The following is a 113,407-nucleotide window of genomic DNA, read 5'->3' as shown; positions in this document are numbered from 1 at the left end:
CAGCAGCAGGTCGGCCAGGGTCGCGCCGCGGAAGGAGCGCGGCAGCGCGCGCCCCACGTGGACGCGGCTGGCGTCGCCGCCGGGCGCGAAGGACAGCGGCTGCACCTCGGCGCCGGCGCGCGGCAGGTGTTCGAGCAGCGCGCGGCTGTACACGCCCAGGCCGTCGAGGCGGCCGCCGGTCAGCGTGGTCTCGGCGGTGGTGGTGGACAGGCCCACCCGCAGCGGGCGGGCGGCCTTGGTGTCGGCCACGCTCACGCCGTGTACATCCAGCGCAGCGTGTCGGCCAGCGGCACCGTGGCCAGCGGGCCGACGGCGGCCACCAGGCGGCGGTTGTCGCCGACCAGGCGCACCACCTCGTTGGCGCGCACGAAGGCCGGATTGACGTGGACGTTGATCTGGTAGCCGGCGATGTCGGCCATCATGGCCAGCGCCTCGCCCAGCGAGTACGCCTGGCCGGAACAGATGTTGAAGGTCCGGCCGGCCACGGCGGGGCCGGCGGCCAGCAGGCGGCGGTAGCTGTGCGCCACCATGCGCACGTCGGAGAAGTCGCGCCACACGTGCAGGTTGCCCAGCTCGATGTCGGCGGCGCGGCGGCGGAAGTGCGAGACGATCTTGGGCAGCAGGAAGTTCTCGTGCTGGCCCACGCCGGTGTAGTTGAAGGGGCGCACCACGATCAGCGGCAGCTTGTCCTGCCACAGGCGCGCCATGTATTCCATGGCCAGCTTGCTGACCGCGTAGTCATTGGCCGGCGCGGCCGGCACGTCCTCGCCGATCAGGCCGGCGTCGGTGTTGCCGTAGATGTTGGCGCTGGAGGCCAGCAGCACGGCCGACGGCTTATGCTCGGCGGCGGCCAGCGCCTCCAGCAGGTTGCGGGTGCCGGCCACGTTGACGCGGTAGATCTGCTCGACGTCGCCGTGGCCGACAAAGGCGATCGCCGCCAGGTGGGCCACCACGTCCGGACGCACCTGGGCCACCACGTCGGCCAGGCCGGCGCGGTCGTTCAGGTCGACGGCGAACTGGCGCGCGCCGGGCGCGTGGCCGGGCGTGATGGTGCCGTAGACCTCGTAGCCGGCGTCGCGCAGCTCCTGCTCGACGTAGCGGCCGGTGAACCCGGACAGCCCCGTGACCAGGGCGCGCTTGCCCATGCCTTCAGCAGCCATCGTGGTTCCTTAGAAGGAGAAGCCGGCTTGGTTGCGGCGCAGGTCGGCCTCGACCATCATCTGGCACAGCTGCTCCAGCGTGGTCTGCGGCTTCCAGCCCAGTTCCTTGTGCGCCTTGGCCGGATCGCCGATCAGCAGCTCGACCTCGGCCGGACGGTAGAACTTCGGATTGACGCGCACCAGCACCTTGCCGGTTTTCTTGCAGGTGCCGATTTCGTGATCGGCCGAGCCGCTCCACTCCAGCGCCACGTCGACCGCCTTGAACGCCATGCTGACGAAGTCGCGCACGGTTTCGGTGCGGTTGGTGGCCAGCACATAGGTGTCCGGCTCATCGGCCTGCAGGATGCGCCACATGCCCTCGACGTATTCCTTGGCGTAGCCCCAGTCGCGCTTGGCGTCCAGGTTGCCCAGTTCCAGCACGTCGAGCTGGCCCAGGTGGATCTTGGCGACCGAGTCGGTGATCTTGCGGGTGACGAACTCGCGGCCGCGCAGCGGCGACTCGTGGTTGAACAGGATGCCGGAGCAGCCGAAGATGCCGTAGGATTCGCGGTAGTTCACGGTCATCCAGTGGGCATACAGCTTGGCCACGCCGTACGGGCTGCGCGGGTAGAACGGGGTGTCCTCCTTCTGCGGCACGGCCTGCACCTTGCCGAACATTTCCGAGGTCGACGCCTGGTAGAAGCGGATCTTGGGATTGACGATGCGGATCGCCTCGAGCAGGTTGACCGGGCCGATGCCGGTGATTTCCGCCGTGGTGACCGGCTGTTCGAACGACACGCCGACAAAGCTTTGCGCCGCCAGGTTGTAGACCTCGTCCGGCTGCGCGCTTTGCAGCAGGCGGATGTTGGAGCCCAGATCGGTCAGATCGTATTCCACCAGCTTCAGATTCGGATGCGACTGGATGCCCAGTTCCTCGATACGCCAGAAATTCACCGAGCTGGTACGGCGATAAGTGCCCGTGACTTCATAACCTTTTTCCAGCAACAACTCCGCCAGATATGCGCCGTCCTGGCCGGTAATGCCCGTAATCAGGGCTCTTTTTATTTTATTCATGGTGAATAGCAATCCAAATCATGGGTGACTTTACAACCCGGTATTGTAACAGAGCACCCATGCAGCACTTCTCACCAATTATGTCGATTACATCACTTACATCTTGTTACCGCCGGGCGCAGCGATGGCACGACTTCATTGATTCAAAGGCAACAAAAAAGGGCCGGCCCGCCGCGCGAACCGGCCCCGGGCCGTGCCTCCGGCGCGCGCGGCTTACACCTTGCGCTGGGCCACCGCGTCGACCACGCACAGCGCGGTCATGTTGACGATGCGGCGCACCGTGGCCGACGGCGTCAGGATGTGCACCGCCTTGGCGCAGCCCAGCAGGATGGGGCCGACCGCGATGCCGTTGCCGGCCGCCGTCTTGACCAGGTTGTAGGCGATGTTGGCGGCGTCGATGTTGGGCATCACCAGCAGGTTGGCGTCGCCCTTGAGCGTGGTGCCCGGCATGATGGAGTTGCGCAGCTTGGAGTCCAGCGCGGTGTCGCCGTGCATCTCGCCGTCCACTTCCAGCGCCGGGTCGAGCTGCTTGACCAGCTCCAGCGCGGCGCGCATCTTCTGCGCCGATTCGCTGTTGGACGAGCCGAAGTTCGAGTGCGACAGCAGGGCCGCGCGCGGCGACAGGCCGAAGCGGCGCATCTCCTCGGCGGCCATCACGGTGATGGCGGCCAGCTCCCTGGCGTTCGGGTTTTCGTTGACGTGGGTGTCGACCATCACCAGCTGGCGCTCGGGCATGATCAGCACGTTCATCGCGGCGTACACGCAGGCGCCGTCGCGCTTGCCCAGCACCTGGTCGATGTAGTGCAGGTGCAGCTGGGTGGTGCCGAAGGTGCCGCAGATCATGCCGTCGGCGTCGCCCTTCTTGATCATCATGGCGCCGATCAGCGAGTGGCGGCGGCGCATCTCCAGCTTGGCGTACTCCTGGGTCACGCCCTTGCGGCTGGTGAGCTCGTAGTAGGCCTGCCAGTATTCGCGGTAGCGCTCGTCGTGGTCGGGGTTGATCACGTCGAAGTCCACGCCCTGCTTGAGGCGCAGGCCGAACTTGGTGATGCGCGTCTCCAGCACGGCCGGACGGCCCACCAGGATGGGACGGGCCAGCTTCTCGTCGACGATCACCTGCACCGCGCGCAGGATGCGCTCCTCCTCGCCCTCGGCGTAGACAATGCGCTTGAGCTCGGCGGCGGTCTTCTTGGCCACCTGGAACAGCGGCTTCATGAAGGTGCCGCTGCGGTAGACGAACTGTTGCAGGCTGTCGGCGTAGGCTTGCAGGTCCTTGATCGGACGGGTGGCGACGCCGGAATCCTCGGCCGCCTTGGCCACGGCCGGGGCGATCTTGATCAACAGGCGCGGATCGAAGGGCATCGGGATCAGGTACTCGGGGCCGAACGACAGGTTGCTGAAGCCGTAGGTGGTGGCGACGATGTCGGACTGCTCGGCGTGCGCCAGCTCGGCGATCGCGTGCACCACGGCGATTTCCATTTCGCGCGTGATGGTGGTGGCGCCGCAGTCGAGCGCGCCGCGGAAGATGTAGGGGAAGCACAGCACGTTGTTGACCTGGTTCGGATAGTCCGAGCGGCCGGTGCAGATGATGGCGTCGCCGCGCACCGCCTTGACGTCTTCCGGCAGGATTTCCGGGTTCGGGTTGGCCAGCGCCAGGATCAGCGGATTGGGCGCCATGGCCTTGACCATGTCCTGCTTGAGCACGCCGCCGGCCGACAGGCCGAGGAAGATGTCGGCGTCGCTGATCACCTCGGCCAGCGTGCGGGCCGTGGTGTCGCGCGCGAAGCGTTCCTTGTCCGGGTCCATCAGTTCCTTGCGGCCCTTGTAGACCACGCCGGCCAGGTCGGTGACGTAGATGTTCTCCAGCGGGAAGCCGAGGTCGACGATCAGGTCCAGGCAGGCCAGCGCGGCCGCGCCGGCGCCCGACACCACCAGCTTGCAGCGGGCGATGTCCTTGCCCACGTACTGGATGCCGTTCATGATGGCCGCGCCGACGATGATGGCGGTGCCGTGCTGGTCGTCGTGGAAGACCGGGATCTTCATCTTCTCGCGCAGCTGGCGCTCGATGTAGAAGCACTCGGGCGCCTTGATGTCCTCCAGGTTGACGCCGCCGAAGGTCGGCTCCAGCGAGGCGATGATGTCGACCAGCTTGTCGGGGTCGGATTCATTGATCTCGATGTCGAACACGTCGATGCCGGCGAACTTCTTGAACAGCACGCCCTTGCCCTCCATCACAGGCTTGGCCGCCAGCGGGCCGATGTTGCCCAGGCCCAGCACGGCGGTGCCGTTGGTGATGACGGCCACCAGGTTGCCGCGCGCCGTGTACTTGTAGGCGTTGGCCGGATCGATGACGATCTCCTCGCACGGCGCGGCCACGCCCGGCGAGTAGGCCAGCGCCAGGTCGCGCTGGTTGGTCAGTTGCTTGGTCGGCGTGACGCTGATCTTGCCGGGCGTCGGGCACTCGTGGTATTCGAGCGCCGCGAGGCGCAATTGTTGACGAAGTTCTTCTTTTTTATCAGATGACGAATCCATGCTGTGCGGCCTTCCTGTTTGTACTGTCGGAAAGCTTCCGATTTTATCAGACCAATTCTTTCAATTAAGTAGGTATTTTCACCAACAGCTATGACTGATATCAGCATTATTTATGATTCAATGCAACAAAAACCGAATTTTTGTCGTTTTTAGCGGCATTAACCTATGAATAGCTCCAACATAATCAATTTTCCGTATCTATAACTATTTTGTATTGCTTGATGAAATTTGATTGAAAATACCAATTATCAGGCGCCGGCGCCGGACACCGGCCGCGCCGGTCTTCAGTACAATGGCGCATGCTCTCAGAATTCGACCTCATCCAGGAATACTTCCAGCGCCCCCAGCACGCCGTCCGCGCCACGCTGGGCATCGGCGACGATTGCGCCCTGCTCACCCCCACGCCCGGCATGCAGACGGCGATCTCGTCCGACATGCTGGTCGAGGGCCGCCACTTCTTTGCCGGCGAGGATCCGGCCCGGCTCGGCCACAAGGCGCTGGCGGTCAACCTGTCGGACCTGGCGGCCATGGGCGCGCGTCCGGTCGGCTTCACGCTCGCGCTGGCGCTGCCGTCGGCCGAGCGCGACTGGCTGGCCGGCTTCGCCAAGGGCCTGTTCGCGCTGGCCGACGCCTACAACATCGAGCTGATCGGCGGCGACACCACCAGGGGTCCGCTCAACATCTGCATCACCGTGTTCGGCGAGGTGCGGCCGGGCCAGGCGCTGCGCCGCAGCGCCGCCCGGCCGGATGACGACATCTGGATCTCCGGCACGCTGGGCGACGCCCGCCTGGCGCTGGCCGGCTACCGCCTGGAGCAAAGCATGGACGCGGCCAGCCTGCAGGCGGCTGCCGCGCGCATGCACACGCCGACCCCGCGCGTGGCGCTGGGCATGCTGCTGGCCGAACAGGGCATCGCCCACGCGGCGATCGACATCTCGGACGGCCTGGTGGGCGACCTCGGCCACATCCTCAAGCAGTCGCGCGCCGGCGCCACGCTGGACGTCGACGCGCTGCCGGCCGGCGCCGTGCTGGCCACGCGCGAGAGGGCGCTGCGGCGCGCCTTCGCGGCGGCCGGCGGCGACGACTACGAGCTGTGCTTCACCGCGCCGGCCGCGGCGCGCGCGGCGGTGCTGGCGGCCGCGGCCAGCGTGGCCACCCCGGTCACGCGGGTGGGCCGCATCGAGGCCGCGCCCGGCCTGCGCCTGGTGGACGCGGCCGGCGCCCCGCTCGACCTGCAGCTACAGGGCTTCGATCACTTCGCTTCCTGAAGCGCGGTCACGTCCTCGCCCGGCTGGCCGACGCGCCGGCCGCTGCCCTGCATCAGCCAGTAGTGGTGGAAGGCCAGGCGGATGTTGTCGCGCAGCTGGGTGTCGTCCCACGGCTTGGTGTAGAAGCGGTAGATGGCGCCGCGGTTGATCGAGTCGAGCACCGCGTCCAGCCCCGTGTAGCCGGACAGGATGATGCGTATCGTCTCCGGATACATCTCCTTGACCTTGCTGAGGAACTCGGTGCCGCTCATGCCCGGCATGCGCTGGTCGCACACGATCACCTGCACCGCGTGCAGCGCCAGCAGCTCGAACGCCTCGCCCGGCGTGGCCGCCGTCAGGATCTGGTAGCCGTCGCGCCGGAACAGCCGGTGCAGCGAGGACAGCACGTTGACGTCGTCGTCGACGATGAGCAGGGTCTGCGCCGGCTGGCCCGGCTTGGCCGCGTCCGCCGGCAGGCAGTGGCCGGACTGCACCAGCGCCGCCATCTCGGCCGGCGCCACCGGCCGGCTGAAGAAATACCCCTGGATCTCGTCGCAGCGGCTGCGCCGCAGGTATTCGAGCTGGGCGCGCGTCTCCACCCCCTCGGCGATCACCCGCAGCTTCAGGCTGTGCGCCATGCTGATGATGGCCTGGGCGATGGCCGCGTCGTTGGGGTTGGTGGTGATGTCGCGCACGAAGGCGATGTCGATCTTGAGCTTGTCGATCGGGAAGCGCTGCAGGTAGGCCAGCGACGAATAGCCGGTGCCGAAGTCGTCGATCGCCACCTTCAGGCCCAGCGCCTTCAGGCTGGCCAGCACGCTGATGGTGCGCTCGGTGTTGGACATCAGCGCGGTCTCGGTCAGCTCCAGCTCCAGCAGCTCGGCCGGGACGTCGTGGCGCAGCAGCGCGCTGCGCACCACCAGCTCCAGGTCGCCCTCGACGAACTGGCGGCTGGCGACGTTGACCGCCACCCGCACCGGCCCGACCTCGCTGCGCAGCCAGGCGCCGATCTGGCGGCAGGCGGCGTCGATGATCCAGGCGCCGACCCGCACGATCAGGCCGGTGTCCTCCAGCACCGGCACGAACTCGGCCGGATACACCAGGCCGCAGCCGGGCCGCTGCCAGCGCAGCAGCGCCTCGGCGCCCACCATCTGGCCGCTGTGCAGGTTGACCTTGGGCTGGTAGTACAGCAGCAGCTCGTTGTGCTCGAGCGCGCGGCGCAGCGCCATCTCCATGTCCAGCCGCGCCAGCACCTGCACGTTCATGCCGGCGGTGAAGAAGCGGTAGCCGTCGCGCCCGGCCTGCTTGGCGCGCTCCATCGCGGTGTCGGCGTACTTGACCAGCGTGTGCGGATCGGTGGCGTCGTCCGGGTACATGGCGATGCCGATGCTGGCGCTGAGCTCGGCCGGATGGCCGTCCAGGTCGAACGGCTGGCGCAGCGCCTCGCGCACCTCGTTGGCGGTGTGCACCGCGTCCTGCTGGTCGCGCGTCATGGTCAGGATCAGCGCGAACTCGTCGCCGCCCATGCGCCCGACCGTGTCGCGGATGCGCACGCACTGCACCAGCCGGTTGCTGAACTGGCGCAGCAGCTCGTCGCCGGCCGCCGCGCCCAGCGAATCGTTGACGTTCTTGAAGCGGTCGAGCGCGATGAACAACACCACGATGCGCCACGACTTTTCCTGCGCCAGCGCGATGGCGTCGCCCAGCGTCTGGAAGAACAGCGTGCGGTTGGGCAGGCCGGTCAGGCTGTCGTAGTGGGCCATGTGCTGCAGCAGCTCCTCGGCCTGGCGCCGCTCGCTGATGTCGCGCGCCACGCCCAGCAGGATGTCGGGCTGGCCGGGGCGCTGCAGCAGCTGCCAGTACAGCTCGACCGGCACGGCGATCAGGTCGCGCCGCATCAGCTCCAGCTCGACCATCTCGGGCGCGCGCGCCGGCCCCACCGCGGCCGCGTAGGCGGCCAGGCCCACGGCCTGCTCGCACAGCGCGGCCGGCGCGCCCAGGCCGATGCGGCTGGCGGTCTGGCCCAGCAGCTCGCCGCGCGGATAGCCCAGCATGCGGCAGGCGCCGTCGTTGACGTCGACCAGCGCGGCGCTGCCGGCGTCGAGCAGGAAGATGGCGTCGGCGGTGGCGTCCATCGCGCTGCGGAAGCGCTGCAGCTCGGCGGTGCGCTCGCGCACGGTCTGCTCGAGCCGCGTGTTGTAGCCGCGCGCCTCGCGGTGCAGCAGGCGCACCTCCAGCAGGTTGCGGATGCGGGTGAGCACCTCGACCGGGTCGAAGGGCTTGCTGACGAAGTCGCGCGCGCCCAGTTCCAGCGCCTTGATCTTTTGGTCCGGCTGGGCCGTGACCACCAGCACCGGCAGCCAGGCCTCGGTCTCGAGCGGGCGGATCGCCTCCATCACGTCGAAGCCGCTCATGCCGGGCATCTGCAGGTCGAGGATGATCAGGTCGTACTGGTGCTCGGCGTGCCAGCCGGCCACCACGCGCGGGTCGGTGGTGGAGCTGACCGCCGTGTAGCCGGTGGACTTGAGCAGGAATTCCAGCAATTCCACATTCACGGGCTGATCGTCGACGATCAGGATGCTGGCGTTGAAGATGTCGGTCTGGCTGATCATGAGATGCGCCTCCGTATGGTCCCCAGGGAGCCGGCGCCGTGGCCGGTGCGGACCGCTGACTACTACCGAGCAAGCTTAACAGTTTGCCCAATTGGCGGCGCACGGCTGCGGTGTTTGGGCAGCGGCGGCCGGATTATCCGTTCGAGTGTACGCAAGTTCAAATCGGCGGTCTAATGTTTTTTGGCATGTTGCGGTTCAGGCAAATCAGCCGTGCGCCGCTGGCATCGATTGCACACTGCATGGTAGAGTGGAAGCGAGGCCACAGATAGCCGCTACAGACGGAGCGTTCCATGAATTCCACAGACACCATTCTTGACCTGGCCGCGCAAGTGGGCAAGTCTCTGCAGGCCAAGGGCCTGATCCTGGCCACGGCCGAATCGTGCACCGGCGGCGGCGTGGCCCAGGCCATCACCGAGATCGCCGGCTCGACCGCCTGGTTCGATTGCGGCTTCGTCACCTATTCCAACGCCTCCAAGAGCGAGATGCTGGACGTGTCGGCCGCGCTGATCGCGCAGATGGGCAGCGTGTCCGAGGAGGTGGCGGCGGCCATGGCCACCGGCGCGCTCGGCGCCAGCAACGCCCACCTGGCGGTCTCGACCACGGGCATCGCCGGCCCCACCGGCGCCGTGCCGGGCAAGCCGGTCGGCACCGTGTGCTTCGGCTGGGCCAACGGCGACACCGTGCACACCGAGCGCCTGGTGTTCGCCGGCGACCGCAAGGCGGTGCGCGAGCAGACCGTCATCCACGCCTTGCAGGGCTTGCTGCGCTTTATCGACTGAATGCGCGACTGAATGCGCGACTGAATGCGGGCCGGCGGTTGCCATACCGCCGCAAAACAATTACTCTCGACGCATTCGAGCGATTCTGGAGTGATTGATGCAAAATTCGGTACATTTTATTCTCCAAGGTAAAGGCGGTATCGGCAAGACCCTGGTGTCCACCATCCTGGCGCAATGGATCGCGGCCAAGGACGAGACGCCGCTGCGCTGCTACGACACCGACCAGGAGAACGCGACCTTCTCGCGCTACAAGGCGATGGACGTCAAGCATGTGCCGGTGATGACCGACAGCCGCACCATCGACCCCAAGCGCTTCGACGCGCTGATGATCGACATCCTGGAGGAGGACGGCAACTGCGTCATCGACAACGGCGCCAACACCTTCTCGCCGCTGATGGGCTACCTGATCGAGAACGACTGCTTCTCGCTGCTGGAGGAATCCGGGCGCAAGGTCTACATCCACACCATCGTCGGCGGCGGCGACACGCTGCACGACACCGCCATGGGTTTCGTCTCCACCGCCAAGTCCACCAGCGTGCCGCTGGTGCTGTGGGAGAACGAGCACTTCGGCCTGCTGCAATCGGCGTCCGGCAAGCAGTTCACCGAATCGCAGACCTATGCCGACAATTCGGCCCGCGTGAAAGGCCGCGTGGTGCTGTCGGCCCGCAACGCCGACACCTTCGGCGCCGACATCAAGAAGATGAACACGGCCCGCCTGACCGCCCAGGAGGTGCGCGAAAGCGACAAGTTCAACCTGATGGAAAAGCAGCGCATCAAGGTGGTGTTCCGCGACTTGTTCGAGCAACTCGACAAAGTGGAATGGTAAGCCGCCATGGATCAGCACAAGCTGCGCAGCCTGGTCTTTGAAAAAACCGGCGTCCGGATCGACATCGACGATCCCGTGTTCGCGCTGGTGGCGCTGAACGAGGCGGTGCTGGCCGAGACCGTCGAGCGCCACATCGCGCTGATCGACGCCGCCTCGCAGGAGCTGGCGCAGCAGGCGCGGCTGGCCGGCGGCCTGGCGGCGCAACATGGCCGCAAGCCGGCGGTGCTGGACGCCACCAACGAACCGGCGATGGCCGGCGCCGACACGCCGTCTGCCTACGCGCCCACGCCCGCCGCCGGCCCGGTGCGGCCGATCGCCACCCAGGCGGAGGCCGTCACGCCGCGCGAGCTGCGGCTGCTGGGCGCGGCGGCCGGCGTCGCCGTGCTCAGCGCGCTGCTGGTGCTCGGCGGCCAGGCGGCCTTCTTCAAGCCGGGGCTGACGGCCGAGCAAAGCGCCGCGCTGGCCCAGGCCGACAAGCTGAACAAGGCGATCCAGAAGCTGGAGCCGAAAGTGCGCGAACAACTCCAGGCCGAACTGCAAAAATAAGGAAGCTGCATGCATTTTGAAGTCCCCAAAGCCAAGACCCTGAAGGAATTCGGTGGCGAATATTTGATGATCGTGATCAGTATCGCGACCGCGCTGGCGCTGGAGCATGGCGTGCAGACGGTGCACCACCGCCACCAGGCGCATGAGGCCGGCGTCAAGATCGACGCTGAAATCCAGGTCAATGTGCACGAGCTCGACGAAGCGCTCAAGCACAACAATGAGCAGCTGAAAATCATCCAGGCCACGCGCGAGCAGCTGCTGGCCGGCATCAAGGACAAGGTCGACGGCAAGGTCCTGCTCAGTCAGCTGCTGGAACAGCAGCACAACAAGCTGGGACTGAGCATCATGACGCCGTCGTTGCGGCGCGAGGCCTGGGAAGTGGCGATCGCCAGCCAGGCGGTCAGCTGGATGCCGCAGCAACAGCTGGAGCGCTACTCCAGCATCTACGCCAACATGCGCGACGTGCAATCGATCAGCGCCAGCGGCAGCAACAACTTCCTCAACGGCGCGGGCATGCTGAACACCATCAGCGACATCCAGATGGGCGACGGCGATGCCAAGGCCGTCTACCGCATGCTGTCGCAGATGATCAGCGCCTATTCCAGCACGGACGGCAACCTGCAGGAGCTGCGGGACAACCTGGCCAAGTCCGCCAGGGAAGCGCCGCACACCTGAGCCGCGCCCGGGAGATCAGGGCCGCCGCGCGCGGCCCATGATCGCGCCGCTTAGTTGGTGTACACCAGACCGCGGCCGGTACCGCTGAAGTAGATGCGGCCGTAGCTGTTCCAGTCGGCCGCCATCACGCCGATGCCGCCGTACTGGTGCGCGTCATCGTTGAAGCGCGCCCAGGTCGCACCGCCGTCGTCGGAGTGGTAGATGCCCCACACGCCATTCATCGCCCCCACCACGTAGACCGCCGCCGGGTACGACGAACCGGCCAGCGCCCTGCCCAGGGCGACGACGCTGGCGCCCTGCAGCTGTCCGGTGGAACCGTTGGCCGGGATCGTGGCGAAGCCGTTCAGCTTGGTCCAGCTCGCGCCCGAATTGGTCGAGTGGTACACGGCATTGCCGTCGGCCAGCCAGAGGTCGCCCTCGACGTTCGGGTTGACCGCCAGCGACGTGGCATACCAGCCGTTCGGCGCCAGGTTGGCCGACACCGAACCCTGGCTCAGCGCGAAGCTGTGGCCGCCATCGGTCGAGACGTAGACCTTGCCCTGCAGGTTGCTCCAGGAAGCGCCGCCCGAATCGTAGGCATAGACCTTGTTCGGATTCTTGCGGTCGACCACCAGGCGGTAGCCGCGATTGACACCGACGGCGGACAGCGCCGGCAGGTTGGTCGAAGTCCAGCTCGCGCCGTTGTTCGTGGTGTACGACGGCACCGAGTTGGCGGGCGCCCAGATCGCGTTGTTGCGGAACGCGGTCACGATGCTGGCCGATTCGCCGGTGTTGGCGGAAGCGCCGGCGGGCAGGGTCGCGAAGTTCGACCACGTGCTGCCGCCGTCGCCGGACCAGGAGCCGAACGCGACCGCAGGCGAGCCGTTGAACACGCCGGCACTGACGATGTAGCTCGGATCGGACCACAACACGTCGGCGGCGTTGCCGTTGCTCCATGCGCTGGTGGGCGCCCTGGTCGGCGTCGTCGCGAGGTCGGTCTGGACCCAGGTGCCGATGTCGCCCGCGCTGTTGACGAACTTGTACGGCGCGCCGGCCGGCGGCGTGACCAGCGCCAGGGTGGCGGTTTCCTCGAAGTTATTGAGCGGCACATCCCAGCTCGGGCTGGTCGCCGACGCATTCCAGGTTTCCCAGACACCGCCGCCGTGCACGTGCATGATGTGATCCTTGTTGGCCGGATCGATCTCGATGTCGTCCACCCAGCCCCGGTACGCTCCGCCCCAGTGCTGCATGCCGTCGGCGATTTCGTGCCAGGTGTTGCCGCCGTTGTCGGACAGCTGGACCACCGGCTGGCCGGCGCTCCATGTCCCGGTCACGGCCAGCGCGATGCGGGCCGTGGCGCCGGTGCCGTACACGGACACGCCACCGTAGCCGCCCTGCGTGGTCGTGGCGAGCTGGGCCCAGGTCTCGCCGTTGGTCACGCCGCCGAACCGGTAGAGGTAGCCCGGACCCTGGGCGCCCTGCCCGGCGTTCTTGTTGAACACCACGTAGTAGTTGCCGTCGCCGGTGCGCAGCATGTGCGGGACGAAGTAGCCGGACACGTTGGACGGCACCGACACCGGCGTCCACGAGAAGCCGCCGTTGCTGGACTTGTACATGGTCGAGCTCAGGCCCGCCTTCTGCACGTAATCCGGCGCGATGGCGGCGTACATGATCCACGTCGTCGCGCCGCCCCCCACGTTCGAGTTGTCGAAGACGATCTGCTCGACGCCCACCGGCGCCGTGCCCAGCCCCTGGATCTCGGCGGCCGTCAGTACCTTGCCCGACAATCCGGTCTGGGTCCAGGTCTGGCCCGAGTTCGTGCTCTTCCACAGGCCGGCCGTGCGCGAGGCATAGAACAGCGTCGATGGATTGGTGGGGTCGGGCTTCAGGCGTTCGCCGATGGCGCGGGCGTCCTCGTTGCCGCCCACCGGGAACGGCAGGTCGTAGTGCGTCCAGCTGGCGCCGCGGTCTCCCGAGGCATAGATGCGGCCGTTGATCGGGGTGCCGTCCCAGTTGTGCGAGTACATGCCTGTGACCAGGTAGACCTTGTTGTCGTTGGCCGGATCCAGGGCGATGCTTTCGACGCCGTGGAAGGTGCCCTCGCCCGCGTTGAAGCCGATGCCGTCGGTGATGGGCGTCCACGATCCGTTCGAATTGTTCCAGCGGTAGGCGCCGCCGATGTCGGTGCGCGCGTACATGACGTTAGCACTGGTCGGATGGTAGATGAGACCGGTGACATAGCCGCCGCCGCCCCACTTCACGCTGGTCCAACTGGCGGGCAAGGCGGTCGAGGTCGACGCGGCGGCCGTCACGCTGGTTGTCGCGGCAAGGAACTTGGGATTGCCGGTGGCGCTGTCGGACTGGCTGCCGCCGCAGGCGGTAAGCAGGCCCGCCAGCAAGGCAGGGACGACAAAATTGAACTTCCGATTCATGCGGTTCTCCTCCAAGAAAAACCATGTAAATGAGCCGGCGCCCGGTTTTGCAGCACCGGTGCTTGGACCGGCTTACGCGTTATTTTGGGACGAGGTCCGCATGCATCTTATCCGTTGGGGGAGGCCGTCTCACTTACGAAAACTGTCAAATACCGAAATGAAATTTCACAGTTGTGCGCCGCACGCCGGGGACATCCGGCGGCGGTCGGCGTGGTGGCGGCGGGTCACGCCTCGGCCAGCACGGCCGTCGAATACGGCGCCAGTTCCCGCCAGCCCAGGCGGGCGTACAGCGCGCGGCCGGCCTCGGTCGCCACCAGCAGGCGTTCGGCGTCGCCGGCCTGCGCGTCCAGCGCGTGCATCACGGCGCTGGCCAGTCCCCTGTTGCGGTGCGCCGGCGCCGTTTCGATGCGGTCGAATACCGCCGTCCCTTGATGCAGCACCACCCGTCCCATCGCCGCCGTCTGGCCGCCGGCGTCGAGCAGGCGCACGATGCGCGCGCCATGCTCGGCCGACGTCTGCGGCGTGTAGCCGGCCGGCGCCGGGGCGGCGCCCTCCATCGGGGCGGAGCGGTGCATCAGGTAGCGTGCCTGCTCCAGCGTCCAGCGGGACGGCAGCGCGCGCCGCATCGCTGCCGTATCGACGGCCGCCTTCAGGTAGACGCGCGCTTCCCGTATCCGCGCGGCGCAGGCTTGCAGCGCGGGGCCGGCGTCGAGGAAGACGTGGCGGCGCAGCTGCTCCGGCCAGCCCACTTCGACCACCAGGCCGCCGTCGCGGCGCTGCGGCGGCGGCAGGCCGCGCGCCAGGCTCCAGCCGCTCAGCCAGCGTTCCAGCAGGTCCAGGTCCAGGTCCGGCGTGGGCTTACGCACGACGGTTCAGCAAGGCCAGCGCATCCTGGATGCGCCGCGCAAACGCGGCCGGCTGGATGCGGTCGCCGGACTCCTGGCCGCCGATCAGGCACAGGTGCGCGAGGCGGCCCACCAGGTCCGCGTCGACCAGGGCGCCGGCGCGTGCGCGGCAAGTCGTGATGGCGAACGTCAGCCGCGTCTGGTCGACGCGCTGCTGGTAGACGGCCACCAGCGGATCGTGGCGCGCCCACGCGCGGATCGCGGTTTCCCGGCCCGGCTGTTTTTCGGCCGCGATGGCAAGATAGCGGTCCAGCACCTCCTCCAGGCTGCGGCCGTCGGCGGCATGGGCCAGCATGCGGTGCGCGTAGTCGGCCTCCCACGCCGACAGCAGCGCATGGACGAAATCTTCGCGGTTGCGGAAGTGGTGGTAGAACGAGCCGCGCGTCACGTTCAGGCGGCGCGCCAGACGCTCGGCCGAGATGCCGGCGTCGCCGTCGTGGTCCAGGGCGTCGAAGCCCGCGGCTATCCAATGATCACGCGTCAACAATCGTCTCACCTTGAAAACATACAGACTGTGTATGGTAGCACCGGCGTCGCTAGACTGCGGCTTCCTACCCTCAACCATGGAGCCGCAATGAAGACCATCGCGCTGGTCGCCTTCGACCACTTCACCGACATCGACCTGTTTCTGATGTGGGACATCCTCGGCCGCAACCGCCACGACTGGCAGGTGCGCATCCTCGGCAAGCAGCGCGAGCTGCGTTCCGCCCACGGCCTGCGGGTCGCCACGCACGGCGCGCTGGCAGAGGCCAACCAGGCCGACGTGGTGCTGTTCGCCAGCGGCAAGGACGGCGTGCCGGCCGCGCTGGCGGACCCGGACTTCATGGCGGCCTTCCAGCTGGACCCGGGCCGGCAGCTGATCGGTTCCATCTGCGGCGGCGCCTTCATCCTGGCGGCGCTGGGCCTGCTGCCGGGACGGCGCGCCGCCACCCATCCCGAGGCGCGCGGCGCATTGCGCGCGGCCGGCGTGGAGCCGGACGAGCGCCCGCTCATGAGCATCGGCAACGTGGCGACGGCGGGCGGCTGCCTGGCCGCGCTGTATCTGGTCGGCTGGATGGTCGAGCAGCTGTTCGGCGCGGAAAAAAGCCTGCAGACGCTGCGGCCTGTCCTGCCGGCGGGACAGTACGATTTGTACGAGCAGTTGATCGTGTCCAGCATCCGCCAGGGCCGCGACGGCTAGGCCAGTCCGGCCAGCAGATGCTGCCACAGCCGGCTGGCGACCGGGCCGTGGGCGGTGTCGCGGCGGCGCGCGATCACCAGTTCCAGTTCGCTTGCGCGGAAATGGTTGCCGGCCAGCGACAGCAAGCGGCCCTGCGCCAGATCCTCGTCCACCAGGTAATCGGGCATGTGGCCCCAGCCCATGCCCTGCAGGATCACTTCGCGCTTCATGAACTGGTCGGCCACGGTGCAGCGGCGCGCGCCGTCCACCACGAAGTAGTCGCGCGGCGGGCCGTCGCGTGCGCTGTCGCGAATCATGCACTGCACGTAGGGCCGCATCATCTCGGGCGTGATGCCGGCGTGCAGCGGGAAATCCAGGAAGCCCGGCGCCACCACCGGCACCAGCCGCACGCGCCGCCACGGCCGCGCTTCGAAGCGCAGGTCGGCCTGTTCGAGATGGTGGAAGATCAGGTCGGCCTCGCCGTTGTGCAGCCGTTCCCACGGCCCGGACAGCGCTTCGAAATGCAGGTCCAGCCGGGTGCCGGGGCACTGCGCGAAAAAGCGCCGCAGCAAACCCAGCGTGGCCGGCAAGGGGCACAGGTCGCCGATCACCACGGCCAGCTTGACCTCCTCGCCCTGCGCGATCTGGCGCGCCTGCATCGCCATCTGGCCGGCGCCGTCGAGCAGCTGCCGCGCCTGCTCGACGAAGGCCTGGCCGGCGTCGGAGACGGCGACGCGATAGCCGCTGCGGTCCAACAGCGCCAGGCCCAGCTGGCGCTCCAGGCTGGCGACGGCGGCGAACACGCTGGGATGCGAACGGTGCAGCCGCGCCGCGGCCTTCTGGAAGCTGCCCAGCTCGGCCACCGCCAGGAAGCACGCCAGTTCATGCAGGGTGAAGCCGACTGTGTTCATAAATCCTACAGAGATGGACTGAATTATTCAATTTTATCCGAATGTGTTTCTCTCTACAGTGGGGCTTCGTTCATTTTTAAAGGAGCATCCCATGCGTGCCATACACATCGTCCGCTTCGGCGGCCCGGAACAGTTGCAACTGGTGGAGCTGCCGATCCCGGCGCCGGCCGACGGCCAGGTGCTGATCCGCGTCAAGGCGTTCGGCCTCAACCGGGCGGAGAGCTATATGCGCCGAGGCTTGTGGGGCGAGGTCGCCCAGGTTACCGGCATCGAATGCGTCGGCGAGGTGGCCGAGGCGCCCGGCACCGGCCTGCTGCCGGGCCAGACGGTGGCCGCCATCATGGGCGGCATGGGCCGCAGCATCAACGGCAGCTACGCCGAATACGTGTGCGTGCCGGCCGCCAACGTGGTGCCGCTGCGCTCGACGCTGCCGTGGACCGGGCTGGCCGCCATCCCGGAATCGTACGCGACCGCCTGGGCCTGCCTGCACGACAACCTGGCGCTGCGTCCCGGCCAGACGCTGCTGATACGCGGCGCCAGTTCCGCGTTGGGCCAGGCGGCCAGCAACATCGCGGCCCACCTGGGCGCGCAGGTGATCGCCACCACGCGCCGCCCGCAGCAGCTGGCCGATGTGCTGACGAAGAACGGCGCGCGCCAGATCGTCGCCGAGCAGCCCGTCCTGGCCGGCACGGTGCGCGGCGTCGACGCGGTGCTGGACCTGATCGGCAACACCACCCTGCTCGATTCGCTGGCCTGCGCGGCGCGGCCGGGCGGCCGGGTGTGCCAGGCCGGCTTCCTCGGCGGGCTGGAACCGCTGGCCAATTTCCTCCCGCTGCAGCAGCTGCCGCCGGGCGTGCAGCTGAGCTTTTTCGGCAGCTTCGCCTTCGGCACGCCGGGGTACGAGCTGGACCGGCTGCCGTGGCACGAGATCGTCGAGCGGGTCGAACAAGGTCAGTACCACGCCCGCCCGGCCAAGGTGTTCGCCTTCGACGACATCGTCAACGCCCACGCCTGGCTGGACGCCGGGGCCGGACTGGGCAAGGCGGTGGTGCAGCTCGCGCCATAGCCCCGCCCGCCAATCCGTGCTAACATGTGAACACCTATTCACTTGTTAGCATTATGAGCTGCCAACACGACTATTCCGACTGCGATCCCGCGATCGCCCAGCTGGCCGACCTGTTCCATCTGCTGGGCGATCCGACGCGCCTGCGCATCGTGCTGGCCTGCGTGACGGCGCCGATCGCCGTCAGCGACATCGCCTCCTCGCTGGAGCTGAGCAGCTCGCTGGTCAGCCACCACTTGCGTTTGCTGCGCGCGGCGCGCATCGTGAAGTCCGAGCGCCAGGGCAAGCAAGTGTTCTATTCCGCCGCCGACGCCCACATCAGCGGTGTACTCAACGATATGCTCGAACATATCGCCGAACCTTCCAACGGACACGAAGCATGAGCAAGCACCACGACCATCACGACCACGATCATGACCACAGCCACCACGGCCATGACCATGATCACGGCCACGACCACGCGCCGGCCAAGGCCGAGGCCAAAGCCAAGGCATGCGGCCACGACCACGGGCATGACCACGGCCATGGCGGCCACCATCACCACCACGGCGACCCGAACACCATGGGCCGCGCCTTCGCGGTCGCCATCGTGCTCAACACCGCGTTCGTGGCGATCGAATTCTTCTACGGCTTCCTGGCCAACTCCACCGCGCTAATGGCCGACGCCGGCCACAACCTGTCGGATGTGCTGGGCCTGATGCTGGCCTGGGGCGCGGCGATCCTGGCCAAGCGCGTGCCGAACGGCCGCTACACCTACGGCCTGCGCAGCACCTCGATGCTGGCCGCGCTGTTCAACTCCATGCTGCTGATGGCGGCCTGCGGCGCCATCGCGTGGGAAGCGGTGCAGCAGCTGGTGCATCCGGAACCCGTGGCCGGCCTGACCGTGTCGGTGGTGGCCGGCGTGGGCATCCTGGTCAACGGCTTCTCGGCCTGGCTGTTCATGTCCGGCAGCAAGGACGACATCAACGTGCGCGGCGCCTACCTGCACATGGCGGCCGACGCCGCCATCTCGCTGGGCGTGCTGGTGGCCGGCGTGATCGTGCGCTACACCGGCTGGAACTGGCTGGACCCGCTGGTCAGCGCGGTCATCGTCGCCATCATCGTCTACAGCACCTGGTCGCTGCTCAAGCAATCGATGCGCATGATGCTGGCCGCCGTGCCGGACAACCTGGACCACGCCGAAGTCGAACAATTCCTGCGCGCGCAGCCCGGCGTGAGCGACGTGCACGACGTCCACATCTGGTCGATGAGCACCACCGAGAACGCGCTGACGGCGCAGCTGGTGACGCCGGCCGGCCATCCGGGCGACGCCGCGATGGACGCCATCAGCGCGCAGCTCAAGGAGCAGTTCTCGATCGACCACAGCACGCTGCAGGTGCGCCTGGGCACCACCGCGCACGAGTGCAGCCTGCAGGAACAGCCGCACTAAGCTATGCACGTAGGGGCGTCTCGGCGCTCCAGACCGCTTTCAATTATTTTCCGGCTATTTGTGGAGCGGTATCAATCGATATCAGGACATTGGTGTGGTGATGGCCAGTGATGGCGTGGAAGAGCTTTCCCTTTACGGTCACCGGCTTGCCAACAAACGGCGCAAGACTGAGGCCCCCCATAGGAACCAGCGTCACATCGATTTGACGTTCCTCCGCAGGACTATCGGCCGAGGCAACAGTGCAAATCGGCCGGTCCAAATGAAGAATCGCCTGCCGTTCCTTAGAATCGGTTTCTGGCGACTCGCCGTAGTTGGGCGGGCCGAAAAACGTCTCGACCCGAACCCGACCGGTGAGCTCGACATTGGCCGCATCATATTTTTGACAAGTCTCCGCGCGTACTGAAGCGCAGACCAGCAGGAAAATCGCGGAAAGTATACGCATCTATATCCCAAAGCAAAGCAGTTTCAATCCGCCAGATTGGCGTACAACGGCGTGCTCAGGTAGCGCTCGCCGAAGGACGGGATGATCGTCACGATGATCTTGTCCGCGTTCTCCGGCCGCCGCGCCACCTGCAGCGCCGCCCACAGCGCGGCGCCGGAGGAGATCCCCACCAGCAGCCCCTCCTGGCTGGCCGCCAGCCGCGCGGTCGCGAACGCATCGTCGTTCTTCACGCCGATGATCTCGTCGTACACCTTGGTGTTGAGCACGGCCGGAACAAAGCCCGCGCCTATGCCCTGGATCGGATGCGGCCCCTTGACGCCCTTGGCCAGCATCGGCGACGCCTCCGGCTCCACCGCGATGCAGCGGAACTCCGGCTTGCGCGCCTTGATCACCTCGCCCACGCCGGTGATCGTGCCGCCGGTGCCCACGCCGGCCACCAGGATGTCGACCCGGCCGTCGGTGTCGGCCCAGATCTCCTCGGCCGTGGTGCGGCGGTGCACCTCGGGATTGGCGGGATTGTTGAACTGCTGCGGCATCAGGTAACGCGGATCGCGCTCGGCCAGCTCCTCGGCCTTGCGGATCGCGCCCAGCATGCCCTCGGCGCCCGGCGTGAGCACCAGCTCGGCGCCGTAGGCGCGCAGCAGCATGCGCCGCTCGCGGCTCATGGTGTCGGGCATGACCAGGGTGCAGCGGTAGCCGCGCGCGGCGCACACCATCGCCAGCGCGATGCCGGTGTTGCCGCTGGTCGGCTCGAGGATGACGGTGTCGGGACGGATCTGGCCGGCCGCCTCGGCCGCCTCGATCATCGACAGGCCGATGCGGTCTTTCACGCTGTGGGCCGGGTTGCAGTATTCGAGCTTGACCAGCACCTGGGCGGTGCTGCCTTTGTTCAAGCGGTTCAGGCGCACCAGCGGGGTGCGGCCTATCAGTTCGGTGACGTCGTTGGCAATCTTCATGGAAAACCTCCGAGGTGGGACGGAGGTTCCAGTCTACGCTTGTTTGCGCCGATTATTTCACGTCCACCAGCTCGACGTCGAAGATCAGCGCGGAATTCGGCGGAATGCCGCTGCCCGGCGTCGGACGTGAGCCGTATGCGAGCTCCGACGGAATAATCAGCGTGCGCTTGCCGCCCACCTTCATGCCCTGGATGCCCTGGTCCCAGCCCTTGATGACGCGGCCGGCGCCCAGCACGAAGTCCAGCGGCTCGCCGCGCGGGATCGACGAGTCGAACAGCTTGCCGTGCATGGCCTTGGCCAGCGGACGGTACAGCCAGCCCGAGTAGTGCATGTAGACGGTGGAACCGGTGGTCGCTTCCTTGCCGGTGCCGATCTTGGTGTCGGTGACGATCAGCTGCTCGGCGGCCGGGCCGGGCGTGGCCGAACCAACCACCAGCGGTGGCGGCGGCGGCACGTCGGCCGGGGCCACCGGGGTCTGCGCCTGGGCCGCGGAGGCCGCCAGCGCGCACAGCATTGCTACGAGTACGGAACTACGGATCATGTTTTCTTCTTTCGATCAGGTCTGTGGGTGGCACGCTCCCCGTGCCAGCGCGCACCATGATAGCAAACCCGCCCCGCCCGCTGGATAAAATCTAAATCGTTTCGTCCTGCGCTTGCGCGCCGTCGGCCAGGTGGCGCAGCACGCGGCTGGCCGCCACCATGCCGAAGCTGGCCGTGACCACCATGGCCGAACCGAAGCCGGCGCAATTGAGGCCGGTCACGCCGCCGGCGCGCTCGTCGCCGTCCACCGCGCACACCTCGCCCGTCTCCGGAAACTTCAGCGGCTCCATCGAGAACACCGCGTCGACGTGGAACTTGGTCTTCTCGCCGCGCGGATAGCCGTACTGGCTGCGCAGGACCTTGCGCACCTTTTTCAGCAGCGGCTCCTGCTCGGTGCGCGCCAGGTCGCGCACGGCGATCTGGGTCGGGTCGGTCTGGCCGCCGGCGCTGCCGATGATGATCAGGGGCATGGCGTGCCGGCGGCACCAGGCGATCATCGCCGCCTTGGCCGCCACGCTGTCGATGGCGTCGACCACGAAATCGTACTGGCCGGCGCCCAGCATCTGGTCCAGGTTGTCCGGCGTGACGAAGTCCTCGATCTGGTTCACCACGCAGAACGGGTTGATCTGCGCGATGCGCTCGGCCAGCGCGGCGATCTTGGCCTGGCCGACGGTGCCGCTCAGGGCCTGGATCTGGCGGTTGATGTTGGACTCGGCGACGTTATCCAGATCAATTAGCGTGAGCCGGCCGATGGCGCTGCGGGCCAGCGCCTCGACGATCCACGAGCCGACGCCGCCGGTGCCGACCACGCACACGTGGGCCGTGCGGAAGCGCGCCAGCGCGCGTTCGCCATAGAGGCGGGCGATGCCGCCGAAGCGGCGCTCGAAGTCGACATCGTCGAATGGGGTGGGTGCAAGGGAGTTCATCCCGCCATTTTAACGGACGCTGCCGCAAAAAATCTTTTAGAATGACTTTCTCCCCTAGCCCGAGCGCCCTCCATGAGTCATACACTGTTCGACACCGCCCCCGATTTCAGCCAGCCGATAGCTGTCTTGAAACATTGCCACGACCGCATACGCAAGCAGCTCGAGACCCTGCAAAAGCTGGTGACCTACCTGCCCGGGCACGGCGCCGACGCCGACGCCCGGAAGGCCGCGCACGCGGTGCAAAAATATTTCAACCACGCCGCCCCGCTGCACCACGAGGACGAGGAACAGAACCTGATGCCGATGCTGCAGGCCACCGCGCGCGACGCCGACGCCGTGCTGCTGTCCGCGCTGGTGCCCGCCATCCTGGCCGACCACCAGCAAATGGACCGGGACTGGCATATAATCAATTCTCAACTTGAGCAAATTGCCAACGGCCAGGGCGCGGCGCTGTCGGCCGAACAGGTACAAAGCTTCTGCGACGCCTACGCGGCCCACATGGCCACCGAGGAAACGAATATCGCGCCGATGGCCAAGCGCCTGTTCAGCCACGAGCAGATGGCGCAACTGGGCAGCGCGATGCAGGCGCGGCGCGGCATCGCCCCCGACCTGCCGCAAAGCCAGGTGCCGGAGCGCCAGCAGGTGGCGGTCTCCGACAAGGTGGCCGACGGCGTGGTGCTGGCGGACCTGCGCCTCGATTACGGCCGCGCCAGTTTGACGGAACACGAGGTGCTGGACGATCCGATCGCCCAGTTCGGAAAATGGTTTGAGGAAGCGCTGCACGCCAAGGTCAACGAGCCGAACGCGATGAGCGTGGCCACGGTGGACGCGCAGGGCAAGCCCAGTTCGCGCATCGTGCTGATCAAGCAGTACGACGCGCGCGGCTTCACCTGGTACACCAACTACGACAGCCAGAAGGGCCGGCAACTGGGCGACAACCCGCACGCCGCGCTGCTATTCTTCTGGAGCGAGCTGGAACGCCAGGTGCGCATCGAGGGCACGGTGGTCAAGACGTCGGTCGAGGAAAGCGACAAGTATTTTTACAGCCGGCCGGTGAAGAGCCAGATCGCCGCGATCGCTTCGCAACAGAGCGCGCGCATCGCCAACCGGGAGCAGCTGGAAGCCAATTACGATGCGGCCGCCGCCGTCAGCGGCGAGCATCCGGTGCGGCCGGAACACTGGGGCGGCTATCGCCTCGATCCGGTGCGCATCGAGTTCTGGCAAGGGCGCCGTTCGCGCTTCCACGACCGGATCGTGTATCTGAAACAAGCAGATGGTAGCTGGGTGAAGGAGCGCCTGCAGCCGTAAGCGGAGCGCCACGGGCCAGACACGGCCACACACACCGGACCATCGCATGCGGTGGTCTTTTCATTTGGACTCGGAGGTGTGTCGTGTTCGTACAAAACCGTCTCAGCAGCTGGATCGCCGGCATCCGCCGGCAAATCGCCCTGCCCCTGCGCATCGAACTGTGGAACGGCCAGCATGTCGACTTCTCCAGCGAGACGCCGCGCGTGACGATACGGCTGCCCACTGTGTCGGCCGCGCGCTACCTGCTCACGCCCTCGCTGTCCAACCTGGGCGCGGCCTACGTCGAGGGCGCGATCGAGGTCAGGGGGCGCGCGCACGACATGATCGCCGTGGTCAACGCGCTGGCGCGCACCACGCTCAAGGCCGAGGGCAAGTTCTCCCGCATCGCGCGCAGCATAGGCCACAACAAGCGCCAGGACGCCGAGGCGATCCGCTACCACTACGACGTCTCCAACGAGTTCTACCAGCAGTTCCTCGATCCGGCCATGGTGTATTCCTGCGCCTACTTCGAGCACGGCGACGAGGACCTGGCCACCGCGCAGGCCAAGAAGATCGACCACATCCTGCGCAAGATCGAGCTCAAGCCGAACCAGACGCTGCTCGACATCGGCTGCGGCTGGGGCGCGCTGGTGATCCGCGCCGCGCAGCAGTACCGCGCGCGCTGCGTCGGCGTCACGCTGTCGGAAAACCAGTTCGCGCTGGCCAAGGAGCGCGTGCGCCAGGCCGGGCTGGAACACCTGGTCGAGATCCGGCTGCAGGACTACCGCGACGTGCGCGGCCAGTTCGACCGCATCACCAGCGTCGGCATGTTCGAGCACGTGGGCGTCAAGCACCTGCCGGAATATTTCGCCGCCATCCACCAGCTGCTGGCGCCGGACGGCGTGGTGATGAACCACGGCATCACCACCACCGACCCGGACAACGGCGAGACGCCCTACGGCGGCGGCGAGTTCATCGACAAGTACGTGTTCCCGCAGGGCGAGCTGGCGCACATCGGCCATGTGCTCAAGGCCATGCAGCAGGGCAAACTGGAGGTGAGCGACGTGGAAAACCTGCGCCGCCACTACGCCCGCACCTGCGCCATCTGGACCGACAACTTCGAGGCCCACACCGAGCGCGTGCGCGCGCTGGCCGGCGACAAGCGCTACCGCATCTGGCACGTCTACCTGGCCGGCTGCTGCTACGCCTTCGAGCAGGACTGGATCAGCCTGTACCAGATCGTCGGCCGCAAGGCGGGCCAGCGCAGCGCGGCGCTGCCGTGGTCGCGCCGGCACATGTATCCGGCCGGCGCCGGCCCCGCCGGCGCGCACTATGCGTTCACCGCCGACGGCGTGCCCGCTTTCTCGCTGCTACAGGAGGACGGCGGTGCGCTCACGGCTTCGGCGCCGCCGGTCGGCTCCTTCAACGCCACGTAGGCGCGGCTTGCCGGCGGCCGCGCCGCCGCCGTTATTTCAGGCGCTGCGCGTAGATGCTCTTGAACTTGGCCACCTTGGGCGCCACCACGAAGGCGCAGTAGCTTTGCAGCGGATGCTGGCTGAAGTAGTCCTGGTGGTAGGGCTCGGCCGGATACCAGGTCGTCAGCGGCGCCAGCTCGGTGACGATGGGCGCGTCCCACACCCCGGCCATCTGCGCGATCACCTGGCGCGCCGTGGCCTCCTGCTGCGGCGACTGGTGGAAGATCACCGAGCGGTACTGGGTGCCGACGTCGTTGCCCTGGCGGTTCAGGGTGGTGGGGTCGTGGATGGTGAAGAAGATTTCCAGCAGGTCGCGGAAACCGATGACGGCGGGATCGAATTGCAATTTCACCACCTCGGCGTGGCCGGTGCCGCCGGCGCACACCTGCTCGTAGGTGGGATCGGGCTGGTGGCCGCCGGCATAGCCGGACTCGACACGAACAACGCCCTTGACCCGCGCAAACACGGCCTCGGTGCACCAGAAGCAGCCGCCGCCCAGATACGCTGTTTCGAGCGCCGTGCCCGGCGCGGACTGACTCGTCATGACTCCCCCGCGTAGAAGAATGCCCACGGGTTCACTGTAACGCAAACCAGGGCAATACGCTATCGCACGGTAAACTTTGGCATAATGGCTGAAAAGTCACAGGTCCACCATGCACACTCGTTCCCCCCGCGCCTCCAAGCGCCCCTTCGACACCAGCCATTTCCGCCAGGCGCTGGGCCAGTTCGCCACCGGCGTCACCGTCATCACCACCCGGCTGGCGGACGGCAGCTTCCGCGGCCTGACGGCCAGCTCCTTCAACTCGGTGTCGCTCGATCCGCCGCTGGTGCTGTGGAGCCTGGCCACCACGGCCAACAGCATGCCCATCTTCACCGGCAACTCGCACTACGTCATCAACGTGCTGTCGGCCGGCCAGGCCCACCTGGCCAAGCAGTTCGCCACGCGCGGCATCGACCCGTGGGAAAACACCGAGTACGAGCTGTCGCGCACCGGCCAGCCCATCCTCAAGGGCGCCTCGGCCTGGTTCGAATGCCACAACCGCAGCCGCTACCCGGAGGGCGACCACGTGATCTTCGTCGGCGAGGTCGAGTTGTGCGAGTTCTCGCCGTCGCCGCCGCTGATTTTCCACGGCGGCCAGTTCGGCGGCCTGGGCTAAAAACGGAAATTGGTGTCGCCATTAGAAAAGCCGTTCCGGTGGCCGCGGCATAGAATGCGGGCAGCCTTCACCAATTTTCATAATGAGAGACCACTATGAGCCAAGCCCGCGCCCAATTCCACTGGGATGATCCCCTGCTGCTGGACCAGCAACTGACCGACGACGAGCGCATGGTGCGCGACGCCGCCGCCGCGTATTGCCAGGACAAGCTGGCGCCGCGCATCCTGGACGCCTTCCGCCACGAGAAGATGGACACCTCGATCTTCCGCGAGATGGGCGAACTGGGCCTGCTGGGCCCGACCATTCCGGAACAGTACGGCGGCCCCGGCCTGAACTACGTGGCCTACGGCCTGATCGCGCGCGAGGTCGAGCGCATCGACTCGGGCTACCGCTCGATGATGAGCGTGCAGTCGTCGCTGGTGATGGTGCCGATCTACGAGTTCGGCACCGAGGCGCAGAAGCAGAAATACCTGCCCAAGCTGGCCACCGGCGAGTGGATAGGCTGCTTCGGCCTGACCGAACCGAACCACGGCTCCGATCCGGGCTCGATGATCACCCGCGCCAAGAAGGTGGCGGGCGGCTATGCGCTGACCGGCGCCAAGATGTGGATCACCAACTCGCCCGTGGCCGACGTGTTCGTGGTCTGGGCCAAGGACGACGAGGGTGCGATCCGCGGCTTCGTGCTGGAAAAAGGCATGGCCGGCCTGAGCGCGCCCGCCATCCACGGCAAGTTCGGCCTGCGCGCCTCGGTCACCGGCGAGATCGTGATGGACAACGTGTTCTGCCCGGAAGAGAACGCCTTCCCGGACGTGCGCGGCCTGAAGGGTCCGTTCACCTGCCTGAACTCGGCGCGCTACGGCATCGCCTGGGGCGCGCTGGGCGCGGCCGAGGCCTGCTGGCACACGGCGCGCCAGTACGTGCTGGACCGCCACCAGTTCGGCCGTCCGCTGGCCGCCAACCAGCTGGTGCAGAAGAAGCTGGCCGACATGCAGACCGAGATCACGCTGGGCCTGCAGGGCTGCCTGCAGCTGGGCCGCATGAAGGACGCCGGCACGGCGGCGGTGGAAATCACCTCGATGATGAAGCGTAATTCCTGCGGCAAGTCGCTGGACATCGCCCGCGTCGCGCGCGACATGTTGGGCGGCAACGGCATCTCGGACGAGTTCGGCATCATCCGCCACATGGTCAACCTGGAGGTGGTCAACACCTACGAGGGCACGCACGACATCCACGCGCTGATCCTGGGCCGCGCCCAGACCGGCATCCAGGCCTTCCAGTAAGCACCAGGGGCGTAAAAAAAACCGCTGGGCCTTGCGGCCGCAGCGGTTTTTTTACGCCCCTACGGACTAGAAGCCCTTGAAGTTGTAGCCCACGCTGACGCTGACGGCCAGCGGATCGAGCCGCACGTCCTGCACCTGGCCGGTCGAGAAGTGCACCACGGTCTTGAGCTTGGTCTTGATGACGGTGGCGTCGATGAACCACTTCTCGTTGATCTTCATGGTGCCGCCGATCTGGTAGCTCATGGCCCACTTGTCGTCCAGCTTGAAGGTGGTGCCGGGGCCGCCGGTGTTGAGCAGCGCGGTCAGCTGGCCGGAGCCGGTCTCCTTCTGGAACATCGCGTAGGTCAGGCCCAGGCCCACGTACGGCCGGAACTTCGCATTGGCCGGCAGGAAGCGGTACTGCACGAAGGCGGTCGGCGGCAGCACCTCCGAGGTGCCCACCTTGCCCGTGCCCTGGATCGAACCGGCGCCGATCAGGTCATGCTTGTACGGCAGGCCCAGGTCCAGCTCGGCGGCGACGTTGTCGGTCACCATGTAGGCGATCGTGAAGCGCGGCTTGGTGTCCGAGCCGACGTCGGCCTTGGTGCCCGGCAGCGCCGGCGCCGACACGTCGCCCGAGTCGACTTTCGGGGTGATCTTGTTGATGCCCAGCGTGCCGAGCCAGGTGCCGGCCGATTGTTGCGCCGATGCGGCCGACGCCACCGTCATTGCGGCGGCCAGCGCCAGCAGTTTTACCGTGTTCTTCATATCGTCTCCTGATTTATTGTGTTGTGAGTCCGGCAGCCGCCCGCCCGCGGGCGGCGGCTGCCTGCGACGACTGAATTACAGCCAGCCCTTGACCACCAGCTTCTCGGCCACATAGCGCGCCAGCAGCAGGTTGTTGAACGGCGTCGGATGGACCTCGTCGGCGAAGGACCAGTGGCTGACGTCGCCCGCCTTGAGGTTGCCGGCGTTGCACACCAGCGAACTGGCCAGCGGGTTCTTGGCGGCGCTCAGGTCGCAAGCGGTCTCCTCCACGTTGGTCAGGCCGTACGGGCCGGGGTTGGTGGCCTGGTCGTGGCTGACGGCGAACACGTCGACGATCAGCACCTTGGACTCCGATGCCAGGCCGGTGCTCAGCGCGCCGTTGAAGGCGCTCACCATGGCGTTGATCAGCGGCTGGGTGGCCGGCTTGGCGCGGCCCGACGGCGTGGTGGCCACGTCCGGCAGGTTGTTGACGGTGACATAGTTGGCGCCGTTGGCGACAAGCTGCGTCTTGACCAGGTTGGCCAGTTCGGTGCCGGCGGTGGTCATGGCGGCGACCAGCTCGGGGCCGTGGGCGGCGGCATAGTCGGCGCCGGCCTTGGCGCCGGCGGCGGTGGCGTCGGTGGTGGCCTTGGCGACCATCGGTCCCCACACCGTCTGCGAGGCGACTGCCGAATTGCCCGGCTGAACGGCGGCGGTGCCGACCGCGACCTGGGTGATGCTGGTCTGGGTGCTGCCCGGGCGGGCCGCTTCCGTCTGCGCGGCCAGGCCGATGGCGGCGGCGGCGCTGGCCGGATCGGTGGCGCCGGCGGCCAGCTGGCCGACCAGGCTGGTCACGTAGGCGGCGCCGCCGGCGGCGGTGCCGGCCGCCGTCGCGTCACTGCTCAGCTTGGTGAGGAGGAACAGCGCGTCGTTGCCGCCGGCCATGACGAACACCATTTCATCGCCCTTGAACTTGCCGCCGACAGCTTTCAGGTGGTTGGCGATCTGGGTCGCCACCGGGATGGTCAGCGCGCCCAGCGGGCTGCCGGTGAGCTTGTTGCCGGGGCCGACCGGGTTGGTCACGCGCGCGCCGCCCTGGGCGTAGCCGTAGCAGCCGGCGTGGGCCACCTGCGGCACCGAGAAGCCTTTGCTGGCGTCGCCGTCGAGGCCGGTCAGGGCCGCGCACGGCGCAGCCACGCCCAGCTGGGCGGCAACCAGTTCGGTCCAGTTCTTGCCGGTCAGCGTGGACGCGACCGCGGTGTTGTCGCCATTGATAGTAAATTTGCCGCCCTTGAGCAGGGCCACCGTGCCGACGGCGTAGGAGCCGACGTCGGACAGGCTGTCGCCAAACGATACCTGGCTGCTGTACTTGACTTTGATGGTTTGATCGCCGGGCTTGGGATCGGTTCCGCCGCAACCCGCAAGGACGGCCAGGGTCATTGCAGCAAGTGCAAATTTGGTATGACGCATGTTGTCTCCTAGAAAATTTTTTTATATATGATACGAACGGCCGTGCTATTCGCAACCCAACTAATATGCCAGCGTTATACGCGGATGTATAGGGAAGCACTTAAAATCCCGCGCGTTTGTGGCAAAAAAGAACGATTGCTCGGCCGTATTTTCATAGAGTCAACTTACATCAAATCGTTTTCACCTCGCTGGTGCAGAATCGAAGAATTTTCTTGCCTCGCGCAGGCAGAATGGCGCCACCAGGCCGGCATGGTAACTGTCGCTGACCGCCTGGTTGGCCGCCGCGGCCGAGCCGGTGCTGTTGAGCACGGACAGGCGCAGCACCTGCTTGGCGGCGGCGAATTCGACGCGGGTGCTGGCGTAGGGGCCCAGCAGCGACGAGTCGTCGACGTCCAGCACGGTCAGCACGCCGGGCGCCACGGACTGGGCGCGGAAATAGGCGGCGGTGGCGTCGGTATTGGCAAAGGGCACCACCGGGTCCTGGTTGCCGCCGCACAGGAACAGCGGCGCGGTCGGCGTGTAGGTGCGCAGGTCGTTCTTCAGCAGCCACTTGCGCAAGGGCTGGGCCGGCGCGCAGCCCAGCGGCGCGCTGTCGCTGACGTTGCACGGGTGGTCCCTGAGGTCGGCCAGATACCCATTGCGGTAGCTGGTCTTGAGCAAATGGTCGGCGCCGAAGTAGGACGCGTAGCCGGCCGCCTGCGGCAGCGAATCCTGGGCGAACAGCACATCGTTGGGCAGCTTGCCGGCGGCGACCAGCGCGCCCAGGCTTTGCGTGCCCGGCAGCAGCGTGTCGATGCCGGAGGCGTACTTGGCTTCGTACACCTCGTCCAGGCTGGCGTAGATGCCGGCGCCGGCGCGCTGGCCGGCGTTGATCAGCATCGGCATGAAGCCGCTGGAGCCGACCGTCGGCGCGCCGTTGAAGATGGCGTCGCCGAACTGCAGCAGCGCGTACGGGCCGGACATCGGCGCCGCCGCCGTGACCGTGAACTCCCCCGCATACGTGGTCTGCATCGCCCGCTGGGTGGCCAGCGCCACGAAGCCGCCCTGAGAGTAACCGCTCACCATCAGCCGGCCGGACGCGCCCGCGCCGATGGCGGCGAACACGCTGCGGGCGGCGCGCAGGGCGTCGATCATGTCGTTGGACTGCTGCCCGGCGTCCAGGTAGGCGTGGTAGGCCATCGAGGAACCGGCGTAGCCGGCGTAGTTCGGCGCCACCACGATGTAGCCCTGGGCCGCGAACATCGACGCCACCAGCTGCGCCTCGGTGCCGGACAGCTTGGCCATGTCGGTGGTCTTGAGCGCCGAGGTGCCGTGCGCGTACAGCATCACCGGACGGCCGCCCTGGCAGGCCGCGTTGCTGCCGGACGGCACCATGATGGCGGTGCTGGCGTCGGTGTCGGCCGCCAGCGCATCGACGGTATGGTACTTGAGCGTGTAGGTGGTCACGGCGCAGGTCGGCGTGCCGGTGACGGCGCTGCCGAAGCTGAACGAGGACTCGACCAGCTTGAGCATGGCGGCCGGATCGACGGTGTCGACGCTGGCGCCGCCGGCGAGCACGGCCGGCACCAGCGTGGCGCTGCCGATCGGCACGCCGCGCAGCTGGGTCACGGGCGGCTGGGTCACCACGTTGCCGCCGGTATGGTCGCCGGACGAACCGCCGCCACCGCCGCAGGAGGCCAGCAGGACGGCAAGGGAAATCAATGAGTAACGAGCGGCGTTGTGCATAGCGCATCCTTGAAAAAGGTGCAGGGCGCCAAGGCGGCCTCTGCTGGAAGGTCAAGGTCGCCGGGCGGTTTATGGCGACCGGCAACACCTCATCTTAGCAGATAAGCAATTAAACCGCACCAGCTTGTTGCGATGCCGCAGCGCTTATTTTTTCAGCAGGGACGCGATCACGCCGGCCGAGCCGAACACCGAGCGGCGCAGGCGGTCGTTGACGCCCAGCCATTCCGCGCCCTGCGGCGGGGTCTCCACCAGGATCAGGTCGGAGCCGGTCTGGTCCATGTCGCGCAGCGCGGCGTACAGGCCGTAGGCGTAGCCGGCCGGGTCGGCCGGCAGCCTTTGCTGCGGCAGTGGCGGCAGGGCCGGCAAGGCGTGGCCGATCAGCGCCACCTTGACGCCGCGCGCCTGCAACTGCGCCAGCGCGGCCGTCAGCTCGGCCTGCTCCAGCATGGTGACCGGGGTGCGCGGCGCATAGTGCGACTCCAGCGTGCCGGAGGCGCGCGGCGCGGCCTGGTCCGGCGCGGCCGGCATGGCGCCGATCACGTCGGCGATCTGCTGCGCGCTGATGTGGCCGGGACGCAGCAGCACCGGGCCGTGCGTGGCCAGGCGCGACAGGTCGACGATGGTCGATTCGATGCCGACCTGGCTGGCGCCGCCCTCGAGCACCGTGCTCAGCAGCGCGCCGCTGCAGGCTTCGCCGTCGGTGGCGCCGTCGTCGTGCGCGTCCAGGCCGAACTCGTCGCGCACATGCTGCGCGGTGGTCGGGCTGACGTTGCCGAACTTGTTGGCGGACGGCGCCGCCACCCCGCCCTTGCCGCCCTTGAAGGCGCTCAGCAGGGCGATCGCGACCGGATGCGACGGGCAGCGGATGCCGACCGTGTCCTGGCCGCCGGAGACGGCGTCGGGGATGTGGCTGGCGCGTTTCAGGATCAAGGTCAGCGGACCCGGCCAGAAGGCGGCCACCAGCTGGCGCGCCTGCGGCGGGATGTCGGTGACCCAGTAGTCCAGGTCGGCGCCGGGGGCGACGTGCACGATCACCGGATGGTCGTTGGGTCTGCCCTTGGCCTCGTAGATGCGGGCCACGGCAGCCGGGTTTTCGGCGTCCGCGCCCAGGCCGTAGACGGTCTCGGTGGGGAAGGCCACCAGGCCGCCCTCCTCCAGGATCGCCGCCGCCGCCGCGATGGCGGCGTGGTCGGCTACCGTTGCGGGCTGCTGCTTCACGGTGCCGCCTTCTCGATACCCAGGATCACGCAAGCGGCGTCGAGCTGCTGCTGCGCCTGCGCCAGGGTCGGCGCGATGAAGGTCAGGTGGCCCATCTTGCGGGCGCGGCGCGGATCGTCCTTGCCGTACAAATGCAGGCAGGCGCCCGGCAGCGCCAGCACCTGGTCCCAGGCCGGTTCGCGCGTGGCGTCGCTGTCGTCGGTGAACCAGACATCGCCCAAGATGTTGAGCATCACGGCCGGCGAATGCTGGCGCACGTCGCCCAGCGGCAGGCGCGCCATCGCGCGCACCTGCTGCGCGAACTGGCTGGTGACGCAGGCGTCCATCGTGTAGTGACCGCTGTTGTGCGGACGCGGCGCCATCTCGTTGACCACCAGGCTGCCGTCGGTGAGCACGAAGAATTCGATGCACAGCACGCCGACATAACCCAGCTCGGCAACGATGGCTTGCGCGGCCTGCTGCGCCTCTTTGGCGCTGGCGTCGGACACGTTCGGGCCGGGTACGGTGGTGGTGAACAGGATGCCGTCGCGGTGGACGTTCTCGGCGATCGGATACACCACCGATTCGCCGTCGGCGCCGCGCGCGGTCAGCACCGAGACCTCGTAGGCCAGCGGCAGCATCTTCTCCAGCAGGCAGGTCACGCCGTCCATGCCGTCGAAGGCGGCGCGCACATCCTCGCGGCTGCGCACGCGCACCTGGCCCTTGCCGTCGTAGCCCATGCGAACGGTCTTCAGGATGCCGGGCAGCAGGTCGTCGCCAATGGCGTCGATGTCCGCATGCGAGGCGATCACCTTGTGCGGCGCCGGCATCACGCCCGACTTGGGCGCGCAATCGACAAAGAAGCGTTTCTCGGCGATGCGGTCCTGCGCCACCGAGACGCCATGCGCGTTCGGCGCGACGAACACCTGTTGCGCCAGGCGCGACAGGCTGTCGGCCGGCACGTTCTCGAATTCGGTGGTGACGGCCAGGCATTGCGCGGCCAGCGCGTCGAGGCCGGCGGCATCGCTGTAGCCGGCGTTGACCAGGCGCTGCGCGACCTGGCCGGCAGGACAATCGTCGGCCGGTTCCAGCACGGCCACCTGGTAGCCCATGCTTTGCGCGGCCTGGGCGAACATGCGGCCGAGCTGGCCGCCGCCCATCACGCCCAGCCAGGCTGGCGGATTGGCGGCGGGCAGAAATGATGAAAACTGTTTACTCATTTATTCAAGCGGTAAAGTCATGGCCTTGGCGGCATCGGTTTGCGAGACGCGGAACGCTTCCAGCTTGTCGGCCAGCGCGCCGTCGGTGGCGGCGATCATGGCGACCGCCGTCAGCGCGGCGTTGGCGGCGCCGGCCTCGCCGATGGCGAAGGTCGACACCGGCACGCCCTTGGGCATCTGCACGATGGACAGCAGCGAATCCTCGCCGCGCAGGTACTTGGACGGCACGGGCACGCCCAGCACCGGCACGATGGTCATCGCGGCCACCATGCCAGGCAGGTGGGCGGCGCCGCCGGCGCCGGCGATGATGGCGCGCAGGCCGCGCGCGCGGGCGCTCTTGGCGTAGGCGTACATCTCGTCCGGCATGCGGTGCGCGGAAATGACTTGCGCTTCAAACGGCACGCCGAACTGCTTGAGGATGGCGACCGCGTTCTGCATCACGTCCCAGTCCGACGACGAACCCATGATGACGCCGACCAGTGGCTTGTTCTGCTCGCTCATATCAGGCCTTCAGCTTCTGGCCGGTCAGGCGCTCGATGGCTTCGAAGTACTTGGCCTGGGTCTTGTCGATGACGTCGGCGGGCAGCGCCGGCGCCGGTGCGGTTTTGCCCCAGGTCAGGGTTTCCAGGTAGTCGCGCACGAACTGCTTGTCGAACGACGGCGGCGACATGCCCGGCTTGTACGAATCGGCTGGCCAGAAGCGCGACGAGTCGGCGGTCAGCACTTCGTCCATCAGGTGCATGACGCCGTTTTCGTCCAGGCCGAATTCGAACTTGGTGTCGGCGATGATGATGCCGCGCGTGGCGGCGTAGTCGGCGGCGGCCTTGTACAGCGCGATGCTGACGTCGCGCATCTTGGCGGCCAGCTCGGCGCCGATGCGGCTTTCCATTTCAGCGAAGCTGATGTTCTCGTCGTGCTCGCCCAGGTCGGCCTTGGCGGCCGGGGTGAACAGCGGCTCCGGCAGCTTCTCGGCCTGTTGCAGGCCGGCTGGCAGCTTGATGCCGCAGATGCTGCCGGTGTCCTGGTAATCCTTCCAGCCCGAACCGATGATGTAGCCGCGCACCACCGCCTCGACCATGATCGGCTTCAGGCGCTTGGCGACCACGGCGCGGCCCTTGACCTGCTCGACTTCGTCGGCGGCCACCACGGATTCCGGCGCCACGCCGGTCAGGTGGTTCGGCACGATGTGGCCGAGCTTCTCGAACCAGAAATCGCTCATCTGGTTCAGGACCATGCCCTTGCCGGGGATAGGCTCGTTCATGACGACGTCGAAGGCCGACAGGCGGTCGGTGGTGACGATCAGAATTTTGTCGTCGCCGACAGCGTAGTTGTCGCGGACTTTGCCGTGGCCGAGGAGTGGCAGGGACTTGATGGAGGTCTGGTAAAGGCTGTTCATAGCGGGAGGTGGATAGACTAGCGGTATAGAAAAGCGAAAACCGGCGCAGGGAAAACCTTGCTAGCCGGTCAAGAGAGATGGACCGGTTCCCGAAAGAACCAGTCCGTTCCAAAACAGAATTTTACTTCACAATCTGGGACAGCTCGCCGGCCTTGTAGCGCTCGGCCATTTTTTCCATCGGGATGACCTTGATCTTCGACGCCTGGCCTTCGCAGCCGAAGGCCTGGAAGCGGGCGCGCACGACCTGCTCGGCGGCGGCGCGGGCCGGCTTGAGGAAGTCGCGTGGATCGAATTTCGATGGGTTCTGGAACATGAACTGACGCACGGCGGCGGTCATGGCCAGGCGGATGTCGGTGTCGATGTTGATCTTGCGCACGCCGTGACGGATGCCTTCCTGGATCTCTTCGACCGGCACGCCGTAGGTTTCCTTCATGTCGCCGCCGAACTCGCGGATGATGGCCAGCAGTTCCTGCGGCACCGACGACGAACCGTGCATCACCAGGTGGGTGTTGGGGATGCGGGCGTGGATTTCCTTGATGCGGTCGATGGCCAGGATGTCGCCGGTCGGCTTGCGGGTGAACTTGTAGGCGCCGTGCGAGGTGCCGATGGCGATGGCCAGCGCGTCGCACTGGGTGCGCTGCACGAAGTCGGCGGCCTGGGCCACGTCGGTCAGCAGCTGTTCGCGGGTCATGGTGCCGTCAGCGCCGTGGCCGTCTTCCTTGTCGCCCTTCATGGTTTCCAGCGAACCGAGCACGCCCAGTTCCGCCTCGACGGTGACGCCGATGGCGTGCGAGAACTTGACCACTTCGCGCGACACTTCGACGTTGTAGTCGTAGGAGGCGACCGACTTGCCGTCCGCTTCCAGCGAGCCGTCCATCATCACCGAGGTGAAGCCGGAGCGGATCGCGGCCATGCAGACGGCCGGCGACTGGCCGTGGTCCTGGTGCATGACGACCGGGATGTGCGGGTAGGCTTCGACGGCGGCGTCGATCAGGTGGCGCAGGAAGGCTTCGCCGGCATATTTGCGGGCGCCGGCCGAGGCCTGCATGATGACCGGGGCGTTCAGGGCGTCGGCGGCGGCCATGATGGCCTGCACCTGCTCCAGGTTGTTGACGTTGAACGCAGGGATGCCATAGCCGTTTTCAGCGGCGTGGTCCAGCAGTTGACGCATGGATACGAGGGACATGGTAATACTCCAAACAATAAAAAAACCTGGTTGCCGGAGCAATGCCGTCCTCGTTCCGCGAGGACGGCGCTACCGGACTTACTTGGTAAATTCTCCAACCTTGACGATCTTCAGCGCATTGGTGCCGCCGACCTGGCCCATCGGCTCGCCCCAGGTGACGACGATCATGTCACCCTTCTTGGCGATGCCGTACTCGACCAGCAGATCCTCGGCCTGTTTCAACACTTCCGCGCTGCCGGCCTTCTGCAGCAGATTGTAGGCCTTCACGTTGCGATACAGCGCCACCTTGCGCTGGGTCGTCACGCTCGGCGTCAGCGCGAAGATCGGCGTGTCGATGTTGTGACGGCTCATCCACAACGCGGTCGATCCGGACTCGGTCAGCGCCACGATGGCCTTCACCGCCAGATGGTGCGCGGTGAACAGCGCGGCATAGGCGATCGACTGGTCGATCCGGGTGAAGGTCGCATTGAGGAAGTCGGCGTCGAGCTTGTTGTACTCGGACTGCTCGGCTTCCACGCAAATGGCGGCCATCATTTCCACCGTCTCGATCGGATAGCGGCCCGAGGCCGTTTCCGCCGAGGTCATCACCGCGTCCGTGCCGTCCAGCACCGCGTTGGCCACGTCCGACACTTCGGCGCGGGTCGGCACGGCGTTGAAGATCATCGACTCCATCATCTGGGTCGCGGTGATCGCCAGCTTGTTCGACTCGCGCGCCATCTTGATCATGCGCTTCTGCAGCGCCGGCACCGCCGCGTTGCCCACTTCCACCGCCAGGTCGCCACGGGCGACCATGATGCCGTCCGAGGCGTCGAGGATCTCCTGCAGCACAGGGATCGCTTCGGCACGCTCGATCTTGGCGATCATCATCGGCTTGTGGCCGAACGGCTCGCCGGCGATATTGGCCAGCTGGCGCGCCATCTCCATGTCGGTCGCGCTTTTCGGGAACGAGATCGCCAGGTAATCGCACTGGAAACTCATTGCCGTCTTGATGTCTTCCATGTCCTTGGCGGTCAGCGCCGGCGCGGTCAGGCCGCCGCCCTGGCGATTGATGCCCTTGTTGTTGGACAGCTCGCCACCGATTTTCACGGTGGTGTAAATCTCATGGCCGACGATCTTGTCGACCACCAGCACGATCAGGCCGTCGTTGAGCAACAGCCTGTCGTCGGCGCGCAAATCCTGCGGCAGCGCCTTGTAGTCCAGGCCGACGCGCTCCTGGTTGCCCAGTTCGCCGTTTTCGCCCCATTTCGCGTCCAGGATGAATTTATCGCCGTTCGCAAGGTCAATCTTACCATTTTCAAACTTGCCGACGCGGATTTTAGGGCCTTGCATGTCCGCCATGATCGCCACCTCGCGGCCGCATTCGGCTGCCGCCTCGCGCACCAGACGGGCGCGGTCGATGTGATCCTGTGCCTTGCCGTGCGAGAAGTTCAAGCGCACGACATCGACACCGGCACGTATCATTTTGACCAGGACATTGAAATCAGTGGAGGCTGGGCCGATCGTTGCGACAATTTTAGTACCACGGGACATAGTAATCCTTGAGCGTTTGGGCTAGCGAACAGTCCCCGCCAGGCGGGGACCAGGAAAAGCTGCGCTGTTTGTGTGGCGGCCCGAAAAATGTAGCAAAGCTACAAAAATCGGACCATTCCCAGGCATTACCTGGATTTTACTGTCAATTTGCTACAACGCACGACCGTGCTTTTTCACTTACTTCGCGGCGCGCTGGGTCAGGATCTCCACGGCCGGCAAGGTCTTGCCTTCCAGGAACTCCAGGAAGGCGCCGCCGCCGGTCGAGATGTACCCGATCTGCGCGGTGATGTCGTACTTGGCGATGGCCGCCAGCGTGTCGCCGCCGCCGGCGATCGAGAAGGCCTTGGAGTTGGCGATGGCCAGCGCCAGCGTCTTGGTGCCTTCGCCGAACTGGTCGAACTCGAACACGCCGACCGGGCCGTTCCAGACGATGGTGCCGGCCGCGCCGATCTGCGCGGCCAGGATGGCGGCCGTCTGCGGGCCGATGTCCAGGATCATGTCGTCGTCCGCCACGTCGGCCACGGCCTTGATGGTGGCGGCGGCGGTCGGCGAGAATTCCTTGGCGCACACCACGTCGACCGGGATCGGCACCTGGGCGCCGCGCTTGGCCATGATCTCGATGATGGCCTTGGCTTCATCGACCAGCTCGTTTTCCACCAGCGACTTGCCGATGTTCAGGCCGACGGCCTTCATGAAGGTGTTGGCGATGCCGCCGCCGACGATCAGGTTGTCGACCTTGTCGGCCAGGGCCTTGAGGATGGACAGCTTGGACGAAACCTTGGAACCGGCCACGATGGCCAGCAACGGACGGGCCGGGGCGCCCAGCGCCTTGCCCAGCGCATCGAGCTCGGCGGCCAGCAGCGGGCCGGCGCAGGCGACCGGCGCGAACTTGGCGATGCCATGCGTGGAGGCTTCCGCGCGGTGCGCGGTGCCGAAAGCGTCATTGACGTAGATGTCGCACAAAGCGGCCATTTTCTGCGCCAGTTCGTCGCTGTTCTTCTTTTCGCCCTTGTTAACGCGGACGTTTTCCAGCAACACCACCTGGCCGGCCTGCAGGCCTTCCAGGCCGGCGCCGTCGACCCAGTTCTGTTTCAGCTCGACCGGCTGGCCCAGCAGCTCGGCCAGGCGCGCGGCGACCGGCGCCAGGCTGTCTTCCGGCTTGAACTCGCCCTCGGTCGGGCGGCCCAGGTGGGACGTGACCATGACCTTGGCGCCGGCTGCCGCGGCAGCCTTAATGGCGGGAACCGACGCGCGGATGCGCGTATCTTCGGTGATATTGCCGGCATCATCCTGCGGCACGTTCAAGTCGGCGCGGATGAAGACGCGCTTGCCTTGCAGCGCATTCTGGGCGATGAGATCTTGCAGACGGATGAAGTTCAAAACAGCTGACATGGCTACCCAAGGGTCGAGTTGAAGAAAGAGCGCTATTTTACCGCAAGCACGGGGTGATTCATCTGTTATTAAAATACATGGATCAGCCGCAAAGCCGTGTAAAAGGCCATGCCGAACACGATGGTCTGCAACATATTGCGTCGCAGCAAATAAAAGATCGTGGCGACAATTCCGGACACCAGTTTGAGGTTGCTCAGATCCAGCAGCGCGTGGCCGTCGGCCAGCACCAGGTCGGGCGCGACGATGGCCGCCAGCGCGCAGGCCGGCGCGTAGCGCAGCATTTCCTGCACCCGCTTGGGGATGGTGATGTGCTGGCCGATCAGCCAGAACGAGCTGCGGGTGGCGGCGGTGGCCAGCGCCAGCACGCCGATGATGAGCCAGATTTCCCAGTCAACCATGGGCTTTCCTCCATTTGTCGATGCCCTCTTCGATCGCCATCGACGTCAGCATGCCGACCAGCACGGCCAGTAGCAGGCCCAGCTTGTACGGCAGCCCGGCCGCCAGCACCGACACCACGCCAGCCACCAGCACGCCGCACAGCGCCGGCCGCCCCACCACCAGCGGGATCATCACGCAGATGATGGCCAGCGTGCCGGCAAAGCCCAGCCCCCATTCGGCGGGTACGGTGCTGCCGAGGAAGATGCCGGCGATGGAACCGACCTGCCAGGCGCCCCAGTTCGGGTACAGCAGGCCCTTCAGATAGGACAGCTTGCCCACCTGCGGCGCCTCGCTGGGGTATTTTTGCAGAAACATGGCGACCGTCATATCGCCGGCCACGTAGCCCAGCACGAAGCGCTTGCGCCACGGCAGCTGGGCGAAATGCGGCGCCAGCAGCGCCGAAAAGATCACGAAACGCAGATTGACCACGACCGCGGTGGCGAAGATGACCCACACCGGCGAGTGCGAGGCAATCAGCGGCAGGGCTGCCAGCTGGGCCGATCCGGCAAACACCAGCAAGGTCATGCCCAGCGCCTGCGGCACCGTCAGGCCGCTCTTGACCATGGCGATGCCCACCACCAGGCCCCAGGCGCCGATGCCGAACAAGGTGGGAGTACCGGTCTTGAGGCCTTCGCGCCACGAGGGTTCGTGGTGCTCTGCGACGTAGGGCGGAGGGGGTGCGCTGCTCAATTCGGTCATGTGCGTAGTCGTGTGGCATTCCTGCCACATAGCAGGCCGCACCGGGGTTGTAGAGGCGCTATTTTACCGATGATTTTTGCTCAATGCGCGAATCCGTTAAAATCGTGGTTTTCCTCAGCCTTCCGGAGCACACGAATATGACCAACGCCCACACGTCCGCCGCCACCAACGCAGTCGAGCTCGAAGGCAAGGACCTGCCGGCCCACTGCCCGAATCCGGCCATGCCGCTGTGGTCGTCCCACCCGCGCGTGTTCCTGGAGTTCAACCACGACGGCATCGCCAAGTGCCCGTACTGCGGCACCGCCTACCGCCTGAAGCCGGGCACCGTCGTCGGCCACCACTAACACCACCGCCAGCCAGCGCCCGGAGCCAGCATGCCCACCAAGCGAGTCAAGCAGTTGAATGGCAGTGCCGCCGAGACCGAATCGGCGTTTTACGACGCGCTCAACCGCGCCGACCTGGACGCCCTGATGGCCCTGTGGGCCGACGACGACGAGATCGTCTGCGTGCATCCGGGCGGGCCGCGCCTGATCGGGCACGCGGCCATCCGCGGTTCGTGGTCGGCGATCCTCGAGCACGGCGGCCTGCACATCGTGCCGTCGCAGCTGCATGAAACCCACAACCTGATGAGTTCCGTGCACACCGTGGTCGAAGGCACGGCCGCCGGCGGCGAGGCGGCGCACCTGGTTGCCACCAACGTCTATGTCAAGACGCCGCGCGGCTGGCGCATCGTGCTGCATCATGTGTCGGTGGCGCCGGGTCCGGCGCCGTCCGACACGCACAGCCAGATCCTGCACTAAGTTTCGCCGTGAAGTACACCGCGCCCTTCTGGCTTCCCTCCGGCCACCTGCAGACCATCTATCCCGCCACCTGCGTCGCCAAGCCGGCGGTACCGTTCCGGCGCGAGCGCTGGGACACGCCGGATGGCGATTTCATCGACGTCGATTTCGTCGACGGCCGGCCGGGCCAGCCCTTCGTGGTGCTGTTCCATGGGCTGGAGGGCTCGTCCGACAGCCACTACGCGCGGGCGCTGATGGCCGACCTGGCCGCGCGCGGCTGGTCCGGCGCGGTGCCGCATTTCCGCGGCTGCTCCGGCGAGCCCAACCGCGCGCCGCGCTTCTACCACTCCGGCGACGCCGCCGAAATCGACTGGATCGTGCGCCGTCTGCACGCGCGCAGCAGCGGCAAGTTCTACGCCACCGGCGTCTCGCTGGGCGGCAACGCGCTGCTGCGCTGGCTGGGCGAGTCGCAGCACCAGGCCGACTTTGTCGACGCCGCCTGCGCGGTGTCGGCGCCGCTGGACCTGGCGCAGGGCGGCATCTCGCTGTCGAGCGGCTTCAACATGGTGTACACGCGCATGTTCCTGCAGACGCTCAAGCCCAAGTGCGTGGCCAAGCTCAAGCAGTTTCCCGGCCTGTTCGACCTCGACGCGCTGCACGCCGCGCGCGACCTGTACGCCTTCGACAACGTGGTGACCGCGCCGCTGCACGGCTACCGCAACACCGACGATTACTGGGACCGCGCCAGCGCCAAGCATGTGCTGGACGACATCACCGTGCCGACCCTGGTGCTCAACGCCCGCAACGATCCCTTCCTGCCCGGCCGCCACCTGCCGCAACGTGCGGCGCCGAACGTGATCCTGGATTATCCTGACCAGGGAGGCCATGTGGGCTTTGTCGCCGACGGCTTGCCCGGCAAGCTGGCCTGGCTGCCGCAACGCCTGATCCACTTCCTGCAAGGCGCCACCGCCACCCACCACGCACCGGCCGAACAACATGGATGACATTGTCAAGCAAGCGCTGGCCAAGTGGCCCAACGTGCCCCACTGCTACGGCTGGCTGGGGCTGGACGCGCGCGGCAACTGGCGCATGCGCGACGAACGCGCCCAGCATCTGAACCTGCCCGGCGATAAATTGCACCACGCGGCGCTGGTGGCCTTCATCGTCCGCAACTACGCGGCCGACGAGCGCGGCTGCTGGTATTTTCAGAACGGGCCGCAGCGCGTGTACGTGCAGCTGGAGGCCACGCCCTACATCGTGCGCACCGATCCGGCCCAGGGCTGGGTGCTGCACACGGGCGCGGCGCTGGGACCGGTCGAGGAAGCGGTGCTGACGGAGACTGGCGCGCTGGTCCTGCGCAGCGGCGCCGTGGTGGCGCAGCTGGACGACCGCGATTTCGCGCACGTGCTGCCGCGGCTGAAAATGAACGGCGCCGCCGTGGCCGACGAAACCCTGCTGGCGTGGATGGACGGTTCGATGTCCGGTGCGCTGACGCTGGACGGCGTGGCCGTGCAGCGCGTGGCCGCCGCCGGACTGCCGGCGCGTTTCAGCTACGTCAGCGCGCCGTCCGCCCCTGCGTAGGGTCGGTGTTCTGGCGCAGGCGGTCGAAGGGGTTGGCTGACTGCGCCGCTTCCGGGCCGCTGCGCAATTCCGCCTTGAACGCCGGGCGCGTTTCCGCCTCGCGTAAATCCTTCTTGCCCTTCTCGCCCAGCTCCTCGCGGCGGCGCGCCTGCAACTCGCGCTCGCGCGCGTCGATCACGGCCTGGTCGTAGAAGGAAGCGTCGGGCGACTTGCGCGCGTAGTTCAGCTGGTCCAGCGCCGACAGCACGCCGCCCTGCAGCACATACGATTCCGCCAGCGCGATATGCTGCAAGGCCAGCTTGCCCTGCTTGGAATACGCCTGCGCCAGAAGGTCGTAGGCGTCGGGATCTTCGCGGTACAGCTGCACCTGGTCGCGCAGATAAGTGGCCGCCTCCTCCAGCTTGCCGGCCGCGATCAGCGCCTCGCCGTATTGATGCGCGATGCCGCGCGACAGCGGAAACTGCAGGTGCGCCGCTTCCGCCTCGGCCAGTCCCTTGGCGATCATGGCCTTGTTGTCGGGCTCCGCCAGCTTGATTTCTATCGACGTGCTGACGAAGATCGAATCCGGCGCCGGCCGCGCGGCCACGCCGAAGGTGCCTGCGGCGAGCGGCTTGTCGAAGGTCGCGCGCGCCTTGTCGAGCCACACCTGGGCCTGGGCGGTATCGCCTTTTTTCAGCGACAGGAAGGCCATGCCGTACTGGCCGGCCGTGACCTGCTGGCGGTTTTCCTGCTGCATCTGGGTTTCAAAAAACACCTTGGCCTCGGCCAGCCCGGACGCGCTCGGGTCCTGCAGCACGCGCGCGCGCGAACGCACCAGGTAGAAGTCCAGGCTGTCCTGGCGCTGCTTGTACGGTTGCTCGCGGATGCGGGCCTGGATGTCGGCGATGCGCTCGGTGGTCAGCGGGTGGCTTTGCAGATAGGCCGGCACCAGGTCGCTGTAGTTGCGGGTGGCGGTCTGCATGCGCTGGAAGAAGGCCACCATGCCCGAGGTGTCGAAGCCGGCCGCGCCCATGATCTGGAAGCCGATGCGGTCGGCCTCGCGTTCGGCGTCGCGGCCGAAGTTCAGCTGCCGCTGGATCGCCAGGCCCTGCCCGGCCGAAAACACGCCGATGGCCGCGTCGCCGCCGGCCTTGGAGGCGAGCGCCGCCAGGATCATAGCCGCCAGCGGGATCAGCGCGTCCTGCTTCTGCTGGCCGATCGAGCGGGCGATGTGGCGCTGCGCCACGTGGCCGATCTCGTGGCCCAGCACCGAGGCCAGCTCGGACTCGGACTGCGCCGCCAGCAGCAGCGCCGAGTGCACGGCGATGAAGCCGCCCGGCAGCGCGAAGGCGTTCAGCTGCGGATCGCGCACGGCGAAGAAGTAGTAATCGAAATTGGCCTCGCCGCGCGCGCCGGGGCGGGCCGCCACCAGCGCATTGCCGAAGCTGTTCAGGTATTCGAGGATGGGGCCGTCGTCGAGGAAATCGTGGTCGCGGCGGATATCGCGCATGATTTCCTCGCCCAGCTTGCGCTCCATCAGCGGCGACAAATCCTGGCGTTCGGTATCGCCGAGCGCGGGCAGGTTCGGTATCTTGGCGGGCGCCAGCACGTCTTGCGCCATGGCCAGCGGCATGGCGAGCAGCAGCGCGGCGGCGACTACGCGCTGCCGCAGGGAGCGGGGGGATCGTTTAGCATTCACGATGATATGATACCCGCAACTTGGACGCTCACGCACGGCGTCCGCCGACGAATTATCTTGTTACGTATTTCAGCCCACCATGACCATCGAAAACTCCGCGCCCGCCGACCAACTGACCCACTTCGACGGCTCCGGCCAGGCCCACATGGTCGATGTCGGCGCCAAGACCGAGACCCATCGTATCGCCGTGGCCAGCGGCACCATCCGCATGAAGCCGGAGACGCTGGCCATCATCACCGGCGGCACGGCCAAGAAAGGCGACGTGCTGGGCATCGCGCGCATCGCGGCCATCATGGCGTCCAAGCGCACCAGCGACCTGGTGCCGCTGTGCCACCCGCTTGCGCTGACCCGCGTGGCGGTGGATTTCGAGACCGACGAGGCCAATTCCAGCGTGCATTGCAAGGCGCAGGTCGAAACCTACGGCAAGACCGGCGTGGAAATGGAGGCGCTGACCGCCGTGCAAGTCGGCCTGCTGACGGTGTACGACATGTGCAAGGCGGTGGACCGGGGCATGGTGATGACCGATATCCGCGTGATGGAAAAGCATGGCGGCAAGTCGGGCGACTGGAGCGCGGCCTCTTAAGTGGTTGATTTGTTAGTTTCAGCGGCTATTGATTAGCCTCAGAACGTAAATCTTTTAGGGCTGCCAAGGCAGCTCGCCCAATTCGTGCACAGGTACGCTGCGCAGACACGTCATGTGGACAGCTTTTTTTAGAATTCAATATAATTTTTGCCAAGTCCTTGTCAGAAGACGTAGCGTCGATGTGGTGCAAAGCCCAACGTTGGAATGCTGGGTCCGCGTTCGAAATGGACATAAACACGTGCAGCTGGCTCCATTGCCCCGCTAACAACGAGACCACTGCATCGGAATATCCTTCGCCAATGCCCCCATCGTCGCAAATCGCATATACATGCCAGTGCTTATAAAGTGAAGTCCAGTCGACACGGGCATCCACAAGGGTACGCTCGGCTTTTGCGCTTGTCTGAGAGCTGCAAGCCGTCCCCGCCCACGCGTAGGAGGCCGGAATTGCAAGACACCCAACCGCAAAAATCGCCGACAAAAACCGCGCATGAAATCTTTCGGCTGGTTTCGAATAGGGCATGATAAATATGTTCTCCGTTCTGCTATTGACTCGTTCCCTGCTGTGGCGCGTTCGGATCGTTGTTCACGACCGTTATAGACGTAATCGGATCGTTTTGAACAAAATCTCGCAGGTAACTCATGGCTGAATCGGTCGTGCGTACGCAACCCAAAGTCGGGTGATTCTGCGCGCCGCTGTTCGCCCTACCTGAGTGAAGACCCATACCGGGACGCCCTGGAACATTGAAAACAAAAATTCCATGTGATCCGTAGGCTCCGTTGGCGTTACTTTCCGGATGGGCATTTGAGTGCGAATAATTGTATGTACCATCCGGCCAAGGACCACCACTGGTTGTTGTTGTTCGGTTATTTGCTGGGTAGGTCGCAACCGTCTGCCCAGAGCTGCCTTTGACAGTGATTGTATGAGCCTGCCCATCATATGTAACGGAGGAGAGCCCGGTCGGGTCGATGTTGCTAATTGGGTTGCCCATTACATATGCATAAGTATTCACCCCAGCAATTAAACCTAAAGGATCACTTTCGACATACCTTCCCGTCTGCGGATCATAATCCCTGAAGTAGTTGTAGTGGGTATTGGTCTCTCTGTCAAACAGTTGACCAGGGAAGCGAACGTTGTAGCTGAAGGCGCCGCCGCTTGGATTTTCGTTCGGCCCCACCAGCCCGAATGGATCTGTGGCGCTCCAGTTCCAAACAATAGTTCCGTTGCCAGCATCCGTTATCACTCTTGGCGTGTTGAGATGGTCGGCATAAATATAATATGCCGATGTGCTCACCAGCGCTGGCGCGCCAACGGTCGCCTGCTTAAGTACCGCAACAGGCGTATCACCCAGGAAGACAGTCTCCTGAACCACCAGCCCTGCAGCATCATATTCCCCCAGTAACCTGCCGGCTTCGTCGTACATGTACTCATTCCCGCCAGTAGGTACTAGCGTGCCCGTCTTGCTGACCCGCTGGCCGAGGCCGTTGTACAAATAGCTGGTGGTAGCGGCTGCAAAGGTACTGCTTTTCATGCGGCCACGGTCGCTGTAAGCATAGCTGATCGTGCCATCCGTGCTCAAGTTACCTGCCGCATCGTATTGATTACTTTTGGCTGGGTATGGGCCGGTAGTCGAGCTTAGCCGATTGCTGACCGTGCTGATGGTATTGGCATATCCTCCCGACCCGATTGAGAATTGGGTACGGTTGCCATTTGCGTCGTATGCATACGTCTGGCTGCCAGTATTGTCGTTGAAGGTCAATAGCCGGCCCAACCCATCGTAGGTAAAACGTTGATCGTACGCCGACGCTGTGACGCTCCCGCTATGAGTCATTGACGTGATTCGACTGGCCGCGTCGAAGTTGATGGTCCTCAGAACGCCAGTGCCTGCGGCCACATTCCCCAAGGGGTAGCTGGTCACACGTCCATCCAGATCGAAGGTGCGCGCATAGCCGTTAGGCGTAGCATCGGTGCTGTTACCCCACACCCAACTCTGCACAGCGCCAAACGGCGCATAGTGAATCTGATCCAACAGCGCAATCGCAATGCCCGCGTTTGTTCCGCCGTTGCTGTCCGATGGATTGAGCGTGAGATTGCTGATACGCCCCGCTGCATCGTAGCTGTAGTTGATACGGTTGCCGCTCGCATATGTCAGGCTGGTCAGTTTGCCATTGCTGCCGTACGCATAGCCTACGGTACGCGTGATCGTACCTGCCGCGCTGACCGTGGTCTGCACCTTGGATAGCACACGCCCCATCTGGTCATAACCATAGGTGGTCGGTCCCGACTCGTCGGTCAACTTGGTCAGGTGGCCAAGCGCGTTTGCAGCACCAACACTGCCGCCATCATATTCAAATGTGATGGGCGTGCCGGTGGAGAACGCGATACTGGTCACACGATTGAGCGCATCGTAGCTCAAGGTCGTCACTTTGCCGCGCGCGTCCGTGCTCGTGACGAGGTTGCCAGCGGCATCGTAGGTACGGCTCGCTGTGCCAGTATCCGGGCTGGACAGCGCGGACTGGTTACCCAAGCCATCGTTGGTGTAGGTCGTTACCAGATTGCGCGGATCGCTGATCGTGCTGGTCTGGTCAAGTCCGTCATAGGTGAAGTTGGTCGTTGGACGCGCAACGCCGACGGCCGGTACCGGCTGCACTTGCTGCTTGATGCGGTGCAGCGCGTCATAGCTAAAGTTGGTGACGTTGCCCAGCGGGTCGGTCGCCTGGGTCCGATTGTCCATCGCGTCATACAGGTAGTTGCTGGTGGTGTTTTGCGTCTGGGCGAAGGCCGCTGTGCAGGTCACACTGCCAAGCATGGGCGTGTACACCAGCGAGATAATCACGGCGCTGATCACAGCGCGCGTTGGGGAGTAGCGGTTCATTGCGCACCTCCCGTTTGCTGTTTCAGATTGCTCAAGGCGTCATAAACCCAGGCCGTCTTTCGAGCCAGCACGCCGCTTGGATCATTCACGCTCTCCGCAGTGCGATTGCCTTTGAGGTCCAGGGTGTAGACAATGTTATTACCCATGCTGTCGGCAATATTGGTCAAGCGATGCGCACCGTCATAGGTGTACGAGATCGTTGAATTGTCCGGCAATGTAACTTGCGTCATCTGTCCGGCGTCATCATAGGTATAGCTGGTATTTTCGCCGCCATCGGTGCGCGAGGAGAGCCAGCCGCGCGGTGTATAACTGAATTCGGTCACTCGCCCGTTGGGATTGGTGATCCTGCCGACTCTTCCATTGGCGTCGTAGCCTGACATGGTGGTTACGTGACCAACGGCATTGGTAATGCTGGTCAAATTGCCTTGCTCATCATAGGCGTAGCTGGTGACGTCATTCACGTCCGTTCTCGGCCCCTTCTCAGTCAGCATCTGGCCAAACTGATTGTAGGTGTAGGTCCACACCCTCGCCGTGCCAACCAATGGCGCATTAAAGCCCGTCGTGCCATTTGCATCATTGGTGGCCTGCACTGACTTGGTCAGAACATTGCCATTGGCGTCGTAGGTAAAAGTGGTGCGGCGTTTAGGCGCTGCAATCTGGGTCGGCAGACGCCATGTGGGGTGCCACGCAGTGGTGATGGTCCTCGCGCTGACCGTGCCAGCAGCTTCAATCCGCGTCAGCTCCAGATTGCGCGTCAGGTCGTAGGTATAAGTAGTCCGGTTGCCGTTAAAGTCGGTCGTTGACGATACGTTGCCGTTGGCGTCGTAACTGAGTGACGTCGACACCGTACCGGTCCCTGTAGGCGAGGGTTTGGTGATGCCAGAGCTTTTGACCACGCCCAGCACGGTGGCAAAATTGTAGGTGCGGGTCGTGCCCAATGGATCAATGACCACTGTTTGCTGATTCGGGTACGGATAGGATAGCGAGAATTTCAGCGTACCCGCTGCGTGCTCGGTAGAAATCGCGGAACCGATAGCTGCATATTTAAACGTGGCATATCGATTGTTGTTTTCATCAACGATGCCGGTCAAGGCGAACGGCTGATCCCTATTGGCCGTATAGGCCGGTTCGTTATACACGTAGCGACGCACTTTTCCGTCCGGGTAGGTAACCGACGTCAAATTATTCTTGCTGTCGTAGGCATACTGGTAGACCCCACCTGCCGGATCCGTCATGGTATTCATCAAACCCGTGCTGGTATAGCTGAAGCTCAATTGATGACCGAAGACATCGGTCACAGTCAGCAACAGCCCGGCAGAGGGTGCAATCGCAGGCGCCGTGTGCGTGTCGCTATAGGTGTACGTGGTAATTCGGCCGTTGCGGCTGGTCGAACTCAATAACAATCCATTCAAATCGTAGCTTTCAACAGCTTCCGTTTGGCCATTGATCACGGTCCATCCGTTTTGAACGCCGCCAGCATCCAGCGATGGCGATATCCTGTCATTGATGTCCGCCCGTGGCTTGAATGAATTCCCACTGCTGAAATACAGCATGTTGCCGCCGGCGCGACGCAGGCCAATGTCATTCGTGGTGCCCACTGAAGCATATGGGTAACAGTACGGGAGATGGGATGAGCTGCTGACGGCCAGATAACAGCCCGTCCCATTTTGCGCATACGCCGTCGGCGCGCTCAGGCTGGCGGCGAAGGATGAGTAATTGTGCTCCCATCGCTTTGTGCTGCTCCGATAGGTTCGAATGAAAGAAAGCGTGCCGCTGGCATTGGTATAGTCTGTCTCTACCTGCTCCTTCACTCCCGTCGACGGAAGAATTGGATTTCCTACGGATGGGTTGGCAGACGGTACGGCGTCTGATTCGAGTGGCGGATCGGCTGGCGGGGAACCCGGGACTGGTGGCGGTGGTGGAGAGCCGCCTGCGCTACAGGTGCAATCTGAAGGAGGGGGTGGTGGTGGCGGCGGATCAGGCTGGTCCGGCGCTGAACACAGCCCAGCCCCATGAGGTAAATCGTAGGCGGTAAATCCACTTGGGCATTCGAAAGTAATGAAATTACCAATATTTACCGCGTAACCCTTTACTACAGGCGGATTCGGCGGATTTAAAGTAGTGATGAGGTACGTTTCAGTACCCGTCCACCACCAATTACTAAGGCTCGCATTGTAGTACTCCGACGTATAGCTTCCACGGCAATCGGACTGGCCATACGCACCGCAATGCTCTTTGGCATACGAATCCGCTGCCGCATCGTGATCGGTAAAATAGGCAGACCCTCCCAGATAGACTTTTTTCGCTTGAACATAGGTTGTCGCTTGGACAGAATTTGCCAGGATAAATAATGGCAATAGAAGCAATATATTTCTGGCAATGACGGTGAAGCGCAGTGGCGATTGCGGTTTTCGGGTCTGAGTCTGCATATTCACAGTCAATTCATCCATTGAAATCGGAATCACACAAACATTTCCACATGGAAATTTCAATCGAGTATGGCACATAGCTCCAGCGCAATTCTCTCGAAAACCCACGTGTTACAAAAATCCCGGTTTGACCGCTCAATCACGTCAGGATAGGGAAAAGTTTACAGCGCGCTTGTGGCGGCCGCCACCGGAGCCAGCAAGCTCACGCGTTCCATGAACTCCAAAACGCAACGGTTTTCAGCGTTGCGCCCCCCGCCAGTTGGCCGGTCTGCGACCGAATAGCAACCCATCGTATTGTCTGATTGTTACCTTTGATTGGCGCGTATATAATCAATGTCGCAGAAGTAATTTTTGACGTAGGCCTCACCGTACCCGCCTCGCGCATACGAGAAAGAATTTGAATGAGCAGCAACCCTCCACCGAGCGAAGCCAAGACTCAGGAATACGAATTCGAGCAGATGAACCTGCAGGTAGGCGGCAGGATACAGTTCATCACCCATCGCACCATCAAGCCGATCCAGCACTTCTCCACGCTGATCGGCTGGGCCAAGGACGAGTATATGATCGTCAAGGTTCCGTTCGAGAACGGTGCGCCGATCGCCCTCAACGATGGCGACAAGCTGACCATCCGCGTCTTCTCCGGCGTGAACGTGTGCTCCTTCTCTTGCGTGGTGCAGCGGGTTTTCCCGCGTCCCTTGTTTTATGTCCACCTGTCGTTCCCGGTGTCCATCCAGGGCACCAGCCTGCGCGCGGCGATGCGGGTCAAGGTCGACATCCCCGCCCAGGTGACCTCACCCATCGGCACCACCTCGGTGTTCCTGGTGAACCTGAGCGTGTCCGGCGCACTGATCGAATCGTCCAAGAAGCTGTCGGACGACGAGACCCAGGTCGGCCTGTCGTTCTACCTGATCGCCCAGCCCGGCAACCGCCAGGTGCGCATCAATCCGAATGCGACCATCCGCAACATCAACGTGGTCAAGCCGGCCACCGGCGACAAGCCCGAGGTGTTCACCTACGGCGTGCAGTTCATCGACCTGGACCCGGTCCACTACACGATGCTGCAAAACCTGACCTACGAAGCGCTGATCGCCGACCGCCAGAAGATCGTCTGACCCGCGTTTCTGTGGACGAAAAAAAACCCGGCAGCTGCCGGGTTTTCTACGTGATCAACTGATTAGTTGTTCTTCTCGATCGCGGCCTTGGCAGCGGCGTTCGCGGTCGATGCGGTAGCGGTCCAGCGTACATTGGTACCGCCGGCAGCAATCACTGGCACAAAGGTGATGGTGGAGCTATCAACGTCCTTGCCCACGCCAGTGTTGAAGGTCATCAGGATGGTGCCGCCGGTGACGGTTGCGGTAGCCACTTCCTTGGTTGCGGTAAAGGTTGGAATGCCTGCTGCGCCGTCCGAGCAAGTGGTCAGCGTACCACCGGCTTCTTGAGCGCACAGCGCCACGGCGGTTTTCAGCGAGTCGACTGCGCCCAAGGCGTTGGCGACCTTGGCCTTCACGGTGTAGTCGCTGTACGCTGGAATCGCGACGGCGGCCAGAATGCCGATAATGGCAACCACGATCATCAGTTCGATCAGGGTGAAGCCGGCCTGGGCTTGTTTCTTCATCATTTTCATGGATTTCATTTTCGACTCCTGGGGTGTGTTGAACTACAAAATTGGGTGGGACACTGTGCTAACTGCAATTGGTGTGCCACCCCATTTTTCACCCCGAAACCGGCGAAACCTGCCAAAAACTGTCGCTTTTCACCGCCCGGACTGCCGTTTTTTGTCAGTCGCCGCGCCGCAATTTGTCAACCGGCCGGGCCGCTGACAAATATTGTCAGGCGATGCGGAAGGCCATTTGCGTTCCGCCCAGGTCGATCACGTCGCCATGGTTCAGGCGCTGCTCCTGCTTGCCGAGCGCCACGCCGTTGACCAGCGGCGGCTGCGCGCCTTCCTGATGGCTGATGGTGTAGGCGTCGGGATGGCGGTGGATCACCACCACCTGCACGCCGGCGCGGCCGAGCGTGGTCTGCGGCTTGGTCAAGGCCATTTGTTTGCCGGCATTGTTGCCGTTTAATACTTCGATCTGCGCCAGCAGCGGCGCGGCCGCCATCATCGGCCGCACGCCGTCGGCGATGAACTCGATCTGGAACTTGGCCATTTTGATCACATCCTGGTGCTGCAGGAAGTGCTTGCCGATGCGGTGGCCGTTGACGAAGGTGCCGTTGGTGCTGTGCAGGTCTTCCAGAAAAGAGTCGTCCAGGATGGTGACGATGACGGCATGGTCGCCGCTGACGGCCGGATGCGTCAGCACGATGTCGTTGCGCGGGTGACGGCCGATGGTCATCCGCTCTTTGCTCAGTTGTACTTGCTGTTCGACTTGCCCATCCCGCGAGATGATGATCTTCGCCAATCTGGTCTCCAAAACAAAAAAAGGGGAGCGCTGGGCTCCCCTTCATTATTCCACACTAAAGCAAGCTGTTATTACAGCATGGCTTTCAGCAGACGCGCCATTTCGGACGGGTTCTTGGTGACGGTGATGCCGCAAGCTTCCATGATTTCCAGTTTGGCTTGGGCGGTGTCGGCGCCGCCGGAGATCAGCGCGCCGGCGTGGCCCATGCGCTTGCCCGGAGGAGCGGTCACACCGGCGATGAAGCCGACGACCGGTTTTTTCATGTTGTCTTTGATCCAGTAAGCCGCGTTGGCTTCGTCCGGACCACCGATTTCGCCGATCATGATGACCGCGTCGGTATCAGGATCGTCGTTGAACATCTTCATGACGTCGATGTGCTTCAGACCGTTGATCGGGTCGCCGCCGATGCCGACTGCCGACGATTGGCCCAGGCCCAGCGCGGTCAGCTGGCCGACTGCTTCATAGGTCAGGGTGCCCGAACGCGATACCACGCCGATGCGGCCCTTCTTGTGGATGTGGCCTGGCATGATGCCGATCTTGATTTCGTCAGGGGTGATCAGGCCTGGGCAGTTAGGGCCCAGCAGCAGGGTCTTGGAACCTGCTTTAGCCATGCGGTCCTTCAGGGCCATCATGTCGCGGACAGGGATGCCTTCGGTGATGCAGATGGCCAGATCCATTTCGGCTTCGACAGCTTCCCAGATCGCGGCGGCCGCGCCTGCTGGCGGGACGTAGATCACGGACACGTTGGCGCCGGTTTCTTTTTTCGCTTCGGTGACGTTAGCGAAAATAGGGATGCCTTCGAAATCTTCGCCGGCTTTCTTCGGGTTCACGCCTGCCACGAAGGCGGCTTTGCCGTTCGCGTAGTCGCGGCAACCGCGGGTGTGGAATTGACCGGTCTTGCCGGTAATACCTTGGGTAACGACTTTGGTATCTTTATTGATCAGAATGGACATGTTGATTCCTTAATTAAGCTTGACCGGCAGCGGCGGCGACTACGCTCTTCGCTGCATCTTCCATGGTGTCGGCTGCGATGATAGGCAGACCGGAATCGGCCAGCATCTTCTTGCCCAGGTCTTCGTTGGTGCCCTTCATGCGGACCACCAGCGGCACGTTCAGCGACACGGCCTTGACCGCGGTGATCACGCCTTCGGCGATCACGTCGCAGCGCATGATGCCGCCGAAGATGTTGACCAGGATGGCTTTCAGGCCTGGGTTTTTCAGCATGATCTTGAACGCTTCGGTCACTTTCTCAGCCGTGGCGCCGCCGCCTACGTCCAGGAAGTTGGCTGGCTCGCCGCCGAACAGCTTGATGGTGTCCATGGTGGCCATGGCCAGGCCGGCGCCGTTCACCAGGCAGCCGATGTTGCCGTCCAGGGAGATGTAGGCCAGGTCGAATTTCGATGCTTCGACTTCGGCTGGATCTTCTTCGTCCAGGTCGCGGTAGGCGACGATTTCTGGTTGACGGAACAGCGAGTTGGCGTCGAAGTTGAACTTGGCGTCCAGTGCGATGACCTTGCCCGAACCGGTCAGGATCAGTGGGTTGATTTCGGCCAGCGACGAGTCGGTTTCCCAGTAGGCTTTGTACAGGCCTTTCAGGTTGGCGACCGCGTCGGCGATCGAAGCTTCCGGCACGCCGATCTTGGCGGCGATGCCGGCCGCTTCAGCGTCGGTCAGGCCGACGGATGGATCGATGGCGATCGAGTGGATCAGCTCCGGGTGCTTTTCAGCGACTTCTTCGATGTCCATGCCGCCTTCGGAGGAAGCCATCAGCACCACGCGCTGCGAGACGCGGTCGGTGACCATCGATACGTACAGTTCTTTCTTGATGTCCGCGCCTTCTTCGATCAGCAGGCGGCGTACTTTCTGGCCTTCAGGGCCGGTCTGGTGCGTGACCAGCTGCATGCCCATGATTTGCTCGGCGTATTCCTTGACTTGTTCCAGCGACTTGGCAACTTTCACGCCGCCGCCTTTACCACGGCCACCGGCGTGGATCTGTGCTTTCACAACCCAGACTGGGCCGCCCAAGGTTTCAGCAGCTTTGACTGCTTCTTCAACGGACATGCACGGAATACCGCGCGGAACCGTCACTCCGTATTTTCGGAGGATTTCTTTGCCTTGATACTCATGGATTTTCATGCTGGCTTCCCTTCTGATGCTGATGTGTAAAAATCGGTTGATACTGCGAAATGTGTGAAACTGGTAAGCAGGGATTGCTACGCGCCACCTGGTGCTGCTTTGGCCACCCAGCGCGGGTAAAACTGCGCCACTGCCCCGCCGTCGGTGCGCAGGGCATGGCATTTGTCGAGTTGAAACGGCTTGTGGCGCGGCACACCTTGGTCTTCGGTGGCCGCGTCGTTGGTCGACCAGACATCGTTGGCGAACGCCTGCACCGCGGCCGTGGGCAGGATCTGCGCCAGTTCGGTCAGGTGGGTGCAGCCGGCGGTGCCGGCCAGGCGTTGCTTGAGCTCGTGGCGGAAACCCTTCATCAGGTTCAGGCCGACGAGCTGTTTCTTGTAATCGGGGGCGATGGTGTCGCAGTAACCGGGATACGGCACGGCATCGGATGCGGCTTCGGCATCGACGATGGTCAGTTGCAGATCGACGGTCAAACGCAGGTGCAGGTCGTGCAGCGGGGTGCCGGCAGCGCGCGGGCCGGAGGCCAGCATGGTGTCGATGACTTTGATGTCGGTGATATGGGCGTCAAGATCCCACAGGCCGTCATCGCGCGCGTACGCTTGGACGGCAATTGCGCGCGTGTGCCGCAGCGCACGTCGGGTAACTGGAGTTGACAGGGACATAAGACCGATGCCGCTCTCGCGGCAGAAATTTAGTAAGCAGCCATGTGCTGAATCGCACGTGTCCGCAGCTTCTACGGACAACTACCGCACCTGCGGCGCTGCAAAAACCCCAAAAGTGTAGCACATCGGTGCCTCAAGTTGCGCCAGAACATAACTTTGAGCGCTGAAAATGGCCGTTTCGTGAGCCTTTTGGCAAGAAATTCACCAGTCTTATTTCTGTCATGGAAACATTACATGGTGCGGTGCGGTGGTACCCCTGCCTGTGGATTTGGGGTTCGATCTCACTCGTCTTCCGGCGCGCCTTTGAGCGCGGTCTGCACGGCGCGCTGGGAAAAGCCCCGCTGCAGCAGGAATCGCATCTGCTTGTTGCGTTCCTGCGGATCGGCCGCCACGGTGCCGAACTTGCGGTTCCACACCTCGACACAGCGCTCGGTCTCGCCCTCGGCCAGGCCGGCCTTGAGCTCCTGCAGCTCCTCGCCCTTGATGCCGTGGCTTTGCAGCTCGGCGACGATGCGGCTGTTGCCGAAGCGGGCCGAACGGCGGTGGATCAGCGCCTCCGAGAAGCGCTCCTGCGACAGCCAGTTGTTCTTTTCCAGCAGGTCGAGCAGGGCTTCGACATCGTCGCCCTCCTCCGCGTAGCGCGCCAGCTTGCGGCCCAGCTCCATGCGGCTGTGCTCGCGCATCGACAGGAAGCGCAGGGCGCGTGCCTTCAGGCTCAGTTGCGGTGCTGCCATAAAACCCTCTGCGCAATGAGAAAACCACCGGCTGAATCAACAGCGCGGTGGTTCGGGATAAAGCGGACGCCGCTTACGCTGCGTCGGCCTTGTCGCCCTTGTCCGCCTTGTCGACGGATTTCAGCTTGACGACGGTGTCGCCCTTGTCGGTGTTAAGCGGCGGCAGCGCGCGCACGCCCAGCGATTCGCGCACCTTGTTTTCGATTTCCCACGCCAGCTCCGGACGCTCCTGCAGGAAGATGCGGGCGTTGTCCTTGCCCTGGCCGACGCGCTCGCCGTTGTAGCTGTACCACGAACCGGACTTCTCGACAATCTTCGCTTCCACGCCCAGATCAAGAATCTCGCCCTCGCGCGAGGTGCCGGCACCGTACAGGATGTCGAAGTGCGCTTCCTTGAACGGCGGCGCGATCTTGTTCTTGACGACCTTGACCTTGGTTTCGTTGCCGATCACCTCGTCGCCCGATTTGATCGAGCCGGTGCGGCGGATGTCCAGGCGCACGGAGGCGTAGAACTTCAGCGCGTTGCCGCCGGTGGTGGTCTCCGGGCTGCCGAACATGACGCCGATCTTCATGCGGATCTGGTTGATGAAGATGACCAGGGTGTTGGTGCGGTTGATCGAACCGGTGAGCTTGCGCAGCGCCTGGGACATCAGACGCGCCTGCAGGCCCGGCAGCGAATCGCCCATGTCGCCTTCGATCTCGGCGCGCGGCGTCAGCGCCGCGACGGAGTCGACCACGACCATGTCCACCGAACCGGAACGCACCAGCGCGTCGCAGATTTCCAGCGCCTGTTCGCCCGTGTCCGGCTGCGAGATCAGCAGCTCGTGCAGATTGACGCCCAGCTTCTGCGCGTAGCCCACGTCCAGCGCGTGCTCGGCGTCGATGAAGGCGCAGGTGCCGCCCAGTTTTTGCATTTCCGCGATGGTCTGCAGGGTCAGCGTGGTTTTGCCCGACGATTCAGGACCGTAGATTTCCACCACGCGGCCGCGCGGCAGGCCGCCGACGCCCAGGGCGATGTCCAGGCCCAGCGAGCCGGTCGACACCACCTGCACGTCCTCGATCGGCGCGTTGGCGTCCATGCGCATTACGGAGCCTTTGCCGAATTGCTTTTCAATCTGGGCCAGCGCGGCAGCGAGCGCCTTAGCCTTTTCAGATGCAGGTACAACAGCTTTTTTATCGTCCATAATGTTCTTTCAACCAGTAGGTGGGTGCAAATTCGTCGAATTCGTCGGTACAGGCAGCACTGTATAAAAAAACAGTGCTTAATGCAAGCACGATTTTTAAACAATTTTGAGATAGCACAAAAACTCGCCACCCTGCGCGAAATGCAACACAATACAAGCTTCTGCAGCCGGAGTACCTTACATGCGTATTTTACTTGCCGAGGATGACAGCGTACTGGCCGACGGCCTGACCCGCTCGCTACGCCAGTCCGGCTACGCCATCGATTGCGTCGGCAACGGCCAGGAGGCCGACACCGCCCTGTCGACCCAGGAATTCGACCTGCTGATCCTGGACCTGGGCCTGCCCAAGCTATCCGGGCTGGAGGTGCTGCGCCGCCTGCGCGCGCGCGCCTCGCTGCTGCCGGTGCTGATCCTGACGGCGGCCGATTCGATCGAACAGCGCGTCAACGGCCTCGACCTGGGCGCCGACGACTACATGGCCAAGCCCTTCGCGCTGTCCGAGCTGGAGGCGCGGGTGCGCGCGCTGACCCGGCGCGGCGCCGGCGGCGGCGCCACCGTGGTCAGGCACGGGCCGCTGAGCTACGACCAGGTCGGCCGCAGCGCCTACATCAACGAGCAGATGCTGGACCTGTCGGCGCGCGAGCTGGGCCTGCTGGAAATCCTGCTGGCGCGCAGCGGCCGCCTGGTGTCCAAGGAACAGCTGGTCGACCACCTGTGCGAGTGGGGCGAGGAGGTCAGCAACAACGCCATCGAGGTCTATGTGCACCGGCTGCGCAAGAAGATCGAGGTGGGCGGCATCCGCATCGCCACCGTGCGCGGACTGGGCTACTGCCTGGAGAAATTCTCGGACGCCGCCAAGTGACGCCGCCGGCCTCGCCACCGCAGCAGGATCTGGAATACCAGCCGCCGGCGGCCGAGGCCGACGACGACATCCAGCACTCGCTGTTCGGCGAGATCCTGGACTGGATGCTGGCGCCGCTGCTGCTGCTGTGGCCGATGAGCATCGCGATCACCTACCTGGTGGCCAAGTCCATCGCCAACCAGCCTTTCGACCACGCGCTGGAGGACAGCGTGACCGTGCTGGCGCAGCAGGTGCGCGCGGTGGACGGCAAGCTCATCAAGGGCCTGTCCGGCCCGGCCCGCGACATCCTGCGCGCCGACGACGTCGACAGCGTCTACTTCCAGATCCAGGGCCCGCACGGCGAGCACGTGGACGGCGACCGCGACCTGCCGCCGCCCGTCATCGACGAAGACGACAAGCCGCGCAGCAGCGTGCGCTTCCGCAACGACACCATGCACGGCACGCCGGTGCGCGTGGCCTACGCCTACGTGCGGCTGGAGCGCGACGCCGTCGACGATCCGCAGCTGGCGCTGGTGCAGGTGGCCGAGACGCTGGAGAAGCGCGGCCAGCTGGCCAACGCCATCATCAAGGGCGTGATCCTGCCGCAGTTCATCATCCTGCCCATCGTGCTGGCCCTGGTGTGGTTCGCGCTGGCGCGCGGGCTGTCGCCGCTGGCGCAGCTGCAGGAGCGCATCCGCGCGCGCAGCTCGGACGACCTCAGCCCCATCGCCTCCAACCAGGTGCCGGAGGAGATCTCGCCGCTGGTCAATTCGCTCAACGACATGCTGGCGCGGCTGTCGCTGTCGATCGAGATGCAGAAGCGCTTCATCGCCGACGCCGCGCACCAGATGCGTACGCCGCTGGCGGGCATGCGCATGCAGTCCGAGCTGGCGCTGCGCCAGACCGACAGCGGCGAAATCCACCGCTCGCTGGAGCAGCTGGCCAAGAGCTCGGAGGCGGCCACCCGCCTGGTCAACCAGCTGCTGGCCCTGGCCCGCGCCGAGAACCAGCCGCAGGCCGGCACCGCCATGCTGCCGCTGGAATTGTCCGAGCTGGCGCGCAGCGCGGTGCAGGACTGGGTGCCGGCCTCGTTCGCGCAGCGCATCGACCTGGGCTACGAGGCGCCGGCCGAGCCGGTGCACATCGTCGGCAACCCGACCATGCTGCGCGAGCTGCTGTCGAACCTGATCGACAACGCGCTGCGCTACACGCCGGCCGGCGGCAGCGTCACCGTGCGCGTGCGCGGCGACGCCGAGCACGGCTTCCTGGAGGTCGAGGACACCGGCCCCGGCATCGCCCAGGCCGAGCGCGCGCGGGTGTTCGAGCGCTTCTACCGCATCCTCGGCAACAAGGCCGAGGGCAGCGGCCTGGGCCTGGCCATCGTGCGCGAGATCGCCCAGCAGCACGGCGCCGAGGTCGACATCTACAACAACCCGCGCGCGCAGCAGTCGAAGCTGCCGGGCGCACTGTTCCGGCTGACCTTCCCGTTGCCGCCGCGTCCGCCGGAACCGGAAAGCGAGCCGCCGTACTATGGATAAGAGCCCGCCTTTGAGCCGCGTCCAGCACTGGCAGCGCACGCGCCGCCTGACCGCGATCCTGCTGCTGGTGTGGCTGGCGACCGGCTTCTGCGCCGCCTTCTTCGCCCGCGAGCTGGCCGGCCTGAGCGTGTTCGGCTGGCCGCTGTCGTTCTACCTGGCGGCGCAGGGCGCGTCGCTGGTCTACCTGACCATCCTGGCGCTGTACGCCTGGCGCATGCGCAAGCTCGACCGCGCGGCGGCGGCAGCCAAGCCGGAGCCGCGCGCGTGAAGGCCGCCCGCAGCTTCTTCCAGCGCCTGCGCAGCTACTACCTGCTGTTCACCGCCGGCTTCGCCTGCTTCCTGGTGGCGCTGTCGGTGCTGGAGCAGGAAGGCATGTCGCGCACCTGGATCGGCTACCTGTTCATGTTCGCCACCATCGTGCTGTACGCCTCGATTGGCGTGCTCAGCCGCACCTCCAACGTGCTGGAATACTATGTGGCCGGACGGCGCGTGCCTGCCATGTTCAACGGCATGGCCACCGCCGCCGACTGGATCTCCGCCGCCAGCTTCATCAGCCTGGCCGGCGGCCTGTACCTGCACGGCTTCGACGGCCTGGCCTACATCATGGGCTGGACCGGCGGCTACTGCCTGGTGGCGCTGCTGATCGCGCCCTATCTGCGCAAGTTCAGCCAGTACACCATCCCCGACTTCCTGGCCGCGCGCTACGGCGGCGGCGACGGCGACGGCCGCGGCGGGCGCGCGGTGCGCCTGCTGGCGGTCTGCGCCACCATCATCGTCTCCTTCACCTACGTGGTGGCGCAGATCTACGCGGTGGGGCTGATCGCCTCGCGCTTCACCGGCGTCGATTTCTCGGTCGGCATCTTCCTCGGCCTGGCCAGCATCCTGGTGTGCTCCTTCCTGGGCGGCATGCGCGCCATCACCTGGACCCAGGTGGCGCAGTACATCATCATCCTGGTGGCCTTCCTGATGCCGGCGGTCTGGCTGTCCGGCAAGCACACCGACAACCCCATCCCGCAACTGGCCTACGGCAAGCTGCTGCCCAAGCTGGGCGCGCGCGAGGCCGTGCTGCAGAACGATCCGAAGGAGGCCGAGGTGCGCGCCATCTTCCGCCAGCGCGCCGCCGAGCTCGACACCCGCCTGCGCGCGCTGCCGGCCGCGTGGGAGGCGGGCCGCGGCGAGCTCCAGCGCAAGCTCGACCGCGTCAAGCTGCGCAACGCCTCGCTGCTGGAGATCCGCAACGCCGAGCGGGCGCTGATCGCCTATCCGAAGAACACCGACGAGGCCGCGCGCAGCTGGAGCGAGGCGCGCGACCAGAACCTGGCGCGCGCCGAACCGATCACGCCGCACGCCACGCCCTACCCCGGCGACCCCGAGACCTCGGACATCAAGCGCAACAACTTCCTGGCGCTGGTGTTCTGCCTGATGCTGGGCACGGCCGCGCTGCCGCACATCCTGATGCGCGCCTACACCACGCCGTCGGTGCACGAGACGCGGGTGTCGGTGTTCTGGACGCTGTTCTTCATCCTGCTGATCTACCTGACCATCCCGGCGCTGGCGGTGCTGGTCAAGTACGACATCTACAGCGCGCTGGTCGGCAGCGACTACGCCCACCTGCCCAACTGGGTGTCATACTGGGCCAACGTGGACAAGGCCAATCCGCTGTTCAGTATCAGCGACATCAACCACGACGGCGTGGTGCAGCTGGCCGAGATCACCATCGACGCCGACGTGCTGGTGCTGGCCACGCCGGAGATCGCCGGCCTGCCCTACGTGGTGTCCGGCCTGGTGGCGGCGGGCGGCCTGGCCGCCGCGCTGTCGACCGCCGACGGCCTGCTGCTGGCGATTTCCAACGCGCTGTCGCACGACGTCTACTACAAGCTGGTCGACCGCGGCGCCTCGACCCAGAAGCGGGTGACCATCTCCAAGCTGCTGCTGCTGGGCGTGGCCTTCATCGCCGCCTACGCCGCCTCGCAGAAGCCGGGCGACATCCTGTCGCTGGTGGGCGCGGCGTTCTCGCTGGCGGCCTCGGCGCTGTTCCCGGCGCTGGTGCTGGCCGTGTTCTGGAAGCGCGCCAACTACCAGGGCGCGCTGGCCGGCATGACGGCCGGCTTCGCGGTCTGCCTGTACTACATGCTGCACGCCAGTCCCACGCTGGGCGGCGGCGCGGCCGGCCAATGGTTCCACATCGCGCCTATCTCGGCCGGCATCTTCGGCGTGCCGGCCGGCCTGCTGACGATGGTCGCGGTCAGCCTGCTCACGCCGCCGCCGGCGCCCCAGACCGGCGCGCTGGTCGACTATATCCGCGCGCCGGAAGCGTAGGCGCGCGCCGGCGTGCCTTTGCCGCGGCGCGCACCGCCGCGGCATTTCGACTAGCAAGCGGGAAGCCGTAGAGCTCGCCATGCCGACGGCGCGGCATTCCCATCTTCTCCTTATCCCACTTGGCTCCGTTTAATTTCCAGCGGTCCCGCGCCCTCACTTCAAAGATAGAATTTTCACAATATTTCACAGCATCAAACACCTTCCGTCTTTCACTCAGGGTTTTCCGCATACCGCCGGCAACCCTGCCTTGAAACGGAAAGGGAACCGAAGTGGAAATCGATATCTCGTTCGACCCGGCGCTTGCACACCACAACCCGCCAAGCCTCTCCAGCGGCGATCCGGACCAGTCGGCAGCGCTGGCCTGGAACTACCGGACCTTCCTGATGGGACGCTGCCGCCAGCTCACCCGCGGCAACCGCGAGGACGCCAACGACTTGTTCAGCCGCGTCATGCTCAAACTCTACAGCGAGCCGCCGACGCAGATGGAACAGATACGCCATCTGGGCGGCTGGCTGTACCGGGTGGCGCAGAACCAGTTCATCGACGACCAGCGCGAACGCCGGGCGATGGCGCGGCGCGACGACGAGCTGACCTTTCTCGGCTCGGCCTATGGCGCCGACGCGCCGTCGCCGGAGCAGCAATACCTGAACGACGAATTGCGCCGGCATCTGCGCCTGGCCTTCGACCGCCTGCCGCCGCGCCTGCAGGCGGCCGCGCGCATGCGCCTTCACGACGAGGCGCCGTACAAGGAGATCGCCGCCCATCTGGCCATCAACGAAGTCCTGGCCCGCAAGCTGATCCAGGAGGCGCGCAAGCTGCTGGGCGAGTACCTGCGCGCCTACCTGGGACCGCAGCGCCATGCAACGAACGCCGGGCGCCAAAAAAAGATTCACAGCGCGGCCGCGGCATCCGTCCTAACCGGGACCGCTGCAAGCGAACACAGGCCAATTAAAGGAGAGATCATGGGAACGTACTACACGCTGAAGAACATCGACGTGGCATCGGCCACCGCGGTGGCGATACGCAACCTGATGCTCAAACCCAGCCAGGAGGCGGACGCCGCCGCCGCCCCGGGCCCGACCTTCGCCTACACCGCCTGGCAATTCCTGCGCGCCTCGCCCCAAGCCGAAGAGCTGTTCTGCCACGAAGAGAACCTGTATGCCGGCGTGCGCCGCAGCGGCCAGCCATGGACCCCTGACGCCGGCGCGCGCCACCCGGTCCATCCCGGACGCAGCTATCTGCTGGTGGCCGACGGCGAGCGCTTCGGCCTGCAGCCGCAGAACAAGGGCGGCGACAGCTGCGTCGAAATCGTCGTGCCGGCGGCCGCCGCCGATCCGCTCTCGGTGGACATCGACTGGTATCTGGGCGACGCCGATCCGCGCCATGCCCGCCGGGTCGGCGTCACGCGCGGCGTGCAAAGCGGCAGCGCCGCCCACTACCAGCCCGACCACGGCGTGCTGCTGTTCTTCCCGGTGCCGTCCAGCCATGCCGGCCAGCGCATCTACGAGCCGTCCGACCTCCAGCGGGCGCAGCCCTACAAGGCGCCGGCCAACGCCACCGCGATCGTCGTCAAGCTGCAGGCCGACGAGGGCGGCGTGCCGCAATACAGCTTCAGCCAGCGCAGCGCGCTCGGCGGCGACTAGGCCGCCCCCCTTTCATACCCGTCGCGAAAAATCGCGGACTCGTTCCGCGACGGGGTCTTGTTGCCGAGTCCGCAGCAGTCCCACAACCAGGAGCAAGGAATGGCTACCCAATTCAACGTCAACTACAACGTCGGTTCCGACGAGCTGCAAGGCAAGACCGTGCTGGTCTTCCTGAAGCCGCAGAACCCGCAGCGCAACTACCAGATCCATGCGTGGCAGGTGCTGACCGGTTCGGCCGGCGCGACCGAATCGTTCGGCTACGAGGCCAACATCTCGACCGACGTCACCAGCATCGGCGTCAACGACAACAAAATCGTTTCCGGACGCCAGCCGCTGCTGCCTGGCCAGTTGCTGTCGGCGGTCAGCCCCAGCGGCCTCTCGCCCAAGCTGCAGCCGGCCGCGACCTCGCTGGCGCAAACCAAGCTGACCCCGCAGCAATGCGGCGTCATCAACCAGACCAATCCTTACACCCAGTTCGACAGCAACTGGTATGTGAACGATAAGCCGGTGGTGACCATGCCCTACGTCGATACCAACATGACGGTGAGCTTCGAGTACCTGCCCAACTTCTACTTCATGGTGGCGACGCCGCCGATGGTGGGCCAGACCTACATCGTCCAGAACTTCTCGGACATGACGCAGTACGTGATGCCGATCACGGCCACCGAAGTCAATGTCACGCTGACCCGCAACCAGGGCCTGTGGACCTTCGACTTCGACGCGCAGTAATCCCCGCCGGGCGGGCCGCCGCCGTCGCGGCCCGCCCGGCCATTGCGGCCACACACCGAAGGAGGACAATATGATCGAATGCAGCGTCCATTCACGCGTCGCGGAGATGCACGGCAAGCGGGTGCTGGTGTTCCTGCAGCCGCGCGGCGCCAGGACCGACTACCGGATCCACGCGTGGCAAGACCTGGATATCTCGTCGGAGGCGACCGCGCGCTTCCAGTTCGACGCCGCCATCAGCGCCCGCGTCCAGACCGCCAGCGCAGGCGGCAACCAGACCTGGTCGGCCCCGCACCCGGTGCGGCGCGGCCAGTTGCTGCTGGTCGAACGGCAGGACCAGCTCTCGCCCACGCTCGGCCGGGCGCCGGCCGGCATGGCGGCCGCACGGCTGACGCCGACGCAGGCCGGCGTGTTCAATCAAACCATCCCCTACGCCAGCGTCGATTGCATCTGGCAGGTCGGCGGCAGTCCGGTGGTGACGATGCCGCGCATCGACTGGGGCATGACCTGCACCTTCGAATACACGCCCACGCTGTACTGCATGGTGGCCGCGCCCATGGTCACCGGCGAGAACTTTTCCGTGCAGGCGTTTACCGACATGACCGCGTTTCCGCTGGACGAGGGCATGGCGCAGCTGAGCATCGAGGTCTGCCGCAACAAGAACCGCTGGAGCTTCCACTTCCGCAGCGATCTCGACGAATAACGCTCACAGCTGCGCGCCGCCTTCGTCATACAGGCGCCGGGCGATGAGCCGGTGACTCCCCCGCCGCCCCCGCGGCGGCCCTTATGCAACGTCCTTGTCATGACTGGAGAACCCTGATGAACACCACCGCATTTGCAGTCTTCCGCCGCCGCGCCCTGTTCCTGCTCGCGCTGTTTGCCGGCGCGCTGGCCGGCGGCGCCCACGCGCAACAATACCTGTATCGCGGCATGCGTCTCGATCCGGCCATTCCGGCGCCGGTGCCGCCCCGGCCCAGCACCGCCGTCAACGCGACGGGCCTGACGGTGCGCCCGAACGATGTGGGCAATCCTGGCGCCCTCGCTCTGGTGCAGCCGACCAACGGCCAGGGCGCGGCACAAGGCATGTCGGTGGTCTGGTCGGCCAACGATGCCGACGCCTGCCAGCTGCCGCCGCACGCCCGTCCCGCCGGCAACAACTGGAATGGCACGCCCGGCAATCCAGCCGCGCTGCGGGTATGGCGCCTGGACCTGATTGCCCATCCGTTGCCGGTCACGCTGGCGTCGTCCGCCGCCTCGCTGCCGGCCGCGCCGCCCCTGCTGGCCGCGCCGATGCATGCGCTGGTGACGAGCGTGGTGCCCGGCGTGACGCTGGCCGCCCTCCAGGCAGCCGTGGTCGGCACCGCAGCCCACTGGACCATCGTGCCGCCGCCGGCGGCGCCCTGCCCTTGAGCGGCATGCCTTAGGTACAAACTCGACAGAAAAGGGGCTTCATCATGCAACGATCCTCTCCACTGCAACAGCACTGCCAGCACTGCCTGGACGGCGGCGGCGCGTTCACCCTGACCGGCCTGTCGCGGCAAGTCGTCGCGGCCAACCAGAGCGGCATGAAGAAGTCCGCCATCATGGCGCTGCTGCACGACATCCTGCAGCGGCTGGAGCATGCCAAGCGCGACGCGGAATGCGAGTTGGTGACCGAGCTGGTCCAACGCATCGTCGACTTCTCCCCCGGCGCGATCGCGCCTGATGAAGCCCCCGACGCCGCCGGCCCGTCCGGCCGCGGCCACCCCTAAACGGACGAAAGGAAATGCCATGTACCGCTACCCCATGATTGCGTGCCTGTTCGCGGGCTTATTGTTCCTGACCGGCCTCTGGCTGCTGCCTGCCGCGATCGGCCAGCCCGCGCTCAGGAACGAGGTGAGCTGGGTCGGCACCAGGGTGCAACCGTCGGACGACATGCGCAAGACGGCCCTGCAGTTCGCCCAGCGCAACCTGCCCTCCGCCGTGCCCACCCAGGTGGCGTTTGTGCAGATCCGGGCCAGCTCTCCGCACCACCGGGTGCCCGTCGCCACCTTCTACGGCTGGCGGATGCAATATGCCGGCGCCCAAATCGGCAGCGCCGCCAAGGTCGACCTGACGCTGCTGCTGAACAGCGACGCCCCGGTGGTCGACGGCTGGCCGCCGTATGGCCTGGTGGCGATACTGGCCGACCGCAGCGCGCCGCCGCTGCCGCCATGACGCCCGCGCCTGTGGCGGATTTGGCAACTTGGTGCTATTGTCCGGTGCTTGGCTGTTTTGCGTAACAGCCCGACCAACCCGCACGAGAGCGCCCATGAAATTTCGCACCATCCTGCTGCTGGCGGCCTGCGCCGCCAGCCAGGCTTTCCACGCCGCCCAGGCCGCCGACGCGCCGCCGCCCCGCCCACCGGTCGAAGCCTTCTTCGGCAATCCGGAATTCAATGAAGCCCAGCTCTCGCCCAGCGGCAAATACCTGGCCGTCAAGGTCGGCTCCAAGAACCAGCGCGACCGCCTGGCCGTGGTGGAACTGGGGCCGAACACGGTCCAGGTGGTGGGCAACTTCAGCGACGCCGACATCGGCCGCTTCCAGTGGATCAGCGACGAGCGCCTGGCCTTCACCGCCGCCGACCACCAGCTGGCCCAGGGCGACCAGCGCTACGCGCCCGGCCTGTACGCGATCAACCGCGACGGCACCCACTTCCTCCAGCTGGCCATGCGCAACGGCAAGCCCTTCATCAGCGCCGGCTCCGGCAGCTCGCTGACGCGCGAGCTGCTGCCGTGGCACACCTATATGCTGGACCAGCCCGGCGCGCAGGATTCGGAATACATGTACGTGCTCAATTCGGCCTTCAGCGGCCTGGGCCAGGTGGACCACATCGACCTGCAACGCATCAACACCCTGACCGGGCGCGTGCAGGCCACCATCGCCCGCCCCGGCGACAGCATGAGCTGGCTGCTGGACAACAAGGGCGAGCCGCGCCTGACCGAAACCCTGAAGGAGCGCACCAGCGAGATCTGGTACCGCGATCCGGCCACCAACGCCTGGCGCAAACTGACCGGTTTCGACAGCTACACCGGCGGCAAGAACGCCTTCACGCCGCTGGCGTTCGGGCCGGACGGCACGCTGTACGTGGTCATGAACAAGGACAGCGACCGCTCGGCGATCCACAGCTACGACCTGGCCACCAACACCGTCTCCGAGCAGCCCATCGTCAAGCTGGACGGCTACGACTTCCGCGGCCGCCTGATCATGGAGCGCAACAAGATCCTCGGCGTGCGCTACCTGACCGACGCCACCGGCACGGTGTGGTTCGACGCCGGCATGAAGGCGATGCAGGACCAGCTGGACGCCATGCTGCCCAACACCGTCAACCTGCTGACGCCGCCGACCCAGCCGCAGGCGCCGTGGGTGCTGGTGCGCGCGTTCAGCGACGTCTGGCCCTCGCGCAGCTTCCTGTACAACCGCGACACCAAGCAGCTGACGGCGGTGGGCTCGACCTATCCGGCCATCAACCCGATGCAGATGGCGCACAAGACCATGGTGCACTACAAGGCGCGCGACGGCCTCGACATCCCGGCCTGGCTGACCACGCCGCAGGGCGGCGGCAAGCACCTGCCGATGGTGGTGCTGGTGCACGGCGGACCCTACGTCCGCGGCGGCAACCTGGAGTGGGAGCCGCAGGCGCAGTTCCTGGCCTCGCGCGGCTACGCGGTGCTGGAGCCGGAATACCGCGGCAGCACCGGCTTCGGCGTGCGCCACTACCGCGCCGGCTGGAAGCAATGGGGCTTGAAGATGCAGGACGATATCGCCGACGGCGCGCGCTGGGCCATCGCCCGCGGCACGGCCGACGCCAAGCGCATCTGCATCGCCGGCGCCAGCTACGGCGGCTACGCCACGCTGATGGGCCTGATCAACGATCCCGAGCTGTACCGGTGCGGCATCGACTGGGCGGGCGTGACCGACATCAACCTGATGCACGACGGCCACTGGGCTTACATATCGGACTTTTCGGACAGCTGGAAGCAGTACGGCATCCCGGAACTGGTCGGCGACCCGGTCAAGGACGCCGACCAGCTGAAGGCCACGTCGCCGCTGCTGCAGGCGGCCCGCATCAAGCAGCCGCTGCTGCTGGCTTACGGCGGCGCCGACCAGCGCGTGCCGCTGCCGCACGGCACCAAGTTCTACAAGGCGGTCAAGCAGACCAACGCCGACGTCGAGTGGATCGAGTATCCGGATGAGGGCCACGGCTGGGCGCTGCCCAAGAACCGCTTCGACTTCTGGACCCGGGTCGAGCGATTCCTCGACAAGCACATCGGCGCGGGAGCCGCGCAATGAAGGCCGTCCGCAACATGCTGCTGGCCGCGCTCGCGCTGACGGCCGCCTGCCGCGCCCAGGCCGCGCCGCCGCCGGTGGCCAGCTTCTTCGCCAATCCCGTCTTCAACGGCGCCATGCTCTCGCCCAACGGCCGCTACCTGGCCGCCTTCATCGGCGCCGACGACAAGCGCGACGGCCTGGCCGTGGTCGACCTGTCCGACCTGAGCGCCCGCATGGTGGCGCAGTTCCGCGACACCGACATCGGCCAGGCGCAGTGGGTCAACAACGAGCGCCTGCTGTTCAGCACAGTCGACAAGAGCGTAGGCCGGCGCGACGCGCGCTTCGGCCCCGGCCTGTTCGTGGTCGACCGCGACGGCAAGCACTTCCGCCAGCTGGCCAGGCGCAACAACCCGTTCTTCCAGAGCGGCGACGGCGGCCGCGAACTGCTGCCCTGGCACACCTACATGCTGGACCAGGCCGGCGCGCAGGACAGCGAGGAGGTCTACGTCACCGACGCCGACATCCGCGGCGCCGGCATCCTGGCGGCGTCCGACCTGCTGCGGCTGAACACGCGCACCGGCGTCACCCGCGCGGTCGAGCATCCGGGCGTGGCGCGCGGCTGGCTGCTGGACCAGCAAGGCCAGCCGCGCCTGGTCGAGACGCTGGACCAGAACACCGAATCCATCCACTACCTGGACCCGGCCACCGGCCAGTGGCGCACGCTGGCCAGCTTCAACGCCTACACCGGCGGCGCCGGCGGCTTCGATCCGCTGGCCTTCGGCCCGGACGGCACGCTGTACGTGACCAACCACGCCGGCCGGGACCGCAGCGCGCTGTACCGCTACGACCTGGTCCACAACAAGCTGTCCGACCAACCGCTGGTGACGCTGGACGGCTTCGATTTCAGCGGCCACCTGATCGTCAGCGACCAGCGCCTGCTGGGCGTGCGCGTGCACGGCGACGCCGAGGGCACGGTCTGGTTCGACGCCGGCATGAAGGCGCTGCAAAAGACGGTGGACGCCATCCTGCCCGGCACCATCAACCTGATCACCCCGGCCAGCCGGCCGGAGACGGCGTGGGTGCTGGTGCAGTCGTACTCGGACAAGCAGCCGCAGCGCACGCTGGTGTTCAACACCGAGACCCGGCGCATGAGCGAGGTCGGCAGCCTGGCGCCGCAGATCAAGCCGGCCGACATGGGCAGCCGCGAGCTGGTGCACTACACCGCGCGCGACGGCCTCGACATCCCGGCCTGGCTGACGCTGCCGCCGGGCGGCCGCGACCAGCACCTGCCGATGGTGGTGCTGGTGCACGGCGGCCCCTACCTGCGCGGCGGCAGCTGGAACTGGAACGCCGACGCCCAGTTCCTGGCCACGCGCGGCTACGCGGTGCTGGAGCCGGAGTTCCGCGGCAGCACCGGCTTCGGCAACGCGCACTTCCGCGCCGGCTGGAAGCAGTGGGGCTTGAAGATGCAGGACGACATCGCCGACGGCACGCGCTGGGCCATCGCCCAGGGCACGGCCGACGCCGGCCGCATCTGCATCGCCGGCGCCAGCTACGGCGGCTACGCCACGCTGATGGGCCTGATCAACGATCCCGATCTGTACCAGTGCGGCATCGACTGGGTGGGCGTGACCGACATCGACCTGCTGTACGACAGCGGCTGGCGCTACGCCTCCGACCTGCCGCAGGGCTGGAAGCAGTACGGCATGCCGGCGCTGATCGGCGACCGGGTCAAGGACGCGGCGCAGTTGCAAGCCACCTCGCCGCTGCGCCAGGCGGCGCGCGTGACGCAGCCGCTGCTGCTGGCCTACGGCGGCGCCGACGTGCGGGTGCCGATCACGCACGGGCTGCAGTTCTACGACGCGGTCAAGGCCGGCAATCCGCGCGCCGAGTGGATCGAGTACCCGGAGGAAGGCCACGGCTGGGCGCTGCCGAAGAACCGCATCGACTTCTGGACCAGGGTGGAGCATTTCCTCGACAAGAATATCGGCGCGCGCTGAAAGTCGCGCTATAGTCTTGTTGCAGCAAACCTGTTCAACGTCTACGGAGGAGCGCGCATGTCGTCGGGAAAAATCTTGGTCGCACAGGGAGGCGGTCCCACCGCCGTCATCAACCAGTCGCTGGCGGGGGTGGTGCTGGAGGCGCGCCGCTTCCGCGACGTCAGCCGCGTCTACGGCGCGCTGCACGGCGTGCGCGGCATCATCAACGAAGACCTGGTCGACCTGACCCGCGAGACCAGCCACAACCTGGAGCTGGTGGCGGCCACGCCGTCGTCGGCGCTGGGCTCCACGCGCGACAAGCCGGACCTGGCCTATTGCGCCGAGATCTTCAAGGTCCTGCGCGCGCACGAGATCGAGCAGTTCTACTACATCGGCGGCAACGACTCGTCCGACACGGTGCGCATCGTCAGCGAGCAGGCGCAGCAGGCCGGCTATCCGCTGCGCAGCATCCACATCCCCAAGACCATAGACAACGACCTGGTCGGCAGCGACCACACGCCGGGCTTCCCGTCGGCGGCCCGCTTCGTCGCGCAAGCCTTCGCCGGCGCCAACCTGGACAACGCCGCCCTGCCCGGCGTCTACGTGGGCGTGGTGATGGGCCGCCACGCCGGCTTCCTCACGGCCGCCTCGGCGCTGGGCAAGAAGTTCCCGGACGACGGCCCGCACCTGATCTATCTGCCCGAGCGCGTGTTCTCGCTGGAGCAGTTCCTGGCCGACGTCAAGGCCACCTACGCGCGCCACGGTCGCTGCGTGATCGCCGTGTCCGAGGGCATCCACGACGCCTCCGGCGAACCGATCGCCAGCCTGCTGGCCAAGGAGATCGAGCGCGACGCGCACGGCAACGTGCAGCTGTCGGGCACGGGCGCGCTGGCCGACCTGCTGTGCGACGAGATCAAGGCCAGGCTGGGCATCAAGCGCGTGCGCGGCGACACCTTCGGCTATCTGCAACGGTCCTTCATCGGCTGCGTGTCGGACGTGGACCAGCGCGAGGCGCGCGAGGTGGGCGAGAAGGCGGTGCAGTTCGCCATGTGGGGCGGACGCGACGGCTCGGTGGCGATCAAGCGCACCGGCTTCTACTCGGTCGACTACGAGCTGATGGCGCTGGCCGACGTGGCCGGCAAGACGCGGGTGATGGAGGACGAGTTCATCAGCGCCAGCGGCACCGACGTGACCGACGCCTTCCGCATGTATCTGCGCCCGCTGCTGGGTTCGGGCATGCCGGACGCCTTCCGCCTGCGGCCGTCGCCGGTGGAAAAAATTCTGAAGAAATAGGAGATGAAGATGAGCATATTCCAACGCGGCCTGCTGCTGGCCATGCTGGCCGGCGCCGCCGTGGCCGCCGCCGCGCAGAACGCCAACCAGCCACCGCCGCCCGACGGCAGGCGCGGCCCGCCGCAGGAGGCGATCGACGCCTGCAAGGGCAAGGCCGAAGGCGCCAAGGTCACCTTCAAGGGCCGGCGCGGCGAGGACGTCAAGGGCGTGTGCAAGAAGATGCGCGAAGGCGTGGTCGCCGTGCCCGAGGGCGGCATGCCGCCGCTACCGCCGGATCAGCGCAAGTAACAGCGAATCAGCTCAGGTGCTCAGGCCGCGTCTGTCCGTACCGGAAAAACAAAAGGTCGAACCGTAGCGGGATCGACCTTTTTTCTCGCCTGCGTCACGTCATGCGCAGCCTGCATGGCCATCCAGCACATGGCGGATCGATCGAACACCAGTTCGAGCCGTACCGCCATTTCCGCCGTCAAGGCGATTTCGCGTAAAAAAAGCGGACGACGCCGGGGCGTGGTCCGCTTCTTTAAAAAGACGATCGATTAAACGACGATGGTCTGGTGCTCGTCGCCGACGCGGGCGCGGATGGCGCCGATGGTGTAGACGGTCTCGCCGGCCGCTTCCAGCTGGGCGATGGCGGCCGCGGCGTTGTCCTTCGACACGATCACGGTCATGCCGATGCCGCAGTTGAACACGCGGTGCATCTCGGCGTCGGCCACGCCGCCGTGCTGCTGCAGCCAGGTGAACAGCGGAGGCATGGTCCACGCCTTCGAGTCCAGCTCGGCCACCAGGCCAGGCTGCAGCACGCGCGGGATGTTCTCGACCAGGCCGCCGCCGGTGATGTGCACCATGCCTTTGACTTCCATCGAGGCCATCAGCGCCAGCAGCGGCTTGACGTAGATGCGGGTCGGCTGCATCAGCACGTCGGCCAGCTTGCGGCCGTGGAAGTCGCCTTCCAGATCCGGCTTGGCCACTTCGATGATCTTGCGCACCAGCGAGTAGCCGTTGGAGTGCACGCCCGACGAGGCCAGGCCCAGCACCACGTCGCCCGGGGCGATCTTGGTGCCGTCGATGATCTTGGATTTTTCCACCGCGCCGACCGCGAAGCCGGCCAGGTCGTATTCGCCGGCCGGGTACATGGACGGCATTTCCGCCGTCTCGCCGCCGATCAGCGCGCAGCCGGCCTGTTCGCAACCCTGGGCGATGCCCTTGATGACGTCGGTGGCGGTGGCCACGTCCAGCTTGCCGCAGGCGAAGTAGTCGAGGAAGAACAGCGGCTCGGCGCCCTGCACCAGGATGTCGTTGACGCTCATGGCGACCAGGTCGATGCCGACCGTGTCGTGGCGGTTCAGCTCGAACGCCAGTTTCAGCTTGGTACCCACGCCGTCGGTGCCGGAGACCAGCACCGGCTCCTTGTACTTCTTGCTGATCTCGAACATGGCGCCGAAACCGCCCAAGCCGCCCATCACGCCTTCGCGCATGGTGCGCTTGGCAAAAGGCTTGATCGCTTCGACTAAAGCGTCGCCCGCGTCGATATCGACGCCGGCGTCACGGTAGGACAGGGAAACATTAGAAGTTTGGCTCATGGTGTATTTCGCAGCGGAGGCGGTAAAATAGAAGGCGGAGACCTGTTTCGTAGCAAAAAGCCACGAAAATGCGCAAAATGCGGCGCAACAACCCGGTCAATCCGCTATTTTATCAAAATGCCCCGTCCAACAGCCGTTTTTAACTATCTAAATCACTTTCCATGCCATTTCCCCTCTCGGTAGAGCAAAAGCAAACGGCATTCTGGGTGGCGATCTGGGCGGCATTCTTCCTCTTGCTGGTCACTTTGGGACCGGTGCTCACGCCCTTCCTGGCCGCCGCCATCATCGCCTACGCGCTCAATCCGGGCGTCGATTTCCTCGACCACCTGCGCCTCGGCCGCCTGAAGATGCGGGTGCCGCGCGCGCTGGCCGTGCTGGTGGTGGTGGTGCTGTTCTTCGCCGCCATCGCCACGCTGGTGCTGATCGTGGTGCCGGTGCTGCAGAAGGAGATCCCGCTGCTGCAGGCGCAGATCCCCGCCTTCCTGGCCAAGGCCAACGACCTGCTCGGCCCCAAGCTGCAGGAAATGGGCGTCAAGGTGAGGCTCGACAGCGCCGGCATCAAGAAGCTGGTGTCGCAGCAGATGGCCACCAGCGGCGACGAGATCTGGACCGCCGTGCTCAATTCGGCGCGCGTGGGCGGCACCGCAGTGCTGGGCTGGATCGCCACGCTGGTGCTGATCCCGGTGGTGCTGTTCTACCTGCTGCTGGACTGGCACCCGATGCTGGCCCGCATCGCCGGCTGCGTGCCGCGCCGCTGGATAGGCGCCACCATGGCCATGGCCGAGGAGGTCGACACCCTGCTGGCCCAGTATCTGCGCGGCCAGCTGCTGGTGATGTTCGTGCTGGCGGTGTATTACTCGGTGGCGCTGGCCATCGCCGGCTTCGACGTCGCCCTGCCGGTCGGCATCATCACCGGCCTGCTGGTGTTCATCCCCTATCTGGGCTTCGGCCTGGGCCTGGTGCTGGCGCTGATCTCGGCGGTGCTGCAGTTTACCGACTGGAGCGGCGTGATCGCGGTGGCCGGCATCTACGGCGCCGGCCAGGTGCTGGAGGGCTTCTTCCTCACGCCGCGCCTGGTGGGCGAGCGCATCGGCCTCAATCCGCTGGCGGTGATCTTCGCCTTGTTGGCCTTCGGCCAGCTGTTCGGCTTTGTCGGCGTGCTGCTCGCCTTGCCCGCTTCGGCGGTGCTGATGGTGGCATTTAAGCATCTGCGCCGCCACTACCTGAGCAGCAGCTTCTATAATGCGTGACGTGAAACAGAAAAACGTTATGCAAAAGACCACAAACAGGCGAACGCCATGAAACAGCTGGTGCTCGATTTAGGCGCGGACCAGGCGCACAGCCTCGCATCGTTCGAGGTGGGACAGAATGCCGAAGCGGCAGCGCTGATGGCGCAGTTCGCCGACCGCACGTCGCGCGAGCACTTCGCCTACCTGTGGGGCGCGGGCGGGGTCGGCAAGACCCACCTGCTCAAGGCCCTGGCCAGCGCCGGCGGCGAGGCCGAGCAGCTGCGCGCGCGCTACATCTCGCCGTTTTCCATCGAGTCCGAATTCGTCTACTCGCCGGAGGTGGACCTGTACCTGCTGGACGACTGCGAGAAGCTGTCGCCGCTGGCGCAGATCGACGCCTTCGCCCTGTTCAATGAAATCCGCGCCAACAACGCCTTCATGGTGTGCAGCGGCGCGGTGGCGCCGGCGGTGCTGCCGGTGCGCGAGGACCTGCGCACGCGCATGGGCTGGGGCCTGATCTACCAGATCCACGGCCTGACCGACGACGAAAAGGTGGCCGCGCTGACGGCCGCCGCCACCGCCCGCGGCTTGACGCTGTCGCCCGGCGTGATACCCTACTTGCTGTCCCATTTTCAGCGCGACATGCGGTCGCTGTCGACGATGCTGGACTCGCTGGACCAATATTCCCTGGAAACCCAACGCCCGATCACCCTGCCGCTGCTGCGCGAGTGGTTGCAGGCGGAAGCTAAAGAATGACGAAATCCTGCATGAACTTAGCCTTATTTGACCTCGACCACACGCTGCTGCCGATCGACTCCGACTACGAGTGGGGGCAGTTTTTAGTGCGCATCGGCGCCGTGGACGCCGCCGAATTCGCCCGCCGCAACGATGAATTCTTCGCCCAGTACCAGGCCGGCACGCTGGACCCGGTGGAATACCTGGAGTTCTCGCTCGGCACCCTGGCCTCGTTCCCGCAGGAGCGGCTGCAGGCCATGCAGGAGCAGTACATGGCCGAGGTGGTGCTGCCGGCGATCCGCCCGTCGGCGCGCGCGCTGCTGCAAAAGCACATCGACGCCGGCGACCTGGTGGCCATCGTCACCGCCACCAACCACTTCGTCACCGCGCCGATCGCCAAGGCGCTGGGCGTGGAGCACCTGATCGCGGCCATGCCGGAGACCGACGCCGACGGCAAGCTGACCGGCAAGCTGCTCGGCACCCCGACCCAGGGCGCGGGCAAGGTCACGCACACCAAGGCCTGGCTGGCGAAGATGGACAAGAAGCTGGAAGACTTCGGCACCGTCCACTTCTACAGCGATTCGCACAACGACCTGCCGCTGATGTCCATCGTCAGCCATCCGGTGGCGACCAACCCCAACGCCGCACTGAAAACGCACGCCACAGCCCAAGGCTGGCCATTAATTGACCTATTCAATGATTAAGAAACTGATCCGCAAAATCCTCGGCACCAAGAGCAAGGCCCGCGACACCTGCACGCCGGTGGTGCTGGGCCCCGAAGCCCACGGCATCGACCCGCGCCTGCTGTCGTCGAACGCGGTGCGCGTCACCAGCACCCTGCAGGAAGCCGGCTACGAAGCCTTCGTGGTCGGCGGCGCCGTGCGCGACCTGCTGCTGGGCGTGAAGCCGAAAGACTTCGACATCGCCACCAACGCCACGCCGGAGCAGGTCAAGCGCCTGTTCCGCCGCGCCTTCATCATCGGCAAGCGCTTCCAGATCGTGCACGTGATGTTCGGCCAGGACCTGCTGGAGGTGACCACCTTCCGAGGCACCACGCTGGACAACGCACCCAAGGACGAACATGGCCGCGTCCTGCGCGACAACACCTTCGGCTCGCAGGCGGAGGACGCGGTGCGGCGCGACTTCACCATCAACGCCATGTACTACAACCCGGCCAACCAGCAGGTGCTGGACTACCACGGCGGCATCGAGGACATCCGCGCCAAGACGCTGCGCATCATCGGCCAGCCGGAGGCGCGCTACCGCGAAGACCCGGTGCGCATGCTACGCGTGGTGCGCTTCGCGGCCAAGCTCAAATTCACCATCGAGCCGAACACCGGCGCACCGATTCCGGTGATGGCGTCGCTGATCGACAACGTGCCTGCGGCGCGCGTGTTCGACGAGATGCTCAAGCTCCTGATGAGCGGCCAGGCGCTGGCCTGCCTGCAGCAGCTGCGCAAGGAAGGCCTGCACCACGGCCTGCTGCCGCTGCTGGACGTGGTGCTGGAGCAGCCGCTGGGCGCCAAGTTCGTGACGCTGGCGCTGGACTCGACCGACGCCCGCATCCACGCCGGCAAGACCGTGTCGCCGGGCTTCCTGTTTGCGTCGCTGCTGTGGCACCAGGTGCTGGAGAAGTGGACCGCCTACCGCGCCGCCGGCGAGCAGACCATCCCCGCGCTGCACCTGGCGGCCGACGACGTGCTCGATTCGCAGACCGAGAAGCTGGCCTTGCAGCGCAAGATCGGCTCCGACATGCGCGACATCTGGTCGATGCAGCCGCGCTTCGAGCGCCGCACCGGCAAGTCGCCGCACAAGCTGCTGGAGCACCTGCGCTTCCGCGCCGGCTACGACTTCCTGCTGCTGCGCTGCGCCTCGGGCGAGATCGACGCCGAGTTGGGCGAATGGTGGACCGCGTTCTATGAAGGCGACGAAGCCACCCGTGAAGACCTGATCGCGACGGCCAACCAGCCGGCCGGCGGCGGCGCCAAGCGCAAACGCGCACCGCGCCGCGGTGGCCGCAGCAAGGGCGGCGCCGAGGGCGGCCATGCCGGCGGTTCCGGCGACGGCGGCCAGGGCGGCGGCGACTAAGCAGCACCATCGCACCATGAACAGCATCGGCAAAGACGGCAACCCTTCGGCCGCGCTCACCGCGCAGCCGGACGATGGCGCGCCGTTCGCCTTCACCATCGCCTACATCGGCATCGGCGCCAACCTGGGCGACGCGCGCGGCAACGTGGCCGACGCGCTGGAGCGCCTGCAACGCCTGCCCGGCTGCACGCTGATGGCGGCATCGGGCCTGTACCGCACCGCGCCGATCGATTCCAGCGGCGACGACTACATCAACGCCGTGGCCCGCATCGCCACCACGCTCGACGCCGAGGCGCTGCTGCGGGCGCTGCACGGCATCGAGCAGGCGCACGGCCGCGAACGGCCCTACCGCAACGCCCCGCGCACGCTGGACCTGGACCTGCTGCTGTACGGCGACCAGCGGATCGCCAGCGCCACGCTGACCGTGCCGCATCCGCGCATGACCGAGCGCGCCTTCGTGCTGGTGCCGCTGCTGGAACTGGCGCCGGCCATTCACATCCCCGGCAAGGGCGCGGCGCAGCAGTATGCCGCGTCGGTCGCCGACCAGGGCATCAGCCCCATTATTTGACTCCCCTGCACGCGATAGCATTCGGGACTACACTATCGCCGTGCCTCTACATCTTTAAAGGATTTCCCATGTCTGGTTATTTGCAAGGAAACGAAATGGCCGCGAGCCACAAGCCTGCCGCCACCACCGCACCTGCACCGGCCAAAGCGGTCGCCAACAAGGCAGTCACCATCCCCACGCTGGCAACCCTGCGCGCGGCCGGTGAAAAGATCACCATGCTGACCTGCTACGACGCCAGCTTCGCCTCGCTGATGGACCGCTGCGGCGTCGAAATCCTGCTGATCGGCGATTCGCTCGGCATGGTCTGCAACGGCCACCAGTCGACGCTGCCGGTGACGGTGGCCGAAGTGGCCTACCACACGGCGGCCGTGGCGCGCGGCAGCAAGTCGGCGATGATCGTCGCCGACCTGCCGTTCGGCGCCTACGGCACGCCGGAGACCGCGTACGCCAACGCCGTGCAGCTGATGCAGGCCGGCGCGCACATGGTCAAGCTGGAAGGCGGCGCGTGGCTGGCCGACACCGTGCGCTTCCTGACCGACCGCGCGGTGCCGGTCTGCGCCCACCTCGGCCTGACGCCGCAGTCGGTGCATCAGCTGGGCGGCTACAAGGTGCAGGGCAAGACCACCGAAAGCGCCGACCTGCTGAAGGCGGACGCGTTGAAGATGCAGGCGGCCGGCGCATCGCTGCTGGTGCTTGAGGCGATCCCCACGCAGCTGGGCAAAGAAGTGACCGAGCTGCTGGCGATACCGACGATCGGCATCGGCGCGGGTCCTGACTGCTCGGGCCAGGTGCTGGTGATGCACGACCTGCTGGGCGTGTTCCCGGGCCGGAAGGCGCGCTTCGTGAAGAACTTCATGGAAGGCCAGACCAGCATCGACGCCGCCGTCACCGCCTACGTCGCCGCCGTCAAGGACGGCAGCTTCCCGGCGCTGGAGCATTGCTTCTAAGCTGAGCTTGTGACATACCTACTTCAGAGATTCCAATAGCAGAACGCATTGGAGTCTTTGCATATCAGAGACCAGCTAGTTTTCTTAGTCGACCAATGAGCATCTCGACACGCGCCTGACTCGTCGGATCTGGATGCAATTGCCATGGTAGAAGCTCCGTAAACATGGGATCTGCAAGTAGTGTATCTATTTCATCCATGATGAACTCCTTAACAACAGAGTCGGCGTTTGCAACTTCATCTAGTAGCTCTACTCGTCCGTCCACCAGATTGACTATGTCTTCAATATCATGATGCTCATAGTTTCCTCCCCCCCTACTCCGAAAGGACTCCAATTTGGTCGCCAAGAACATCGGTGCGGTGACCATTCGAATCTCCGTTCCCGACGGAAGCTTGATACGCTGTGAGTATTGAACAGCTAACGGATACCATCTATTGGTGAAATTGTGCCCAATTTCTACGGATGACATGACATCCACTATTAGTTCATTTTTTCGCCATCGGCATATCACATCGCCCTGCTCTTGAAATCCCTTTTCACGTAATTTTTGCTCTAGTTCGTAGTAGCTCGGCAGTGTAATCACTTCAGTGATTAAGTCGACATCTTGTGTCTCACGAATGGGGGGGCGCGCACCGTCTGTGATAAGCAAGCCCACCGCACATCCTCCGACAAGCACCAATTCATCACGCAGCTCTCCCAATTCATTTGCGACTAACTCTACCGAAGCTACATTCGGGTCTCGTAAGTTCATTTTAAGCACCTCATCAGTTCATCTTTGGCCAACTCTCTCTCACGAGCAGCCCCCCCCCTTAGAGCATCCACGAGTGTCAACAACTCATAGAGCGCGGCGTCCTGCCGACAAGCAGCAGGTACCGTCGGGTAAATCGGAAGAAAAGCTATACCCCTAACTGTGCCCTCTTGGTCGGGCCAGACTTGAGGTATCTCTACGTCGCTCGGAAAATATTTGTTTAGTGGTGGCCCTGCAAATCCTGTTGGCATCCCCCGCACAAGTGTTCCGTGTATCGCAGGAAATACATACTTAACACCGTGAATCAAAAACTCCAGGAGAGATGCCTTGACCGCAACTATGCCCTCAGGTTGCCGAATCAACAACCGAGATACTTGCGCTCGTTTTACTGCTGCATGTACTTCAGAGCTCGCTAAATGTAGTTCAGAAGCCAAGTACGCATAGGTGATATCTGCTGGTTGCATCACAGCAATTTTCAGGCTGACAAGCAAGTCTTGTGGCTTAAGGCTCATCTGTTTTGCTAAAGATGTCACAGTAAATTCTCCATTCGCGATTAGCAAATATCAAACATCAGTATAAGTCAGAATTTTATGCTTATTTTCTTTTCGCGAATAGCGAATATTTAGAAATAATGACAATTCAGCGCACTAAATGGAGCATAATTGTTGCTAAGCTCTGAGAGCTTGCTCCCAGAGGGTAGAAAACTACCAGCATAGATCAAAATTCAGGAGGAAAAATGTCTGTTATCGTGTCAAAAAAAAGCCCAAGAGCGCCTACGATGTCACTGAAAGATGCAATAGATCGCGCATTAAAAGCATATGATCGCGAACGCTTACATGAGGCCCCCACGGAAATTGTCGCTCAAAACATAGGTTACAAGAATGCAAACAGCGGCACCGCCCTTTCGGCGATAGCTTCACTACGCTACTTTGGACTGCTGACTCGCCCTAAAAATGGCCACTTAGCTGTGTCCAAAGACCTTGAGTCGATGAAGTTTGCACCTACAGATGAGCAACGGCAGACTTTGATCATCCAGTTTCTTATGAAACCAGACTTGTATGTCGACCTGCTAAAAAAGTATGAGGCGGGACTACCATCAGACGCAACGATGAAATACGACCTCATCCAAAGAGGCTTCATTCCTGCTGCGGCCGAAACCGTCCTGTCCGCCTTTAAACAATCTGTTGAATTTGCAAACTATTATGGTATTTCATCAGCTATCGAGGCTAGCGTTGAGCCATCGCAACCTCTAGATCTCGATGAGCAAAAAGACGATGAGCTACCTGCTCAAAATTCAGTTCAAGCGCGCCCACAACCCGTCGCCAAAGCAGTGCCGATCGAAGTACAAGACAATGACTTAGAAAAAATTCCTGTCAGACTATCCGGGGGAAGAAAAGCCTGGTTACTCATCCCTAGCACTTTCTATAAAGCAGACAAAGATCGCCTGAAGGCCCAAATAGATCTGCTACTCGCTGAAGACGAAGAATATTAAGAAAGCTGTTTTACACAATTCTCAAATGCGGCCAGCAGCAGCTTGATGTCGCTCTTACCGGTACTCGGACATACAAGCAGCATATTGTGGAACGGCGTGATCAGCAGGCCGCGGTTGAGCAGGTAGAGGTGGATGATCTGTTCAAGGTCGCTGTCCAGTATCGCTTGCGCCTGCGTGCCGTTTTGCGGCGCGGTGGGCGTGAACTGGAATTCGGTGCGGGCGCCGATCTGGGTGACGCACCATGGTAGCTTATGCCGCGCGATCACGGCGCGCAAGCCTTCCGCCAATTGGGCCGCCAGCGCGAACATGTGCTGGTAGGCGTCCTCCGTCATCACCTGTTCCAGATTGGCGCGCATCGCAGCCATGGCAAACATGTTGGCGCTCAGCGTGGTGCCGACGCCGGAGTGGCCGGGCGGCGCGCCGCGCTTGGCCTGCTCCACCCGGCGTGCCAGCGCCTCGGTAAATCCATACACCGCACAGGGAATGCCGCCGCCAATTGGCTTGCCGACCACCAGCGCGTCCGGCCGCATGCCGTGCGCCTGCGCGTAGCCTCCAGGGCCGCTGCTGATGGTGTGCGTCTCGTCGATCACCAGCAGGCTGCCGTGGCGCTTGATGAGCTGCTGCGCGGCTTCCCAATAGCCCGGCTGCGGCAGCACCATACCGATGTTGGTCATCACCGGCTCGGCCAGCACGCAGGCGATGTCGCCCTGCTTCAGCGCCGCCTCCAATGCCGGCAGGTCGTTGAACTCCACCACCACCGTATGATCCGTCAGCTTGTGCACCTGGCCGAGCAGGCTGTCGCGCTGCGTCGGCACGCCGTCCACCAGGTCGACGAACACGTCGTCCACCGTGCCGTGGTAGCAGCCGTTGAACACCAGGACCTTGCCGCGCCCCGTTGCGGCGCGCAGCCAGCGCAACACGAAGCGGTTGGCGTCCGACGCGGACAGGGCGAACTGCCAGTACGGCAGGCCGAAACGCCGCGCCAGTTCCGCCGCCACCGGCGCGGCATCCTCCGACGGCAACATGGCCGTGTAGCCGCGCGCGGCCTGGCGCGCTATCGCCTGCGCCACCGGCTGCGGCGCGTGGCCGAACATGGCGCCGGTGTCGCCGAGGCAGAAGTCGATGTATTCGTGGCCGTCGACGTCGCGGAAGCGCGCGCCCGAGGCTTCGCTCACCGTCAGCGCGAACGGCGTGGACCAGTCGTTCATCCAGTGCATCGGCACGCCGAACAGCAGATGTTGTGCGGCCTGCCCCGCCAAGCGCGCCGACTCCGGATTGCGCGCGATGTAGCTGGCGCGTTCGGCGGCGGCCAGCGCTTGCGCGCGCGGCCAGTTCAATCCATCGCGGGTGCCGGCCATGGTCACACCAGCAGCATCAAATGCTCGCGCTCCCAGGAACTGATCACGCGGCTGTAGGTGGCGAATTCGAGCTCCTTCACTTCGCAGAAGGCCTGCACGAACAACTCGCCCAGGATCTCGCCCAGCGGCCTGCATTCGCGCAGGCGCAGGATGGCGTCCTCCAGGTTGCGCGGCAGCTGGTCGTGCACATGTTCGGCGCTGTCGGCGGTGGGCGGCGATGGCGTCAGCCCTTGCGTCATGCCGAGATAGCCGCAGGCCAACGTGGCGGCCATCGCCAGGTAGGGATTGACGTCCACGCCCGGCACGCGGTTCTCGACGCGCCGGTTGACCGGCGCGGAGTTCGGAATGCGGATGCCGCAGGTGCGGTTGTCGTAACCCCAGTGGACGTTGGTCGGCGCCGACATGAAGCGCGACAGCCGGCGATACGAATTCACATGCGGCGCGAACAGCAGCGTGGCCGCCGCCGTGTACTGTTCCAGTCCGGCGATATAGTTGAAGAACAAATCGCTGGCCTGGCCGTCGGCGCGGCTGAAGATATTCTGTCCGGTCGCCGTATCGAGCACGCTTTGGTGGATGTGCATCGCGCTGCCAGGCTCCGTCTCCATCGGCTTGGCCATGAAGGTGGCGAAGATCCCATGCCGCAGCGCCGTCTCGCGCACCGCGCGCTTGAACAGGAAGACGCGGTCGGCCAGCTCCAGCGCCTCGCCGTGCGTGAAGTTGATCTCCATCTGCCCCGCGCCGGCTTCGTGGATCAGCGTCTCCACGCCCAGTTCGTGCTGCTTGCAGAAGGTGGACAGCTCCAAAAAGAAGGGATCGAAATCGTTGACGGCATCGATCGAATACGACTGGCGGCCGGACTCCGTCTTGCCGCTGCGGCCCAGCGGAGGCGTGAGCGGCTCGTGCGGATTGCTGCTGCGTGCGACCAGATAAAACTCCATCTCCGGCGCCACCACCGGCTGCCAGCCGCGCTCCGCATACAGCTTGAGCACCTTGCGCAGCACCGCGCGCGGCGACAGGCCGACCGGCGAGCCGTCGAAGTTCTGGCAATCGTGGATCACCAGTGCGACATTCTCGGCCGCCCACGGCACCTGCCGCAGCGTGTTCAGGTCCGGCACGCAGATCATGTCGGGATCGGTGGCGCCGACGTAGGGCATGTTGTTGGGCTGTTCGCCGTTGACGGTGTTCAGCAACACGCTCTTGGGCAGGCGCATCTCGCCCTCGCTGAGGAAGAGATCCTTGGGCAGTATCTTCCCGCGCGCGATGCCGGTCATGTCGGCGATGACGCACTCCACCTCGTGGATGCTGCGTTCGCGCAGGAAGTCTTTCATGGCCTTGCTCATCGTTGCTCCTAGAAGCGGTCGAGATAGCGCCTGGTCTCCCACGCGCTGACGTGTTGGCTGTATTCGATCCATTCGGCGCTCTTCAGCGCCGCGAACTCGTTGACGACGTTCGTGCCCAGCGCGGCGGCCAGCACGGTGTCGGCTTTCAGCGCGGCGGCGGCTTCGCCCAGGTTCTGTGGCAGCAGCTTCAGGCCCGCTTCCGCGCGCGCCGCGTCGGACATTTCATACACGTCCTGATTGACCGGCGCTCCCGCCTCCAGCGCGTGATCGATGCCATCCAGCCCCGCCGCGATCACGCCGGCAAGCGCCAGATAGGGATTGGCCGAACTGTCGGGTAAGCGCCATTCGATGCGCTGGTAGACCACGCGTGCGACCGTGGTGCGGTTGTTGTCGCCGTAGCCGATGAAGGCCGGCGCCCAGCTGGTGCCGGACAGCGACTGCCCGCACATTAATCGTTTATACGAATTGACCGTCGGCGCGCACAACGCCGTCAGCGCGGGCGCGTGACGCAGCAGGCCGGCCAGGAAATGGTAGGCCAGCGAGGATAGGCCGAGATCGCGCCCGCCCTGCTCCTTCTCCTCGCCCAGCGCGAACAAGGGCTTGCCGGCGACATTCGCCAGCGACAAGTGGAAATGCAGCCCGCTGCCGGGACGCTCGGCGAACGGCTTGGGCATCATCGAGAACAGCATGCCCTCCTCTTCGGCGATGTGCTGGGCCGCCATCTTGAAGAGCATGAAATTGTCCGCCGCCTTGAGAGCGTCGGCGTACTTGTAGTTGACTTCGAACTGGCCGGTCGCATCCTCGTGGTCGATCTGGAACACGCCAAGGCCGCACTGGTCCAGCGACGCCGTCAGCTTTTCGATGAAGCCGCGCCGGCGCAGCAGGCTCTTGGTGTCGTAGGATGGTTTTTCCAGTGTGTCGGCGGCTTCGGCGTCGTAGCCGTTGGCGCCTTTTTGCAGCAGGAAGAATTCCGGCTCCAGTCCCGCGTTCAGGGTCCAGCCGCGCTGCGCCAGCCGTTCCACCTGCCTGCGCAGCACCTGGCGCGGGCAGGCGTCGAACGGCTCGCCGGCCACATGGCCGTCCAGCGCCACGCGCGCGTAGCCGGGCAGCCAGGGCATGATCTTCAACGTGGAGAGATCGGCGCGGCCATAGTACTCGGAGCGCGGGCCGGTGCGCGGCAGGCCCGTGCCCCAGATCGACGGCCCCGAAAAGCCCGCGCCCGGCGATACGATATCGTCCAGGTGCGCCAGCGGTATCAGCTTGCCTTTCGCGGCGCCGTGAATGTCCGTGAACTGTGCGAAGACGAAGTTCACGCCTTTCGCCGCCAGCTCTCGCTGCAATTCCTCCGTCGAACGGGCAGTCATGCTGTCTAGCCGATTTGTATCCATGTAGTTTTCAGCTCGGTGTATTTGTCGAAAGCGTGCAGCGATTTGTCGCGGCCATTGCCGGACTGCTTGTAGCCGCCGAACGGCACGGTGATGTCGTCGCCGTCGTACTGGTTCACGTGCACGGTACCGGCACGCAGCGCACGCGAGGTCTGGATCGCTTTGCTGATGTCGGCCGTCCACACGGCGGCTTGCAGGCCGTAGGGCGTGGCGTTGGCCTGCTTGACGGCGTCCTTCACGTCGGTGAAGCTCAGCACCGACAACACCGGCCCGAAGATCTCCTCGCGCGCGATGGTCATGCCGCTGTCCACCTGGTCGAACAGCGTCGGCTCGACGTAGTAGCCGCCGGTGTCGGTGCGCGCCTGGCGTCCGCCGGACAGCAGCTTGGCGCCGCCCGACTTGCCGGCTTCGATGTAGCCCATCACCGTCTTCAATTGCGTCGCATCGACGATGGCGCCCATGACCGTGTTCTCGTCGAGCGGATCGCCAGGCTGGAAGTCCGGCATCATCGCCATCGCCTTTTCGAGGAACTGCTCCTTGATCGACGCCTCCACGAACAGCCGCGATGGCGCGTTGCAGCTCTCGCCCTGGTTGAAGTAGATGGAACCAATGGCCGCCTGCACCGCCGTGTCCAGATCGGGACAATCGGCACAGACGATGTTGGCCGACTTGCCGCCCAACTCAGTCCACGCCCGCTTCAGATTGGACTGCCCTGCCATCTGCAAAATCTGCTTGCCGACGCGGGTGGAACCGGTGAAGCCGATGCAGTCCACGTCCATGTGCAGGCCGAGCGCGGCGCCGGCCTCGTGGCCGTAACCCGGCAGCACGTTGAACACGCCCGGCGGAATGCCCGCCTCCAGTGCGATCTCCGCCAGCCGCAGCGCCGTCAGCGGCGACTTCTCGGACGGCTTGAGCACCACGCTGTTCCCGGCCGCCAGCGCCGGCGCGATCTTCCACGCGGCCATGATCATCGGGTAGTTCCACGGCACGATGGCCGCCACCACGCCGACCGGCTCACGCGTAATCAGCGCAAGGCTGTTGGCCGCCGTCGGCGCGATTTCGTCGTAGATCTTGTCGATCGCCTCGCCGTACCAGCGCAGGCAGTTGGCGGTCGCGCCCACGTCCACGCTCTGGCTGTATTTGATCGGCTTGCCCATGTCGAGCGTTTCAAGCAGCGCCAGTTCGGGGCCGTGCTTCTGTACCAGGTCCGCGAACTTGATCAGCGTGCGCTTGCGCTGCGCCGGCGATTTTCGGGCCCAGCGGCGGTCTTCGAAAGCGGCGCGCGCGGCGGCCACCGCCAGGTCGACGTCGGCGCCGTCGCAGCGGGCCACCATGCCCAGCTTGCGGCCGTCGACCGGCGACAGGTTCTCGAACTGTTGTTCGGATTTGGCCCAGACGCGCTCACCGCCGATGAAGGCGCGGCCGTCGATTTGCAGGCTGTTCGCCCGCTCGTGCCAGGATGTTGTCGTCATATTCGTCTCCTCCTTCAGGATTTACAGCCAGCCGCGCTGCTGGAGGTCCGCGTACGTCAGGTCGAGGCAGTGGCGGATCAGCGCCACCATCTCATCGATCTGCGCGCAGGTCATCACCAGCGGCGGCGCGATGATCATGCGGTCGCCGACGGCGCGCATGATCATGCCGTTGTTGAACATGTAGCCACGGCAGACCATGCCCACCGCCAGCTCTTCGTCGAACGGCACGTTGTCGTGCACCGTCGCGCCTTTGACACGCACCAGGTTCAAGCCAGCGACAAAGCCGCAGCTGTCAGCATAGCCAACCAGCGGATGATCCGCCAGCTCGGCAAAGCGCTTTTTCAGATACGGCCCGGTCTCGCTGCCGACGCGCTCGACCAGCTTCTCGTCCTCGATGATGCGGATGTTCTCCAGCGCCGCCGCGCAAGCGACCGGATGGCCGGAGTACGTGAAGCCGTGATTGAACTCGCCGCCCTTCTCGATCAGCACATTGGCCACGCGGTCGCCAACGAGCACGCCGCCCAGCGGCACGTAGCCGGAGGTGACGCCCTTGGCGAAAGTGATCAGATCCGGCTTGATGCCAAACAGCTCGGACGCGAACCATTTTCCCAGCCGTCCGAAGCCGCAGATCACCTCATCGGCGATCAGCAGGATGCCATACTTGTCGCAGATGCGCTGGATCTCCGGCCAGTAGGTGGCCGGCGGGATCACCACGCCGCCCGCTCCCTGTACCGGCTCGCCGATGAAGGCCGCGACCTTGTCCTGGCCAACCTCCAGAATTTTTTTCTCCAGCCACGACGCGGCCTCGATGCCGAATTCGTCCTCGGTCATGCCGCGCCCTGATTCCAGGTAGTTCGGCTGGCCGATATGCACGATGCCCGGAATCGGCAAGCCGCCCTGCGCGTGCATGCCGTCCATGCCGCCCAGCGATGCGCCGGCCACGGTGCTGCCGTGGTAGGCGTTGTGGCGGCTGATGATGGTGTGGCGCTCCTTGTAGCCCAACACGTCCCAATAGCGGCGCACCATGCGCAGATTGGTGTCGTTGGCTTCCGAGCCGGAGCCGGTGAAGTAGACGTGGTTGAACTGCGGCGGCGATATCTTCACCAGCTTGGCCGCCAGCTCTACCGCTGGGATGTTGGTGGTATTGAAGAAGCTGTTATAAAACGGCAGCGTCTCCATCTGCCTGTAGACCGCCTCGGAGATGCTGGTGCGGCCATAGCCAACGTTGACGCACCACAGGCCGGACATGCCGTCCAATACCTTCTTGCCCTGCGAGTCCCACAGGTAGATGCCCTCGCCGCGCACCATCACGCGCGCGCCCTTTTCGCCGAGCGCCTTGTGGTCGGTGAAGGGATGCATGTAGTGGGCCGTGTCCAGCTTCTGGATGGCTGCGGTGTAATACACTTCCGGACGCGCTGCGGCCTTCACCGACGCGACCAATGCGGCGCTGGGCGCCAATGGGCTGTTCGACATGATGGTTCCTATCTCAAAAAGGTCAGACGTGCAGCAGCAGGTGCTCGCGCTCCCACGGGCTGATGACGGTCATGAATTCCTGGTGCTCCAGATCCTTGATGGCGGCGTAGACATCGATGAAGCGGTCGCCCAGTACGCTGCGCAGCTTGTCCTCGCCGCGCAGCAGTTGCAACGCTTCCGGCAGGCCTTGCGGCAGTTCGACCATCAAGTCGTACGCGCTGCCGACGGTCATCGGCGTCGGCTCCAGCTGCTCCGTCATGCCGAGGTAACCGCAGGCCAGCGTGACCGCCAGCGCCAGGTAGGGATTGGCGTCCGCGCCGATGATGCGGTTCTCCACGCGACGGTCCTGCACGCCCGATTCGGGCACGCGGAAGCCGACGGTGCGGTTGTCCATGCCCCACTGGATGTTGATCGGCGCGGCCGTGTGGCGCACGATGCGGCGGTACGAATTGACGTACGGCGCGACGATCGCCATCGCCGACGGCATGTAGCGTTGCAGGCCGCCGATGTAGTGCTTGAAGATCGGCGCGGCCGAACCGTCCTCGGAGCTGAAGATGTTCTTGCCGGTCTTGATGTCGACCACACTCTGGTGCACGTGCATCGCGGAACCCGGCTCGCCCGCCATCGGCTTGGCCATGAAGGTGGCGTACATGTCGTGCTTGAGCGCCGCCTCGCGCAAGGTGCGTTTGAAGAAGAACACCTTGTCGGCCAGGCCGAGCGGATCGCCGTGCAGGAAGTTGATCTCCATCTGGCCGGCGCCGATTTCGTGAATCAGCGTGTCGACGTCGAGGTTCATCATGTCGCAGTAGTCGTAGATGTCTTCGAACAGCGGATCGAATTCATTCACGGCGTCGATGCTGTAGACTTGGCGGCTGGTCTCCGCGCGGCCGCTGCGGCCGATGGGCGGTTTCAACGGCAGGTCTGGATCGCTGTTCTTGGCGGTCAGATAGAACTCCAGTTCCGGTGCCACGACAGGCTTCCAGCCTTTGTCCGCATACAGCTTGAGCACACGCCGCAGCACGGAGCGCGGCGCGAAATCGACCAGCCGGCCGTCGGAAAAATAGCAGTCGTGGATGACCTGCGCGGTCGGGTCGGTGGCCCACGGCACCATGGTGATGGTGGTCGGATCGGCCTTCAAGATCATGTCGCGGTCGGTGGTGGAGATGGCGCGGTCGTAGCCCGCGTCCTCCACCGGGTAGTTACCGGTCACGGTCATGCCCAGCACCGCCTCGGGGATACGCATGCCGCGCTCCTGGGTGAACTTACCGCGCGGGAGGATCTTCCCGCGTGCCACGCCGGTCAAGTCGGGGACCAGGCATTCGATTTCGGTGACGTGCTTCTCGTTGAGCCACAGGTCCATGTCGGTGTAAGTAAAATTCTCGCGGATTGCCATGGTTCTCTCTCTTTTTAGCGTTGGTTTTTATATGTGCGGCAGGCCTCGCCGAAAGCCTTGAACAATCTGACGGAATCGGGATTCTCCGCCAGGCGCCACTCTGGATGCCACTGTACCGCCAGCGCAAAACTCCTGGCGTCCGCCACGCGGTAGGCTTCCACCAGGCCGTCGTCGGCGCGGGCTTCCACCGCCAGCGACGGTGCCAGTTGGGCGATGCCCTGGCCGTGCAGCGAATTGACCATGATTTCGGAGGCGCCGCCCAGGATGCGCGACAGTTCTCCGCCAGGCTCCAGCAGCACGCGATGCGAGGCCGCGTATTGTTGCTCCAGCGGCTGGTCCTTGCGCTCGCGGTGGTCGGCCATGCCGGCCACGTTGTGCACCGCCTGGTGCAGCGTGCCGCCCAGCGCCACGTTCACTTCCTGGAAGCCGCGGCAGATCGCCAGCAGCGGTATGCCGCGCTTGAGCGCCGCGCGGATGAAGGGCAGCGTGGTGGCGTCGCGCGCCGCGTCCTGCGGCAGCGACGGCTCCAGCACTTCCTGCCCATACAGGCCGGCGTGCACGTTGGACGGTGAGCCGGTCAGCATGACGCCGTCGGCCAGCGCCAGCAGCGCTTCGAAATCGGTGGCCGCGCCCAGGGCCGGCATGATGAGCGGCGTGCAGCCCGCCCCGTCGGCCACGGCGGCGACATATTTGAACTGGGCCGTGTGATTGGCATGGGCGCCGATCTGGTTCACACAGGCGGGAACGATGACAATTGGGCTACGCATGTCTTTATCATATGCCTATTTTGGTATCATTGTGAGTGCCACTTGTTTAAATTTGATGGAACCACTTTGAGTATCATGCCGCATCCCCTGTCGCCCACTTCCGATCTGCTGGCCCAGACCCTGGCCCAATCGGGCTTCCATCCGCGCCTGCCGCAGCAGCGCCGCCTGTACGAGGCGGCCAAGGGCGCCATCCACCGCCAGCAGCTGGGCGCGGGCAGCAAGCTGCCGTCCAGCCGCGACCTGGCGCGCGACCTGGGCATCTCGCGCAACACGGTGATCGCCGCGTTCGAGCAGCTGGCGGCGGAGGGCTACGTCACCAGTCAACTGGGCAGCGGCACCTACGTGGCGGACCTGCAGGCGCAGCGCGCCAGCATGCGCGGCACGGGACCGGCGCCGCGCGGTTCGCCGCAGGGCCGCGCGGCGCGGCTGTCGCGGCGCGGGCGCGAACTGACCGCCTTTGGCGCCGGCCCGCGCTTCGAGATCCAGCCTTTCGCGCCGGGCGAGGACGACTTCTCGTCCTTTCCGTTCAAGCTGTGGCAGCGGCTGCAGAACCGCATCTGGCGCGAGGCGCGCACCGACCTGCTGGACTACGGCCAGTCCGGCGGCCACCTGCCGCTGCGCCAGGCCATCACCGAGTATCTGCGCCTGTCGCGCTCCGTGAAGGTGACGGTGGACCAGGTGATGATCACCGCCGGCACGCAGCAATCGCTGGACCTGTGCGCGATGCTGCTGGCCGACGCCGGCGACACCGCCTGGGTCGAAGATCCCGGCTACTGGGGGGCGCGCCGCGTGTTCCAGTCGCGCGAGCTGAAACTGCATCCGGTCGCGGTGGACAACGACGGCATGGTGCTGACGGCAGCCGACCTGGCGACCAGGCCGCGCCTGATCTACGCCACGCCGTCGCACCAGTATCCAACCGGCTCCGTCATGAGCTTGGCCCGCCGGCGCGAGCTGCTCGATGTCGCCGTGCGCAAGGACGCGTGGATACTGGAGGACGACTACGACAGCGAATTCCGCTACACCGGCCGGCCGCTGGCGGCGCTGCAAGGGCTGGACATCGACGACCGCGTGCTTTACATGGGCACCTTCTCCAAGGTGCTCTACCCCGGCATCAAGGTCGGCTACCTGGTGGTGCCGCCGGCGCTGGTCGATGGCTTCAAGAGCGCGCTGTACGACCTGCAGCGGCCAGGCCAGCAAACGGTGCAGGCGGTGCTGGCGGACTTCATCGCGCTGGGCCACTTCACCACCCACATCCGCAAGATACGCCAGACCTACGGCGCGCGCCGCGAACTGCTGCGCCGCACGCTGGTGCAGCAGCTCGCGCCCCGGCTGGGCGGCAGGGTCACCATCTCCAGCGAGGAATCGGGCCTGCATCTGGTGGTGCAGCTGCCCGACGACGCCGACGACGTGGCGCTGGAAGCCGCCGCCGCCGAAGCGGAGATTCGCGTCAAGGCGCTGTCCACCTACTACCTCGCGCAGCCGGTGCGGCGCGGCCTGCTGGTCGGCTACGCCTACTGCACGCCGGAGAAGATCGCGCACTACGGCCGCATCCTGGCGGACCTGATCGCGGCGGGAGTCCCGGCATGAAGCACATGCCGTGGAAGGACTTCTGCGCGCTGGTGAGCAGCATCGGCGTGGTCGGGCTGGGGTTGGGCGCCACCATTCCGTTGACGGCGCTGCGGCTGGACCAGCGCGGCATCGGCACCGACATCATCGGCATCGTCACCGCCGCCAGCGCCTTCGGCATCCTTGCCGCGACGCCCTTCGTCTCGCGCTGGGTGGCACGTCATGGGCCGCGCGGCTGCATGGTGGGCGCCATCGCCATCGGCGCGCTGTCCACCGGCTTGATGGAGGCGACGGACAACGTGCTGCTGTGGGGCGTGCTGCGCTTCGTGTTCGGCGCCTGCATGGGCGTGCTGTTCACCATCGGCGAGGCGTGGGTCAACCATCTTGCGCCGGTCAATTCGCGTGGCCGCGTGGTGGCCATGTACACCACGGCGTTTACGCTGTTCCAGTTGATAGGCCCCGCGCTGGTGGCGGGCCTGGAAGGCAAGGTCGCTTGGCCGTTCGCCGCCTGCGGCGCATTGTTCCTGCTTGCGCTGCCCGGCATGGCGCTGATCTCCAACGACGGCCAGGTTGAGGAGGACGAGCCGCACGTCTCCTGGCGCGCGGTGCTGCCGCGCATGCCGATGATCGCCGTCGGCGCGGCCTTCTTCGCGCTGTTCGACACGCTGGCATTGAGCCTGCTGCCGCTGTATGCGATCCGGCAGGGCATCGTCACGGAACTGGCGCTGCTGTCGGCCACGGTGGTGCTGGTCGGCGACACCGCGCTGCAATTCGCCTTCGGCTGGCTGGCGGACCACGTGGGACGGCGCCGCGTGCACACCGGCTGCGGCATCGCGGTGTGCGTGCTGCTGCCGCTGCTGCCTTTCGCGGCGGGCACGCCGTGGCTGTGGTGGATACTGCTGCTGATGCTGGGCGCGGCGGCGGGGGCGATCTACATGCTGTCGCTGGTGGCGTGCGGCGCGCGCTTCCAGGGACAATCTCTGGTCGCGGCCAGCGCGGTGGTCAATGCCAGCTGGGGGATCACCAGCAGCGGCGGGCCGCTGCTGACAGGCCTGTTGATGCAGACCGCCGGCATCAATGCGCTACCGGCGGTGCTGTGGTGCGGCGCGGCGATCTTCGTCGCCTGCGCCTGGTGGGAATACAAACAGGGTTATACCGATTAACCCTTGGCCGCGGCGGCGACCTGCTTCTGGCGCAGGCGCTCGTTGCGCGCCATGTACAGGCTCGATCCGATCACGCCGATCGACACCACCAGGATGGTCAGCGCCGCCACCGCGTTCACGCGCGGGTCCAGGCCCAGGCGGGCGCGCGAGAAGATCACGATCGGCATCGTCGACGAGCCGGGGCCGGACAGGAAGGCCGACAGCACGACGTCGTCGAGCGACAGCGTAAACGTCAGCAGCCATGCGGAACCCAAGGCCTGCGTGATGTTCGGCAGCGTCACCAGGAAGAACACCTGGAAGGGACGGCAGCCGAGATCCATCGCCGCTTCCTCCAGCGACTTGTTCATCTCCTGGAGGCGCGACTGCACCACCACCGCCGCGTAGGCCATGCCCAGCAGCGTGTGGCCGAGCCAGATCGTCACCAGGCCGCGCTCCGGGAAGCCGAACGCCTTCTGCACCGACACCAGCATCAGCAGCAGCGACAGGCCGATGATCACCTCCGGCATCACCAGCGGCGCACTGACCATGCCCGAGAACAGCGTGCGGCCGGGGAAGCGCTGGTAGCGGTTCAGCACAAACGCGGCGAACGTCCCCAGTATCACCGAGCTGCAAGCCGTGAGCAGCGCGATGCGCAGCGACAGGCCGAAGCCGCTGATGATCTCAGAATCGTTCATCAGCGCCTCGTACCACTGCGTCGAGAAGCCGCTCCACACCATGTCCTGGCGCGAGCTGTTAAACGAGAACACCACCAGCACCACGATGGGCAGGTAGAGGAACAGGTAACCCAGCGACAGCCAGCCGCGCCCGAACCAGCGCTGCACGAAATTGGTATGTCCTTTCATGGACGGGCCTCCTGCTCTGCCTTGTATTTATTGAAGATCGCCATCGGCACCAGGATCAGCAAGATCACCACCACCGTCACTGCGGACGCCAGCGGCCAGTCATTATTGGTGAAGAACTCGTCCCACAGCTGGCGGCCGATCATCAGCGTTTCCGGGCCGCCCAGCAGCTCCGGAATCACGTACTCGCCCACCGCCGGAATGAACACCAGCATGGTGCCGGCGACGATGCCGGACTTCGACAGCGGCACCGTGACGCGCCAGAACGCCTGCATCGGCGTCGCGCCCAAATCGGCTGCGGCCTCCAGGAAGCGCAGGTCCATCTTCACCAGGTTGGCGTACAGCGGCAGGATCATGAACGGCAGGTAGGCGTAGACCATGCCGATGATGAGCGAGAACTGGGTGTTCATCAGGTGCAGCGGCTCGCTGATCGCGCCTATGCTGATCAGGAAGTGGTTCAGGATGCCGTTGTTGGCCAGGATGCCCTTCCACGCGTAGATGCGCAGCAGGAAGGAGGTCCAGAACGGCATCATCACCAGCATCAGCAGCACTGGCCGCACCGTCGGTTTGGCGCGCGCCATGAAGTAGGCGAACGGGTAGCCGATGAGGAGGCACAGCGAGGCTGTGATGGCGGCGAACTTGAGGGAGTTCAGGTAGGTGATCGCATACAGGTCGTCCTGCGCGATGAACAGGTAGTTGGCCACCTTGATCTTGAACGTGACGGCGCCGTCCACTATCGTCATCAGCGTGCCGAAGGGATTGCCGCCGGCGTCGGCCTCGGTGAAGCTGATGCGCATCACGATCAGGAACGGCACCAGGAAGGCCACCGTCAGCCACAGGAAGGGCACGGCGATCACCAGGTTGCGACCGGAGAGCCAGCGCCCGCCCAGCAAGTACTTGAGAGTTTTCATGGCTGCGCTCCGCCTTAGCTGGTCAGCACGACGACGTCGGCGCCGTCCCACCAGGCGTGGACGCGCTGGTCGCGCTTGAGCGCCGATTCGTCATGGCGCGCGGCGTTGGTGCGCGAGACCTTGAGCGTCGTGCCGCTGTCGAGGCGCACGTGGTACAGCGTCTCGTTGCCGAAGTACGCCATGGCCGTGATCACGCCCTGCACGCAGTTGTAGCCGTCCTCGCTGGCCTTGGCGCGCTGCGCCGCGGTCGGCGCCTCGGCCTGCACGGCGATCTTCTCGGGCCGCACCGCGACCGACACCGGCATGCCCACCGTGCCGGTGATGCCGTGGGTGACGTAGTGGCGGCATTCCGGCGAATCGATGATGACGTGGTCCGGCTCATCGACCGTCACGCTGCCCTCGAACATGTTGACGCTGCCGATGAAGTCCGCCACGAAGCGGCAGTTCGGCGTCTCGTAGATTTCGCCCGGCGCGCCCACCTGCAGGATGCGGCCTTCGCTCATCACGGCGATGCGGGTCGCCATGCTCATGGCCTCGTCCTGGTCGTGCGTGACCATCACGCAGGTCACGCCCACTTCCTCGATGATGCCGACCAGTTCCATCTGCGTGCGTTCGCGCAGCTTCTTGTCCAATGCGCCCAGCGGCTCGTCCAGCAGCAGCAACTGCGGACGCTTGGCCAGGCTGCGCGCCAGCGCCACGCGCTGCTGCTGGCCGCCCGACAGCTGGTGCGGCTTGCGCTTGCCGTAGGCGGTGAGCTGCACCAGCGCCAGCATCTGCTCCACGCGCGCGGCGATTTCGTCCCTATGCAGGCCGTCGCGACGCAGGCCGAAGGCGATGTTGTCCCAAACAGACAAGTGCGGGAACAGCGCGTATGACTGGAACATCATGTTGATCGGGCGCTCGTACGGCGGCACGCCGACGATGTCCTTGCCGCCCAGCGTGATCTGGCCCTGGGTCGGCGTTTCGAAACCGGCCAGCATGCGCAGCAGCGTGGACTTGCCGCAGCCGGAACTCCCCAGCAGCGCAAAGATCTCGCCCTTGTTGATCGCCACCGACACATCGTTGACGGCGCGGACGCCGTCGAATTCCTTCACCAGGTTGCGGATCAGCAGAAAGGGTTCTCGCTCTTGGGTCATGTTATTAAAATATAAATGATATTAATAATATACTGAATACGGGCCGACCGCAGGCCGCGCGCTTAGTCGAACCCGTGATTATAAATGACGACAATCACACATGCAGCAGCAAGTGCTCCCGCTCCCACGGGCTGATGACGGTCATGAACTCCTGGTGCTCCAGTTCCTTGATGGCCGTGTAGACGTCGATGAAGCGCTCGCCCAGCACATCGCGCAGCCGGTCCTCGCGCCGCATCAGCTCCAGCGCCTGCGGCAGCCCTTGCGGCAGCTCGAACAGATGGTCGTAGGCGCTGGCGGTGGTCATCGGCGTCGGCTCCAGCTGATCCACCAGACCGAGATAGCCGCAGGCCAGCGTGACCGCCATCGCCAGGTAGGGATTGGCGTCCGCGCCGATGATGCGGTTCTCCACCCGCCGCTGCTCGACGCCGGAGATCGGAATACGGAAGCCCACGGTGCGGTTGTCGATGCCCCACTGGATGTTGATCGGCGCGGCCGTGTGGCGCACGATGCGGCGGTAGGAGTTCACATACGGCGCCATGATCGCCATCACCGCCGGCGTGTAGCGCTGCAGTCCGCCGATGTAGTGGCGGAAGTGGGCCGACGGCGAACCGTCCGCCGCGCTGAAGATATTGAGACCGGTGGCGGCGTCGCTCACGCTCTGGTGCACGTGCATCGCCGATCCCGGCTCGCCCGCCATCGGCTTGGCCATGAAGGTGGCGTACATATCGTGCTTGAGCGCCGCCTCGCGCAAGGTGCGCTTGAAGTAGAAGACGTTGTCGGCCAGCGCCAGCGGATCGCCGTGCTGGAAATTGAGGCCCATCTGGCCGGCGCCGGTTTCGTGGATCAGCGTGTCGACGTCGAGGTTCATCAGCGCGCAGTAGTCGTAGATGTCCTCGAACAGCGGATCGAATTCGTTGACGGCGTCGATGCTGTAGACCTGGCGGCTGGTTTCGGCGCGGCCGCTGCGGCCCACCGGCGCCTTCAGCGGCAGGTCGGGATCGATGTTCTTCTCGGTCAGGTAGAACTCCAGCTCCGGCCCCACCACCGGCTTCCATCCGCGATCCGCATACAGCTTGAGCACGCGCCGCAACACGGAACGCGGCGCGAAATCGACCAGCGTGCCGTCGGCGAAGTAGCAGTCGTGGATGACCTGCGCGGTGGGGTCGATGGCCCAGGGGACTTTGGTGATGCTGCCGGGGTCCGCGCGCAGGATCATGTCGCGGTCGGTGGAGGAGATGGCGCGGTCGTAGGCCGCGTTCTCGGTCGGGTAGTTGCCGGTGACGGTCATGCCCAGCACCGCCTCGGGGATGCGCATGCCGCGCTCCTGGGTGAATTTGGCGCGCGGCAGGATCTTCCCGCGCGCCACACCCGTCAGGTCGGGCACCAGGCATTCGATTTCAGTGACTCGGTTCTCGTTGAGCCACTGGTCCATATCGGCATCGGAGAAGTTTTCACGGATAGACATGTTCGCTCTCTGAGGTCATGATCAAGCGATCGATAGTCTAATTTACCATGTTTACAACCTTTCTTCCTCCGCCTCCACGCGGGTTTGCACAAGAATCTTTTTGATTTCCGGTACACAGGAGCCGCAATTGCCGCCGGCCTTCAGGCAGGCCGTCACCTCGGCCACCGTCTTCAGGTCTTTTTCGACGATGGCGCCGCAGATCGTGTTGCGGCCCACGCCAAAGCAGGAGCACACGGTGGGGCCGGTGTCGGCGCCCTTCTCGACCGGCATGCCGACCAGCAGGCCGACGCGGTCGATCTCACTGAGCTCCTGCTTGACGAACAGGCTGGCCAGCCAGGCGCGCGACGGCATGTCCTGGCGCGGCGACAGGAAGATGCACTGCTCGATGCGGTCATTCACCACGTGCACGGCGCGGTACACGCCGGCGGTGCGGTCTTCGTATTCGAGCCAGTCGGCGTCCAGGTCGGCCACGCCCAGCAGCTCGCGCGCCCAGGCGCCGAAGTCCTTGATGGTGTTGCGGCCGGCCAGTTCGTAGCGGGCGAATTCGCGGCCCTGGATGCGCGTCCAGTGGGCCACGCTGTCGAGGTTCATCTCGGTGCGGCTCAGGATGAAGCCATGCCAGTTCACGCGGAACTGCTCGATGCGCACAGGCGTGTGCTTGAATTCCGGCTCGCCGGAGACCGGATCGACCACCGGATTGACCAGCGCTCCCACCCGCGCATCGGACGAGGTCTGGCCCGACCAGTGGATGGGAATGAACACGCTGCCGCGCGGGATGCCGCCGCCGTGCTGCACGCGCGCCACCATCGCGCCCCATGCGGAGCTCACGCGCGCTAGCTCGCCCTCGCGCACGCCGTGCAGCAGCGCGTCTTGAGGGTGGATGTCGACGAAGGATTCGGCGATGTGGTCGGCCAGCGTGGCGGATTTGCCGGTGCGCGTCATGGTGTGCCACTGGTCGCGCACACGGCCGGTGTTGAGCGACAGCGGGAAGTCCTCGCACACCGCGTTGGCCGGCGCGCGCGTGGCGGTGGCGATGAAGCGCGCCTTGCCGTCGGCGTGGGCGAAGACGTTGTCCTTGAACAGGCGCGCCTCAACCTGCAGCTCGCCCGAGGCGGTGCGGCGCACCGGCCACTGGATCGGCTCCAGTTCGTCGTATTCGCGCTGATCGAGACCGGCCAGGCCGGACATGTCGAACGCGCGCGGCACGTCGCCGACGGCGTTGCGGAAGCCGCTCAGGCGCGCATGTTCGTCGAACACGCCCTGGGCGCCGCTGAAATCGAAACCGCCGAAGCCCATGCGCTGCGCGAACAGCGACAGGATCTTCCAGTCGGGCAGCGCCTCGCCCGGCGCGGGCAGGAAGGCGCGCTGGCGCGATACGCGGCGCTCGGAATTGGTGACGGTGCCGTCCTTCTCGCCCCAGCCCAGCGCCGGCAGCAGCACGTCGGCGTAGGCGTTGGTGTCGGTGTTCTGCATGATGTCGGTGGCGACCACCAGCTCGCACTTCTCCAGCGCGCGCCGCACCTGGTCGGCGTCCGGCAGGCTGACCATCGGATTGGTGGCGATCACCCACACCGCCTTGACCTTGCCCTCTTCGATCGCCCGGAACAGGTCGACCGCCTTCAGGCCAGGCTTGGCAGCCATCGCCGGCGATTCCCATAATGTCTGCACCACCTCGCGGTGGTCGGCGCGGTCCAGGTCCATGTGCGCGGCCAGCATGTTGGCCAGGCCACCCACTTCGCGCCCGCCCATGGCGTTGGGCTGGCCGGTGATCGAGAACGGCCCCATGCCCGGCTTGCCGATACGGCCGCCGATCAAATGGCAGTTGATGATGGCGTTGACCTTATCGGTGCCGGCCGACGACTGGTTCACGCCCATCGAGAACGCGGTGATGGTCTTGCGCGTGGTGGCGAAGGATTCGTAGAACTCCATCAGCACCGGCAGCTCGATGCGGCAGATCTTCGCCACGGCGGCGGGATCGCTGCAATCGATGTTGACCGTGTCCAGCGCCGCATCCAGGCCGTTGGTGTGATGGCCGATGAACTCCGGATCGACCGCGCCGATGCGCGCCAGGTAGCTCAGCAAGCCGTTGAACAGCCACACGTCCGTTCCCGCCTTGACCGGCAGGTGCAGGTCGGCCAGCTCGCAGGTGGCGGTGCGGCGCGGGTCGACGACCACTATCTTCATCTCCGGCCGGCTCTCCTTGGCCTTGAGGATGCGCTGGAACAGGATGGGATGGCACCACGCGGTGTTGGAGCCGACCAGCACCACCATGTCCGCCAGTTCCAGGTCGTCGTAGCAAAGCGGCACCAGGTCTTCGCCGAAGGCGCGCTTGTAGCCGGCCACCGCAGAGGACATGCACAGGCGCGAGTTGGTGTCGATGTTGGCGCTGCCGATATAGCCCTTCATCAGTTTGTTGGCGACGTAGTAGTCCTCGGTCAGCAGCTGGCCAGAGACGTACAGCGCCACCGCGTCCGGGCCATGCTCGGCGATGATGGAACGCCAGGCGCCGGCTACCTTGTCCAGCGCGGCGTCCCACGACACGCGGCGCAGGCCATCCGCATCGCGCACCTGTGGATACAGCAGTCGGCCATCAAGGCCGATCGTCTCGCCCAGCGCGGAACCCTTGACGCACAGGCGTCCCTTGTTTGCGGGATGCAGCTTGTCGCCGGCGATGGCGATCGTGCCGTCGGCCTTGGGCATGGCCTGGACACCGCAGCCTACGCCGCAATAGGCGCAGGTGGTGCGTACTGCAAGATGGTCGGTGGACAGGTTCAAGATGCTTACTCGCTCAAATCATGCGGCGCGCGCGGAAAGCGCTTCGCCAAACAACAGGTTTTGCCGGATCGGCGTAATGTCGGTGCGGTTCTGGATCAGGTTGAAGTACCACGGGCCGTCCTTGACGTCGCCATACAGCACGGCGCCGGTCACGCGGCCGTCCTTCAGCACCAGCCGCTTGTAGACGCCGCGCCGCGCGTCGCGCAGCACCAGGTCTTCGCTGCCTTCGCCGCCGATAAAGTCACCGACCGAGTACAGGTCCACGCCGGTCACTTTCAGGCGTGTCGGGGAAGTCTGCTGCACGTAGCGGCGCACACCGGCGCCGGCCAGGTGCGCTCCGCAGACGCGCGCCTGGTCCCATATCGGCGCCACCAGGCCGAAGGTGGCGCTGCGGTGCTGCACGCATTCGCCAACGGCGTACACGCGCGGATCGTAGGTTTGCAGCGTGTCGTCGACAACGATGGCTCGTTCGCAGTGCAAGCCCGCGGACTTGGCCAGGTCGATGTTGGGGCGCACGCCGGCGGTCATCACCACAAGGTCCGCCGGGATCTCGCTGCCGTCCTTGAAGCGCACCGCGCGTGCGCGATCCGGGCCGACGATTTCGGCGGTCTGCGCGTTCATCATGAACTTCAAACCCTTCGCTTCCAGCGCCTTTTGCAGCAGCAGCGCGGCGGGCTTGTCGAGCTGCTGGTTCATCAGCGCGTCGGTCACGTGAACCACGGTGACGGACATGCCTTGGCGTTGGAGGCCGTTGGCCGCTTCAAGGCCCAGCAGGCCGCCGCCGATCACCACCGCGTGGCGGTGATTGCGCGCCATCGCCAGCATGCTCTCCACGTCCTGGATGTCGCGGAAGGCCAACACGCCGGGCAGCTCGTGGCCCGGCACGGGAATGATGAAGGGCTTGGAGCCGGTGGCGATCAGCAGCCGGTCGTAGCGCACTTCCAGCCCGGAGCGGGCGCGCACGATGCGTTTGCGGCGGTCGATATGCTCGACCGGGTCGCCCGCGTGCAGCGTGATGCCATGCTGAACGTACCATTCGCGCGTGTTGAGCATGATGTCTTCCATGCTCTTCTCGCCCGCCAGAACAGGCGACAGCAGGATGCGGTTGTAGTTGCCATGCGGCTCGGCGCCGAACACGGTGATGTCGTACATGTCGGGCGCAAGTTTGTGCAACTCCTCCACCGTGCGCATGCCGGCCATGCCGTTGCCGATCACGACCAGCGCGGGTTTCACAGGCCGACCCATACTTTGCCGCCGTCGATGCGGGCGGGATAGGTGCCGACCGAATGGTGCGGCGCCTCCAGGCATTCGCCCGTTTGCAGGTCGAAGTGCTGCTTGTAGATCGGCGAGGCGACCACGATGCGCTCGCCCAGGTTGCCCACCAGGCCGCGCGACAACACGGAGGCCTCGGAATTCGGATCGTAGTTATCGATGGCGAACACGCGCGCACCGCCGTCGTCCACGTGGAAGACGGCGACCTGCTGCTTGTTCAACAGGGCGCATACGCCGGTGTTGGGCACGATCTCGTCCAGGTTGCAGACGGCGATCCAGTTATCGGTTTGAATATCGCGATGCATAATGTTCTCCTCAAGCTGCCTTGACTGCGATCGGAATCACGCGCTTGCGCTCTTCCACGGTGGCCGGACGAATCTGTCCGCGTTCTTCCATGAACAGCACGTTCTCGTCGCCCTTCTCGCTGTTGACGAAGTGGCGGAAGCGCTTGCGGGTTTCAGGATTCTCGACGGCTTCCTTCCACTCGCATGCATAGGTGTCGACCACGTGCTGCATATCGGCTTCCAGTTCGGCGCCGATGCCCAGCTTGTCGTTGACGACGACCTGCTTCAGGTAATCCAGGCCGCCTTCCAGGTTCTCGCGCCACACGCTGGTGCGCTGCAGGCGGTCGCCGGTGCGGGTGTAGAACATCAGGAAGCGGTCGATGTACTTGACCAGCGTGGCCTTGTCCAGGTCCGTCGCCAGCAGCTCGGCGTGGCGTGGCTTCATGCCGCCGTTGCCGCACACGTAAAGGTTCCAGCCTTTTTCGGTGGCGATCACGCCGACGTCCTTGCCCTGCGCCTCGGCGCATTCGCGGGTGCAGCCCGATACGCCGAACTTGATCTTGTGCGGCGTGCGCAGGCCTTTGTAGCGGTTTTCCAGCTCGATCGCCAGGCCGATGGAGTCGTCGACGCCGTAACGGCACCAGGTGGAGCCGACGCAGGACTTCACCGTGCGCAGCGACTTGCCGTAGGCGTGGCCGGATTCGAAGCCGGCGGCGATCAGTTCCTCCCAGATCAGCGGCAGCTGCTCGACGCGCGCGCCGAACAGGTCGACGCGGGCGCCGCCGGTGATCTTGGTGTACAGCTGGTACTTCTTGGCGACCATGCCGACCGCGATCAAGCCATCGGCGGTGACTTCGCCGCCCGGCATGCGCGGCACCACCGAGTAGGTGCCGTCCTTCTGGATATTGCCGAGGAAGTAGTCGTTGGTGTCCTGCAGGCTGGCGTGCTCCTTCTTCAGCACGAAGTCGTTCCACACCGAGGCCAGGATGCTGGCGGCCAGCGGTTTGCAGATGTCGCAGCCCAGGCCCTTGCCATGCTTGGCCAGCAGGTCGGGGAAGCTCTTGATCTGGCCCACTTTGATCAGGTGGAACAGTTCCTGGCGCGAGTAGGCGAAGTGTTCGCACACATGGTTGTTGACGGCCATGCCGAGCTTTTTCATCTCGGCCTTCATCACCTGCGTCACCAGCGGCACGCAGCCGCCGCAGGAGGTGCCGGCGTTGGTGCAGCTTTTCAGTTCGCCGATGGTGGTGGCGCCGCCGGCCACCGCGCCGCACAACACGCCTTTCGACACGTCGTTGCAGGAGCATATCTGCGCGCTTTCAGGCAGCGCATCCACGCCCAGGCCAGGCTTGGCCGCGCCGTCGGACTGCGGCAGGATCAGGAACTCCGGCGATTCCGGCAGCTCGATTTTGTTCAGCATCATCTGCAGCAGCGTGCCGTATTCGCTGGCGTCGCCCACCATCACGCCGCCCAGCAGGTACTTGCCGCAGTCGGAGACCACGATCTTCTTGTAGATCTGCTTGCGCTCATCGGTGAACTGGTAGGAGCGGCTGCCTTCGACCTTGCCGTGCGGGTCGCCGATGCTGGCCACGTCCACGCCCATCAGTTTCAGCTTGGTGCTCATGTCGGCGCCGGCGAATTCCGCCACCTCGCCCAGTATGTGCTTGGCCGCGACGCGCGCCATCTCGTAGCCCGGCGCCACCAGGCCGAAGATCAAGCCGCCCCACAGCGCGCATTCGCCGATGGCGTAGACGTCCGGGTCGGAGGTGACGCAGTTGTTATTGATCTCGATGCCGCCGCGCGGGCCGATGGCCAGGCCGCTCTCGCGCGCCAGCATGTCGCGCGGACGGATGCCGGCCGAGAACACGATCATGTCCGCGTCCAGGTGGCCGCCGTCGGCGAACTCCATGCGGTGGGTGCCGTCGACGCCGTCGACGATGGCGGTGGTGTTTTTACCCGTGTGGACGGTCACGCCCAGTTCCTCGATCTTCCGGCGCAGCACGCGCGCGCCGCCGTCGTCCACCTGCACCGCCATAAGGCGGGGCGAGAATTCGACCACGTGGGTGTCCAGGTTCATGTCGCGCAGCGCCTTGGCGCATTCGAGGCCCAGCAGACCGCCGCCGATGACGACGCCGGTCTTGGAGCGCTTGCCGCATTCGAGCATCGCTTCCAGGTCTTCGATGGTGCGGTAGACGAAGCAGTCCTTGCGCTCCTTGCCCGGCAGCGGCGGCACGAACGGGAAGGAACCGGTGGCGATCACCAGCTTGTCGTAGTCGAGCACATTGCCGTCGGCCGTGGTCACGGTCTTGGCGGCGGTGTCGATCTGGGTGGCGCGGGTGTTCAGGCGCAGCACCATGTCGTCGCGCTCGAAGAAGCCGGGCTTCACCAGCGACAGGTCTTCCGCCGATTTACCGGAGAAGAATTCGGACAGGTGCACGCGGTCATAGGCGGGACGCGGCTCTTCGCACAGCACCGTCACCTGCAGGTTGGGGGCGCCGCTGTTGGCCAGGCTTTCCAGGAATTTGTGGCCAACCATGCCGTGGCCGATAACGATAATTTTCATGATGTCCTCTTAGGCGGCCAGCTTGGCGGCGGTTGCGGTTTCTTCGACGGCGCTGCTGCTGAAGCGGGCGGCCAGTGCGCACAGCGCGGATGCGGCGACAACGATGCCCAGGATGCTCAGGGTTTGCTGCACATTGCCCAGGCCCTTCATCAGGAAGCCCGCGGCCACGGCGCCGACGTTGCCGCCCGCGCCGATGATGCCTGCCACGCCGCCCAGGGCGCGCTTGTCGACGAACGGCACGATGGCGTAGGTGGCGCCGCAGGCCATGTGGGTGAACAGGCCGAATACCAGCATGGCGCCGATCGCCAGCGCGGCGGTGCCGGCGTTGGCGAACATCAGCAGGCCGGCGCCTTCGCCCAACATCAGCACGAACAGCAGCGTGACGCGGTTATTCAGGTTGCCGGCGGCGGCGAATTTGTCCGACACCCAACCGCCCAGCGCACGGGCGAACAATGCCAGCAGGCCGAAGCTGCCCGCCGCCATGCCGGCCTGCGGCAACGTCAGTTTGAAGTGGTCGACGTAGTAGATCGCGGCGATGTTGTGGATGAAGATCTCGATGCCGAAGCAGGCGCCGTAGGTGATGAACAGCATCCATACGCGGTAGTTGATCGATGCCAGCTTGAAGCTCTCCCAGCCGCCTTTTTTTGCGCCGCCGTCGATGGCGATGCCGGCTGCGCGCAGTTCGGTGAAGTTCCCTTGCGGGCAGTCCTGCGTAAAGCGGTAGTAGACACCGGCCATGATGATCATCAGGACGCCCGGCACGATCAGGGCGGCGCGCCAGCCGTAGGTTTCGCTCACGCCCAGCATGATCATGGCGGTCATCAGCAGCGGCATGGTCGCTTGCGCCACGCCGCCGCCCGCGTTGCCCCAGCCTGCGGCGGCGGCGTTGGCGGTGCCCACCACTTTAGGTGCGAACATCACCGAGGTGTGGTACTGCGTGATGACGAAGCTGGCGCCGGCCGCGCCGATCCCGAGGCGGAAGAACAGGAAGCTCTCATAGCTCTGCGCGAAGGCGACGCCGATCACCGGGATGGAGCCGAGCAGCAGCAGGCCGGTATAGGTTTTGCGCGGGCCGAAATGGTCGCACAGCGGGCCGACCACCAGCCGCACGAGGATGGTGATGGCGACTGCGGCGATATTGATGTTGGCGATCTGCGCGACGCTCAGGCCGAATTCCCCTTTAATCACCGGCATCAGCGGCGCGCAGGCGAACCACGCGAAGAAGCAGACGAAGAACGCCATCCAGGTCAGGTGGAACGCCCGCATCTGCGGCGAGGAGATCGAAAAGAGCTTGATACTGGTAGCTTTGGTGGCCATTTTTTATCCCGTTCAGAAAACAAAAAGGCGCCCGCGCAACCAAGGTCACCTAAGACCGGGTTGGGCGGACGCCGTTGTCCTGCCAACCCGTCATTGGGTCAGCTGATGTATTCGGGGGGATCGCCGTTGATCCCTTAGCCTTTCTATTGCAAGAGCTGTGCCAGGCCGTTCGCCACGTGTTTACAGGGGGAGAAGGCCGCGGCGGGCCGGGATTGCGCCGCCGCGACGCCATGTTGCGGTGCACGATTGCACGCTATCGGTGCGCGCTGACGGTGCGCGCCAGCGTTCCATAGCGCCGGCGGTTTGTTGACGATATTTCAATGCAGGCTTATGCTGGCGGCCATGAACCCACGCGCAATTCTTCGCAGCACAGCACTGGCGGCCATTGCTGCCCTTCTGGCCACATCCGCGTTTGCCGCCCGCGTACTGGATGAGACGACGATCCAGATCGATGGACAGGCACGCCTCTACTATCATCTGCACGATGCCCCGAACAACGGGCCAGCGACGCCTATCGTGCTGCTCAGCGGGTCGGGCTGCAAAGACTTCGGCAGCAGGGTGCCGTTCTTCTTCGAGCGCTATCCGGCGCAGGCGGATGTCTACTTCCTTGAAAAGATCGGCATCCAAAAAGGAGCGGACGGCAAGGCATGCTCCGATGCCTACAACGAGGCGGACACCTTGGAGCAAAGGGTAAGCGATACCCTGGCGTTCATTGAGCAGGAGCCGAGGTTGAAGGCCATGGGTGCGCGCAGCCTGGCGATACTGGGCTTCTCCGAAGGCGGCGCAGTGGCGCCCATCGTGGCGCTGCGGAGCCCCAAGATAGGCTGGCTCGCCACAGGGGGCAGTGGCGGCCTGCCGCAAAGCCAGAGCTTCCTGATCTTCGCCGGGCGCGGCGTGCCGCCTTACGCATCGCCTTTTTCGCGTGAGATCTTCCTGAACACCTTCGCCGCGATCAAGGCCGATCCGCAAAGCCTGGGCAAGTCGTTCTTCGGCCATCCTTATCGCTACTGGAGTTCGCACCTGTTCTACGATCCCTTGCCTATCTACGCGCAACTGGATATGCCGATCATCGCCGCCATGGGCGAGAAGGACGAGAGCGAAGCCATCGAATCAGGACGGGCCTTGCGGGACTACTTCGCCGGCCATCCGGAAAAGAAGTTCACCTTCATCGAATACCCTGGCGCCGGCCACACGCTGCAAGCACCGGACAAGGCCAACCTGCAGGACTTCGTCGGCGCCCTGGCGGAGTGGTTCAGGTCAGGCGTCAAGCGCTAGCGCGCACAGGTTCGACCAGGGCCTGCCAGTCATCCGCGCAGCGCACCACGTCGCCGACGACGATGATGCTCGGGCTACCCAGGCCGCTGTCGCGCAGCGCCTGCGGCAGCTGGCCCAGGGTGGTGATCAACTGGCGCTGGTTGTCGCGCGTGGCCGACTGCACCACCGCCACCGGCGTGTCGGCCGCCGCGCCGCCCGCCAGCAGGCCGGCCTGGATCGCGTCCACGCGCGCCACGCCCATGTAGATCACCAGCGTCAGGCCACTCTGCGCCAGCGCCTTCCATTCGGGCTCGGATTCCGCATCCTTGCCATGCCCGGTGACGAAGGTCACGCCCTGGCTCCAGGAACGGTGCGTCAGCGGGATGCCGATGCTGGTCGGCGCGGCCAGGCCGCTGCTGATGCCCGGCACCACATCGACCTCGATGCCGTGCGCGCGCAGCGATGCCCGCTCCTCGCCGCCCCGGCCGAACATATAAGGATCGCCGCCCTTGAGCCGCACCACGCGATTGCCCGCGCGCGCTTCGGCGATCATCAAACGCTCGATGAATTCCTGCGGCGTGGACGCGCAGCCGCCTCGCTTGCCGACCTGGATCACCCGCGCCGTCGATGGCGCGAAGCTGAGTATCTCCGGATTGACCAGGTCGTCGATCAGCACCACGTCGGCGCGCTCGATGGCGCGGACGGCCTTTAACGTCAACAGTTCCGGATCGCCGGGACCGGCGCCCACCAGGGTTACGCTGCTCATGCTGTTCTCCTTATCCTGCCGCGGCCAGCGCCGCGCTGACCATTTCGTCGATCTCGCCTGTGATATTGGACAGCACGCCCGCCACCACCGAGAATTCCTTGCCCGCGTGCCCCGCCCTCGCCGCGACGATGCGCGCATTGAAGGCCACCATGCGCGCCTGGCGGTTGATGGTTTCGATATCGGTGATCACGCCGCGCAGCTGCTTGCGCACCATGCGGGCGTTCTTCTTCGCCTGCTCCTCGTAGATGCTGGTGATGGTGTTGAGGATCGCCAGCGTGGGCGTGGTGATGCGCACCAGTTCCGCCAACAGTTCCGCCGTCCGCGGCGATCCCAGCGCGATCGCCTTCAAGGTGCGCTCGCCCAGATCCGCAAAAGCAGCGATCTGCCGGTCGCCATCGAGCTTGCCGAAATAGGCCTCGTGCAGCTCGGGACAGAACACGCCCGGCAAACCATCCTTCTCGGCCAGCAGGGACTTGTGGGCGCCACGGAACAGCGCCAGCGCCTCCTGCGCGATGGCGGCGCCATCCTCCTGCCCCTGCGACGCCAGCAGCGCATACAGCACGATGCGCTGCGACGTGAAGCGCCGGCGGCCCGACAGATTGATCAACGCGCCGAACACTTCACCGGTCAGCGCTTTGTTGGCGGCGCTCTCCGGCGCCAGCGGGGGCGTGATCATATCCATCAAGCGGCTTCCTTCGCGGGATGCGCCTGTTTGCGGTACAGGAACTCCAGCACCGCCGTGCGGTACTCGCCGTAGCGCGCATCCTGCGCCAGCGCCACGCGGTCGCGCGGACGGTCCAGCCGCACGTCGACGATCTCGCCGATGGTGGCGGCCGGGCCGTTGGTCATCATGACGATGCGGTCGGACAGCAGCACCGCCTCGTCCACATCGTGCGTGACCATCACCACGGTCGACTTGGTGGCGGCGACGATCTTCAGCAGCTCGTCCTGCAGGTGCGCGCGCGTCAACGCGTCGAGCGCGCCGAAGGGTTCGTCCATCAGCAGCACTTTCGGCTCCATCGCCAGCGCGCGGGCGATGCCGACGCGCTGCTTCATGCCTCCCGAGATCTCGTGCGGACGCTTGGACTCCGCCGCCGTCAACCCGACCAGCGCCAGGGCCTGCAAGGTGCGCTCGCGCAGCTGGCTGCGCGTTTCGGTCTTGCCGAACACGCGCTCCACGCCGAGGTGTATGTTCTCGTAGCAGGTCAGCCAGGGCAGCAACGAATGGTTCTGGAACACCACCGAGCGCTCCGGCGACGGCCCGGCGATCTCGCGGTTGGCGCACAACAGCACGCCGTCGGTGGGCTTGAGCAGGCCGGCGATCAGGTTCAGCAAGGTCGACTTGCCGCAGCCCGAGTGGCCGATCAGCGTGATGAACTCTCCCTTGCGCACCGTCAGGTCGATCTCGCGCAGCGCGTGGAATACGCCCTTCCGGGTGTGGAACACCATCTCCACGCCTTCGATATCGATGAATTTTGGCTCGTCCATGATCGCGCTCCTTTAGTTGGATACTTGTTCGTAGGTGAAGGCGCGGGCCAGCGCCATCAGCGCCTGCTCCAGCAGCAGCCCGACCACGCCGATGGCGACGATGGCGATGATGATGTGCGGGACATTGAGGTTGTTCCACTCGTCCCACACCCAGAAGCCGATGCCCACGCCGCCGGTCAGCATCTCGGCCGCGACGATCACCAGCCACGCGGTGCCGATCGACAGCCGCACGCCGGTCAGGATGTAGGGCAGCGCGGACGGCAGCAGGATCTTGGTCAGCACCTTCCACTCCGTCAGGTTGAGCACCCGCGCCACGTTCATGTAATCCTGCGGCACGCGCTGCACGCCGACGGCGGTGTTGATGATCATCGGCCAGATCGAGCAGATGAAGATCGACCAGATGGCGGCCGGGTTGGCGGACTTGAACACCAGCAGGCCGATAGGCAGCCAGGCCAGCGGCGACACCGGCTTGAGCAAACTGATGATCGGCCCGAACATGCTGCCGACGAACTGCACGCGGCCGATCAAAAAGCCCAGCGGGATGCCGACCAGCGCCGCCAGCCCGAAGCCCACCGCCACGCGCTGCAGCGACGCGAGCACGTTCCAGCCTATGCCCTGGTCGTTCGGGCTTTTGCTGTAGAACGGATCGGAGAACAGCTTGACCGCTTCCTGCAGGGTCACCAGCGGCGTGGGGAAGCTGCTGTTCTTGATGGTGATGATCTGCCAGACCAGCACCAGCAGCGCGGCGCCCAGCAACGGCGCGACGATCTTCATCGCGGTGGCGGACACTTTCTGCCGCGTGCGCGCCGCAGTGTTGGCCGCCAGCGGACGGCGGGGACGGCGTACCGCGGCCGGCGCCGGTGCGGCTGCCGGTACTGGTGCGGCGCTTTCAGGTTGGAGCATGGCGTTCATGGCATTCCCTCATCAGGCTTTGATCTTGAACGAGGCGGCGAACGCTTTCGGGTTCTTGCCGTCCCACACGGAACCATCCATCATCTTCGACGTGCGCAGCGGGCTTTTCGGCACCGGTGTCTTGGTCATCGCCGCGGCGTCCTTGTACAAATCGATCTGGTTGACCGAGGTGGCCACGGCCAGGTAGTCCGGATCGTCCTTCAGCAGGCCCCAGCGGCGGTGCTGCGTCATGAACCACATGCCGTCCGACAGATACGGGAAGTTAACCGCGCCGTCGTTGTAGAACTTCATGTAGTTCTGGTCGTCCCAGGTCTTGCCCAGGCCATTCTGGTAGCGGCCCATGATGCGCTGGTCGATCGCATCCTTGCTGGTGTTGACGTAGGATTTGTCGGCGATCACCTCGGCCATCTTGTTCTTGTTGGCCAGCGAGGCATCGATCCATTTGCCGGCGTCCAGGATGGCGGCCATCATCGCGCGGCAGGTGTTCGGATATTTTTTCGCGAATTCCAGCGTCGAGCCGAGCACCTTCTCCGGGTGGTCCTTCCAGATGTCCTGGGTGGTGGTGGCGGTGATGCCCACGCCGTCCATGATGGCGCGGTGGCCCCACGGCTCGCCCACGCAGAAGCCGTCCATGTTCCCGACCCGCATATTGGCCACCATCTGCGGCGGCGGCACGGTGATGACCTTGGCGTCCTTCATCGGGTTGATGCCGTTGGCGGCCAGCCAGTAGTACAGCCACATCGCGTGGGTGCCGGTCGGGAAGGTCTGGGCGAAGGTGTATTCGCGCTTGTCGGTCTGCATCAGCTTGGCCAGCGACGAGCCGTCGATGGCGCCCTTGTCGGCCAGCTTCTTCGACAGCGTGATGGCCTGGCCGTTGTTGTTCAGGCCCATGAGCACCGCCATGTCCTTCTTCTGGCCGCCGATGCCCATCTGCACGCCGTACAGCAGGCCATACAGCACATGGGCCGCGTCGAGGTCGCCGTTGGCCAGCTTGTCGCGCACGCCGGCCCAGGAGGCCTCCTTGCTCAGCACGAACTTGACGCCGTACTTCTTGTCGAAGCCCAGCACCGAGGCCATCACCACCGACGCGCAGTCGGTCAGCGGAATGAAGCCGATCTTGATTTCTTCCTTCTCCGGCTTGTCCGAACCCGCCGCCCACACCCCACCCGTTGCCAATCCCAACATGCTTCCCCCCGCTACAAGACCTGCGCCATGAATGATTTGCCGACGCTTGGTGTTCACAACGTTCGCATCGGATGGCAGGTCGTTCCCTGCTCGTGGCTTTTTTTCGTATTCCATCGCAAATCCCTCAAGTAGTCAGCAGAACAAAACGGCAAAAAAAAAGTCTACCCAGCGTGAACGGATTCACGTGTGTAGACGTCGTTGTCTGGTGGACCTCACCGCCGTTGGCGAGGTACATCAAGCGCATCGTTGCGCTTGCTTACAGGCTATGCAATGTCCATGCCAGCAAGTTTGCAGAGGAAAGAGCGGGGAATCGGGAGGATGGCGGCGCTGTGTGATGGCGCAGAAAACGCACCGCGATTGCGCGGTGCATCATTTTGGACGGGCGTCAGCCCAATAGATCTTCGACGTCGATGATGCGCTGGGCCACCTCGGACAGCTTGAGGTTCTTGCTCATGGCCATGTTGCGCAGCTTTTGGTAGGCCTGCTCTTCGCTGAAACGTTGGCGCTCCATCAACAGGCCCTTGGCGCGTTCGATGATCTTGCGCTCGGCCAGCTTGCTCTTGGTGTCGGACAGTTCGTCCAGCAGCTTCTGCTCGCGTTTGAAGCGCGCCAGCGCCACCTGCAGCACCGGCTTGATGCGGTCGCTCTGCAGGCCGGCCACGATATAGGCCGACACGCCGGCCGCCATGGCGGCCTCCATGCTCTCGGTGTCGTCGCTCTCGGTGAACATGACGATGGGGCGGCGCTCGTCGCGGGTGGCGATGACGATGTGTTCCAGCACGTCGCGCGCATCGGATTCGGCGTCGACGATGATCATGTCCGGCTGCAGCTGGGCGATGCGCTCGGGCAGGTACATATCGGGCGGCAGCGAGGCGACGATGTCGTAGCCCGCCTCCAGCAGGCCGATGCGCAGCGCGCGGGCCCGCTCGGCCTGCGCGCGCAGCGCTTCGTCATCCTCGTCGCCGGCGTGGATGATGGTGTTGACGACCACGATACGTAAATGTTTCATGGTCGTCATGCGGAGTATGGAAGAGAGTTCATGGCCTTACTGCAAGCAAGAATCAATCCATTCTACGGCACAAAGCAGCCTCTCCGCCAGCGGCAACGAAGATCAGCTCAGTTCCGCCTCGTACACCCCCAGGCGCTTGGCCACGCGCGGCGCCAGCTCGTGGGCGGCTGCGACGGTCATCTCCAGGTCGTGCAGCTTGCCGTCCTTCAGGCCGTAGACCCAGCCGTGCACCGTGACGTTCTGGCCGCGGTCCCACGCGTCCTGCACGATGGTGGTCTGGCAGACGTTGGACACCTGTTCGACCACGTTGAGCTCGCACATGCGTTCCGCGCGCAGCTTGCTGGTCAGCACATCGCCCAGGTAGCGCTCGTGCTTCTGGTGCACGTCCTGCACGTGGCGCAGCCAGTTGTCGGCCAGGCCGACGCGGGTGCCCGTCATCGCCGCGTGCACGCCCTTGCAGCCGTAGTGGCCGACGATGATCACGTGCTTGACCTTCAACACGTCGATGGCGAACTGCAGCACCGACAGCGCGTTCAGGTCCGAGTGCACCACCACGTTGGCGATGTTGCGGTGGACGAAGACGTCGCCAGGCGCCAAGCCCAGCAGCTCGTTCGCCGGCACCCGGCTGTCCGAGCAGCCTATCCACAGGTATTCCGGCGAGGCTTGCTGCGCCAGGCGGTTGAAGAAGTCGGGATCGCGCTCGACCTCCGATTCGGCCCAGCGGCGGTTGTTGTCCAGCAGGTTGCTCAACGGGGAATTGCTGGTGTCCAGATCACTCATGATGCTCCTCTCGTACATAAGAAGACCGCCGGTCCACCCGAAAAGGTGGCGCGGCGGCCCGATATTACCAAGACTGCGTGACGTCGCAGTTACTCAACTCGCTTACTCAAAAAAATCCTTCACC

At 65.1% G+C, this 113,407-nt stretch carries 107 protein-coding genes (2 of these 107 cut by a window edge); 44 read left to right on the top strand and 63 right to left on the bottom strand.

What is annotated here, in order from left to right:
• The 4 genes from AC07WS_RS25230 to AC07WS_RS25215 all read right to left on the bottom strand — a co-directional run.
• Nucleotides 1–255: the 5' end (the start) of a glycosyltransferase family 4 protein gene (locus AC07WS_RS25230; protein WP_494731714.1), read on the bottom strand. 927 nt of this gene lie to the left of the window's left edge; 255 of the gene's 1,182 nt are visible here — the first part of the coding sequence; its start codon is at nt 253–255; the stop codon falls past the left edge of the window.
• Nucleotides 252–1,160: an NAD-dependent epimerase/dehydratase family protein gene (locus AC07WS_RS25225; RefSeq protein WP_494731713.1), complete on the bottom strand. Its 909-nt coding sequence runs from the start codon at nt 1,158–1,160 to the stop codon at nt 252–254. The genes AC07WS_RS25230 and AC07WS_RS25225 overlap by 4 nt, the downstream gene beginning before the upstream one ends.
• Nucleotides 1,161–1,169: 9 nt before the next feature.
• Complete coding sequence (gmd, locus tag AC07WS_RS25220; protein WP_494731712.1) at nt 1,170–2,213, bottom strand: GDP-mannose 4,6-dehydratase; 1,044 nt, start codon at nt 2,211–2,213, stop codon at nt 1,170–1,172.
• 213 nt (nt 2,214–2,426) lie between these two features.
• The gene (locus tag AC07WS_RS25215; RefSeq protein WP_494731711.1) at nt 2,427–4,745 is read right to left on the bottom strand and encodes an NADP-dependent malic enzyme; all 2,319 of its coding nucleotides are present in this window, start codon (nt 4,743–4,745) and stop codon (nt 2,427–2,429) included.
• 299 nt (nt 4,746–5,044) lie between these two features.
• Here AC07WS_RS25215 and thiL point away from each other — a divergent pair, with 299 nt between their 5' ends.
• Nucleotides 5,045–6,013 (top strand): thiamine-phosphate kinase, encoded by a 969-nt coding sequence (gene thiL, locus AC07WS_RS25210; RefSeq protein ID WP_494731710.1) that lies wholly within the window; start codon nt 5,045–5,047, stop codon nt 6,011–6,013.
• On the opposite strand, the gene AC07WS_RS25205 is transcribed toward thiL, so the two are convergent.
• Complete coding sequence (locus tag AC07WS_RS25205; protein WP_494731709.1) at nt 5,998–8,604, bottom strand: EAL domain-containing protein; 2,607 nt, start codon at nt 8,602–8,604, stop codon at nt 5,998–6,000. The two genes, thiL and AC07WS_RS25205, sit on opposite strands and share 16 nt — an antisense overlap.
• 290 nt (nt 8,605–8,894) lie before the next feature.
• Between AC07WS_RS25205 and AC07WS_RS25200 the strand changes: the two genes are divergently transcribed.
• The 4 genes from AC07WS_RS25200 to AC07WS_RS25185 all read left to right on the top strand — a co-directional run bounded on the left by AC07WS_RS25200 (nt 8,895) and on the right by AC07WS_RS25185 (nt 11,430).
• Nucleotides 8,895–9,383, top strand: a complete 489-nt coding sequence (locus tag AC07WS_RS25200) for a CinA family protein (RefSeq protein WP_494731708.1) — start codon at nt 8,895–8,897, stop codon at nt 9,381–9,383.
• A gap of 97 nt (nt 9,384–9,480) precedes the next feature.
• Nucleotides 9,481–10,209 (top strand): P-loop NTPase family protein, encoded by a 729-nt coding sequence (locus AC07WS_RS25195; RefSeq protein WP_494731707.1) that lies wholly within the window; start codon nt 9,481–9,483, stop codon nt 10,207–10,209.
• Nucleotides 10,210–10,215: 6 nt separating this feature from the next.
• On the top strand, nt 10,216–10,755 hold the full coding sequence (locus AC07WS_RS25190) for a hypothetical protein (RefSeq protein WP_494731706.1): 540 nt from the start codon (nt 10,216–10,218) through the stop codon (nt 10,753–10,755).
• 9 nt (nt 10,756–10,764) lie between these two features.
• The gene (locus tag AC07WS_RS25185) at nt 10,765–11,430 is read left to right on the top strand and encodes a hypothetical protein (protein ID WP_494731705.1); all 666 of its coding nucleotides are present in this window, start codon (nt 10,765–10,767) and stop codon (nt 11,428–11,430) included.
• Between the two features lie 50 nt (nt 11,431–11,480).
• Here AC07WS_RS25185 and AC07WS_RS25180 read toward each other — a convergent pair whose 3' ends face one another.
• The 3 genes from AC07WS_RS25180 to AC07WS_RS25170 all read right to left on the bottom strand — a co-directional run bounded on the left by AC07WS_RS25180 (nt 11,481) and on the right by AC07WS_RS25170 (nt 15,233).
• On the bottom strand, nt 11,481–13,841 hold the full coding sequence (locus AC07WS_RS25180) for a sialidase family protein (RefSeq protein WP_494731704.1): 2,361 nt from the start codon (nt 13,839–13,841) through the stop codon (nt 11,481–11,483).
• 224 nt (nt 13,842–14,065) lie between these two features.
• On the bottom strand, nt 14,066–14,707 hold the full coding sequence (locus AC07WS_RS25175) for a GNAT family N-acetyltransferase (protein WP_494731703.1): 642 nt from the start codon (nt 14,705–14,707) through the stop codon (nt 14,066–14,068).
• Nucleotides 14,700–15,233, bottom strand: coding sequence for a TetR/AcrR family transcriptional regulator (locus AC07WS_RS25170; protein WP_494731702.1), 534 nt, complete (start codon nt 15,231–15,233; stop codon nt 14,700–14,702). The genes AC07WS_RS25175 and AC07WS_RS25170 overlap by 8 nt, the downstream gene beginning before the upstream one ends.
• An 87-nt stretch (nt 15,234–15,320) precedes the next feature.
• Between AC07WS_RS25170 and AC07WS_RS25165 the strand changes: the two genes are divergently transcribed.
• Complete coding sequence (locus AC07WS_RS25165; protein ID WP_494731701.1) at nt 15,321–15,926, top strand: DJ-1/PfpI family protein; 606 nt, start codon at nt 15,321–15,323, stop codon at nt 15,924–15,926.
• Here the strand turns inward: AC07WS_RS25165 and AC07WS_RS25160 are convergent.
• Complete coding sequence (locus AC07WS_RS25160; protein WP_494731700.1) at nt 15,923–16,816, bottom strand: LysR family transcriptional regulator; 894 nt, start codon at nt 16,814–16,816, stop codon at nt 15,923–15,925. The genes AC07WS_RS25165 and AC07WS_RS25160 overlap by 4 nt on opposite strands.
• Before the next feature lie 91 nt (nt 16,817–16,907).
• Here AC07WS_RS25160 and AC07WS_RS25155 point away from each other — a divergent pair, with 91 nt between their 5' ends.
• From AC07WS_RS25155 to AC07WS_RS25145, 3 genes are read left to right on the top strand one after another with little or no spacing between them, the layout of a single operon-like run.
• Nucleotides 16,908–17,882, top strand: coding sequence for a zinc-binding dehydrogenase (locus AC07WS_RS25155; protein WP_494731699.1), 975 nt, complete (start codon nt 16,908–16,910; stop codon nt 17,880–17,882).
• A gap of 53 nt (nt 17,883–17,935) precedes the next feature.
• A complete protein-coding gene (locus AC07WS_RS25150; RefSeq protein WP_117013970.1) occupies nt 17,936–18,262 on the top strand; it encodes an ArsR/SmtB family transcription factor in 327 nt (108 codons plus the stop codon).
• Nucleotides 18,259–19,308 carry a cation diffusion facilitator family transporter gene (locus tag AC07WS_RS25145; protein WP_494731698.1) on the top strand — a complete coding sequence of 350 codons (1,050 nt, stop codon included), beginning with the start codon at nt 18,259–18,261 and terminating at the stop codon, nt 19,306–19,308. Before AC07WS_RS25150 ends, AC07WS_RS25145 begins: the two co-directional genes overlap by 4 nt.
• A gap of 43 nt (nt 19,309–19,351) precedes the next feature.
• On the opposite strand, the gene AC07WS_RS25140 is transcribed toward AC07WS_RS25145, so the two are convergent.
• From AC07WS_RS25140 to tcdA, 4 genes are all read right to left on the bottom strand, one after another.
• A complete protein-coding gene (locus AC07WS_RS25140; RefSeq protein WP_494731697.1) occupies nt 19,352–19,750 on the bottom strand; it encodes a DUF4431 domain-containing protein in 399 nt (132 codons plus the stop codon).
• Nucleotides 19,751–19,773: 23 nt separating this feature from the next.
• Nucleotides 19,774–20,706: a cysteine synthase A gene (gene cysK, locus AC07WS_RS25135; protein WP_494731696.1), complete on the bottom strand. Its 933-nt coding sequence runs from the start codon at nt 20,704–20,706 to the stop codon at nt 19,774–19,776.
• 52 nt (nt 20,707–20,758) lie between these two features.
• Nucleotides 20,759–21,220, bottom strand: coding sequence for an FKBP-type peptidyl-prolyl cis-trans isomerase (locus AC07WS_RS25130; RefSeq protein WP_494731722.1), 462 nt, complete (start codon nt 21,218–21,220; stop codon nt 20,759–20,761).
• A 118-nt stretch (nt 21,221–21,338) separates the two neighbouring features.
• Entirely contained in the window at nt 21,339–22,172 is an 834-nt protein-coding gene (tcdA, locus tag AC07WS_RS25125; RefSeq protein WP_494731695.1) for a tRNA cyclic N6-threonylcarbamoyladenosine(37) synthase TcdA, read from the bottom strand.
• 72 nt (nt 22,173–22,244) lie between these two features.
• Between tcdA and pdxH the strand changes: the two genes are divergently transcribed.
• Both pdxH and AC07WS_RS25115 read left to right on the top strand, forming a co-directional pair.
• Complete coding sequence (gene pdxH, locus AC07WS_RS25120) at nt 22,245–23,480, top strand: pyridoxamine 5'-phosphate oxidase (RefSeq protein ID WP_494731694.1); 1,236 nt, start codon at nt 22,245–22,247, stop codon at nt 23,478–23,480.
• 83 nt (nt 23,481–23,563) lie between these two features.
• Entirely contained in the window at nt 23,564–24,895 is a 1,332-nt protein-coding gene (locus tag AC07WS_RS25115) for a class I SAM-dependent methyltransferase (RefSeq protein ID WP_494731693.1), read from the top strand.
• A gap of 31 nt (nt 24,896–24,926) precedes the next feature.
• Here the strand turns inward: AC07WS_RS25115 and msrA are convergent, their stop codons facing one another.
• On the bottom strand, nt 24,927–25,478 hold the full coding sequence (msrA, locus tag AC07WS_RS25110; RefSeq protein ID WP_494731692.1) for a peptide-methionine (S)-S-oxide reductase MsrA: 552 nt from the start codon (nt 25,476–25,478) through the stop codon (nt 24,927–24,929).
• Nucleotides 25,479–25,587: 109 nt separating this feature from the next.
• Here msrA and AC07WS_RS25105 point away from each other — a divergent pair, with 109 nt between their 5' ends.
• Nucleotides 25,588–26,091, top strand: coding sequence for a flavin reductase family protein (locus tag AC07WS_RS25105; RefSeq protein WP_494731691.1), 504 nt, complete (start codon nt 25,588–25,590; stop codon nt 26,089–26,091).
• A 95-nt stretch (nt 26,092–26,186) separates the two neighbouring features.
• Nucleotides 26,187–27,371 (top strand): acyl-CoA dehydrogenase, encoded by a 1,185-nt coding sequence (locus AC07WS_RS25100; RefSeq protein WP_494731690.1) that lies wholly within the window; start codon nt 26,187–26,189, stop codon nt 27,369–27,371.
• A gap of 66 nt (nt 27,372–27,437) precedes the next feature.
• On the opposite strand, the gene AC07WS_RS25095 is transcribed toward AC07WS_RS25100, so the two are convergent.
• The 12 genes from AC07WS_RS25095 to AC07WS_RS25040 all read right to left on the bottom strand — a co-directional run bounded on the left by AC07WS_RS25095 (nt 27,438) and on the right by AC07WS_RS25040 (nt 40,350).
• A complete protein-coding gene (locus AC07WS_RS25095; RefSeq protein ID WP_494731689.1) occupies nt 27,438–28,118 on the bottom strand; it encodes an OmpW/AlkL family protein in 681 nt (226 codons plus the stop codon).
• A gap of 75 nt (nt 28,119–28,193) precedes the next feature.
• A complete protein-coding gene (locus AC07WS_RS25090; RefSeq protein WP_494731688.1) occupies nt 28,194–29,567 on the bottom strand; it encodes an SGNH/GDSL hydrolase family protein in 1,374 nt (457 codons plus the stop codon).
• Between the two features lie 180 nt (nt 29,568–29,747).
• Nucleotides 29,748–31,292 (bottom strand): alpha/beta hydrolase family protein, encoded by a 1,545-nt coding sequence (locus tag AC07WS_RS25085; RefSeq protein ID WP_494731687.1) that lies wholly within the window; start codon nt 31,290–31,292, stop codon nt 29,748–29,750.
• A 144-nt stretch (nt 31,293–31,436) separates the two neighbouring features.
• Nucleotides 31,437–32,510, bottom strand: a complete 1,074-nt coding sequence (locus AC07WS_RS25080; protein WP_494731686.1) for an L-threonylcarbamoyladenylate synthase — start codon at nt 32,508–32,510, stop codon at nt 31,437–31,439.
• Nucleotides 32,507–33,709, bottom strand: coding sequence for a 5-(carboxyamino)imidazole ribonucleotide synthase (locus AC07WS_RS25075; RefSeq protein ID WP_494731685.1), 1,203 nt, complete (start codon nt 33,707–33,709; stop codon nt 32,507–32,509). The genes AC07WS_RS25080 and AC07WS_RS25075 overlap by 4 nt, the downstream gene beginning before the upstream one ends.
• On the bottom strand, nt 33,710–34,210 hold the full coding sequence (purE, locus tag AC07WS_RS25070) for a 5-(carboxyamino)imidazole ribonucleotide mutase (protein WP_494731684.1): 501 nt from the start codon (nt 34,208–34,210) through the stop codon (nt 33,710–33,712).
• Nucleotide 34,211: 1 nt separating this feature from the next.
• Entirely contained in the window at nt 34,212–35,105 is an 894-nt protein-coding gene (locus AC07WS_RS25065; RefSeq protein WP_161088969.1) for a phosphoribosylaminoimidazolesuccinocarboxamide synthase, read from the bottom strand.
• 121 nt (nt 35,106–35,226) lie between these two features.
• Nucleotides 35,227–36,291 (bottom strand): class II fructose-bisphosphate aldolase, encoded by a 1,065-nt coding sequence (gene fba, locus AC07WS_RS25060; protein WP_117013989.1) that lies wholly within the window; start codon nt 36,289–36,291, stop codon nt 35,227–35,229.
• 78 nt (nt 36,292–36,369) lie between these two features.
• Nucleotides 36,370–37,821, bottom strand: coding sequence for a pyruvate kinase (gene pyk / locus AC07WS_RS25055; RefSeq protein WP_494731683.1), 1,452 nt, complete (start codon nt 37,819–37,821; stop codon nt 36,370–36,372).
• A 177-nt stretch (nt 37,822–37,998) separates the two neighbouring features.
• Nucleotides 37,999–39,213, bottom strand: coding sequence for a phosphoglycerate kinase (locus tag AC07WS_RS25050; protein ID WP_494731682.1), 1,215 nt, complete (start codon nt 39,211–39,213; stop codon nt 37,999–38,001).
• Nucleotides 39,214–39,281: 68 nt separating this feature from the next.
• Nucleotides 39,282–39,611, bottom strand: coding sequence for an AzlD domain-containing protein (locus AC07WS_RS25045; protein WP_494731681.1), 330 nt, complete (start codon nt 39,609–39,611; stop codon nt 39,282–39,284).
• Nucleotides 39,604–40,350, bottom strand: a complete 747-nt coding sequence (locus AC07WS_RS25040; RefSeq protein WP_494731680.1) for an AzlC family ABC transporter permease — start codon at nt 40,348–40,350, stop codon at nt 39,604–39,606. Before AC07WS_RS25040 ends, AC07WS_RS25045 begins: the two co-directional genes overlap by 8 nt.
• Nucleotides 40,351–40,487: 137 nt before the next feature.
• Here AC07WS_RS25040 and AC07WS_RS25035 point away from each other — a divergent pair, with 137 nt between their 5' ends.
• From AC07WS_RS25035 to AC07WS_RS25020, 4 genes are read left to right on the top strand one after another with little or no spacing between them, the layout of a single operon-like run.
• On the top strand, nt 40,488–40,694 hold the full coding sequence (locus AC07WS_RS25035; RefSeq protein ID WP_117014229.1) for a zinc-finger domain-containing protein: 207 nt from the start codon (nt 40,488–40,490) through the stop codon (nt 40,692–40,694).
• Between the two features lie 30 nt (nt 40,695–40,724).
• Nucleotides 40,725–41,150: a YybH family protein gene (locus AC07WS_RS25030; protein ID WP_494731679.1), complete on the top strand. Its 426-nt coding sequence runs from the start codon at nt 40,725–40,727 to the stop codon at nt 41,148–41,150.
• A gap of 8 nt (nt 41,151–41,158) precedes the next feature.
• Complete coding sequence (locus AC07WS_RS25025; protein ID WP_494731678.1) at nt 41,159–42,133, top strand: YheT family hydrolase; 975 nt, start codon at nt 41,159–41,161, stop codon at nt 42,131–42,133.
• Nucleotides 42,126–42,710: a DUF2946 family protein gene (locus AC07WS_RS25020; protein ID WP_494731677.1), complete on the top strand. Its 585-nt coding sequence runs from the start codon at nt 42,126–42,128 to the stop codon at nt 42,708–42,710. The genes AC07WS_RS25025 and AC07WS_RS25020 overlap by 8 nt, the downstream gene beginning before the upstream one ends.
• Here the strand turns inward: AC07WS_RS25020 and AC07WS_RS25015 are convergent.
• Nucleotides 42,685–44,322: a M48 family metallopeptidase gene (locus AC07WS_RS25015; protein ID WP_494731721.1), complete on the bottom strand. Its 1,638-nt coding sequence runs from the start codon at nt 44,320–44,322 to the stop codon at nt 42,685–42,687. The genes AC07WS_RS25020 and AC07WS_RS25015 overlap by 26 nt on opposite strands.
• A gap of 145 nt (nt 44,323–44,467) precedes the next feature.
• Between AC07WS_RS25015 and moaC the strand changes: the two genes are divergently transcribed.
• A complete protein-coding gene (moaC, locus tag AC07WS_RS25010; RefSeq protein ID WP_494731676.1) occupies nt 44,468–44,971 on the top strand; it encodes a cyclic pyranopterin monophosphate synthase MoaC in 504 nt (167 codons plus the stop codon).
• A gap of 542 nt (nt 44,972–45,513) precedes the next feature.
• Here moaC and AC07WS_RS25005 read toward each other — a convergent pair.
• A complete protein-coding gene (locus AC07WS_RS25005) occupies nt 45,514–47,844 on the bottom strand; it encodes an RHS repeat-associated core domain-containing protein (RefSeq protein ID WP_494731675.1) in 2,331 nt (776 codons plus the stop codon).
• Nucleotides 47,841–50,309 (bottom strand): hypothetical protein, encoded by a 2,469-nt coding sequence (locus tag AC07WS_RS25000; protein WP_494731674.1) that lies wholly within the window; start codon nt 50,307–50,309, stop codon nt 47,841–47,843. The genes AC07WS_RS25005 and AC07WS_RS25000 overlap by 4 nt, the downstream gene beginning before the upstream one ends.
• 365 nt (nt 50,310–50,674) lie before the next feature.
• On the opposite strand from AC07WS_RS25000, the gene AC07WS_RS24995 reads away from it, so the two are divergent.
• Nucleotides 50,675–51,385 (top strand): flagellar brake protein, encoded by a 711-nt coding sequence (locus tag AC07WS_RS24995; RefSeq protein ID WP_494731673.1) that lies wholly within the window; start codon nt 50,675–50,677, stop codon nt 51,383–51,385.
• Nucleotides 51,386–51,447: 62 nt separating this feature from the next.
• Here the strand turns inward: AC07WS_RS24995 and AC07WS_RS24990 are convergent, their stop codons facing one another.
• The 7 genes from AC07WS_RS24990 to recA form a co-directional block, all read right to left on the bottom strand.
• Nucleotides 51,448–51,906 carry a pilin gene (locus AC07WS_RS24990; protein ID WP_494731672.1) on the bottom strand — a complete coding sequence of 153 codons (459 nt, stop codon included), beginning with the start codon at nt 51,904–51,906 and terminating at the stop codon, nt 51,448–51,450.
• A 196-nt stretch (nt 51,907–52,102) separates the two neighbouring features.
• A complete protein-coding gene (locus AC07WS_RS24985) occupies nt 52,103–52,678 on the bottom strand; it encodes an FHA domain-containing protein (RefSeq protein ID WP_494731671.1) in 576 nt (191 codons plus the stop codon).
• A gap of 71 nt (nt 52,679–52,749) precedes the next feature.
• Nucleotides 52,750–53,631, bottom strand: coding sequence for a succinate--CoA ligase subunit alpha (gene sucD, locus AC07WS_RS24980; RefSeq protein WP_008452531.1), 882 nt, complete (start codon nt 53,629–53,631; stop codon nt 52,750–52,752).
• 13 nt (nt 53,632–53,644) lie between these two features.
• The gene (gene sucC, locus AC07WS_RS24975) at nt 53,645–54,814 is read right to left on the bottom strand and encodes an ADP-forming succinate--CoA ligase subunit beta (protein ID WP_161083978.1); all 1,170 of its coding nucleotides are present in this window, start codon (nt 54,812–54,814) and stop codon (nt 53,645–53,647) included.
• Nucleotides 54,815–54,891: 77 nt separating this feature from the next.
• Entirely contained in the window at nt 54,892–55,476 is a 585-nt protein-coding gene (locus tag AC07WS_RS24970; protein WP_117014001.1) for a DUF2889 domain-containing protein, read from the bottom strand.
• A 281-nt stretch (nt 55,477–55,757) separates the two neighbouring features.
• The gene (gene recX, locus AC07WS_RS24965) at nt 55,758–56,210 is read right to left on the bottom strand and encodes a recombination regulator RecX (RefSeq protein ID WP_494731670.1); all 453 of its coding nucleotides are present in this window, start codon (nt 56,208–56,210) and stop codon (nt 55,758–55,760) included.
• 73 nt (nt 56,211–56,283) lie between these two features.
• A complete protein-coding gene (gene recA, locus AC07WS_RS24960) occupies nt 56,284–57,393 on the bottom strand; it encodes a recombinase RecA (RefSeq protein WP_161095824.1) in 1,110 nt (369 codons plus the stop codon).
• A gap of 181 nt (nt 57,394–57,574) precedes the next feature.
• On the opposite strand from recA, the gene AC07WS_RS24955 reads away from it, so the two are divergent.
• The 15 genes from AC07WS_RS24955 (at nt 57,575) to AC07WS_RS24885 (ending at nt 72,563) form a co-directional block, all read left to right on the top strand.
• Complete coding sequence (locus AC07WS_RS24955; RefSeq protein ID WP_494731669.1) at nt 57,575–58,255, top strand: response regulator; 681 nt, start codon at nt 57,575–57,577, stop codon at nt 58,253–58,255.
• Nucleotides 58,252–59,772, top strand: a complete 1,521-nt coding sequence (locus AC07WS_RS24950) for a sensor histidine kinase (protein ID WP_494731668.1) — start codon at nt 58,252–58,254, stop codon at nt 59,770–59,772. Before AC07WS_RS24955 ends, AC07WS_RS24950 begins: the two co-directional genes overlap by 4 nt.
• Nucleotides 59,765–60,040: a DUF4212 domain-containing protein gene (locus AC07WS_RS24945; RefSeq protein ID WP_494731667.1), complete on the top strand. Its 276-nt coding sequence runs from the start codon at nt 59,765–59,767 to the stop codon at nt 60,038–60,040. The genes AC07WS_RS24950 and AC07WS_RS24945 overlap by 8 nt, the downstream gene beginning before the upstream one ends.
• Nucleotides 60,037–62,091 (top strand): sodium:solute symporter family protein, encoded by a 2,055-nt coding sequence (locus AC07WS_RS24940; protein WP_494731666.1) that lies wholly within the window; start codon nt 60,037–60,039, stop codon nt 62,089–62,091. Before AC07WS_RS24945 ends, AC07WS_RS24940 begins: the two co-directional genes overlap by 4 nt.
• 269 nt (nt 62,092–62,360) lie before the next feature.
• A complete protein-coding gene (locus tag AC07WS_RS24935) occupies nt 62,361–63,734 on the top strand; it encodes an RNA polymerase sigma factor (protein ID WP_494731665.1) in 1,374 nt (457 codons plus the stop codon).
• 99 nt (nt 63,735–63,833) lie between these two features.
• Nucleotides 63,834–64,463 carry a hypothetical protein gene (locus AC07WS_RS24930; RefSeq protein ID WP_494731664.1) on the top strand — a complete coding sequence of 210 codons (630 nt, stop codon included), beginning with the start codon at nt 63,834–63,836 and terminating at the stop codon, nt 64,461–64,463.
• 70 nt (nt 64,464–64,533) lie between these two features.
• Entirely contained in the window at nt 64,534–65,163 is a 630-nt protein-coding gene (locus AC07WS_RS24925) for a hypothetical protein (RefSeq protein ID WP_494731663.1), read from the top strand.
• Between the two features lie 116 nt (nt 65,164–65,279).
• On the top strand, nt 65,280–65,870 hold the full coding sequence (locus AC07WS_RS24920) for a hypothetical protein (protein WP_494731662.1): 591 nt from the start codon (nt 65,280–65,282) through the stop codon (nt 65,868–65,870).
• A gap of 44 nt (nt 65,871–65,914) precedes the next feature.
• Complete coding sequence (locus tag AC07WS_RS24915) at nt 65,915–66,211, top strand: hypothetical protein (protein ID WP_494731661.1); 297 nt, start codon at nt 65,915–65,917, stop codon at nt 66,209–66,211.
• Between the two features lie 19 nt (nt 66,212–66,230).
• Nucleotides 66,231–66,656 carry a hypothetical protein gene (locus tag AC07WS_RS24910; RefSeq protein ID WP_494731660.1) on the top strand — a complete coding sequence of 142 codons (426 nt, stop codon included), beginning with the start codon at nt 66,231–66,233 and terminating at the stop codon, nt 66,654–66,656.
• Between the two features lie 94 nt (nt 66,657–66,750).
• Nucleotides 66,751–68,772, top strand: coding sequence for a S9 family peptidase (locus AC07WS_RS24905; RefSeq protein WP_494731659.1), 2,022 nt, complete (start codon nt 66,751–66,753; stop codon nt 68,770–68,772).
• Nucleotides 68,769–70,751: a S9 family peptidase gene (locus AC07WS_RS24900; protein ID WP_494731658.1), complete on the top strand. Its 1,983-nt coding sequence runs from the start codon at nt 68,769–68,771 to the stop codon at nt 70,749–70,751. Before AC07WS_RS24905 ends, AC07WS_RS24900 begins: the two co-directional genes overlap by 4 nt.
• A 57-nt stretch (nt 70,752–70,808) precedes the next feature.
• A complete protein-coding gene (locus tag AC07WS_RS24895; protein ID WP_494731657.1) occupies nt 70,809–72,023 on the top strand; it encodes a 6-phosphofructokinase in 1,215 nt (404 codons plus the stop codon).
• A gap of 9 nt (nt 72,024–72,032) precedes the next feature.
• On the top strand, nt 72,033–72,311 hold the full coding sequence (locus AC07WS_RS24890; protein ID WP_494731656.1) for a hypothetical protein: 279 nt from the start codon (nt 72,033–72,035) through the stop codon (nt 72,309–72,311).
• Nucleotides 72,312–72,425: 114 nt separating this feature from the next.
• Nucleotides 72,426–72,563 (top strand): hypothetical protein, encoded by a 138-nt coding sequence (locus tag AC07WS_RS24885; RefSeq protein ID WP_494731655.1) that lies wholly within the window; start codon nt 72,426–72,428, stop codon nt 72,561–72,563.
• Here AC07WS_RS24885 and purM read toward each other — a convergent pair.
• Nucleotides 72,560–73,603: a phosphoribosylformylglycinamidine cyclo-ligase gene (purM, locus tag AC07WS_RS24880; RefSeq protein ID WP_486060952.1), complete on the bottom strand. Its 1,044-nt coding sequence runs from the start codon at nt 73,601–73,603 to the stop codon at nt 72,560–72,562. The genes AC07WS_RS24885 and purM overlap by 4 nt on opposite strands.
• Nucleotides 73,604–73,764: 161 nt before the next feature.
• On the opposite strand from purM, the gene AC07WS_RS24875 reads away from it, so the two are divergent.
• The 6 genes from AC07WS_RS24875 to panB all read left to right on the top strand — a co-directional run bounded on the left by AC07WS_RS24875 (nt 73,765) and on the right by panB (nt 79,170).
• The gene (locus AC07WS_RS24875) at nt 73,765–74,853 is read left to right on the top strand and encodes an AI-2E family transporter (RefSeq protein WP_494731654.1); all 1,089 of its coding nucleotides are present in this window, start codon (nt 73,765–73,767) and stop codon (nt 74,851–74,853) included.
• A 48-nt stretch (nt 74,854–74,901) separates the two neighbouring features.
• Nucleotides 74,902–75,588: a DnaA regulatory inactivator Hda gene (gene hda, locus AC07WS_RS24870; protein ID WP_161088999.1), complete on the top strand. Its 687-nt coding sequence runs from the start codon at nt 74,902–74,904 to the stop codon at nt 75,586–75,588.
• Nucleotides 75,589–75,599: 11 nt separating this feature from the next.
• Entirely contained in the window at nt 75,600–76,271 is a 672-nt protein-coding gene (locus AC07WS_RS24865) for a histidinol-phosphatase (RefSeq protein WP_494731653.1), read from the top strand.
• Entirely contained in the window at nt 76,264–77,655 is a 1,392-nt protein-coding gene (gene pcnB, locus AC07WS_RS24860) for a polynucleotide adenylyltransferase PcnB (protein WP_494731652.1), read from the top strand. Before AC07WS_RS24865 ends, pcnB begins: the two co-directional genes overlap by 8 nt.
• 16 nt (nt 77,656–77,671) lie before the next feature.
• Entirely contained in the window at nt 77,672–78,223 is a 552-nt protein-coding gene (gene folK, locus AC07WS_RS24855) for a 2-amino-4-hydroxy-6-hydroxymethyldihydropteridine diphosphokinase (protein WP_494731651.1), read from the top strand.
• A gap of 95 nt (nt 78,224–78,318) precedes the next feature.
• Entirely contained in the window at nt 78,319–79,170 is an 852-nt protein-coding gene (panB, locus tag AC07WS_RS24850) for a 3-methyl-2-oxobutanoate hydroxymethyltransferase (RefSeq protein WP_494731650.1), read from the top strand.
• 64 nt (nt 79,171–79,234) lie between these two features.
• On the opposite strand, the gene AC07WS_RS24845 is transcribed toward panB, so the two are convergent.
• Nucleotides 79,235–79,921: a hypothetical protein gene (locus AC07WS_RS24845; RefSeq protein ID WP_494731649.1), complete on the bottom strand. Its 687-nt coding sequence runs from the start codon at nt 79,919–79,921 to the stop codon at nt 79,235–79,237.
• On the bottom strand, nt 79,918–80,451 hold the full coding sequence (locus AC07WS_RS24840; protein ID WP_494731648.1) for a hypothetical protein: 534 nt from the start codon (nt 80,449–80,451) through the stop codon (nt 79,918–79,920). The genes AC07WS_RS24845 and AC07WS_RS24840 overlap by 4 nt, the downstream gene beginning before the upstream one ends.
• 203 nt (nt 80,452–80,654) lie before the next feature.
• Between AC07WS_RS24840 and AC07WS_RS24835 the strand changes: the two genes are divergently transcribed.
• On the top strand, nt 80,655–81,410 hold the full coding sequence (locus tag AC07WS_RS24835; RefSeq protein WP_494731647.1) for a hypothetical protein: 756 nt from the start codon (nt 80,655–80,657) through the stop codon (nt 81,408–81,410).
• On the opposite strand, the gene AC07WS_RS24830 is transcribed toward AC07WS_RS24835, so the two are convergent.
• Genes AC07WS_RS24830 through AC07WS_RS24800 form a run of 7 tightly spaced genes read right to left on the bottom strand, consistent with a single transcriptional unit; the run spans nt 81,407 to nt 90,598 of the window.
• On the bottom strand, nt 81,407–82,768 hold the full coding sequence (locus AC07WS_RS24830; protein ID WP_494731646.1) for an aspartate aminotransferase family protein: 1,362 nt from the start codon (nt 82,766–82,768) through the stop codon (nt 81,407–81,409). The genes AC07WS_RS24835 and AC07WS_RS24830 overlap by 4 nt on opposite strands.
• A gap of 2 nt (nt 82,769–82,770) precedes the next feature.
• Nucleotides 82,771–84,108, bottom strand: a complete 1,338-nt coding sequence (locus tag AC07WS_RS24825) for a glutamine synthetase family protein (protein WP_494731645.1) — start codon at nt 84,106–84,108, stop codon at nt 82,771–82,773.
• An 8-nt stretch (nt 84,109–84,116) separates the two neighbouring features.
• On the bottom strand, nt 84,117–85,472 hold the full coding sequence (gene glnT / locus AC07WS_RS24820) for a type III glutamate--ammonia ligase (protein WP_494731644.1): 1,356 nt from the start codon (nt 85,470–85,472) through the stop codon (nt 84,117–84,119).
• A 5-nt stretch (nt 85,473–85,477) separates the two neighbouring features.
• Nucleotides 85,478–86,965, bottom strand: coding sequence for an aldehyde dehydrogenase (locus AC07WS_RS24815; RefSeq protein WP_494731643.1), 1,488 nt, complete (start codon nt 86,963–86,965; stop codon nt 85,478–85,480).
• 21 nt (nt 86,966–86,986) lie between these two features.
• Nucleotides 86,987–88,438 (bottom strand): aspartate aminotransferase family protein, encoded by a 1,452-nt coding sequence (locus AC07WS_RS24810; RefSeq protein WP_494731642.1) that lies wholly within the window; start codon nt 88,436–88,438, stop codon nt 86,987–86,989.
• Nucleotides 88,439–88,460: 22 nt separating this feature from the next.
• Nucleotides 88,461–89,831: a glutamine synthetase family protein gene (locus AC07WS_RS24805; RefSeq protein ID WP_117014027.1), complete on the bottom strand. Its 1,371-nt coding sequence runs from the start codon at nt 89,829–89,831 to the stop codon at nt 88,461–88,463.
• Between the two features lie 14 nt (nt 89,832–89,845).
• Nucleotides 89,846–90,598 (bottom strand): gamma-glutamyl-gamma-aminobutyrate hydrolase family protein, encoded by a 753-nt coding sequence (locus tag AC07WS_RS24800; protein WP_494731641.1) that lies wholly within the window; start codon nt 90,596–90,598, stop codon nt 89,846–89,848.
• Nucleotides 90,599–90,673: 75 nt separating this feature from the next.
• On the opposite strand from AC07WS_RS24800, the gene pdxR reads away from it, so the two are divergent.
• Complete coding sequence (pdxR, locus tag AC07WS_RS24795) at nt 90,674–92,185, top strand: MocR-like pyridoxine biosynthesis transcription factor PdxR (protein WP_494731640.1); 1,512 nt, start codon at nt 90,674–90,676, stop codon at nt 92,183–92,185.
• Nucleotides 92,182–93,327 carry an MFS transporter gene (locus tag AC07WS_RS24790; RefSeq protein ID WP_494731639.1) on the top strand — a complete coding sequence of 382 codons (1,146 nt, stop codon included), beginning with the start codon at nt 92,182–92,184 and terminating at the stop codon, nt 93,325–93,327. The genes pdxR and AC07WS_RS24790 overlap by 4 nt, the downstream gene beginning before the upstream one ends.
• Here the strand turns inward: AC07WS_RS24790 and AC07WS_RS24785 are convergent.
• The 9 genes from AC07WS_RS24785 to AC07WS_RS24745 all read right to left on the bottom strand — a co-directional run bounded on the left by AC07WS_RS24785 (nt 93,324) and on the right by AC07WS_RS24745 (nt 105,889).
• Nucleotides 93,324–94,169, bottom strand: coding sequence for an ABC transporter permease (locus tag AC07WS_RS24785; protein WP_494731638.1), 846 nt, complete (start codon nt 94,167–94,169; stop codon nt 93,324–93,326). The genes AC07WS_RS24790 and AC07WS_RS24785 overlap by 4 nt on opposite strands.
• On the bottom strand, nt 94,166–95,077 hold the full coding sequence (locus AC07WS_RS24780; RefSeq protein WP_494731637.1) for an ABC transporter permease subunit: 912 nt from the start codon (nt 95,075–95,077) through the stop codon (nt 94,166–94,168). Before AC07WS_RS24780 ends, AC07WS_RS24785 begins: the two co-directional genes overlap by 4 nt.
• A 14-nt stretch (nt 95,078–95,091) precedes the next feature.
• On the bottom strand, nt 95,092–96,213 hold the full coding sequence (locus AC07WS_RS24775; RefSeq protein WP_494731636.1) for an ABC transporter ATP-binding protein: 1,122 nt from the start codon (nt 96,211–96,213) through the stop codon (nt 95,092–95,094).
• A 94-nt stretch (nt 96,214–96,307) separates the two neighbouring features.
• Nucleotides 96,308–97,678, bottom strand: coding sequence for a glutamine synthetase family protein (locus AC07WS_RS24770; RefSeq protein ID WP_494731635.1), 1,371 nt, complete (start codon nt 97,676–97,678; stop codon nt 96,308–96,310).
• A gap of 51 nt (nt 97,679–97,729) precedes the next feature.
• Nucleotides 97,730–100,453, bottom strand: a complete 2,724-nt coding sequence (locus tag AC07WS_RS24765) for a molybdopterin-dependent oxidoreductase (RefSeq protein WP_494731634.1) — start codon at nt 100,451–100,453, stop codon at nt 97,730–97,732.
• Between the two features lie 18 nt (nt 100,454–100,471).
• Nucleotides 100,472–101,698 (bottom strand): NAD(P)/FAD-dependent oxidoreductase, encoded by a 1,227-nt coding sequence (locus AC07WS_RS24760; RefSeq protein WP_494731633.1) that lies wholly within the window; start codon nt 101,696–101,698, stop codon nt 100,472–100,474.
• Nucleotides 101,683–102,030 carry a nitrite reductase small subunit NirD gene (nirD, locus tag AC07WS_RS24755; protein ID WP_494731632.1) on the bottom strand — a complete coding sequence of 116 codons (348 nt, stop codon included), beginning with the start codon at nt 102,028–102,030 and terminating at the stop codon, nt 101,683–101,685. The genes AC07WS_RS24760 and nirD overlap by 16 nt, the downstream gene beginning before the upstream one ends.
• A gap of 10 nt (nt 102,031–102,040) precedes the next feature.
• Nucleotides 102,041–104,572 (bottom strand): nitrite reductase large subunit NirB, encoded by a 2,532-nt coding sequence (gene nirB, locus AC07WS_RS24750; RefSeq protein WP_494731631.1) that lies wholly within the window; start codon nt 104,570–104,572, stop codon nt 102,041–102,043.
• Nucleotides 104,573–104,581: 9 nt separating this feature from the next.
• Nucleotides 104,582–105,889 carry an MFS transporter gene (locus AC07WS_RS24745; RefSeq protein ID WP_494731630.1) on the bottom strand — a complete coding sequence of 436 codons (1,308 nt, stop codon included), beginning with the start codon at nt 105,887–105,889 and terminating at the stop codon, nt 104,582–104,584.
• A gap of 342 nt (nt 105,890–106,231) precedes the next feature.
• Between AC07WS_RS24745 and AC07WS_RS24740 the strand changes: the two genes are divergently transcribed.
• Complete coding sequence (locus AC07WS_RS24740) at nt 106,232–107,164, top strand: alpha/beta fold hydrolase (RefSeq protein WP_494731629.1); 933 nt, start codon at nt 106,232–106,234, stop codon at nt 107,162–107,164.
• On the opposite strand, the gene cobA is transcribed toward AC07WS_RS24740, so the two are convergent.
• The 8 genes from cobA to dnaJ all read right to left on the bottom strand — a co-directional run.
• On the bottom strand, nt 107,154–107,909 hold the full coding sequence (cobA, locus tag AC07WS_RS24735) for a uroporphyrinogen-III C-methyltransferase (protein ID WP_494731628.1): 756 nt from the start codon (nt 107,907–107,909) through the stop codon (nt 107,154–107,156). The genes AC07WS_RS24740 and cobA overlap by 11 nt on opposite strands.
• A gap of 10 nt (nt 107,910–107,919) precedes the next feature.
• Nucleotides 107,920–108,591, bottom strand: coding sequence for a methyl-accepting chemotaxis protein (locus AC07WS_RS24730; protein ID WP_494731627.1), 672 nt, complete (start codon nt 108,589–108,591; stop codon nt 107,920–107,922).
• On the bottom strand, nt 108,591–109,397 hold the full coding sequence (locus AC07WS_RS24725) for an ABC transporter ATP-binding protein (RefSeq protein ID WP_494731626.1): 807 nt from the start codon (nt 109,395–109,397) through the stop codon (nt 108,591–108,593). Before AC07WS_RS24725 ends, AC07WS_RS24730 begins: the two co-directional genes overlap by 1 nt.
• 12 nt (nt 109,398–109,409) lie before the next feature.
• Nucleotides 109,410–110,309 carry a nitrate ABC transporter permease gene (ntrB, locus tag AC07WS_RS24720; RefSeq protein WP_494731625.1) on the bottom strand — a complete coding sequence of 300 codons (900 nt, stop codon included), beginning with the start codon at nt 110,307–110,309 and terminating at the stop codon, nt 109,410–109,412.
• A gap of 12 nt (nt 110,310–110,321) precedes the next feature.
• Nucleotides 110,322–111,494, bottom strand: coding sequence for a CmpA/NrtA family ABC transporter substrate-binding protein (locus tag AC07WS_RS24715; RefSeq protein WP_494731624.1), 1,173 nt, complete (start codon nt 111,492–111,494; stop codon nt 110,322–110,324).
• Nucleotides 111,495–111,879: 385 nt separating this feature from the next.
• Nucleotides 111,880–112,503 (bottom strand): ANTAR domain-containing response regulator, encoded by a 624-nt coding sequence (locus tag AC07WS_RS24710; RefSeq protein ID WP_494731623.1) that lies wholly within the window; start codon nt 112,501–112,503, stop codon nt 111,880–111,882.
• A 102-nt stretch (nt 112,504–112,605) separates the two neighbouring features.
• On the bottom strand, nt 112,606–113,283 hold the full coding sequence (gene can, locus AC07WS_RS24705) for a carbonate dehydratase (protein ID WP_494731622.1): 678 nt from the start codon (nt 113,281–113,283) through the stop codon (nt 112,606–112,608).
• Nucleotides 113,284–113,385: 102 nt separating this feature from the next.
• Nucleotides 113,386–113,407: the end of a molecular chaperone DnaJ gene (dnaJ, locus tag AC07WS_RS24700; RefSeq protein ID WP_494731621.1), read on the bottom strand. It continues 1,106 nt past the right edge of the window; the window shows 22 of its 1,128 coding nt (coding positions 1,107–1,128); its start codon lies beyond the right edge, outside the window; the stop codon is at nt 113,386–113,388.

This window comes from Duganella sp. GW821-FHT01E12, assembly GCF_059422325.1.
Note: the sequence above shows the minus strand (reverse complement) of the source record. Positions and strands in the feature narration are given on the sequence as shown.

Coding starts and splice junctions, on each gene's coding strand:
- AC07WS_RS25225 (WP_494731713.1), bottom strand. CDS start 1,160: ATGGCTGCTGAAGGCATGGGCAAGCGCGCCCTGGTCACGGGGCTGTCC.
- gmd (WP_494731712.1), bottom strand. CDS start 2,213: ATGAATAAAATAAAAAGAGCCCTGATTACGGGCATTACCGGCCAGGAC.
- AC07WS_RS25215 (WP_494731711.1), bottom strand. CDS start 4,745: ATGGATTCGTCATCTGATAAAAAAGAAGAACTTCGTCAACAATTGCGC.
- thiL (WP_494731710.1), top strand. CDS start 5,045: ATGCTCTCAGAATTCGACCTCATCCAGGAATACTTCCAGCGCCCCCAG.
- AC07WS_RS25205 (WP_494731709.1), bottom strand. CDS start 8,604: ATGATCAGCCAGACCGACATCTTCAACGCCAGCATCCTGATCGTCGAC.
- AC07WS_RS25200 (WP_494731708.1), top strand. CDS start 8,895: ATGAATTCCACAGACACCATTCTTGACCTGGCCGCGCAAGTGGGCAAG.
- AC07WS_RS25195 (WP_494731707.1), top strand. CDS start 9,481: ATGCAAAATTCGGTACATTTTATTCTCCAAGGTAAAGGCGGTATCGGC.
- AC07WS_RS25190 (WP_494731706.1), top strand. CDS start 10,216: ATGGATCAGCACAAGCTGCGCAGCCTGGTCTTTGAAAAAACCGGCGTC.
- AC07WS_RS25185 (WP_494731705.1), top strand. CDS start 10,765: ATGCATTTTGAAGTCCCCAAAGCCAAGACCCTGAAGGAATTCGGTGGC.
- AC07WS_RS25180 (WP_494731704.1), bottom strand. CDS start 13,841: ATGAATCGGAAGTTCAATTTTGTCGTCCCTGCCTTGCTGGCGGGCCTG.
- AC07WS_RS25165 (WP_494731701.1), top strand. CDS start 15,321: ATGAAGACCATCGCGCTGGTCGCCTTCGACCACTTCACCGACATCGAC.
- AC07WS_RS25160 (WP_494731700.1), bottom strand. CDS start 16,816: ATGAACACAGTCGGCTTCACCCTGCATGAACTGGCGTGCTTCCTGGCG.
- AC07WS_RS25155 (WP_494731699.1), top strand. CDS start 16,908: ATGCGTGCCATACACATCGTCCGCTTCGGCGGCCCGGAACAGTTGCAA.
- AC07WS_RS25150 (WP_117013970.1), top strand. CDS start 17,936: ATGAGCTGCCAACACGACTATTCCGACTGCGATCCCGCGATCGCCCAG.
- AC07WS_RS25145 (WP_494731698.1), top strand. CDS start 18,259: ATGAGCAAGCACCACGACCATCACGACCACGATCATGACCACAGCCAC.
- AC07WS_RS25140 (WP_494731697.1), bottom strand. CDS start 19,750: ATGCGTATACTTTCCGCGATTTTCCTGCTGGTCTGCGCTTCAGTACGC.
- cysK (WP_494731696.1), bottom strand. CDS start 20,706: ATGAAGATTGCCAACGACGTCACCGAACTGATAGGCCGCACCCCGCTG.
- AC07WS_RS25130 (WP_494731722.1), bottom strand. CDS start 21,220: ATGCTGTGCGCGCTGGCGGCCTCCGCGGCCCAGGCGCAGACCCCGGTG.
- tcdA (WP_494731695.1), bottom strand. CDS start 22,172: ATGAACTCCCTTGCACCCACCCCATTCGACGATGTCGACTTCGAGCGC.
- pdxH (WP_494731694.1), top strand. CDS start 22,245: ATGAGTCATACACTGTTCGACACCGCCCCCGATTTCAGCCAGCCGATA.
- msrA (WP_494731692.1), bottom strand. CDS start 25,478: ATGACGAGTCAGTCCGCGCCGGGCACGGCGCTCGAAACAGCGTATCTG.
- AC07WS_RS25105 (WP_494731691.1), top strand. CDS start 25,588: ATGCACACTCGTTCCCCCCGCGCCTCCAAGCGCCCCTTCGACACCAGC.
- AC07WS_RS25100 (WP_494731690.1), top strand. CDS start 26,187: ATGAGCCAAGCCCGCGCCCAATTCCACTGGGATGATCCCCTGCTGCTG.
- AC07WS_RS25095 (WP_494731689.1), bottom strand. CDS start 28,118: ATGAAGAACACGGTAAAACTGCTGGCGCTGGCCGCCGCAATGACGGTG.
- AC07WS_RS25090 (WP_494731688.1), bottom strand. CDS start 29,567: ATGCGTCATACCAAATTTGCACTTGCTGCAATGACCCTGGCCGTCCTT.
- AC07WS_RS25085 (WP_494731687.1), bottom strand. CDS start 31,292: ATGCACAACGCCGCTCGTTACTCATTGATTTCCCTTGCCGTCCTGCTG.
- AC07WS_RS25075 (WP_494731685.1), bottom strand. CDS start 33,709: ATGAGTAAACAGTTTTCATCATTTCTGCCCGCCGCCAATCCGCCAGCC.
- purE (WP_494731684.1), bottom strand. CDS start 34,210: ATGAGCGAGCAGAACAAGCCACTGGTCGGCGTCATCATGGGTTCGTCG.
- AC07WS_RS25065 (WP_161088969.1), bottom strand. CDS start 35,105: ATGAACAGCCTTTACCAGACCTCCATCAAGTCCCTGCCACTCCTCGGC.
- fba (WP_117013989.1), bottom strand. CDS start 36,291: ATGTCCCTCGTATCCATGCGTCAACTGCTGGACCACGCCGCTGAAAAC.
- pyk (WP_494731683.1), bottom strand. CDS start 37,821: ATGTCCCGTGGTACTAAAATTGTCGCAACGATCGGCCCAGCCTCCACT.
- AC07WS_RS25050 (WP_494731682.1), bottom strand. CDS start 39,213: ATGTCAGCTGTTTTGAACTTCATCCGTCTGCAAGATCTCATCGCCCAG.
- AC07WS_RS25045 (WP_494731681.1), bottom strand. CDS start 39,611: ATGGTTGACTGGGAAATCTGGCTCATCATCGGCGTGCTGGCGCTGGCC.
- AC07WS_RS25040 (WP_494731680.1), bottom strand. CDS start 40,350: ATGACCGAATTGAGCAGCGCACCCCCTCCGCCCTACGTCGCAGAGCAC.
- AC07WS_RS25035 (WP_117014229.1), top strand. CDS start 40,488: ATGACCAACGCCCACACGTCCGCCGCCACCAACGCAGTCGAGCTCGAA.
- AC07WS_RS25030 (WP_494731679.1), top strand. CDS start 40,725: ATGCCCACCAAGCGAGTCAAGCAGTTGAATGGCAGTGCCGCCGAGACC.
- AC07WS_RS25020 (WP_494731677.1), top strand. CDS start 42,126: ATGGATGACATTGTCAAGCAAGCGCTGGCCAAGTGGCCCAACGTGCCC.
- AC07WS_RS25015 (WP_494731721.1), bottom strand. CDS start 44,322: ATGCCGCTGGCCATGGCGCAAGACGTGCTGGCGCCCGCCAAGATACCG.
- moaC (WP_494731676.1), top strand. CDS start 44,468: ATGACCATCGAAAACTCCGCGCCCGCCGACCAACTGACCCACTTCGAC.
- AC07WS_RS25005 (WP_494731675.1), bottom strand. CDS start 47,844: ATGAACCGCTACTCCCCAACGCGCGCTGTGATCAGCGCCGTGATTATC.
- AC07WS_RS24995 (WP_494731673.1), top strand. CDS start 50,675: ATGAGCAGCAACCCTCCACCGAGCGAAGCCAAGACTCAGGAATACGAA.
- AC07WS_RS24990 (WP_494731672.1), bottom strand. CDS start 51,906: ATGAAATCCATGAAAATGATGAAGAAACAAGCCCAGGCCGGCTTCACC.
- sucD (WP_008452531.1), bottom strand. CDS start 53,631: ATGTCCATTCTGATCAATAAAGATACCAAAGTCGTTACCCAAGGTATT.
- sucC (WP_161083978.1), bottom strand. CDS start 54,814: ATGAAAATCCATGAGTATCAAGGCAAAGAAATCCTCCGAAAATACGGA.
- AC07WS_RS24970 (WP_117014001.1), bottom strand. CDS start 55,476: ATGTCCCTGTCAACTCCAGTTACCCGACGTGCGCTGCGGCACACGCGC.
- recX (WP_494731670.1), bottom strand. CDS start 56,210: ATGGCAGCACCGCAACTGAGCCTGAAGGCACGCGCCCTGCGCTTCCTG.
- recA (WP_161095824.1), bottom strand. CDS start 57,393: ATGGACGATAAAAAAGCTGTTGTACCTGCATCTGAAAAGGCTAAGGCG.
- AC07WS_RS24955 (WP_494731669.1), top strand. CDS start 57,575: ATGCGTATTTTACTTGCCGAGGATGACAGCGTACTGGCCGACGGCCTG.
- AC07WS_RS24945 (WP_494731667.1), top strand. CDS start 59,765: ATGGATAAGAGCCCGCCTTTGAGCCGCGTCCAGCACTGGCAGCGCACG.
- AC07WS_RS24930 (WP_494731664.1), top strand. CDS start 63,834: ATGGCTACCCAATTCAACGTCAACTACAACGTCGGTTCCGACGAGCTG.
- AC07WS_RS24925 (WP_494731663.1), top strand. CDS start 64,534: ATGATCGAATGCAGCGTCCATTCACGCGTCGCGGAGATGCACGGCAAG.
- AC07WS_RS24920 (WP_494731662.1), top strand. CDS start 65,280: ATGAACACCACCGCATTTGCAGTCTTCCGCCGCCGCGCCCTGTTCCTG.
- AC07WS_RS24915 (WP_494731661.1), top strand. CDS start 65,915: ATGCAACGATCCTCTCCACTGCAACAGCACTGCCAGCACTGCCTGGAC.
- AC07WS_RS24910 (WP_494731660.1), top strand. CDS start 66,231: ATGTACCGCTACCCCATGATTGCGTGCCTGTTCGCGGGCTTATTGTTC.
- AC07WS_RS24905 (WP_494731659.1), top strand. CDS start 66,751: ATGAAATTTCGCACCATCCTGCTGCTGGCGGCCTGCGCCGCCAGCCAG.
- AC07WS_RS24900 (WP_494731658.1), top strand. CDS start 68,769: ATGAAGGCCGTCCGCAACATGCTGCTGGCCGCGCTCGCGCTGACGGCC.
- AC07WS_RS24895 (WP_494731657.1), top strand. CDS start 70,809: ATGTCGTCGGGAAAAATCTTGGTCGCACAGGGAGGCGGTCCCACCGCC.
- AC07WS_RS24890 (WP_494731656.1), top strand. CDS start 72,033: ATGAGCATATTCCAACGCGGCCTGCTGCTGGCCATGCTGGCCGGCGCC.
- AC07WS_RS24885 (WP_494731655.1), top strand. CDS start 72,426: ATGGCCATCCAGCACATGGCGGATCGATCGAACACCAGTTCGAGCCGT.
- purM (WP_486060952.1), bottom strand. CDS start 73,603: ATGAGCCAAACTTCTAATGTTTCCCTGTCCTACCGTGACGCCGGCGTC.
- AC07WS_RS24875 (WP_494731654.1), top strand. CDS start 73,765: ATGCCATTTCCCCTCTCGGTAGAGCAAAAGCAAACGGCATTCTGGGTG.
- hda (WP_161088999.1), top strand. CDS start 74,902: ATGAAACAGCTGGTGCTCGATTTAGGCGCGGACCAGGCGCACAGCCTC.
- AC07WS_RS24865 (WP_494731653.1), top strand. CDS start 75,600: ATGAACTTAGCCTTATTTGACCTCGACCACACGCTGCTGCCGATCGAC.
- pcnB (WP_494731652.1), top strand. CDS start 76,264: ATGATTAAGAAACTGATCCGCAAAATCCTCGGCACCAAGAGCAAGGCC.
- folK (WP_494731651.1), top strand. CDS start 77,672: ATGAACAGCATCGGCAAAGACGGCAACCCTTCGGCCGCGCTCACCGCG.
- panB (WP_494731650.1), top strand. CDS start 78,319: ATGGCCGCGAGCCACAAGCCTGCCGCCACCACCGCACCTGCACCGGCC.
- AC07WS_RS24845 (WP_494731649.1), bottom strand. CDS start 79,921: ATGAACTTACGAGACCCGAATGTAGCTTCGGTAGAGTTAGTCGCAAAT.
- AC07WS_RS24835 (WP_494731647.1), top strand. CDS start 80,655: ATGTCTGTTATCGTGTCAAAAAAAAGCCCAAGAGCGCCTACGATGTCA.
- AC07WS_RS24830 (WP_494731646.1), bottom strand. CDS start 82,768: ATGGCCGGCACCCGCGATGGATTGAACTGGCCGCGCGCGCAAGCGCTG.
- AC07WS_RS24825 (WP_494731645.1), bottom strand. CDS start 84,108: ATGAGCAAGGCCATGAAAGACTTCCTGCGCGAACGCAGCATCCACGAG.
- glnT (WP_494731644.1), bottom strand. CDS start 85,472: ATGACTGCCCGTTCGACGGAGGAATTGCAGCGAGAGCTGGCGGCGAAA.
- AC07WS_RS24815 (WP_494731643.1), bottom strand. CDS start 86,965: ATGACGACAACATCCTGGCACGAGCGGGCGAACAGCCTGCAAATCGAC.
- AC07WS_RS24810 (WP_494731642.1), bottom strand. CDS start 88,438: ATGTCGAACAGCCCATTGGCGCCCAGCGCCGCATTGGTCGCGTCGGTG.
- AC07WS_RS24805 (WP_117014027.1), bottom strand. CDS start 89,831: ATGGCAATCCGCGAGAATTTTACTTACACCGACATGGACCTGTGGCTC.
- AC07WS_RS24800 (WP_494731641.1), bottom strand. CDS start 90,598: ATGCGTAGCCCAATTGTCATCGTTCCCGCCTGTGTGAACCAGATCGGC.
- pdxR (WP_494731640.1), top strand. CDS start 90,674: ATGCCGCATCCCCTGTCGCCCACTTCCGATCTGCTGGCCCAGACCCTG.
- AC07WS_RS24790 (WP_494731639.1), top strand. CDS start 92,182: ATGAAGCACATGCCGTGGAAGGACTTCTGCGCGCTGGTGAGCAGCATC.
- AC07WS_RS24785 (WP_494731638.1), bottom strand. CDS start 94,169: ATGAAAGGACATACCAATTTCGTGCAGCGCTGGTTCGGGCGCGGCTGG.
- AC07WS_RS24780 (WP_494731637.1), bottom strand. CDS start 95,077: ATGAAAACTCTCAAGTACTTGCTGGGCGGGCGCTGGCTCTCCGGTCGC.
- AC07WS_RS24775 (WP_494731636.1), bottom strand. CDS start 96,213: ATGACCCAAGAGCGAGAACCCTTTCTGCTGATCCGCAACCTGGTGAAG.
- AC07WS_RS24770 (WP_494731635.1), bottom strand. CDS start 97,678: ATGTCTATCCGTGAAAACTTCTCCGATGCCGATATGGACCAGTGGCTC.
- AC07WS_RS24760 (WP_494731633.1), bottom strand. CDS start 101,698: ATGGGTCGGCCTGTGAAACCCGCGCTGGTCGTGATCGGCAACGGCATG.
- nirD (WP_494731632.1), bottom strand. CDS start 102,030: ATGCATCGCGATATTCAAACCGATAACTGGATCGCCGTCTGCAACCTG.
- nirB (WP_494731631.1), bottom strand. CDS start 104,572: ATGAAAATTATCGTTATCGGCCACGGCATGGTTGGCCACAAATTCCTG.
- AC07WS_RS24745 (WP_494731630.1), bottom strand. CDS start 105,889: ATGGCCACCAAAGCTACCAGTATCAAGCTCTTTTCGATCTCCTCGCCG.
- AC07WS_RS24740 (WP_494731629.1), top strand. CDS start 106,232: ATGAACCCACGCGCAATTCTTCGCAGCACAGCACTGGCGGCCATTGCT.
- cobA (WP_494731628.1), bottom strand. CDS start 107,909: ATGAGCAGCGTAACCCTGGTGGGCGCCGGTCCCGGCGATCCGGAACTG.
- AC07WS_RS24730 (WP_494731627.1), bottom strand. CDS start 108,591: ATGGATATGATCACGCCCCCGCTGGCGCCGGAGAGCGCCGCCAACAAA.
- AC07WS_RS24725 (WP_494731626.1), bottom strand. CDS start 109,397: ATGGACGAGCCAAAATTCATCGATATCGAAGGCGTGGAGATGGTGTTC.
- ntrB (WP_494731625.1), bottom strand. CDS start 110,309: ATGAACGCCATGCTCCAACCTGAAAGCGCCGCACCAGTACCGGCAGCC.
- AC07WS_RS24715 (WP_494731624.1), bottom strand. CDS start 111,494: ATGTTGGGATTGGCAACGGGTGGGGTGTGGGCGGCGGGTTCGGACAAG.
- AC07WS_RS24710 (WP_494731623.1), bottom strand. CDS start 112,503: ATGAAACATTTACGTATCGTGGTCGTCAACACCATCATCCACGCCGGC.
- can (WP_494731622.1), bottom strand. CDS start 113,283: ATGAGTGATCTGGACACCAGCAATTCCCCGTTGAGCAACCTGCTGGAC.